The sequence below is a fragment of the Eisenbergiella porci genome (assembly GCF_009696275.1).
GTDB classification, from domain to species: Bacteria; Bacillota; Clostridia; order Lachnospirales; family Lachnospiraceae; genus Eisenbergiella; species Eisenbergiella porci.
This window is the reverse complement of sequence record NZ_VUMI01000005.1, coordinates 1-115,343: the sequence shown is the minus strand read 5'-3', so window position 1 is coordinate 115,343 and position 115,343 is coordinate 1. Positions and strand designations below refer to the sequence as shown.

Here is a 115,343-nt window from a genome sequence, read left to right as displayed (position 1 = left end):
CAGAAGGTGCCGAAGGCAGCGGCGGCTGATGAAAAAAAGTCTGTTCCGGGCGGGGATGATGCCGGAAAAAGTGCGGAAGAGGAGAAGAAGCCGGAAAACGAAGGGCAGCGTTCGGGAGAAGCTGTCCAGAAAGTTCAGAAGCTTCAGGAAAAAGACACCGGCAAAGAGCGGAGCGCGCAAGGCCGGGAGGACGGAAGCTGTAAAGGTGAAGAACAGAAGGGTGAAGAGATAAAGGGAAAGAAACCGGAAGAAGAATCAGAACAAGAGTCAAAACCGGAAGGGAAGTCAAATAAGGAATCTGAAGAAAAGAAAACAGATTCACACAAAACCGCCTGGTTGGTACGCCTCAGTGGTATGCTTTCTTCTTTCTTTAAAGCTGTTAAGGAAACTTTTCAGAATATTCAGTACACAATCAGTAAGCTCTGTGATAAAATAAAGCAGATCCGGGACAATATAGATTATTATATAGATGTTCTCACATTGGATGAGACACAATTGATCCTGAAAAATGTACATGGGGAGGCCGGAAGGCTGCTGCGGCATCTCAGGCCCCGGAAAATGAAGGTGGATTTCATTGTTGGAACCGGGGATCCCGCATCTACGGGCCAGATATTGGCCATACACGGAATGCTGTACCCGATAATTGGCGAGACTGTCCATATCAGTCCCGATTTTGAAAAACCCCGCCTGGAGGGAGAGTTTTATATCCGCGGCAGGGTGCGGTTCGTGGTGGCTTTTGCCGCGGTGCTCCGCATTATACTTGATAAGAAGACCTGGAGATTCGTCAGACGGCTTAAAAAGGAGGAAATGACAAATGGCAGAAAAAAATAACGGCATCAGTTCCGTAATGGAATCCCTGCTGAAAGGCGCCAATGCTTTGATGTCAACTAAGACGGTGGTGGGAGAGGCGACAAAAATCGATGATACGATTATAGTTCCTCTTGTTGACGTCAGCTTCGGCGTAGGTGCGGGAGCCAGCTGCAACGGCAGCAAGGACGGCGGAGCCGGAGGCTTGTCCGGGAAAATGACTCCCAGTGCGGTTCTCCTGATTAAAAACGGCCAGACGAAGCTGGTTAATATTAAAAATCAGGACAGCGTTACCAAGATACTGGATATGATTCCCGACCTGGTGGATAAGTTCACTACCAAGGATGAAACGATGATGAGCGATGAGGAAGCTGAAAAAGCGGCGTTTCCTTCGGAAGGTGATGAGGTAATCGATTAGAGAGTTTCAAAAGAAAAACCCTGGCTTGCTGCCGGGGTTTTTCTTTTGTCATTAATAGTTCGGGCAACAAAGCATCGGACGGCCTGCGCCGGCATACTATATTAGTAAAGCCGTCAGGAGTAAGCAGATGCAGCAAATGTGGAAGTTCGTAGGAATTATCGTATTCAGTATCGCCTTTGGCATGGTTCTAACACTGCTCATTTCCAACAGGCTTGCCGGGCTTATCGTGGCAGTTATTCTGCTGCTGGTGAGCTATAATATGATTTTCTGCGAAAAATAGAGTAAGAGCAGTATCAGGCAATACGGCCCAGACATACCGGCCTTAGGGCAATTTTCAAATATGCTCCAGCCTGCATCACACATTTAAGGCACAAAAAAAGACTGTCTGTAAATTCGATACCGAATTCTGACAGTCTTGTCTTTGTGTCAATCATTTCAACAGACCTCATAGCAAAGGGATTCATTCCCCGGAATATAATTCCTTGGGAGATTAAATCTCAGGAAACAGTTCCTTTTATGCCCTTTCTACTCTGCCGGACTTAAGACAATTGGTACATACGTGCATTTTCTTGGATGCGCCGTTCACCTTGCATTTCACGCTTTTAACATTTGAGTTCCAGATATGATTGGATCTTCTATGGGAATGGCTTACGTTGTTTCCAAAATGAACACCCTTACCGCAAATATCACATTTTGCCATCTTCGCACCTCCTAAACCATAATAATTTTTCAGACCACAACATGTGTATAATACCAGAAAAATAATTGTTTGGCAAGCAAAATTTGCCGGATTATCTGAAAATTAAATAAGACTTCCATTTTTTCCGGAAAGCGGTTATAATAATCTTATATTTTTCGGTAAGAAAGAAGGAGGTACTACATGAAGGGCTCTTCTATGAATACCCATATGGGCAATATAACCATCGATAAAGAAGTTATTGCGCAGTATGCTGGTACAGTGGCAATGGAATGCTTCGGTATCGTCGGCATGGGAATCACCGTGAAGGACGTAGTGAAGCTTTTAAGAAAAGATAATCTGGCCAAGGGCATTACGGTAACAATTAACAATAATAAACTGACACTGGACTTCCATGTAATTGTTTCCTATGGTGTTAGTATTCTGGCTGTTTCGGACAACCTGATAGATAATGTGAAGTATAAAGTGGAAGAATTCACCGGAATGGAAATTGAGAAAATCAACATCTTCGTAGAAGGTGTACGAGTGATTGATTAAGGAGGACTTTAGTTGTGAGTTTAAATACTATAGACGCTAAGGTATTTGCGAAGATGTTCTTAGCAGGCGCCAAGAATCTTGAGAGTAAAAAAGAATGGATTAATGAACTGAACGTATTTCCGGTTCCTGACGGAGATACGGGTACTAATATGACCCTCACAATCATGTCCGCCGCCAAAGAAGTGGCTGCAATGAAAGAACCCGACATGATGACTCTTGCAAAGGCTATTTCCTCCGGTTCCCTCCGCGGTGCGAGAGGGAATTCTGGCGTTATCCTTTCCCAGCTTTTCCGCGGTTTTACCAAGGGTATCCGCGAGTATGATGAGATAACCATCCCGATTCTTGCCGCTGCAGGGGAAAAGGCTGTGGAGACCGCATATAAAGCGGTAATGAAGCCTAAGGAGGGAACCATTCTTACCGTGGCAAAGGGCGCTTCCATGAAAGCGCGTGAGCTTGCTGACGCAGGTGAGACAGATATGGAGAAGTTTATCCGGGAAGTCATTGAGCACGCGGAATATGTTCTAAGTCAGACACCGGAAATGCTCCCTGTCCTGAAGCAGGCGGGTGTGGTGGATTCAGGCGGACAGGGGCTTATTGAGGTGCTTCACGGTTCCTTTGACGCTTTCCTTGGCAAGGAGATTGATTTCTCGATCAGCGAACCTGTACAGAGCTCATCCCGCCAGTCTGCCGTGAATGCCAGCCTGGAAGCGCAGGCCAATATGGAAATCAAGTTTGGTTACTGTACGGAATTTATCATAATGCTGAGCAAAACTTTCAATATCAAGCAGGAGATGGATTTCAAGGCATATCTGGAATCCATAGGCGATTCCATTGTTGTGGTTGCGGATGATGACGTGGTCAAGGTGCACGTACATACCAATGACCCCGGACTCGCAATCCAGAAGGCATTGAAGTATGGCGCTCTTTCCAATTTGAAAATAGACAATATGCGTCTGGAGCATCAGGAGAAGCTTTTCAAGATGTCAGGGGATGCACAGGATACCACGGAAGCACCCGCGGCAGAAGAAGAGACGGCTGAACGCAAGGAAGCCGGGTTTATCGCGGTTTCCGTAGGCGAAGGCATTGATGAGATCTTTAAGGGACTTGGTGTTGACCATATTATAGCCGGCGGCCAGACCATGAATCCAAGCACTGAGGATGTAATAAACGCCATCAATCAGGTAAATGCGGATACGGTTTATGTGCTGCCCAATAATAAAAATATTATTCTTGCAGCCAACCAGGCGAAATATCTGGTAGAGGATAAGAAGGTGATCGTAGTTCCCACCAAGACCATTCCCCAGGGTATTACGGCTGTGATTAATTATGTCCCGGATATGGGCGCAGAAGAGAATGAAGCCTCCATGACAGAGGAAATCTGCCATGTAAAGACCGGCGAGGTTACCTATGCCGTAAGGGATACTGTCATTGACGATAAGGAGATCAAGCAGGGAGACTACATGGGCATCGGGGATGCCGGCATCCTTTCTGTAGGCGGTGATATTGAAGATGTTTCCTTCCGCATGGTGGAAGCCATGATGGATGAGGATCTTGAGCTTATCAGCATCTATTATGGCGCAGACATCACGGAAGAGGCGGCACAGAAGCTGAAGGGCAGAATCGAAGCGGAATATCCTTCCTGTGACATTGAGCTGCAGTACGGCGGACAGCCGATTTATTACTATATTATTTCAGCAGAATAAGCCTGAAGGTTTCTTTCAGACGACTGATTCATGCAATGCCGCGGGCAGGCCTGCGGTATGCAGACGGTATAAAAATGGATATCAATACGGAATTAACAGCAATCAAAGGAATTGGAGAAAAGACGGCAGGTCTTTTCTCCAAGCTTCATATTATGACAGTGGGGCAGCTTTTAATGCATTATCCGCGGGATTATGACAAGATGGAATCCACCGTAACGGTTTCAGGTCTTGTCCCCGGGAGGGTATGTGCGGTCAGGGCTTCCGTTATCGGAACGCCTTCCACGAAGCATGTCCGCAATCTTTTAATCACTACCGTTCAGGCCGGGGATGTAACCGGCCTTTTTCGTATTACTTTTTTCGGCATGCCTTACCTGCGCAATATGCTTAAGCCCGGCATGACCTATGTATTCCGCGGCGTATGCCAGGAGGGAAAGCCGCTTCGCATGGAGCAGCCCCGGATATACAAGCCGGAGGAGTATGCCCTCCTGCAGGGAACTCTCCAGCCCAGATATGCGCTAACCATGGGCCTGACCAATAATGGTGTGAGCAAGGCGGTGCGAAGGGCGCTGGAAAGCATCACTTTGACGGAATACCTTCCGGCCGACATTCGGGAGGAATTCCGTCTCATACCCTATGCAGATGCGTTGGAAAAGATCCATTTCCCCCAGAGTACGGAGGAACTGATGGAATCCCGGAGAAGGCTGGCCTTTGACGAATTCCTGGAGTTTTTCCTGGCGCTTCGGAAGCTGAAGGAGGACAACCAGGTCCGCAGGGTGGAAGAGCCGCTTGCTTGCGTGCAGGATACGCAAAGGCTCCTGGCGGGCCTTCCTTACCGGCTGACAGGCGCCCAGCTGAGGGTGTGGTCGGAAATTGAAGCGGACATGTGCAGTGTAAATGCTATGAACCGGCTGGTGCAGGGGGATGTGGGAAGCGGGAAAACAATTCTGGCTTTTCTTGCACTTCTCATGTGTGCGGCCAACGGAAGGCAGGGCTGCCTGATGGCGCCCACCGAGGTGCTTGCCGCCCAGCATTATGAAGCCCTTCTTGAGATGAGCGAAGAATATGGACTCTGCATACGTCCCGCACTGCTGACCGGTTCCCAGACCGCGAAGGAAAAACGTGAAATTTACGGAAAAATTGCAGCCGGGGAGGTCAATGCCATCATCGGCACCCATGCGTTGATTCAGGAAAAGGTGATATACCGGCGGCTTTCCCTTGTCATTACCGATGAACAGCATCGTTTTGGCGTCAGGCAGCGGGAGACTCTGGCGGATAAGGGAAAGGACACCCATGTGCTTGTCATGAGCGCAACGCCGATTCCCAGAACGCTTGCCATTGTTTTGTACGGAGATTTGCATGTATCCGTCCTGGACGAGATGCCTGCCGGCCGTAAGCCTATAAAAAACTGTGTGGTAAACACCTCTTACCGCCAGACAGCCTATGCTTTCATCCGCAGGCAGATTGAAGAAGGACATCAGATCTATGTCATCTGTCCCATGGTGGAAGAAGGAGAGATGGACGGGCTGGAAAATGTATTGGACTATGCGGAAAAGCTGAAGCTTGTTTTCCCTGACACCATCCGGATTGCCGCACTTCACGGAAAGATGAAGCCTGCGGAAAAAAACAGCATTATGGATGCTTTTGCCAGAAAGGACATCGACATTCTTGTTTCCACCACGGTTATTGAGGTGGGAATCAACGTTCCCAATGCAACCGTCATGATGGTGGAAAATGCGGAACGCTTCGGCCTGGCGCAGCTGCATCAGCTCAGGGGGCGGGTCGGCAGGGGCGATGCCCAGAGCTACTGCATTTTTATCAGTGGTAATGACAATGAGCAGACCATGAAACGCCTGAAAATACTGAACAGCTCTAATGACGGCTTTCATATTGCCAATGAGGATCTCAAGCTCAGAGGTCCCGGAGATTTGTTCGGTATACGGCAGAGCGGGCTGCTTGATTTTAAAATAGGAGATATTTACCAGGATTCCGATCTTCTGCTTTCCGCCAGCAGCCTGGCTGACCGGATCGCAGCTGAGGATCCGGAGGAAACCGGCAGCAGATACAGCCTGCTTTACGAGAAGGAAAAAGAGAACTGGAATTCCATTGACTTTAGGAGCATCTGACGGTAGAATGAATTTATTCTCTGCCTTCGGAGCATAACCGGTGTTGCAGGGGAAACGGAAAAGGTGACAGTACTGTTGTCCGGACCGTTACCGTAAAAGACATTCAAAAGGAGTATAATTATGTCAAAGGTTGCAATTGTAACAGACAGTAACAGCGGCATTACCCAACAGCAGGCACAGGAGCTTGGCATCAGCGTTCTTCCCATGCCCTTTATGATAGAAGGCAAGACTTTTTTTGAGGGAATCAGTCTCTCCCAGGAGGAGTTCTACCAGAAACTGAAAACAGGCGCAGCTATTTCAACCTCACAGCCTTCTCCGGAATCTGTCCTGCAGCTTTGGAAAGACCTTCTGAAGGACTATGACAGTATTGTGCATATTCCCATGAGCAGCGGCCTGAGCGGCTCATGTCAGACGGCCCTTATGCTGGCCCAGGATTTTGACGGCAGAGTGCAGGTTGTGAATAATCAGCGGATTTCCGTTACCCAGCGCCGTTCCGTCCTGGATGCAAGATATCTGGCCGCCCAGGGAATGGAGGCAGAAGAAATCAAAGATTTTCTGGAAAAGGATAAATACAATTCCAGCATTTATATAATGGTAGATACACTTCTTTATCTGAAGCGCGGAGGACGCATCACGCCGGCTGCAGCGGCACTGGGAACCATTTTAAAAATAAAGCCGGTGCTCCAGATTCAGGGAGAAAAGCTGGATGCCTTCGCAAAGGCGAGAACCACCGCCCAGGGGAAGCAGATCATGATGAATGCCATTAAAAATGACATCACCAAACGCTTCGGAAAGGAGCCGGAGCAGGCAGACATGTGGCTTGACATTGCTCATACCAACAATAATGCGGCAGCCCTGGATTTCCGGGAAGAAGTCCTGGGACAGTTCCCTGGATGCGAAAGCTATGTGGATCATCTGTCACTGAGTGTGGCCTGCCACATAGGCCCCGGTGCCCTGGCCGTAACCTGTACCACCAGGAACGGGGAGTAAAAGTGAAAGTTCCTTTCAAACCGCTGATTGATGCAGTATCGCATGAAAAACTGTGATATGCAGGAGGTATATAAATGTCAAATATACAGAACGAAGAAAAGAAAGGCTTTTTCAGCCAGATAAAAACTGCCGTTGTGCTCCTTATGGCAACGGAACCCTTATAATGGAAATGTTCCTTATGGCAACGCCCCTGACAGCAACGGGGATCCCTACAGCGGCAATGCCCCTGACAGCAACTGAAGCCCCTACGGCGGTAATGCCCCTCACGGTAACGGAAATCCCTGGGACAATCCGCAGTAGGTAATAAATCCTGTTCAGGAAAAGGCAGCGGCCTGTATTCCCTGCAGTTTATAATTTTTTATACCCAACATAGATTGCCCGAATAAGCGCATCTGTCCCAGTAGGTCCTTCCCGGCCGGTCCCCGGCCCGGAAGGAAACCGGCTGGGACAGGTGCGTTTATACCGCAAACATAATTTTTGCCTTTTCTTACCCAAACATTTGTGCTACAATAACCCGGGAAGGACAGGCGGCTGACCCGTTTTTTCTTTTCCCAAATCAGTTCCAATGCCGCCGTTACGGCAGAATGTGAGGTTATACATGACAAAAAGCAATAATTATGATGCTTCCAGCATAACGGTCCTTGAAGGACTGGAAGCAGTACGAAAGAGACCTGGTATGTATATCGGAAGCGTATCTACCAAGGGTCTGAATCATTTGATATATGAAATCGTGGACAATGCGGTGGACGAGCATCTGGCCGGCTACTGCGACAGAATCCGGGTCACCCTGGAGGCTGACGGTTCTGCTACCATAGATGACAACGGACGGGGAATTCCTGTGGGGATGCATGAAAAGGGAGTCAGTGCGGAACGTCTTGTTTTTACCACACTGCATGCGGGCGGTAAATTCGATAATTCCGCATATAAGACGAGCGGCGGCCTCCACGGCGTGGGTTCTTCCGTGGTCAACGCACTGTCCACAAGACTGACCGTACGGGTCAGAAATGGCGGACTGGTATATGAAGACAGATATGAACAGGGTATTCCTGTCATAGAACTGGAAAACGGCCTGCTTCCTGTGGTGGGGAAATCACGTGAGAGCGGAACCTGTGTTAATTTCCTACCCGATGGCACCATTTTTGAAAAGACCCGTTTCAAAGAGGATGAAGTAAAAAGCCGCCTTCATGAAACTGCTTATCTGAATCCCCAGCTTACCATTGTTTTTGAGGACAAGCGGCGGGAGACTCCTGAGGTTATTGAATTCCACGAGCCGGATGGCATTGTGGGCTTTATCAAGGATTTGAATAAGACGAAGGAAGCCGTCAGCGATATCATTTATTTTTCCGGTGAAAGCGAAGGGATTTCCGTGGAAGTGGCGCTTCAGTATTTGAACGAATTCCATGAAAATGTCCTCGGCTTCTGCAACAATATTTACAATGCGGAAGGCGGCACGCATCTGACCGGTTTTAAGACCATGTTCACCAGCGTGATCAATTCCTACTCCAGGGAGCTGAATATCCTGAAGGAGAAGGACGCCAACTTTACCGGCGCCGATGTCAGGAACGGCATGACGGCGGTGGTGTCCATCAAGCATCCGGATCCCCGTTTTGAGGGACAGACCAAGACCAAGCTGGATAACCAGGATGCCGCCAAGGTGGTCAGCAAGGTGACGGGAGATGAAATCACCCGCTATTTTGACAGAAATCTGGAAACACTGAAAAGTATCATAGGCTGTGCGGAAAAAGCTGCCAAGATCAGGAAAACCGAAGAAAAAGCAAAGACAAACATGCTCACCAAGCAGAAGTTTTCCTTTGATTCCAATGGAAAGCTGGCAAACTGTGAATCCCGGGATCCTTCCAGATGTGAAATTTTCATCGTGGAAGGAGATTCCGCCGGAGGCAGCGCCAAGACGGCAAGGGATCGTTCCTACCAGGCGATTCTTCCCATCAGGGGTAAGATCCTGAATGTGGAGAAAGCCAGCATTGACAAGGTTCTGGCCAATGCGGAAATCAAAACCATGATCAATGCTTTTGGCTGCGGATTTTCAGAGGGCTACGGGAATGACTTTGATATTTCCAAGCTTCGCTACAACAAAATTATTATCATGGCCGATGCGGATGTGGACGGCGCGCATATTTCCACGCTGCTGCTGACGCTTTTTTACCGTTTTATGCCTGAGCTTATTTTTGAAGGACATGTTTATATTGCCATGCCTCCTTTGTATAAGGCCATGCCTTCCAAAGGGAGTGAAGAATATCTCTATGATGATAAAGCGCTGGAGCGCTACAGGAAACGCCATAAAGGCCCGTTTACCTTGCAGCGTTATAAAGGTCTGGGTGAAATGGACGCGCAGCAGCTGTGGGAGACCACACTGAACCCGGAAACGCGTATGCTCAAGCAGGTGGAAATCGAGGATGCCAGAATGGCTTCCGAGGTTACGGAACTGCTTATGGGTACGGATGTTCCTCCCAGGAAAGCGTTCATCTATGATTATGCACCGGATGCGGAGCTTGATATTTAAGGTTGATTCCGGAGGGCAGCGGGTCGGAGCCGGGTTTGCCTGAGCTTGCCGGCTGCCAGCAGGTCAAATATCCTGCCGAAAGAGGCAGGGGTGTTTGACAATCTGTCAGATATAGGAAAGGAAGCAGTAAAAATTGGAAGAAAAGATTATAAAAACAGAATATTCTGAGGTTATGCAGAAATCCTTCATTGATTACGCCATGAGCGTCATCGTGGCGCGTGCGCTTCCCGATATCAGGGACGGGCTGAAGCCGGTGCAGCGCCGGGTTTTATATGATATGCATGAGCTTGGTATACGCTACGACAGGCCTTATAGAAAAAGCGCCCGTATCGTAGGCGATACCATGGGTAAATACCATCCCCACGGAGACAGCTCCATATATGAAGCGCTGGTGGTGATGTCTCAGGATTTTAAGAAGGGTCTGCCGCTGGTTGACGGTCACGGCAACTTCGGAAACATAGAAGGCGATGGCGCCGCCGCCATGCGTTATACGGAAGCCAGGCTGGAGCAGGTTACACAGGAAGCATTTTTATCGGATCTGGATAAAGATGTGGTGGATTTCGAACCCAACTTTGATGAAACGGAAAAAGAGCCGGGCGTTCTCCCTGTTAAATTCCCCAATCTCCTTGTCAACGGTTCGGAGGGAATTGCAGTTGGTATGGCGACCAGCATACCGCCTCATAACCTGGCTGAAGTAATTGACGCCACCAAGGCTTACATGAAAAATGAAGCCATTACAACAAAGGAACTGATGCGCTATATCCAGGGACCTGATTTTCCCACCGGAGGCATCGTAACCAATAAAGACGATCTGCTTTCCATCTATGAAACCGGCACGGGAAAAATAAAGATCCGTGGCAAGGTGGACGTGGAAAAAGGAAAAGGCGGCAAAGTAAACGTCGTTATTTCTGAAATCCCTTATCCCATGATCGGCGCCAATATATCCAAATTTCTCATGGATGTGGCAGCTCTGGCTGAAAATAAGAAAACCCAGGATATCAGCGATATATCCAACCAGTCCTCCAAGGAAGGCATCCGCATCGTAATCGAGCTGCGCAAAGACGCAGACGTGGAAAACTTCATCAACATGCTTTATAAAAAGACGCGGCTGGAAGATACTTTCGGCGTAAATATGCTCGCCATTGCGGACGGAAGGCCGGAGACGCTCGGCATCAAGGGTATTATCAAAGCAAGCGTTGATTTCCAGTATGAGACAGCCACCAGAAAATATGAAAACCTGCTTGCCCGTGAAAACAGTAAGAGAGAAATCCAGGAAGGCCTGATTAAGGCCTGCAATGTAATTGACCTGATCATTGAGATTCTCCGCGGATCTAAGGACAGAGCCATGGCAAAGGCCTGCCTTGTGGAAGGAAAAGTGGACGGTATCAAATTCAAGTCCAGGGAATCCCGCATTATGGCCCAGCAGCTTCAGTTTTCCGACAATCAGGCCAATGCCATTCTGGAAATGCGTCTGTACAAGCTGATCGGCCTGGAGCTTGAGGCGCTCATCAGGGAGCATGAGGAAACGCTGGCCAATATTTACCGTTATGAGGATATTCTTGCCAGAAGAGATTCCATGGCCCAGGTCATTATGAATGAACTGGATGATATCAGGAAAAAATTCGGCAGAAAACGCAGAACAGTGATAGATAACTGCGGGGAAGCCGTATTTGAAGAGAAAAAGCTGGAAGAAATGGATGTTGTATTCCTGATGGACCGTTTCGGCTATGCGAAAACCATTGATTTAACCGCCTATGACAGAAACCGTGAGGCGGCGGATGCGGAAAACAAGTTTGTTTTCCAGTGTAAGAATACGGGTAGAATCTGCCTGTTTACCAACAACGGCCAGCTGTATACCGTAAAAGTGCAGGATCTGCCCTTTGGCAAATTCAGGGATAAGGGGATTCCCATTGACAATGTGAGCAACTTCAATTCCTCTCAGGAAGAACTGCTTCTTGTGACGAGCCAGTCCGAGCTGAACCTTTACCGTGTTATTTTCACCACGCGGATGGGGATGATAAAGGTGGTGGACGGCGGGGAATTCGACGTTGCCAAACGCACGGTCGCCGCTACAAAGCTGCAGGAGGGTGACGAAGTGGTAAGCGTCATCATGATGAAGGAACAAAAAAACGTTATTTTGCAGTCTAAAGACGGTTATTTCCTCCGCTTTGGTGTGGATGAAATCCCTGAAAAGAAAAAAGCCGCAATCGGCGTCCGCGGCATGAGGCTCAACGAAGGCGACAGTATAGAAGCGGTTTATTTTACGCATAATGCGGAGGATACCTCCATTCATTATAAGAGCCGCGACCTGGTGCTGAATCAGATAAAAGCCGGAAAGAGGGACGGAAAGGGCACTAAAATCCGCGCATAGGAATAATTGAAAACATTTTCACCAGGGATTGCCTTTTTTTTCACAAACAATTATAATGTGTATCAGATGCAGCCGTAGAGGTTATAAACGGTGATGGTCAGATTACGTTAACTACTTATTGCTACAGTCAGGAGAAAATATGAGAGTTATTGCAGGAGAGGCGCGGAGCCTTCCGTTAAAAGCGCCTGAAGGGATAGACACCAGGCCCACTACGGACCGTATAAAAGAAACGCTGTTTAATATACTGCAGGGAGATATCCCCGGAAGTATTTTTATAGACCTTTGCAGCGGCAGCGGATCCATAGGGATCGAGGCCATAAGCCGCGGGGCGAAAAGAGCTTATTTTGTGGAAAATGCAGCAAAGCCCGCCAAATGTATTCAGGACAACCTGAATTTTACCAGGTTTACGGACAGGGGAGTGCTTCTTAAGCAGGATGTGGTATCCGCACTGGGCAGCATCCATGAAAAAGAGGCTGATATTATTTTTATGGATCCTCCTTATCAGGCCGGTCTGGAAGAGCCTGTCCTGGGGGCGTTATCCCGTGCGGACTATGTGACGGAGGATACGCTCATTATTATGGAAGCCGAACTTGGCAGAGACTTTTCCTTTGCAGAAGATTATGGCTTTGAAGTGGTGAGAGAGAAGAAATATAAAACGAATAAACATGTTTTTATGAAACTCAGGAAAACGGAGCAATAATATTATGAAAGCAGCAATTTATCCGGGCAGCTTTGATCCGGTTACCTTCGGCCATCTTGATGTTATCAGGCGGGCCGCGTCGATTTTTGACGAATTAACAGTCAGCGTGTTGAACAATACCCAGAAGACTCCGTTGTTTTCTGTGGAAGAACGTGTTAGAATACTAGAGGAAGCCACAAAGGATCTGCCTAATGTCAAAGTGGATTCTTTTTCCGGGCTTCTGATTGATTATGCCAGGAAGAAGGATGTACATGTGGCGATACGCGGTCTGCGCGCTATAACGGACTTCGAATATGAACTGCAGATAGCCCAGACGAACCGGAAGCTTTCCGGTGGAGAGCTGGATACTATCTTTTTAACGACCAGCTTGGAATATGCCTATCTGAGTTCCTCCAGTGTGAAGGAAATCGCAGAATTTCACGGCGATATTTCCCAGTGCGTACCGGAATTTGTGGCAAGACTTGTATATGAAAAATTTGGACATGAATATAAGCAGCCGCCCCTGGCAGAACGCTTATAAAGGAGAAAAGCATGAGCAGCAGAATCGAACAATTAATTGACGAAATCGAAGAATATATCGACAGCTGTAAGTACCAGCCCCTTTCCAACAGCAAAATTATTGTGAATAAGGAAGAACTGGAAGAACTGCTTCGAGAGCTTCGGATGAAGACTCCTGATGAAATCAAGCGCTATCAGAAAATTATCAATAACAAGGAAGCCATTCTCAATGATGCCCGTGAAAAGGCGGAGGCCCTGATCAACGAGGCTACCGTACATACCAGCGAACTGATAAATGAACATGAAATCATGCAGCAGGCATATGCACAGGCCAACGAAATCGTCAACCTTGCAACCCTGCAGGCGCAGGAAATCCTAGATAATGCCACAGTGGAGGCTAACAGTGTGAAAGCTTCCGCAATCCAGTATACGGACGACATCCTTGCCAATCTGGAAAGCATCATCGGCCACGGCATTGACATTGCCACCGATCATTACGGCCAGCTCATCAATGATCTGAACAGCTGCCTGAATATTGTACAGTCCAACCGCATGGAGCTGCGTCCGGATGAAGAGGATGATACCTCCTCCCTGCCCAACCTTTCCGCAGCGGAGGATGGCGGAGACAACAGCAATCTGAATCTGGATATTCTGTAATTACGGCAATCCGGTGCAGACTGCCACAAAATAATTCAACCTTCGGGCTGTGTTTCATCACCTGGAACACAGCCTTGTTTTATACCGGAGTAACGCGGAAGAGAGATACATTCATTTTTTTTAGTAAAAGCGTGCCAAAGCACGTACATTGGAGCCAGGTTGAAACAGGATATCTCAACCCTCCTGAATTAAAAGCGTGCCCGGCACGCAGATTGGAGTACATATGAAAAAAAGAACAGCAGCTGCAGTATTTCTTCTGGCTGCCTGTGTGCTGGCATTCATTCCGAAAACACAGGCGCAGGCAAAGGAACCGGTCATCGTGGTAATTGATCCCGGTCACGGCGGGGATCAGAACCGGGGAGGAGAAGTCCTTCCGCAATACGTGGAAAAGAATCTGACACTCCAGGTGGCACAGTCCATGAAACAGACACTGGAACAGTTTGAAGGGGTCCAGGTCTACCTTACCAGGATTAACGACCAGGAGCTTTCCCTGGAACAGCGGGCTCAGATTGCAAAAGCCTGCAATGCTGATTTTTTGTTTTCTCTTCATTTTAATATGTCAGAAGAGCATAATCTGTACGGAACGGAGGTCTGGACCTCCGCCTTTGGTAAATATTTTTCGGCGGGCCAGACCTTCGGCCGCCTGCAGCTGGCTGAGATGTCCCAATACGGACTCTATGCCAAAGGGGTAAAGACGCGGCTCAACAGCCGCGGAACCGACTATTACGGCGTTATCCGCGCGTCCAGGGCACTGGATCTTCCCTGTGTCATCATCGAGCACTGCTATATGGATCATGCCATTGACAGCCCCCAGATTAACACACCACAGAAGCTGGCGGCCTTTGGCATAAGTGATGCGATCGCCGTGGCTAAATACTTCCGTTTAAAATCTCCGGCGCTAGGGCTGGATTATACCGGGTTCCAATATCCGGTGATATCAGCTCCTTCAGGAACCGCGGCTCCTGATACAACGCCTCCGGAAAATGTGGTTATGACCGTCAACAACGCCGACCTGGCCACTGGAAAGGTTGATATTACCCTGACCGCTTCCGATCCCCAGTCAGGCCTTTTATACTACAGCTACACCCTGGACGGCGGAATTACCTGGTCCACCCTGTACCCCTGCGCAGGCACCAACACCATTCAGTTCTCCATCACAGTGCCCGCCAACACCACTCCCATTCTCCAGTGCCGCGTCTACAACGGCTATGACATCAAAGCCGAAAGCAATATCGCTATCCCTGGAACCTTTGCAACACGCTGAGCGAAAAGCTGCCGGAAACGGCAGCTTTTCTTAATGGCGCTATCTGAATATGGACACAGGGTAGGAAAATTTCCTCAGTGCACATCAGCTAACCGGCAAACACCCACAAATAAAAACCAAAGGCGGCCACCGTCTGAACGACCTTATGAGCCACATAATTTCCCAGCGATAGATCCGTTTCCCGAATCATACTGTAGGTCTGTGCAATACAGGACAGCCCGCCGAAGGGCAGAAGCACATATCCCCAGAAAGCCATGGAACGGGGAAGGCGTGACAGCCCGCTGGTGATTTCCAGAACACAGCCCAGCAGTGTTTCCAGCTTCGTCAGCCTGCTGGGAAGCAGGATATCTGGAATCAGATTCAGAAGATTGAACAGAATCATATATCCCCCCAAAGAGGCGATGGAGCATAGGGCAGACACGATGGAATTCTGTGTTTCCTCCAGCAAAGACGGAGCCCTGGCGACTGCCGGAGATGCTGGGGAAATGGAGGCTGCATGAAGCCCGTTTTTTTCTCCCGAAGGCTTTGCCCTGCCGGATGGGGCTGAGGAGGGCAGGAATGCCCGCATGGGAATATCCCTGTAGAGCGTATAGCGCAGAACCAGCCCGTAAAGGAAGGGAAGCAGATACATTCCTGCCAGAAAGATTAGCGGACGTTCCACCGGAAACAGGTGCAGGACAAAGCCTGTAAAATAAACAGGACCGATATTATTGCAGAAGGCCAGCATCAGTTCTGCCTCCCTGCGGGAAAGCTTTCCCCGCTGATAGCTTTCCGCCGTCACCCGCGCCCCCATGGGAAATCCGCACAGAAAACCGATAACCAGACAGTACAGACAGGAATCCGACAGCCTGAACAGCGGTTTGAGCACGGGAGAGAAGAGATGGGCAAAGCTGTCTGAAAGATTCATACGGATAAGTATCCCGGACAGAATCATAAAGGGAAGAAGCGTGGGAATCATTTTCTGGAACCACAGATTCAGCCCTGTGAGGGAAAGGATCAGCGCTTTGTCACTTTCCAGAAGCATGGCTGTCGTCAGAAAAGCGAACAGGCAGAGAAACGATACTTTTTTCAAATACGCCGCCCGCTCCTGCCGTTTTGCTGCAAAGCGGGGCTGCTGTTTAAAGAAAAACATTCTTAAGTCCTCCTTCCAACGCCTGCAGTCCCGACTTGTAAGAATGCAGGGAATCATGTATACTTTACGTAGCTGTCCGGCAGTCCGGGGATTTGCGTCTGCTTAAAGAAAGCGATACATGAAAACGATTCAGGAACGCCGGACCGCTGCATTCAATCCCATTAATAAAAGCTATGTTCTTCTGGCGCCCGGAATGACAGAATTATTGAATTACAGCGATAACGGTAACAGTAAAAATGTGAACGTCGTTATTTCAAAGCCGCCGGACAACTGCCGCTTAAGAAAGGAAATACAAATGCTTCGACTGGATAAATATTTATGTGATATGAAAGCCGGTACAAGAAGCCAGGTAAAGGCGCTTATCCGAAAAGGGCAGGTTACGGTAAACGGCCTCCCTGTCAAAAGTCCGGAGATGAAAATAGAGGAAAATTCCGATCAGGTCTGTGTAAACGGAAAAAGTATTTCCTATGCCAGACATGTTTACTTCATGTTGAACAAGCCTGCAGGCTGCGTATCCGCCACGCAGGACAACCATGACAAAACAGTGCTTCAGCTGATGCGGGAGCAAAAGGGAGCCTTTGATGACGCCCTGCTGCAAAGGGAGCTTTTCCCCGTGGGCCGGCTGGATAAGGACACGGAGGGGCTTCTGCTTATTACGGATGACGGAGAACTGGCCCATCGGCTGCTTTCCCCGGCGGCGCATGTGGAGAAAACCTACTATGTGGAAATTGACGGCCCGCTCACCGATGCGCAGCAAAACAGCCTGCAGGAGGGCGTGGATATCGGAGAAAAAAGCCTGACCCGTCCCGCCATACTGAAAGAAATGCCGGGGCTGTCTTTTCACCATGCCGATGCCGCATCCGCATGGCAGCTGACAATTACGGAAGGAAAATTCCACCAGGTAAAACGTATGATGCAGGCGGTGGGGAGAAATGTGGTTTATCTGAAACGGCTCCGTATGGGAACGCTGCTGCTGGATGAAACGCTGGCCCCGGGCGCTTTCAGGCCTCTGACTGCTAAGGAGCTTTCGGACCTGCAGTAAGAAAAGGGGAAACATAATGATGATGAATGGAATAGAAGCGGTGATTTTTGATTTGGACGGTTCGCTTGTGGACTCCATGTGGATATGGAAGGATATTGATATCGATTATCTGGGACGCTTCGGCCTGGTACCTCCGCCGGATCTTTCCCGGGAAATTGAAGGGAAGAGTTTTTCGGAAACAGCTGCTTACTTTAAGGAGCGTTTCAGCCTGCCGGACTCTGTGGAGCAGATTAAGGCGGACTGGAACCGGATGGCCTGGGATAAATATATGAATGAGGTACCTTTAAAGGACGGTGTCGGCGAGTACCTGGACTGGTGCTTAAGCAAAAATATCAGGCTGGGAATTGCCACCAGCAATTCCCGGGAGCTTGTAAACAGTATAGCCCGGGTACATGGACTGGAACATGTATTTCAATGTATTATGACAAGCTGCGATGTGGGCAGAGGAAAGCCGGCCCCTGATATTTATCTGGCGGTCGCCGGACAACTGGGCATACCGCCCCGGGCCTGCCTTGTCTTTGAAGATATCATTCCCGGAATTTTAGCCGGCAAGGCCGCCGGAATGAAGGTCTGCGCTGTAGAGGATGCCTATTCTCTGGAACAGGCGGAAGAAAAAAAGGCGCTTGCCGATTATTATATCAGTCATTTTTCGGAAGTTTTACAGGGGTAAAAGCGTATGCTTTCATCCATCAAATACCTTCGCGGCAGTCGCCAAATATCCATGCAGGCGATACCTGGCACGTTGCCCGCGGAAATAAATTGTGCGCTATGGCGCAAGGATAGGAGCAAAAATGTCAGTTACCGGATTTTTACCGATTACTAAAAAAGAGATGGAAGAGAGAGGCATTACACAGCCGGATTTCGTCTATGTCATAGGCGACGCCTATGTGGATCACCCTTCCTTCGGACATGCCATTATCAGCCGCATCCTGGAAGCCCACGGCTACAGTGTGTGCATTATATCCCAGCCCGACTGGAAGGATGAAAAAAGCATTGCCGTTTTTGGATGCCCAAGGCTGGGCTTTCTTGTTTCCGCCGGAAATATGGATTCCATGGTGAATCATTATTTTGTATCTAGAAAACACAGGCCGAACGATGCTTATACGCCGGGGGGAGAGGCCGGAAAGCGTCCGGATCATGCCACGGTGGTGTACTGTAACCTGATCCGCCGCGTTTACCGCACGGTTCCCATCATTATCGGCGGCATAGAAGCCAGTCTGCGCAGAATGGCGCATTATGATTACTGGAGCGATTCCTTCAAGCGTTCCATTCTTCTGGACAGTCAGGCGGATCTGATTTCCTATGGCATGGGGGAAAAGTCCATCGTGGAAATTGCAGATGCCTTAAACAGCGGAATCGAGGTAAAGGATATTACCTTTATTCCGGGCACTGTTTATAAGACGAAGGACATTTCAGGAATCTATGACGGAATCCTGCTGCCGTCCTATGAAGAGATGAAAGCGGATAAGAAAAAATATGCCGACAGCTTTATGATTCAGTATACCAATACGGATCCCTTCAACGGAAAAGCCCTCCTGGAAGGCTATCCGAGCGGTCAGTATGTGGTACAGAACCCGCCCCAGGAGCCGCTTTCCATAGAAGAGATGGATGATGTTTACGCGCTGCCCTATATGCGTACCTACCATCCTTCCTATGAGGAAAAAGGCGGCGTCCCCGCCATCAGTGAAATCAAATTTTCCCTGATCAGCAACAGGGGCTGCTTCGGCGGCTGTAATTTCTGTGCGCTGACCTTCCATCAGGGACGCACTGTGCAGGTCAGGAGCCATGAGTCCATTCTGGAAGAGGCGGAGCTGATTACCAAGGATAAGGACTTTAAGGGATATATCCACGATGTGGGCGGCCCCACCGCCAATTTCCGGGCGCCCTCCTGCGGAAAACAGCTGGTTCACGGCGTCTGCAAGGATCGTCAGTGCCTGTTCCCCAGGCCCTGCCCCAACCTGAAAGCCGATCACCAGGACTATCTGGAGCTTCTGCGCCGCCTGCGCAGTCTGCCCGGCGTCAAGAAGGTCTTCATCCGTTCCGGCATCCGGTTCGACTATCTGCTGGCGGATAAGGATGATACTTTTTTCCGGGAGCTGGTTCTTCATCATATCAGCGGCCAGCTGAAGGTGGCGCCGGAGCATATTTCCGACGCCGTACTCTGCCGTATGGGAAAACCGGAAAATGCGGTATACGAGCGCTTCCGGAAAAAATATAAGAAGCTCAATGAAGAACTGGGAATGAATCAGTATCTGGTGCCATATCTCATGTCCTCCCACCCAGGCTCCACCCTGAAGGAAGCAGTGGAGCTGGCCGAATATCTTCGCGACCTTGGCTACATGCCGGAGCAGGTGCAGGATTTTTATCCTACACCCTCCACGGTATCCACGGTTATGTATTATACGGAAATCGATCCCAGGGACGGAAAGTCCGTATATGTATGCAAAAATCCTCATGAAAAGGCGATGCAGCGCGCCCTGATCCAATACAGGAACCCAAAAAATTACGATCTGGTATGCGAAGCGCTCACAAAAGCCGGTCGGACGGATTTGATAGGCTTTGATAAAAAATGCCTGATACGCCCCCGCAGGCAGAGCGTCGGCAATGCCAAAGGCGCCGGGAAAGATATGGATCTTTCCTACGGCAGGAAAAACCTGAAATCCCCGGCTCCCGGGGCAAAAACGGGACAAAAGCCTGCAAAAAAGAAAACCATCCGGAATGTCCACCGGAAAAAGTAGAGGTATCCCATGGTCAACCGTTTGTTCGGAATATGCTACCAGCTGATGCAGCGGGATAAAATTCCTGCAAAGGAGCTGGCGGAAAGATATGAGGTGTCGGTACGCACCATCTACCGTGATGTGGAAATACTCAGTATGGCCGGCGTCCCCATCTATGCCAGCAAGGGCAGAAGCGGCGGCATCTCCCTGCTGGATCACAGCCTTATTGATAAAATGTTCATCACGCCGGAAGAAAAAAAGCAGATCCTGGCCGCGCTGGAAAGCCTGCAGGAGGTGGAGCCTTCCGAAAGCTCACAGCTGCTGCGGAAACTGGGTGATTTTTTCCAGACGCCCGCTGCCGCCTGGGTTTCCGTGGACTTTTCCGACTGGAGCGGGAGAAGGCAGGAACTGTTTAATCTTCTGAAAAATGCCATCCTCGAATCCCGGGTTATTTCTTTTGATTATTATACAAGCGACGGGCGGGTGGAACGGCGCGTTGTGGAGCCGGTCCAGTTGTGGTTTAAAAGCCGTGCCTGGTACCTGCGCGCCTGGTGCTGCGGCAGGCAGGCCATGCGCACCTTCAAAATCCTGCGCATCAAGCGTCCGGAATGCCTGGATGAGTATTTCCTTCCCCGAAACATGCCTGTGTCGGAAGAGTCGGACACTGCCCAAAATGCGGCGCCTGAAAATCCGGCGACAGACATCAGGCTGGAGATCGATGCATCCCAGACGTACCGGATATACGACTTCTTTGAAGAGGAGGAAATCTCTGTTATGGATAACGGTAATTTCCTTGTGAACACCTCATATGTGGCGGATGACTGGGTATACAGCCTGATTATTTCCCTGTGCCCTCATGTGCGGATAATCGAGCCTTTGTGGCTGAAGGAAAAAATAGCGGATATGCTGCAAAAGTCTCTTGAAAATATCTGAGGCGAAAATCTTTCAAGGTGAATATCTGAAGAAAATATGACATACTGTTGTCAGCTTTTCCATGTTACAATTAAAGGAAAAGGGAGGATGAACCATGCTGGAAATTCCTGAAAGCCATGTAATTGCCGGACAGCTCAATGAAACAATCCGGGGGAAGACCATCTCCTTCGTTGAGGCCGGCCATACCCCTCATTCCTTTACCTGGTATTCCGAAAAACCGGAGCTTTATGACGACCTGCTCTCAGGAAAGAAAATCGGATGCAGCCGGGCGGTGGGAGGAATGGTGGAAATAGAAGCGCAGGACTGCAGGCTGCTGATACAGGACGGCGCTTCGCCCCGTTTTTACGAAGAAGGGAAAGCCCCTTCGAAGCATCAGATACGGAAAAGGATCTGTTTGCAAGACCCGGCGGCTATACCACCATCCTGAGTAAGAAAACACTCTGGTCTCCCTGTCCTCGCTGCAGCTATGAGCTGCGCAAGGGAACTTATCTGGGCGGAACCATATATTACTGCGAACACTGTCAGTCATAGTCCGGTCACGAAGCCATTCCGTACGGCGGTACGGACCTGCGCTGCTGCAATACCGAAAAACAAACTGCTGCCGTGCACAGCAGGCTGGCATAAGTAAATATTATTTTTGTTGAAACCTTCCGCAGACATGCTACAATGATAGTATGGCTGCGGAAGGTTTTTGGCCGGACAGGGCGGTTTCTTAAAAGAATGACCGCGAATGTTCCCCGCAGCTGTATAATCACCGTATCCTTTGGTACAAACTATAATATCTTCCGGGAACCGCAGAAAATGTATCTGCGGGCCGTTTTGTCATAGATGGGCTGTTCTGAGAAGGAGGCCTGAGAAAGAAGGGGTATTTATGCTGTACCGGACAGGATGTATTTTAACTGGTTATTTGTGCGGATGTTTTCTTACGGCGGAGGCGGTATCCAGACATGCCGCAGGAAAAAGCGCCTCCCAGCTTGGAACCGGGAACCCGGGAATGGCCAATATCATGGCCCAGCTGGGAGTCAAATGGGGGCTGCTTGTTCTTGCAGGCGATCTGCTTAAGACGCTGTTTCCCTGCATGCTCTGCCGTTTTCTTCTGTTTCCCCGGCTCGGCAGGAATGCTGTTCTCTATGCGGGCATCGGTGTGGCGGCAGGGCATAATTTTCCTTTCTGGAACCGTTTCCGCGGCGGGAAGGGCGTTGCCGTAACCTGCATGACACTATTTATATTTTCACCGGGCTTCGGCCTTCTTTCCTGTGTTTTAGGAGGCTGTCTTGTCCTCTTGAGTAAATCACTGACACTGGGAGCGCTGGCTATCCCCCTATTATTTTTATGGCCGGCATTTACCGTTTATGGCAGTGAGACGGGCGTCCTTTCCTGCATCCTGGCTGCCATGATGCTTCAGAAGCATTTTCTGCCGTTTCTGGATTATCTGCACGGAAAGGGAACAAAAATTGATCTGATCGCCAAAGCGCAGTCAAAGCTGCGGGAAAGGAAGTGACAATGGAGGAGCGAACCCCTGCTGGCTCTAAAAAAGACTGGAAGGCCTTCTTCTGGGATAAGCTGCGCGGCCTGGGCCGGGAACTTAAAAGTCTGTTCGTATATTTTCCCGCAGCACAGGGCTGTATCTGGCTTTTTACCCTGTTTTTTACCCTTATGCTGGGAGAACTTTTCTCCGAGTCCATCTATGATGTCCTGGAAAAGGCCCTTCCTTTTCTGGTTTTCTATGGGACCGGCTGCTTTTTTGCGGAAGCAGTGTACCAGAAGACGGAAAAGCTGCGGCTTAGGGCGGTCCTGTATATCCTGTCCGTGATTCCTGCATTTCTGTTGACATGGCTGTTATATCTGGAACCGGACTCCTTTTTTCTGGGGCAGGATGCCCTCACCATCAGCTTTTATCTTCCCAGATATATTGCGGGCTATGAAGTGATTCTTATTTCCATAGCCGTTTATCTGTGTTTTTTAAGGACCAGATTGTCGCTTGAACAATATCTTGGCCGTGTTTTTGCCGCAGTTGTGCGTATCAGCATTATCTATTTTATTCTGATGATAGGCACAAGCATGGTGGTCGGCATATTCATTGAACTTTTTGACGGAGCTTTTTCTCTCTACATTCAGGTACAGTGCCTTCTCCTTGGCCTGTATTATATCCCGGCCCTGCTTCGCAGCGTGCTTCCGGATGAAAAAGAGGACAGTCGTTTTGCGGAGGTACTGATCAAATATATTCTCAGCGGGCTTGTTATCAGTGCATTTGCAGTTATTTATGCCTATGTGCTGAAAATCCTGCTTTTCCGGGATATGCCATCCAATGCGGTATTCCGTATCCTTACGGGTCTGTTCGCCGCAGGGCTTCCTGTATGGACGATGAACTCCTGCTATTCACAGAAAAATCCTCTCCTGAAGCTTACCCGGCTGCTCCCTTATCTGTTTTCACCGCTGATTCTGCTGCAGGCTTATTCCATCGGCATCCGTATATATGAAAACGGCGTAACGCCCCTCAGATATCTCTGCGTGCTGCTTTTGTTTTTTGAAATCATATATGTCTCAGTATATTATTTCAAAAGACAGGCCGTGTGTCTGCTGATACCGTTGTTTGCCGTCTTTACTGCAGCAGCCTGTTTTGTTCCCGGGATCAACATGGCCCGCTTTTCCCTGAACAGCCAGCAAAACGCCCTGCATAAATACATAATGGCAGAAGAATCATCGGCACTCACCCAAAGACAGATCGACAAAGCTGCCGGAGCCTACTGGTACCTGAGGGAAGAACCAACCGGAAAGGCCTGGCTGCAGTCGCTTCCGGAGGAAGATAAAGCAAAGCTGGAAAATCTGAAATCCGGCAGTCCGATAGAATATGAAGCTCTCCGTCATTTTTACTATTCCATCAAAAATACCGCAATTGACATTTCAGGTTATAATACCTGTTATCCCATACAGGTATCGGCCAGAGACAACACCGAAAATTTTACCGCCTATCAGATCGTCTATGGAGGAAGCAGCTCTGCCATTGTGAACCTTGCCGCCTACCTTAACAATTTCCCGGACGAAAGCGGAGAAACCGCAGAGGCCTATTTTGAGAAGCACCATGAAATACCCATTGATCCCTATCGGAAACTATATTTAGAATACCTGTCCTATGATTATGACCGTGTGGGAGAAAACTACACTTATATATCCTTCCACGGTTATCTGCTGGAAAAATAGAAAAGGAGAAAGAGACATGAATATTGCAATTATCACCGGAGCCTCCTCCGGAATCGGAAAAGAATTTGCCCTGCAGCTGGATGCCGGACTCTATACGATAGATGAGTTCTGGCTCATAGCAAGAAGAAAAGACCGTCTGGAGGATCTTGCCTGCGACCTGGACCACATGGCTAAAACAATCCCCCTTGATCTGACTCAGAAAGCGGATATGGAACATTTGCGGGCCCTTCTGAGAAAAGAACGCCCCGCAGTCCGTATGCTCATAAACTGTTCCGGCTATGGCATCATGGGACAATTCTCCGAAATCGACTCCCGGGAACAGGTTGGCATGATTGACTTAAACTGCCGGGCCCTCACAGAAATCACCCATGCCTGCCTGCCCTATATGAAAAAAAACAGCCGCATCATCCAGCTGGCAAGCAGCGCCGCCTTCCTGCCCCAGCCCGGCTTCGCCGTATATGCAGCCAGCAAATCCTACGTCCTCAGCTTTTCACGCGCCCTGAGCGAAGAACTTCGATCCAGAAAAATCTACGTCACTGCCGTCTGCCCCGGCCCGGTTCAGACCGAGTTCTTCGACCGCGCTGAAAAATACGCCGCCACCCTTGCCATCAAAAAATATACGATGGTCACCCCGCAGTCCGTAGTCCGCGCTGCTTTAACCGCCTCTGCCAGGAAATGCCCCCTTTCCACATACAGCCAGCTGATAAAAGCCTTTCGTCTTCTTACCAAGGTAATCCCGCATACCTTGATTTTGAAAGCTATGAGACTGGTTAAGTAGCAAAATGGCGGATGCCTGTAACGGTTATACAAATAAATATTATCGGAAATTATTGCAGAAACTATATTCGTATGCTACAATCGTGACAAGCAATGATTTCAACAAATCTTTTTATCTTTTAAGATTCTGCGCCGCTCTGTGAAGGCAATTCAGCCCACAGACCGGTATCTGTACGCAGCTTCGCGTGTGCATGGACGGCATATGTACAGACTTCTGCCTGACGGAGGTTTTCTTTTTTACATGTGTACGGTAATGCATGAACTCCTTGCTGACAAAAGAATAAGCAGGGAGTACAAAGCGGCTGCCGGATATCTGTGCAGCCGCAGAAGGCATGGTTCTCTCTGCAAAAAAAGAAAGAGAGGAATGCCTATGAATTCTAAGACAACCGGAACGGCTGCCACGCAGGCGCTGTCCCAAAACTATCAGTTTAATCTGAGTGATTTTGCTTTATTCTTATCTGTCATGAAGAGTCAAATACCCCGCTGCAAGCAACGGGGTATTTGACTCTCGCGGCAGTCGCCAAATAGCCATGCAAGCATGGCTACTTGGCTCGTTGCTCGCGGAAATAAAACTGCCTATGAAAGTACGTTGAGCATTATTCTGGATGAGCCGGATTTGGAGCTGGCGGAGGTAGAGGTGGAGCAGGTAGTGCTCAACAAAAGCGGGAAACGGGCTATCCGGCTGGATGCCTGGGCGCGGGATGTATCTGACCGCCGTTTTAATACGGAAATGCAGAATGATACGGAAGCGGACGATGTGAGGCGGAGAGCGAGATTTTATCAGGGCCTGCTTGATACCCCGGTTTTAAAGGCAGGAAAGACGACCCGGTATAAGCACCTGCCGTCAACTGTTATTATTTTTATCACGCAGGAGGACATTTTCGGACGGGACCGTGCAATCTATACCTTTACGGAACAATGTGAAGAATTTTCAGATCTGCCCTTGGATGACGGCACGAAGAAAATATTTCTGAACATGACCAGTAAAAATGGCCGTCCTGAGCTGATAAGCCTGCTGCAGTATATGAAAAATACCACGATTGATAATCCTGAGGTCAAGATAAAGGATAAACGGATTATTACGTTGAATGAAATCGTAAATGAAGTGAAGCAATCGGAAGAATGGGAGGCTGTAAAGATGAATATTCTTGAGATTGGTATTGAAAAAGGAAGAGAAGAAGGAAGAGAAGAAGGAAGAAAAGATGGATTGCAGGATGGATTAAAAATAGGCCGTGCCGAAGGAGAAGCAAAATTAGTATCTATGATAAGAAGAAAACTGGAAAAGGGGCTTAGTGTTACTGCAATTTCAGAAGCATTGGAGTTGGAAGATGCTTATGTACAAAAGGTAATCAATTTGATAACAGAGGATTCTTCCAAAAGCGATCTGGAAATAGCAAAGATACTACTCAGATAACTAAACTGTCATACTATATATTTTTTCTATGACAGATTCTTTTCAAAAGTAATTAACAACAGGGCAATTGTTTGTTAATATTTATCCAATAATATAAGAAGAGCGATGACGGAAAAGAGTAGTTTATTCAGAAACATCCAGAGAGAACAGAATTTGGTGAAAGCTGTTTATGTGTAAGATAGACGAATACCATTCCAGAGCTGTAATGCTGAAGTGATGTAAGTGTTACCGTATGCCTGCGTTAAAGGATAGGACTTATTGGAATCTGAAGTGAAAAGTTAAGGTGGAACCGTGTTAAATGCACCCTTAAGACTATTTTTTATGGTCTTATGGGTGCTTTTCTTATGTTGTTCAATACTGATAACCGGCTGTCGGCCGCAAAAAAGAAAGGAGCAACAAGAGTATGAAGGTTCTGCAAAAAAATGGTGAAATGGCAGAAATGAGTTTTGAGGAACAGGAGGGGAGGAAAGCGTTCTGGCACACGAGCGCCCATGTACTGGCGCAGGCAGTAAAGCATCTTTATCCGGATACGAAATGTGCCATTGGTCCTGCAATTGAAAATGGATTTTATTATGATTTTGAATTTCCCTTTTCCTTTTCAGAGGAGAATCTAAAGGCTGTGGAAGAGGAAATGAGAAAAATTGTTAAGGAATCTCTTTCGCTGCAGGTTTATGAAAAAAGTAAAAAAGAGGCGTTAGCCTTCATGGAAAATAACGGCGAAAGCTATAAGCTGGAACTGATTGAAGGGCTTGAAGAAGGAGAAAGCATCAGCTTTTACATTTCCGTTCTTTTTACCTAACCCGGATAAACCGGAAAAGTTATTTTTATTTTCTCCCCTTTACGCTATTCTAAAGAAAAAGGGGGGTTTAACATGTTGCTTACGGATAAATACGTTGATAAAATTCACGGCATCATCACCTGTTATGACCGCATAATCATTCAGGGCTATATCCCAAACTGGAGTCATGCTGAAGCTATGACAACCTATATGAAACTAAATAATTTCCGTATTTTTGACTATCCCAGTTTCTCCCAGCCCCTTACAGAGCAAGTCCGGGAAAATGCGGAACAGATTGCCTGTGACAACGGAATTGAAATCGAGTTCATCCGAAAATTTCATGCTTTCAGAAAAGATGACCGCATCCAGAAAATTATTTCTCAAACCGGGAAAACAGAAGGACTAATTCATATCTTTTCTGCCATGGAATGCTGCAATACCTATAAACCCTGGCACGATAAAATAACCGGCAAAACATTCCTTAAATTTGACCAAAGCAAATGTCTTTACTATTACTTTTACTTTATCGACAGAGAACTTGGTCTTTGTTATCTTCGTGTTCCTACCTGGCCGCCTTTCCGCCTTCAGTTTTATATGAACGGGCACAATCTACTTGCCCACAAACTAGACAAAAAGCAAATCACTTATAGGATGCATGACAATGCGTTCCTTGAAATTTCTGATACGGAAACTGCACAGAAACTTTCTGACCGCATCAATCCAGAAGATCTCCATAAGATTCTTGATGTCTTTGCCAAACGCTATAGTCCTGTTCCTGGCTCTCTTGGTCTTGGCTATACATGGACCGTCCAGCAGATTGAATGCGCAACAGACGTCACGTTTCAGAAACCGGAATATCTCGAACCACTTTATGATGAAATCATCCGCACTGCTATCTTTACAGTAAAACCGGATAATATCGCCACGTTCCTTGGACAACGAATCACCTATAACTGTATCAAGGAAATCGGGACCAATTACAATCAACGAATTCTCGGCACGAGAATCAAACACCATATGGGTGATGTATCAATCAAAATGTATGATAAGTTCGGACATGTCCTGCGGATTGAATCTACCTGCAATGACATCGGTACTTTCCGTGTTGAACGGGAAGTCAATCACCGGGATGGTTCCAGTAGTGTGCAGAAAGCTCCGCTGAAAAAGAGCATCTACAGTCTGTACCAGTTGTTCACAATTATGAAATCTGCAAACTATCGATATCTGGAATTCATTTCTTCCTTCGATGACCACAGTAGCGGAAGAAAAAAGCTGGCTGAAGTCAGTCATCCGCAGAAAGAAAAGGAACGTAAATATCTGATCACAGCTCTTGGAAAGGAAATCATAGCAGCTGGTTTAACTGAAAATAACCTTATTCTGGTTCCAGCACTGACATCTTAATCTTGCTTTGGCAAAATTCTGCCATTTTGCGTAGAAAATCATTTATAAGTGCCTATTGACAGCCCTACTTCAACGTGCTAGTATGATAAAAAGTTTTTGGAAATCCCATAAACAGAAAGAGGAAAACAATGAATCGCAGCTTACAGATCTGTGGATGTGAAATCCGCTCCTATATGCATATTTGTTTTTATTACGGACGTATTTGCTTGTAACCGTATGCAGGAATGATTCTTATTCAGAATTTATGTTTCATGCACAGGATACAAGCCGGTAGGTCTTATATGTCTGTGCAGAAGTGACGGAGCTGATTATTGTTACCTATATTTTTTCGCTTCTTTATCCGCATCAGACATATTTTTTGTTTGATGCGGTTTTTTAATGCCGAAAATATACTTACCCGGCTGTTTCCCTCACATTCAAACTTTCCACAGGAGGAAAATCCCATGGCCGACAGAGGCTTCGAATTTTCCTTCAGAAGACCAGGAGGAAAATCCATTGTCCATCAGAGGACTCGCATTTTGCTCCGTATAACAGGAGGATTAAAAATGGTTACTACAAAGTCAGATCCGGTACAGCTGATTCTTGCACAGAAAACGGATGCCCTGCTCATTCACCAGATGAAAAAAAGCGCATTTATGCCGCTTTATGAAAAATACCATGACACAGAAACAACCCCTGCGCTGGATCCGCCGGAAAAGGTGGAGCTGCAGCTGGCTCAGGAGGAAACCGATTACTGGCTTATCGCCCTGGAAGGAAAGAGTGTAGGCGCTGTGAGGGTGGTGAAAAAGAGGGATGCGCATGTGATTTCCCCTCTTTTTATCATCCCCGAGGAGCAGAACAAGCACGCCGCTTCCCAGGCCCTGACCCAGTTGTTCACCATGTACCCTGAGGTATTCACCTGGAGGCTTGTCACCATAATGGAAGAAGAGAGAAACTGCCATTTATATGAAAAGCTGGGCTTCTACAGTACGTTCACAGGAAAACCCACAGGCAGCCTCACCCTCACCGGATACGAAAAAAGAATCCTTCAGGAGGAAAGCTGATATGGACGCAGATACCAATACTGACATAAAACTGAGAAATATGACCTCCATCTACATATCCTGCGGCACAAAAATTCTTCTTCTATATCGCATCGGCTCCCGTGTGGTGCCGCCTTCCTGGTGCGGAATCGGCGGACACTTTGAGCCGGATGAATTAAACGATCCCCGGACATGTGTCCTGCGGGAGCTGGAGGAGGAAACCGGCCTTACGGAAAAGGATTTGAAAAATATTTCCCTTCGTTATGTAACGCTGAAATTAAAGGACGGAGAAATCAGGCACTGTTTTTACAAACAGCTTGAATTATTTTTAGGAGGTATGCCAATGGAACAGGAAATCACTCTGATTATGCCTGTCGAAGCCGTTCAGCCCGATTCTGCTGATTACGATGAATGGGAACATAAAATCCAGGAATATCGCAGAGAATTCCTGGAAAACGGCGATACCATAAACGGCAGCCGCGGACTTCACCATTATGAAAAAATAGCGGGCTGGCTGGAGCAGATAAAGGCCTGTGAAAAAGACAACAACAGCTATATCGGCGTTCCCGTAACCACGTTCCTCGCCATCCGCCGTGACAGTCCCGATGATTGGACGATAGTGGGTAACATCGAAATCCGCCACCATCTGAATCCGGCCCTTGAGGAGCTGGGCGGCCATATCGGCTACAGTGTCCGCCCTTCCCAGCGGCGTAAGGGCTATGCGGTTTCCATGCTGCGTCAGGTCCTTTGCTATGCGCGCACGTTCGGATTAAAAAAAGTAATGCTGGACTGCGACAAAAGCAACACAGGCTCCCTGAAAACCATACAAAAATGCGGCGGTGTCCACTCAAGAGACCTTCTTTCTGTGTATCGTGGCCGCAATATCGTTAACAGCCAATTCTGGATTTCTTTGCCGTAATGTGTTACACTGTTACAGGAGCGTGCCCGAGAGCCCAATCCGGCATGCTCCGGCACTGAATAAAGGGCTTTCAACCGGGAGTACGGCCCGGATCCGGAGACTGCCATTTTTTCATTATGACCACACAGATAAAACCAGACGGAGGATTTCCCGAAATGCATCGAATTAAAAAAGGCCAGTACGGCTATATCAAAAGCCAGAGGAAAATAGAAATTATCAAAACCCTTTCCCTGTTCCTTCTTTCCCTCGCCATATACCTGGGAGGCTACATCACCACGGGAACCAACAAAAACCTGCTCACCATCGTCGCCATATTAGGCTGCCTTCCGGCGAGCAAGTGTGCGGTAAATATGATTATGTTCCTTCGCGCCAGGGGCTGCAGCGAAGAGCTTTATCAAAAGGTGTCCGCCCACACCGGAACGCTCCCCTGCCTTTACGACAACGTCCTTACAAGCTATGAGTCCACTTTTGAGATCCCGCATATGGTATTTTGCGGAAACAACCTGATAGGTATTGCCGTAAATCCCAAATGCAAAACGGCTGCCTGTGAAAAGCACCTGCAGGCCATGTGCGCCCAGAACAGTATCCGGGACGTAAATATCAAGATTTTTCAGGATATTCCCAAATACTTAAACCGGCTGGATCAGCTGCAGGAGCTTTCCGTCGGGGACACCCAGACGGAAGCGGTGCTTTCCCTGGTAAAGGCCATATCCATATAGGGGGAGCGCAATGAGAGAGGTGACGATAGGCGCTAACGAGGCCGGACAACGTTTTGATAAATTTCTGAAAAAATATTTAAAGGAAGCTGGCAGCGGCTTCCTTTATAAAATGCTCCGCAAAAAAAATATTACGCTGAACGGCTCCAAAGCCGACGGCAGCGAAAAGCTGACGGCGGGAGACCGGGTATGCTTCTTTTTGGCGGAGGAAACCCTGGAAAAATTCCGGGGAGCGCCGGGAGAAGTAACGGCGCCGGACAAAACAGCATCCAATTCATTAAAGCCGGAACTTCAAATTCCAGTTATCTTTGAAAACGAGCATATCCTTCTGGTGAATAAACCTGCCGGACTGCTTACGCAGAAAGCGGAGGCACAGGATTATTCCCTGAACGAATGGCTGACGGATTACCTGCTTTCCCAGAGAAAAATCACTGCGGATCAGCTGCGGACCTTCCGGCCTTCCGTATGCAACCGGCTGGACCGGAATACAAGCGGCCTGGTCATCTGCGGCAAAACCCTGGCAGGCAGCCAGAAGATGAGTGAACTGCTGAGGGAACGCACCGTCCATAAATACTACCGGCTTTTTGCGGCAGGCAGAATGGAGCTGGAAGGCGTGACGCAGGCCTGGCTTATCAAGGATGAAAAGAACAACCAGGTGCGGATTCTTTCCGCCGAGCCTAAAGGGAATAAGGCTGCCGCCCATATCGTGACAGGCTGCCGTCCCCTTACCTTTTATCCGGAGTATACCTACGCTGAGGTGGAGCTGTTTACGGGGAAATCCCATCAGATACGCGCCCACCTGGCCGCGCTGGGCCATCCCCTTATCGGTGATGCCAAATACGGAAACAAAGCCTGTAATGACAGATACCGCAGACTGGGAATCCGTTCTCAGATGCTCCATGCCTTCCGCGTGGAGTTTCCCGTGATGGACGGCTGCTTTGCCGATCTTTCCGGGAAATCCTTCACGGCGCCGGAGCCGGAAGCCTTTCTGCGGCTGAAAACGCAATAACAGGGAGGAGAGCAATGGCAACATGGAATTCAAGAGGGCTGCGGGGGTCCACACTGGAAGACCTGATCAACCGCACCAATGAAAAATACCAGGAAAACGGACTGGCTCTTATCCAGAAAATCCCCACGCCGATCACCCCTATCCGAATCGATAAGGATGAACGCCATATCACCCTGGCCTATTTTGACCAGAAAAGCACTGTTGACTATATCGGCGCGGTACAGGGCCTGCCGGTGTGCTTTGATGCCAAGGAATGCGCTGCGGATACCTTTGCCCTGGCAAACATCCATGAGCATCAGGTGAATTTTATGGAAAATTTTGAAAAACAGGGAGGAGTCGCTTTTTTTCTCCTGTTTTTTTCCCATAAAAATCAGTTCTATTATCTTCCTTATGCCCATCTGCGTTATTTTTGGGACAGGGCAAAAGAGGGGGGACGCAAGAGCTTCCGGTATGATGAATTAAATCCGGAATATTTCCTCCCGAAAAAACAGGGGATACTGGTTCCTTATCTGGACATGATCCAGAAGGATCTGGATACAAGAGAAGAATAGCCGGTAAAAGGAGGCGCTTATGAGAAGCCAGGTTACAACGCTTTGCTATATTGAACGGGAGGACAGCTATCTGATGCTCCACCGTGTCAAAAAGAAAAACGATCTCAATGAAAATAAATGGGTGGGCATCGGCGGACATGCGGAAGAGGGGGAGAGTCCGGAGGACTGCCTGCTTCGGGAGGCAATGGAGGAAACGGGGCTTCTTCTTACTTCCTACCGGTTCCGGGGGCTGGTCACTTTTGTGTCGGATAAATGGGGGACGGAATACATGTGTCTCTATACGGCAGATGGTTTCGAAGGGGAACTGACGGATTGTGATGAGGGCTGTCTGGAATGGGTCCCTAAATCAAAAATTCCCAACCTGAATCTTTGGACGGGAGATCTGATTTTTTTCCGGCTGCTGGAAGAAAACGCTCCGTTTTTTTCTCTGAAGCTGCGTTATGAGGGAGACAGGCTGGCGGAATGGCAGCTGAACGGCAAAGACATGACCGGCAGCTTACTGCCGGAAGGAAATACTTGACAGCCTGCGGGCTGTTTAGTATAGTATTGATAGTTTGCTTTGCTAATATGGTACTAAATTAGCACGTTAATGTAATGAAGTGAAAAACAAAAGGAGAGAGGTTCAGATGAGTAAACCATTAGTACATACCCCGGAAGGAGTCCGGGACATTTACGGCGAAGAATATTTGAGAAAGCTGCTGGTGGAAGAAAAGCTGCACCATACCCTGCGTTCCTTTGGCTATCAGGATATCCAGACGCCTACCTTTGAATTTTTCGATGTGTTCAGCCGGGAAATCGGCACCACACCATCCCGGGAGCTATATAAATTTTTTGACAAGGAGGGCAATACCCTCGTTCTGCGGCCTGATTTTACCCCTTCCATGGCGCGCTGCGCCGCAAAATACTTTATGGATGAAAAGCTTCCCATCCGTTTCTCCTATCTGGGAAATACCTTTACCAATACCTCCAGCCTTCAGGGGAAGCTGAAGGAGGTGACCCAGCTGGGAGCCGAACTCATACAGGAGCCTTCCGTTCAGGCGGACGGTGAAATGATCGCCATGGTGGTGGAAGCCCTGAAGGCCTCCGGGCTGGAGGATTTCCAGGTGAGCATCGGTGAGGTGGAATATTTCAAGGGAATCTGCTCCCAGGCCGGACTGGATGAAGAAACGGAAAATGAGCTGCGCGATTTTATATCCAGCAAGAATTTTTTCGGCGCCCAGGAGCTGTTGGAGCAGAAGGCCGTCCGCAGGGATTACTGTGAGATTTTGCTGAAGGTGAACGATCTGTTCGGTTCTGCGGAAGCGCTGCAGCAGGCCAGGAAGCTTGTGAACAACGAGCGTTCCCTCCAGGCTGTGGAACGGCTGGAGGAGCTGTATCAGGTTCTGTGCGAATACGGTGTGGAGAAGTATGTTTCCTTTGATTTGGGGCTTCTGAGTAAATACCGTTATTATACAGGCGTCATTTTTAAGGCTTATACCTACGGCGTGGGTGACGCGGTTGCCAAGGGCGGCCGTTACAACAGCCTTCTGAAATATTTCGGGAAGGATGCGCCGGCCATCGGTTTTGTCATTGTAGTGGATGATTTGCTGGAGGCGTTGTCCCGTCAGAAGCGTAAGCCTCAGCCTGCCGCCGAGGGTATCCTTATTATATATGAAGAGGGACGCTTCCGGGATGCGCTGGAAAAGGCGGCAGCTCTCCGGGCGGACGGTGTTCCCACGGAACTGATCCCCGCATCCGTGGCCTCCAGAACGGCCCAGGACAGCGCCTTTGCGGACAGAATCAGGATTTACCGGGAAAAAGCCCGGGCGCATATGCAGAAGGCATTTTATTATCTGCCATCGGAAGGCGGATGTGCGGAAGAAATCCTGGACTGATACGGTACCGGGCAGCAAATGAAAGGATACGGATGAAAATGGACGAGAACAGATATCTTACTTTTGCCCTTGCCAAGGGCAGGCTTGCCAATAAAACACTGGAGCTTCTGGAAGAGGTGGGCATCACCTGTGAAGAAATGAAGGATAAGTCCTCCAGAAAGCTGATTTTTGTAAATGAAGAACTGAAACTGAAATTTTTCCTCTCAAAAGGGCCTGACGTTCCCACCTATGTGGAATACGGCGCCGCCGATATCGGCGTTGTGGGCAAGGATACCCTGCTGGAGGAGGGCAGACGGGTATATGAAGTGCTGGATTTGGGTTTCGGGAAATGCCGTATGTGCGTCTGCGGGCCGTCAGAAGCCAGGGAGCTTCTCAAACATCACGAGATGATCCGGGTAGCCAGCAAATACCCCAACATTGCCAAGGATTATTTTTATAATAAGAAGCATCAGACCGTGGATATCATCAAGCTGAACGGCTCTGTGGAGCTGGGGCCTATCGTGGGGCTTTCTGATGTTATCGTGGATATCGTGGAAACGGGAAGTACTCTCCGGGAAAACGGCCTGGAGGTGCTGGAAGAGGTCTGTCCTCTGTCCGCCAGAATGATAGTCAATCAGGTGAGCATGCAGATGCAGCCTGAACGGATAAAAAGTCTGATAAAGAAGCTGCGGGAGCAGATGCAGCAATAGCAGCTGTAAAATATCACCGGCCGGCAGAGTGTACATGAGAAAATGTCAGCGGCTGTTCTGACATGTACAGCTGCCTGGTATCATATTTTCCATCCGGTACATACGGCGCCGGTACATACAGGAGGAAGCATGAGAACATTAAAGCTATCTGAAAATACAAAGCAGAACCTGCTGAATGATCTGCTGAAAAGAAGCCCCAACAATTATGGTCAGTATGAGGACATTGTGGCCGATATCATTTTCCAGGTACGTACAAAAGGGGATGAGGCTGTCTTTTCCTATACCCGCCAATTTGACCACTGTGAAATTTCGGCTGAAAATCTTCTTGTCACCAGAGAGGAAATCGAAGAGGCCTTTGAATCGGTAGGAAGCGAATTCCTGGAGGTGATGAAACGTTCCGCGGAAAATATCCGCCGGTTCCACGAAAAGCAGCTGCGTTCCAGCTGGTTTGATCCCAGGCCGGACGGCACCATTCTGGGCATGAAGCACCTTCCCATCGCAACTGCAGGCGTATATGTGCCGGGCGGAAAGGCTGCGTATCCCTCCAGCGTCCTGATGAATGTAATACCTGCCAGGGTGGCGGGCGTGGAACGCATTATCATGACAACGCCCCCCGGCGCCGATGGGAAGGTAAATCCCGGTACACTGGCGGCGGCAGCTGTGGCAGGCGTCAATGAAATCTACAAGGTGGGCGGCGCGCAGGCCATTGCCGCCATGGCCTTCGGAACCGAAAGCATTCCCAAGGTGGATAAAATTACCGGCCCCGGCAATATTTTTGTCGCTCTTGCAAAAAAAGCCTGCTTCGGCTATGTGAGCATTGACTCCATTGCAGGTCCCAGTGAAATTCTGGTCATTGCCGACGAAACGGCCAATCCCCGTTATGTGGCGGCGGATCTGCTTTCCCAGGCGGAACATGATGAGCTGGCAAGCGCCATCCTCATCGCCACAAGTGAAGAACTGGCGGAAAAGGTATCGGAAGAAATTGACGGCTTCCTTACTACGTTAAGCCGCAGGGAAACCATTCAAAAATCACTGGACAATTACGGGTATATCCTGATTGCTCAGGATTTGGACGAGGCGGTGGAAACCGCCAACGAAATTGCCTCTGAGCATCTGGAAATCCTGACAAAGGATCCTTTTTCCGTTATGACAAAGATCAGGAATGCCGGCGCTATTTTCCTTGGGGAATACTCCAGCGAGCCGCTGGGTGATTACTTCGCCGGCCCCAACCATGTGCTTCCCACCAACGGAACCGCCAAATTTTTCTCACCCTTAAATGTGGATGATTTTATGAAAAAAACAAGCATCATTTCCTATTCGCGGGACGCTCTGGAAAAAGCCCATAAGGATATCGAGCTTTTTGCCGAACGGGAAGGCTTGACTGCACATGCAAATTCGATTAAAGTTAGATTTGAATAATTATTTTTTCAGGAGGATTGGTCATGGGACAGGACGCGGAAGGAGTACACCGGGCACAGCGGTGCGCATGCATGAAAAGAACCACCAGAGAAACAGATATCACTCTGACGTTGAATCTGGACGGAAGCGGGAAAAGCGATATTCATACGGGCATCGGTTTTTTCGATCATATGCTGGAGGGCTTTGCCAAGCATGGTTTTTTTGACTTGACCGTCCAGGTCAACGGTGATCTGCATGTGGACGGCCATCATACTGTGGAAGATACCGGGATCGTCCTGGGCCAGGCCATTGCCCAGGCTGCAGGAGACAAGGCCGGTATCCGCCGTTATGGTTTTTTCATGCTTCCCATGGATGATGCGCTTGCTTTAAGCGCCGTGGATCTTTGCGGAAGACCCTGGCTGGAATTCGACTGCAGCTTTCCCACGCCTGTAATAGGCACGCTGGACAGCCAGCTGCTCCGGGAGTTTTTCTATGCAGTATCCTATAGCGCCGCCATGAACCTCCACCTGAAAATGCTGTCCGGTCAGAACAGCCATCATATGGCGGAGGCCATGTTCAAGGCATTTGCCAAGGCGCTTGATATGGCTACAGGATACGATGAACGCATTGACGGGGTCCTGAGCACCAAGGGAAGCCTGTAAGCGGAAGGAATTTCCGGCATAATTCCGGGATTTCTTCCGCCGTGCCGGAAGAACTGTGCGGATAGTATTACGGAAAAAGCAAACGAAAGAGCAGGAGAGCCAATGAACTCAAAAAAATTTTTGCCATGTATTTATTTGTATCAGAAGAGAGCGGTAAGAGGTCTTGATGATTGGCATGAGGTCAGCATTGATCCGGTGGCTTTGGCAGAGAGCTACAGTGACAACAAATGCGACGGCATCATCGTATTCGACCTTTCCTCCACTGACAGGGAGCATGAGGAAGCCATAGACATCATCAAAGAAATATGCGCCACCGTGGCCGTTCCCGTAATCGGCGCCGGTGCGATCCACCGCATGGAAGACGTGAAAAAACTACTCTATGCCGGATGCCGTCAGGCGGTGCTTGATTATACGGAAGAAGATAATATTGCAGTCACCCGTGAGGTCTCCCTGAAATTCGGCGCGGATAAGCTGCTTGCGATGACAGACAGCAGTAAGGTGATCAGGGAGCAGTGCGCTCTGATCAACCAATATATCAGCAGCGTTCTCGTCCGGGAGCCGGCCATCCTGAAGGAAACGGCCGAAATCAGCCCTGTTCCTGTCATTACAACGCTTCCTGAGATCTCCCTGGTAAAAATCATTGAAATCCTGAAAATGGAAAATGTGGACGGCATCGCAGGCAAGCTTGTGAATGATAACTATAAAGAAATCGAAGCGCTGAAAAAGCTCTGCCGAGATAACGGCATAGAGGTTTCCGAAATTACCGCCGCCTATCAGTGGTCTGATTTCAAACTGAATTCCGATGGCATGATTCCCGTAATTGTACAGGACTACAAAACTGACGCGGTTCTCATGCAGGCATATATGAACGAAGAAGCCTATCTGGCGACCATACATACAGGTAAAATGACCTACTACAGCAGAAGCCGCCAGGAGCTTTGGATCAAGGGCGAAACAAGCGGCCACTATCAGTATGTCAAATCCCTTCACGCAGACTGCGACATGGATACCATCCTCGCCCGCGTGGTACAGATTGGGGCTGCCTGCCATACAGGCTCCTACAGCTGCTTTTTCAACGAAATACTCACCCTGGACGACACCGCGGACACTCAGCATAACCCGTTGAAGGTTTTCGAAGATGTCTTTGCCGTTATCAAGGATCGTAAGGAGAATCCCAAGGAAGGCTCTTACACCAATTATCTGTTTGACAAAGGCATTGATAAAATCCTGAAAAAACTGGGAGAAGAGGCCACCGAAATCGTTATCGCCGCCAAAAATCCCAACCCCAATGAGATTAAGTATGAAATCTGCGATTTCCTTTACCATATGATGGTCCTTATGGCTGAAAAAGATGTTACCTGGGAAGAAATTACTGCGGAGCTGGCAAATCGATAGATCCTTTTTCTTTGATTTTTGCTTTGGAAAAGTAGTTTTGTCCGGAATTAATGGTTAGTTTCTGATTATACAAAAAAGAATAGAAATAAATGCAGTATTCAGGAGACAGGCCGGTAAGTTGAAGGCCTGCCTCTTTTTTCTTATTCAGTCTAATTTTATGTGAAGATTTATTTTGTGGATAATGTAAGCAGAACATAGAATACTAAAGGTTTGTTTGAGTATGAGATGCTGGTTCGAATGTGAAGTGAACATAAAAACCCCGGAATATTCGCACCATGTATTTTCGAAAAAAAGAATATATTAGGAAGTGAGAAATTTAATTGACAACCGTCCGCTTTCACTGTATATTATTTATCAGATTAGTTCTTTTTAGAACAAATCAATATATAAAAAACTACTGGAATATGCCGCTATCCGAAGCACTGTTTTTCCTGGCTAATGGAAAAATTCTGATATGCCTGGGAAGGCTCATGATTTGTTATGAAAGTCATCGAAAGTTATTTTATTTAAAGAGAGGACAGTATCTGAGGCTCCAACCTTGAAAGTCTATTATATTCAAGGCCGTTACAATAACTCAATTACTGCCAGCGTTAGGAAAAAGCCTGAGGTTTCACAGGTATACCAGATATCGCTACCCAGCCAGGACAGAAGAATGCTGTATTTGGCGGCATCCCTCAGGGCAGCCACAATACAACTATTGAAAGGGGATTTTATCTATGAAAGCAACAAAGGAAAAAGAAGCCGATCTTGGAAACGGCAGTATCGGGAAGCTTCTTTTCAGGCTGGCGCTGCCTGCCATATTGGCACAAATCATCAATGTTATGTATAACATGGTTGACCGCATGTATATCGGCCACATACCGGAGGTGGGTCCCAGCGCCTTGACGGGTGTAGGCGTAACAATGCCCGTTATCATGGCCATTTCCGCATTTGCGGCTCTGGTAAGCATGGGCGGTGCGCCGCGGGCCTCAATTATGATGGGAAAAGGGGATAACGAAACCGCAGAAAAAATACTGGGCAACTGTACCACTATGCTTGTTTTGATGGCAATTGTGCTCACGGCGGTAATTTTGCTGTTTGGCCAGCCGATTCTGCTGCTATTTGGAGCCAGTGAAAATACCATCGGCTACGCCTGGGCCTACATGCAGATCTATGGCATAGGAACCTTATTTGTACAGATATCTCTCGGCCTGAATGCCTTTATCAATGCCCAGGGCTATGCCAAAACCGGTATGCTTACCGTAGCAATCGGCGCTGTCTGCAATATTATCCTTGATCCGATTTTTATTTTCGGCCTGAATATGGGCGTCAGAGGTGCGGCGCTCGCCACTATTCTTTCCCAGGCAGTATCCTTTGGCTGGGTGCTTCGTTTCCTTTCCTCCGATAAAAGTTCTCTGCGCATCCGCAGGAAAAACCTGAAGTTGTCGGCGGCCATTATCCTTCCCAGCATCGGTCTTGGCGTGTCTCCCTTTATTATGCAGTTTACGGAAAGCATCATTTCCGTATGCTTTAATACCTCTCTGTTAAAATACGGCGGAGATATCGCAGTAGGGGCCATGACTATTATGACCAGTGTCATGCAGTTCTCCATGCTCCCGCTTCAGGGAATGACCCAGGGCGCGCAGCCCATTATCAGCTTTAATTACGGCGCCGGAAGCATTGACCGTGTGAAGAAGGCTTTCCGCCTGCTGCTGGTTGCATGCCTTGCATACAGCACGCTGCTGTGGGCGATTGCCATGTTCCTGCCACAGATTTTTATTGCCATTTTTACAGGCAATGCAGAACTGGCTGTTTATACGGAATGGGCTATCCGTATTTATATGGCGGCATCCCTGCTGTTTGGCATCCAAATTGCCTGTCAGCAAACCTTTATTGCCCTGGGCAACGCGCTGACCTCTGTTTTTCTGGCGCTTTTAAGAAAGGTTATTTTGCTGATACCGCTTATTTTCCTGCTGCCCGCCATACTTCCTGATAAGGTATTCGGCGTATTCCTGGCCGAACCGGTGGCTGATACGATTGCGGTTACTGTAACCAGCATTCTGTTCCTGCGGGAATATCGCAGGCTGTCCCACAAAAAAACTGGTATGTCCTGACATATCCGGTCATATTTTTTAATAAGAATAAAACTGGCTCCGGGAATTAAAAAAGCTTCCGGAGCCGGAGGTCGTTTATGAACCAGGATAATAACACCCAGCGCAGACTGGAGCTGATGCGCCTGATAAGAGAAGAAAACCACAATAACCAGATGCGTATCCGCACACGGGAAGAAATTCTTTATGGAAAAAGCGACAGCTACGGCGGCTTTGACGAATATGGCTATCCGTTGACTGCGGCGGAGTATTCCCGTCCGGATGAAAGCGTACATATGTCCTCCTTTGGCCTGCGGCTTGTTATTGCAGTGCTGTTATTTGGTATTTATTATTTTTGCCGGGGGCAGGATATCAGTATTGCGGGCATCACCGCACAGCAGATTGAAGCGGCTGTCAATGTGCAGGAAACAAAACTCGTTGATTTTATCAGCCAGTTTCCTTATACTTTACATGATAAGTCAGATACCGGACAATAAGCTAAGGAGTTGTGAAATAACAGAAACTGCCAGGAATCTTCTGATGCACTGCCGCCTTTGGTCTGGATCAGAGCGGATAAAGATGCGCAGGCAGCCGGGATAATCTTTTAAAATATAGTCAGCGCACCGCCCGATAATGACGCAGGAGCCTTTTCGGGCGATCTGCCTGATGACCTGCCGCTGTGCTTGAAAGAGACGTAAAAAGATGGGTCTCAAAGGCACCATAGCTTTGAGCGGCCCAGTTCCATGCGGTATCTCGCAGTGAAAGGCCTTCCTCAGTTGATTCTACATAATCGCTGGACAATCCGCATTCACGGGCTTCCATGGCGATCAGTTCCCGGTCATAAAAAGGGATTTTCAATGCCCGGGCAACCTTCAGGCCGATCTCCCGGCCGCCGCTCCCGTATTCCCGGGCAATTGTGATGATAATATGGGAAGAATCTTCCGGCAAAGCGGCGGGCAGATTCTTTTTCCCTGCTTTCTTCCGCACTTTTTTTTCGGGCGCATCAATACGGCGCTGACAGCGAGGGAGAGAAAAACAAGAATGGAAGTTACCAGAAAAGAAGTCTCAATTCCCTTCATATCCCCATTGTCCCTGGCAGAAACGGACATGACTGTTACCAAAAGGGCGCTGATGATGGAACCGCCCACCTGGCGCACCGTATTCATGAGGGCTGTCCCATGGGAAATAAATTTCGATTCTGTTCACCGCCCAGGTCTGCAGCGGCTGAAGAAGAGCCACAACCCCCAGCGTACGGAAAGACACACTGGAAGGAGGGTATAAAGCCAAAAAGAGGCTGGAGAAGCTGAAAAAATTAATCATCTGAGCATCTTGGCTGCTATTTTGAAATTCTCCCTGGCCTTTTTGCTGGACTCAGATCAGGAGAGATTCGTGGTCTCCGGCATGAAAATTTTGATGTGGAGAGATATACGATTCGTATAGCAGGGCAATATATGTCAAACTATCACCTGGCGGATAAGATGTTGACTTTTCATCAGGTGCAATATATATTAAGAGACAGCTGGGAAGTAATATCAATGCGGAAACAGAAATTCTGACGACACAGAAAGTTGAAACAAGAACTTCAAATAGTATCCGGTGCGTTCCTGTTCCAGCCTGGGTGATTGATGAACTCATTGTAAAACGGGCATGGTATGAAAAGCAAAAGCAGTTTATCCCAGATTTTCATGATATTTATCAGCCAGTGATATTGTAATGACAATTGTAACCAGTCAAAATAAAAGAGAAAATTTAATCGTATTAATTGCACAGTAAAGGCGAAAAAAAGAATGAACAAAATAACCACAAAAAACAATGTTTCGACGAATACAAGAGAATTAATCACGAGCAATTTAGCGTTAAGTGATGAAATATTGTTAAATATAGAGAAGCCTGCCCGCTATATCGGCGGGGAGGTAAACGCGGTTGTGAAGGATAAAGACAAGGTAGACATCCGCTTTGCCATGTGTTTCCCCGATGTTTACGAAATCGGCATGTCCCACCTGGGGATTCAGATCCTGTATGACATGTTCAACAGCTGGGAGGATACCTGGTGTGAACGTGTCTATTCCCCGTGGGTGGATCTGGACAGAATAATGCGTGAAAAGCATATCCCGCTGTTCGCGCTGGAATCCCAGGAGCCTGTGAGAAATTTTGATTTTTTAGGCATCACCATCCAGTATGAAATGTGCTACACCAATATTCTGCAGATCCTGGATCTGGCGGGAATTCCGCTGCTTTCCCGTGACAGGGATGAAACCTTCCCTATCGTCATCGGGGGCGGTCCCTGTACCTATAACCCGGAGCCTATCGCAGACTTTTTTGATATTTTCTATATTGGAGAAGGAGAGACGATCTACCGGCAGCTTCTGGATCTCTATAAGGAATACCGCAAAAACGGCAACAGCCGCAGGGAGTTTCTCATTGAGGCCGCAAAGCTGCCTGGCATGTATGTTCCCTCTCTTTATGATGTAAGCTATAAGGAAGACGGCACCATCGCCTCTTTTACTCCGAATGTGGAAGGAATCCCTTCCAGGATTCTCAAGCAGATCCAGATGGATCTGACGGATACCTATTACCCCAGGAAGCCTGTGGTTCCTTTTATCAAAATCACCCAGGACAGGGTTACGCTGGAAATTCAGAGGGGGTGTATCAGAGGCTGCCGTTTCTGCCAGGCCGGGCAGCTTTACCGCCCGGTGAGGGAGCGGGATGTGGACATGCTTAAGAAGTATGCCATCGATATGCTGGAAAGCACGGGGCAGGAGGAAATTTCCCTCAGCTCCTTAAGCTCCAGCGATTATTCCATGCTGGAAGAGCTGGTAACCTTCCTTATGGATACCTGCCGGGAACGTATGGTGAATATTTCACTGCCTTCCCTGCGTATCGACGCTTTTTCCCTTGATATCATGAGCAAGGTACAGGATGTGAAAAAAAGCAGCCTGACCTTCGCGCCGGAAGCCGGAAGCCAGCGACTGCGCGATGTTATCAATAAAGGCCTGACGGAGGAGGTAATCCTCAAGGGTGCAGCTATGGCCTTTGAAGGCGGCTGGACAAGAGTGAAGCTGTATTTTATGCTGGGCCTGCCCACGGAGACGGAAGAGGATATCCGCGGCATCGCCGAGCTTTCCAATAAAATTGCCGCGCTTTTCTTTGAGACGGTTCCCAGGGAAAAAAGAACGGGACAGGTGCAGATTGTGGCCAGTACATCGTTCTTCATTCCCAAGCCCTTTACCCCCTTCCAGTGGGCGAAGATGAGCACAAAGGAGGAATTCCTGGAAAAAGCCCATCTGACGAAAACGGCAATCAGGGAGCAGCTGAACCAGAAAAGAATCAAATACAACTGGCATGAAGCCGATGTAAGCGTTTTGGAAGGTGTGTTTGCCAGAGGCGACCGAAAGATTGCCTCCGTTATCCTGAAGGCCTATGAAAAAGGCTGCCTTTATGATTCCTGGAGTGAATTTTTCAAAAATGAGGTTTGGCTTGCGGCTTTTGAAGAATGCGGCCTTGATATCAGTTTCTATACCACAAGGGAAAGGAGCCTGGATGAAATATTCCCCTGGGATTTTCTTGACTGCGGTGTTTCCAAGGAATTCCTGAAGAGAGAATGGCTCCGTGCTCAGGAGGGAATTGTAACCCCCAACTGTAAACAGCAGTGTCAGGGCTGCGGTGCTTCCCGCTTTAAAGGAGGCATCTGTTTTGAGGAAAGAAATGCGCAGGGGGAAATTGAAGACGGTTCAGCGCGCACGCTGACAGAATATGCCCAGCTGCATCAGGACACCGGCGAAATTGCAGGAGAAACACAGCCGCCGGCACAGGAAGAGAGAGGAGGGGCGCAGGCATGAAGGTACGTGTAAAATTTGCTAAATATGGCTGCATGAAATTCATCGGCCATCTGGATGTGATGCGCTTTTTCCAGAAAGCGATTCGCAGGGCCGGTATTGACGTGGCCTATTCCACAGGCTACAGCCCACACCAAATCATGAGCTTTGCCTCTCCGCTGGGAGTAGGAATGTACAGTAATGGGGAATATATGGACATAGAGGTGAAAACTTCCGCAGAAAATGCCCTGAAACCGCAAATGTCATCGGCAGAGATGTGCCGCAGGCTGAATGAAGTGAGCGTTCCCGGCATTGAAATCCTCAGTGTGAAGGCATTGCCGGAAAATGCGGGCAATGCCATGGCCAGTGTGGCGGCCGCCAGATATACTGTATACTTTAAGGATCCTGCGTTTGATTTCCATTTCCTTGATTCCTGTCTGGAGAACTTTCTTGCCCAGCCTGCCATTATGGTTACCAAGGAAACAAAAAAAGGAACCTCTCAGATGGATCTGAGACCCGGAATTTATGAGTGCAGAATAACGGCAGATGGCAGTCTGGAATTTCTGGTGGATGCCAGCAGCGGCGGCAATATCAAGCCGGCCCTGCTGATAAACGCCCTGTGGCGGTTTGCCGGGCAGCAGCGGCTGCCATACTTTGCGGGACAGCCTTATGCGCAGGAGGAAGAACTGCCTTCCATAGCGCTTCAGCAGGTCCGGGAAGAAACCTATACCAACACCGGTACGGCGGAATCTCCCGTTTTCGTGCCGCTGGATGAAGTGGGGGAAGATTTTTGAACGATTCCAAACTGATTTTACTCAGACAGGACAGACATATTCTGTCCCTGCTCCTTAATGAAGGCCGGCTGACGGAGGTTAATGCCTACCAGCCGGCTGCCTGCGCGCCCGCTGCCCCGGATGCCGATACCTGCATTCTGGGCAGCATTTATGTAGGGAAAATCAACCATGTGGTGAAAAATATTAATGCCGCTTTTGTGGATCTCACGCAGAGCAGACGGGCATTCCTTCCTTTGGACGGCAGAGCGGAGCCCAGGCTTTTGAACCGCCCCTATGACGGACGGCTGCTGGCCGGGGACGAGATCCTTGTCCAGGTGGAAAAAGAGGCCGTTAAAACCAAGGATCCCGTGGTGACTCCGGAGCTTTCCTTTTCCGGGCGTTATGCGGTCCTTATTCCTTCCGAAGCTCCCGGCAGGCTGGTCTTTTCAGGCAAGCTGGATACTGCAGTCAAAAAGCGGCTGAGGGATTTCCTCCCTGCAGACGAATTGACGGAAGTCCTGAAAAATGCTTCCCTCATCATTCGTACCAACGCCGGGGAGCTGACGGAGAAGGAACCGCTGGTTTCCGATATCCAAAAGCTTTCTGCGCTGGCCTGCCAGCTTCTGTCAGTTGCCGACAAACGTACCTGCTACAGCTGTCTGTACCGTCCTGCCAGTCCTTATCTTATGGAAATAAGGGACACCCATACCGACCAGTTTGATGCAATTATAACGGATGACAGGCAACTATATGAGGAAACCGCTGATTTTCTGAAAACCCAGTACCCGGAGGAACTGTCCCGGCTGCAGTTTTATGAGGACCCCCGGGTATCCCTTTCCAATCTGTACGGGCTGTCTGCAAAGCTTAAGGAGGCCACAGAAACGCGTGTATGGCTCAAATCCGGCGGCTACCTCGTCATAGAACCGACGGAAGCCCTCACGGTTATCGACGTAAATTCAGGCAAATACAGCGGTAAGAAGGGCATTCGTGACACCTTCCGCATGATCAACCGGGAGGCGGCCCTGGAAATTGCCAGACAGCTGCGCCTGCGTAATCTTTCCGGAATTATCCTGGTGGATTTCATAAACATGGAGGAGGCTGACGACAGACAGGAACTGCTGGAATTCCTGTCCGCACAGTTAAAACGGGATCCGGTAAAAACGGCATTGATTGATATGACCCCTCTGGGCCTGGTGGAAATCACCCGGAAGAAAATCCGCCGCCCCTTAAAAGAACAGCTGGAACAGTAGTTTTTTCCCGGCTGCTTTGAACTTGCCGGTTACAAACATTTTCGCTGGAGGAAAAAACAATGCGGCTGCTCCGTATGAAAAATATACATGAAGGCGCCTATCTGAAGCATTACGAGCTTACCTATCTGAATAAAAGCGGTAAAGAAAAAGTATTCGAACTGGTCAGCCGGAACCGCCTTGCTTCTCCCCGGGATATCGGCAGGAAGGCAAGCGGCGTTACGATTATTGCTTTTCAAAAGGAACGCATGCTCCTGCTTCGGGAGTTCCGTATGAGCATCAATAAATCCATATATAATCTGTGCGCCGGGATGCTTCAGGAGGGTGAAAGCGTGGAGGACTGCGCCCGCCGCGAGCTGTATGAGGAGACGGGCCTTACCGTCGCCCGTTTCCTGGATATCCTGCCGCCCTCTTATTCTGCGGTAGGTTTTTCCGATACGAGCACTTACATGGTAATACTGGAAGCTGAAGGAACTTTTTCCGACCATACCTCTGCCAATGAAGAAATTACCGCCGGGCTTTATACCCGGGAAGAGCTGAAGGCCATGCTTAGAACCGAGGAGTTCAGCTCCCGTTCCCAGACCGCCGCCTATTTCTTTGCCCATTTCCGGTAACAGTCCGGGCGTCCGTATTGTTACTATTTCCTTTAGAAGGTTCTTAGAGATAAACCTGATATCCTGTTTTTTGACGGCGGCAATCCGCCTGATTACATACAGGAAAGGAAAAAAGCAAATGAAAAAACAAGACAGAAAAACGAAAAGAATCTCAGGGTGCCTGTGCGCAATCCTTCTGTGCGCGGCCATTCTGGCTGCCTGCGGCAGTCCTTCCCAATCCGGACAGGAGAATTCCTCCCCTTCACAGGCAACGCAGGAGAGCGGCGCGCCTTCTTCCCGGCCCGGTGAAGTTGAAACCCCTTCCGCTGCAGAAAACAGCAGCCAGTCAGATACAGACATACTGGAAAGCAGTAATGCCCCTGCTTCAGGAAATGCTTCAAAGAATACATCCGCTGATGATGCCGGCAAAGACGGCGGGCAGACAGAAGGACAGGCTTCGGACAAAGGCAATGACCTCATCGAATTGTCAGGCTATATTGAAACCATCGGGACCGGCAGCTTTGTGGTGAATCAGATTTTTAAGGAAACATTGGACGATGGATCAATGCTCGCTTATTCTTCCGATGAAGACAAGACGCTTCTTAATATCGAATATAATGCTCAGACTGTTTTTACCATTTGCAGCTCTTCTGACGGAGGAATCACTTCGACAAACACGCCGGGAACCCAGGCGGATCTGGAGGTCGGCCGCAGCTTGATAATGAACGGCTTCTGGGAAGGCGATACTTTTCATGCGCAGGAGATTACCATTTACCTTTTTGGGTAATTTATGAAAGCTCTCTCATCAGAACCGTTATGGATATTATCAGATTCATGGCAAAAAATTTATGGCAAATTTTTCGTATTTTTTGTTGACACCTGTCCGGCTCGATGCTATTATATATGAGTATGCCGCATAACGAGGTAAAAGTGTGTCCTCAGGGACATCACCGCAGTTAGCGAGTTTTGGAAATAGGAGGTGCCCTATGTACGCAATTATTGCAACAGGTGGAAAGCAGTATAAAGTTTCCGAAGGTGACGTTCTGAAGGTTGAAAAACTGAACGTAGCAGAAGGAGATGCTGTTACATTTGACCAGGTAATCGCAGTGAGTGACAACGGCCTTAAAGTAGGCGAAGATGTTGCTAACGCTACCGTTTCTGCTACTGTAGTAGGCGAAGGCAAAGGAAAGAAAGTCATCGTTTACAAGTATAAGAGAAAAACCGGTTACCATAAGAAAAATGGTCACAGACAGCCCTACACACAGGTTAAGATTGAAAAGATCAACGCTTAATCAGAAATCATGACGAAGATATTAGTCAGAAAGACAAGCACAGGAGGCTATGCAGGGTTTACCTGTATCGGCCACAGCGGTTTTGCCGCAGCAGGCAGGGATATAGTCTGCGCATCCGTATCCGTCCTTGTAATTAACGCCATCAATTCCATCGAGCAGTTAGCCGGTGAGGAGATGTCAGTAATTACCAATGAAGAGGAAGGTTTAATTGATGTCAGATTTGCCAATCCTGTTAATAAGAAGACCGCACTCCTTATGGATTCCATGCTGCTTGGCTTGCAGGAAGTGAAAGAACAATATGGTAGTAAATACCTGAAACTTCAATTCGAGGAGGTGTAGACCCAATGTTAAAAATGAACCTTCAGTTTTTTGCTCATAAAAAAGGAGTTGGTTCCACAAAGAACGGCAGAGACTCCGAGTCCAAGAGATTAGGCGCCAAGAGAGCTGATGGACAGTTCGTTAAAGCAGGAAACATTCTTTTCAGACAGCGTGGAACAAAGATTCATCCCGGCGTTAATGTAGGACGCGGCGGCGATGATACTTTATTCGCATTAGTAGACGGTGTACTGAGATTCGAAAGAAAAGGAAGAGACAAAAAGCAGGCTTCCGTTTATCCTGTAGAAAAATAAGTACGTATCTGCCGGGCTTCAAACATCTTTTGTTTGAAGCCCTTTCCATTATTATTTATTGTAAAGTTCGCCGCATTTTGCGGTTTTTTGAAAGGATTAATTATGTTTGCAGACAGAGCGAGAATTTATGTCAGAAGCGGCAAAGGCGGGGACGGTCACGTTTCTTTCCGCAGAGAAAAGTATGTACCGAACGGCGGCCCTGACGGCGGAGACGGCGGAAGGGGCGGAGATGTTATTTTCCAGGTGGACGAAGGCCTGAACACCCTGACCGATTTCAGGCATGTCCGCAAATATAAGGCGGTAGACGGGCAGGAAGGCGGCAAACGCAACTGCCGCGGCAAGGATGGCGAAGACATCATAATTAAGGTTCCGGAAGGCACTGTCATCAAAGAAGCCGAAAGCGGAAAAGTCATTGCTGATATGTCCGGTGACAACCGGCGAATCGTTCTCCTCACCGGGGGACGCGGCGGCAACGGCAACCAGCATTATGCCACCAGCACCATGCAGGCTCCCAAATATGCCCAGCCGGGGCAGCCGGCCAGAGAACTGGAGCTGCTTCTGGAGCTTAAGATGATAGCTGACGTTGGCCTGGTAGGCTTTCCTAATGTGGGAAAATCCACTCTCCTTTCCAGAGTTACCAATGCCAGGCCTAAAATTGCCAATTATCATTTCACCACCATCATCCCTAATCTGGGCGTGGTGGATATGGACGGCGCAAAGGGCTTTGTCATCGCGGATATCCCGGGGCTGATTGAAGGCGCTTCGGAAGGTGTCGGCCTGGGCCATGAGTTTCTACGCCACATTGAACGAACCAGGGTTATCATTCATATGGTGGATGCGGCGGGAACCGAAGGACGTGACCCGATCGCAGATATTTATGCCATCAATAAGGAGCTGGAAGAATATAATATGGAAATCGCTTCCCGCCCCACGGTAATCGCAGCTAATAAAATTGATGCCATAACAGATACAGAAAACAATCCCATTGATGCCCTGAAGGCTGAGTTTGAGCCGAAGGGGATCCGGGTTTTCCCGATTTCAGCGGTAAGCGGGGAAGGGCTGAAGGAGCTGCTTTATTATGTAAGCAGCCTGCTGGATCAGACTGAGGTAAAGCAGGTCGTTTTCGAACAGGAGTATTTTCCGGAATTTGAAAACGGTTATTCCAACGAACCCTACACCGTGGAATATAACGAAGAAGAAAATGAGTACGTGGTGGAAGGCCCCCGTATCGAAAAGATGCTGGGCTATACCAATCTGGACTCGGAAAAGGGCTTCACCTTCTTCCAGAATTTCCTTAAGGAAACCGGCATACTGGAACAGCTGGAGGAACTGGGAATTCAGGAGGGGGATACGGTCCGCATGTACGGATTGAAATTTGATTACTATAAATAAGCAAGCGCGGGAGGAATACAAATGACAAGCAAACAGAGAGCCTATCTCAAAAGCCTTGCCAGCAGTCTGGAACCAATTTTCCAGATTGGAAAGGGGAGCCTGACTCCGGAAGTGACAGAAGCTATTTCGGAGGCTTTTAACAAACGGGAGCTGATTAAGATCGCCGTTTTAAAGAACTGTTTTGATGATCCGAACGAAATCGCCGCTACCGTGGCAGAACGGACAAAATCCCAGGTAGTTCAGGTCATCGGTAAAAAAATCGTCCTTTACAAGGAAAGCAAGGAACATAAAAAGATCGAGCTTCCCAAATAGTAAGAGGAAAAACTGTCTGAATGGAGGAATCCCTCATGAATACAGGCAAAGACCAGGAGTCACACTCCTTAGAAGGAGAAAAAAGGCACAGAAGAGTGGGCATTATGGGAGGAACCTTCAATCCCGTGCATATGGGGCATCTGCTCCTGGCAGAAAATGCCTACTCCATGTTTTCGCTGGATGAAATTCTTTTTATTCCCAGCGGCTGTTCTTATATGAAGGATCAGACGGAAATTCTGGACGGCGCCACAAGGCTGCATATGACGCGGCTGTCCATTGCGGATAATCCGCATTTTTCCCTGTCCTCCATGGAAATTGACCGGGGCGGCTATACCTATACCTGTCAGACGCTGGAACAGCTGGGGGAAGAGAATCCTGAAACTGATTATTATTTTATTTTGGGAGCCGACAGCCTGTTCCAGATGGAAAGCTGGAAGGATCCTGAAATTATTTTTCAGAAGGCCGTTATTCTTGCGGCGGTGCGTGAGGGCCGTGATATAAAAGAGCTTCTGGAAAAGGCCGGGCAGCTGAAGGATAAATTTAAGGCCGAGATCCATCTGGTACCTATTGGGAATATAGATATTTCCTCCTCGGATATCCGCAGACGGGTCCGTGAGGAACGTTCCATCCGCTATCTTGTCCATGAAAGCGTCCGGGAATATATTGAAAAAAATAATCTTTACCGGGATTTAACAGTCCCGGCTTCGCAGGAGAACAGACATGAATAAAGAAGCAAAACATTCCGATGCAAAGCGTCCCAAAGAAAATCAGGAAATCATTGCTTTACGAAAGGCCATAAGTAAGGCCCTGGAAGAAAAAAGATATGAGCACACGCTGGGCGTCGCCTATACAGCGGCCGCCCTGGCCATGCGTTACGGACAGAATGTGCACAAAGCGCAGACGGCGGGACTCCTTCATGACTGCGCCAAAAATCTGACAAATGAGAAGAGAGTGGACATCTGCCGGAAAAACAATATTCCAATCAATGCCGCTGAGGAGAAGAATCCTTTCCTCCTCCATGCAAAGGTGGGAAGCTATCTTGCACAGAAGAAATACGGCATTTCCGATCGGGAAATCCTGGATGCCATCACCTACCATACAACAGGCCGCCCTGATATGACCGTTATGGATAAAATTATTTACATTGCGGATTATATCGAACCTGGCCGCAGCCAGGCTCCTGGACTGCCGGAGGTACGCAGGCTTGCCTTCACGGATTTGGACGACTGTCTGTTCCGGATACTCGGGGATACGCTTGATTATTTGACCGCATCCAAGATGGAAATAGATGAAGCCACCCGTCAGACCTATGATTACTATAAATCACTGAGAGAACAAAATACGGAAAGGTAAGGTACTTTTATGACAGATTCACGTTCCAAGGAAATGACCAGACTGGCTATTACAGCCCTGGAAGATAAGAAAGCGGAAGACATCAGCATTATTGACATCAGCGAAGTATCCGTTCTGGCAGATTATTTTCTGATTGCCAGCGGCAGCAACCGCAGCCAGATCCAGGCCCTTACGGACAGCGTGGAAGAAAAGCTGGGCCGTGCCGGCTACAGCCCGAAACAAATTGAAGGCTATGACACCGCCAACTGGATACTCATGGATTACGGCGATATTATCGTCCACGTTTTCGACCGTGAAAACCGTCTTTTCTACGATCTTGAAAGAATATGGAGAGACGGAAAAAGAATTGCACGGGAAGATTTCAATTAATCCCCGTTAGTTGGCGAAAGCCCGGCAAATTACCTGTCTGCGAAATGATTGCGGCGATTCATGGATTCCTTCGATTCATAATTTCACAGAGCTGTTCAGATAATCTTACCAGAATGCTTTGGCGTGGTCTGGAACTTTTTCTTAAACGCCCTGGAAAAAGTGGAATAATCCTTAAAACCGCATGCATAGCATGCTTCCGTAACGCTCATTCCATTCTGAATCTGTGTTTTCGCCAGCAGCAGACGCTTTTCACTGATGTAGGAACCGATGGAATATCCGGTTTCCGCTTTGAACAGATGCATCAGATAAGACCTGCTGACAAAAAAATGCTCTGCCAGGCCATCCACAGTAATTTCATCCTTCAAATGAGCATTGATATAATCCACAATAGCCGCAATCTTTTCGTTGGACACTTCATTTTCAAGATAATTCGCATGATTGTTAATCAGCGCCCGGTTCAGCCATATCATAAACTCCAGAAAAAGCACCTTCTGATAAAGCCCATTGGCATATTCCTGGCTGGAGAAAGAACGCTCCAGCTCCCTGCACACCGCAAACAGGCTGCTTTTTTCCAGATTATCTATGCGCAGAACATTCCCGTGTTTTTCCCTCGCTTCCTGAAAACACCGGCTCAAATCATAATTCTCATCCCTGTACTCCCGCATAAACCCGGAAGACACATAAATAATAATCCTCTCATAAGGCATATCGCTGTGAATCACTGGTCTGTGGATCTCTCCGGCATTTACCAGAATAACATCATAAGGCCTCAGCTCGTACCGCCGTCCTTCAATTGAGTACGTCACGTCCCCGCTCAGGAACAAAACAATCTTGTCAAAGTCATGATAATGATAGGCAATATCCATTTTTCTGGCATCCTTCAAATGAAAAATCCTGAAATCATTCTTAAGATACCCCGTCTTTTCATAATTTTCCATCTTCACTCTCCTGACAACACTGGAACAATTTTCAAACATGCTCTTACATAAATTTTTCTTATTCCTTATTATAAAGCACAATTTGCAAGATTGAAAGCACCTGTTCTGTTTTTTGTATGGAAAATGCCGGGTAAAATAGAAGATAGTAGAGGAGGCTTACACTATGAACTTTGCAGCACTGCGTTATGAAGAGCTTGCGCTTAACGCGTTTCCCGTTTTGCATACTGAGGTTTACGATGGCTGGATTCTCCGGTTTTCCGGCGGAACGGCCCATGAGGGGAACTGTGTCAATCCGCTTTATCTTTCTACAAAAGCATATGAGGATAAAATAGAGTATTGTGAAAATAAATTCAGGGAAAAAGGGCTTCCCTGTGTATTTAAAATGACAGCCAACGTACCGGCCGCTCTGGATCAGCAGCTGGCAATGAGGGAATATGAGCAGCAGGACAAAACCTATATTATGGAATGCCGCCTGACCAATGAAGGCGAAAGCCTCAAAAACGCACAGGGAGATGCCGCAGGCGCATCAGCGGCTTCCGGCACCCAAATCCGGCTGACCCGTACAATGGACGATAGCTGGCTGGAGGCATTTCTTTCTCTCGACGGCGGTGACTGCATCTGCCCGGAATCCGCAAGGGCCATGCTTACAGCAATCAGAAATCCTGTATACTGTGCCGCTTTATATGAAAATGACAGAATTATCGGCTGCGGCCTGGGTGTTGTGGAGGATGGCAAAATAGGCTTGTATGATATCCGGGTACACAATGATTTCCGCCAGAAAGGAATCGGCGCCCGCATTTGCCGCGCCATAATGGAGGAAGGCCGCAGAGAGGGAGCCGATACCGCATTCCTTCAGGTGTCCGCCGCCAACAGGCCTGCTGTCAGATTGTATCAAAGCATTGGTTTTGAAGAAGTCTATACTTACTGGTACCGCATCAGATAAACTGGGAGGTGCCTTTTTGTATCCCGTTTTATTTTATGCACCAATTCCGGGCCAGCATCTGTTTAAACTTCCAATTTCCGGTAATACTTCAGATAAAACCGGAAAGGAAGAGACTCTTTATGTTAAGAAGCTATCATCTGACCCATTTGACGGATACAGGCAAGGCTGAAAAAATTCTTCGTGAAATGGACGGTCTGGAAGGCGTCCGTTCGGTCAGTATTTCTGAGGATTTAAAGGAACTGGATGTGGAGGCTGAGGAAAACAGCTTCAGCCTGATTATGGACAGGACGGTAAATATCTGCAGAAGAGTAGCGGACGGCTGTGAAATAACCTTTATGTTTCGTTAACTGGCTTCTGGATTTGCACTTTCGATGAATGACCGACCAGGTCAATAGCTTGTTTTGCTACCGATGCGGACATGTCCAGCACAAACGAGGTTTGGTCTCTGCAAAAAAATTATAGTAATTTTAAGCGCCCGCTTACAGAAATGGGACTTTTCGTAAGCGGGCGCTGTTATGTCTGGAAAAATTATTGTTTATTTATTATGGCTGAGCTTCTCTGGCCTGCGGAAACGATTAATGGTAGATACGGAACACACCGAACACCTTACCGAGGATCTTACAGTCATTTACAATAATGGGAGCCATATTGTCATTCTCCGGCTGCAGGCGGATATGGCCTTTTTCCCTGTAAAAGGTCTTGACCGTTGCGGAATCGTCAATCAGGGCAACCACCATATCGCCGTTCCTCGCCGTAGCACAGCTCTGTACAAATATCTGATCGCCGTTATTGATTCCCGCGTTGACCATGGAATCCCCGCGTACCTTTAAGATAAATGAGGGTTCTCCGGTCGGTATATACTCTGCGGGGATAGGAAAGTAGCTTTCAATATTCTCTTCCGCAAGTATGGGCTGCCCGGCCGCTACATTGCCGACCACAGGCAGGCTCACCAGCTCGGTCCTGACCATCTGGAAGCTGTCGTCACAAATCTCAATCGCACGGGGCTTGGTGGGATCTCTTCTGATGTATCCGTTCTTCTCCAGCGTCTCCAGGTGGGAGTGCACGGAAGAGGTGGATTTCAGGTGAACCGCCTCACAGATTTCCCTTACTGCCGGCGGATATCCCCTTTCCAGTATCTGTTCTTTTATGTAGTCCAGGATTTCTTTCTGCTTTGCAGTAATTTTACCCTGTGCCATATTTCATCCTCCTTTAAATTCCTGACAGACACCGGTAGTATTCTGCCGGTGCCGTTTTTTTTAGTATATCATAGGGAAAATTAAAAAGCAAACATATATTCCGAATGACTGTTCGATTTTTTACTCCAGGGTATTGACAATCGAATCTATGTTCGATATAATACAAAACATAAAGAACGTGTGTTCGTTACACCTGTTCGGACAGGTCAGGAGGGGCAGATCATGATTGAGGAAAGAATTCGTCTTAACAGAATCAGAAGAGAACAGGAGCTCAGACGGCATATCCTTCTTTTTGTCGTATCTGCCGCCATTATACTTGTTCTTGCTATTGCCGGCGGCAGCTTCATATCCAGGGCACAGGCTCCCGGGGAGACCGTTTATTATAAATATTTTACCAGCATCCGTATTGAATCGGGAGATTCACTCTGGACACTTGCCGACACCTATGCGGATGGAAATTTTGAATCCAGGGAAGCGTTTATCAGGGAAGTAATCCGGACGAACCATCTCCTGGATGAGAATATTAACGCAGGAGACTACCTGATCATCCCGTACTATTCGGCAGAATTCAAGTAACTGCCACAGAGCTTGCCAATTTGATATATAAGAGCTTTTATACTGCCTGATTTCCATAAAACCAAAGAGTTTCTTTAGAAATTCTTTGGTTTTTTCTGTATGGATTTTTCAGTTTTCTGGTCTATTCTGTTTATAAACCTGATTGTGCCTTTTCCCCGGATGTACTTTACGTTACAGCTTAGCCTGCGGCTGCCCTGTAACTGCTTTACCACTGTTTACCTCTTATGTTTTTGTAATTTAGAGGAAAAAAGGAGGAAAGTATGCTATAATGTTTTATAAATGCGGCCGGATAGCTGCAAAAAATTGCTGACAGCAGAGGGAGGATGTTAAAATTGGAAGCAAACCGTATATTGGTAGTTGAGGACGACCGGGATATCCGAGAAGGAATTGAAATATATCTTAGGAATCAGGGCTATGTGGTATTTCAGGCCGGAGATGGAGTGGAAGGCCTGGAAATTATTAGACGGGAAGAGATTCATCTCGCTATTGTAGATATTATGATGCCCCGAATGGACGGCATTACCATGATGATGAAGGTAAGAGATAAGGGATATGATTTCCCTGTTATCATGCTTTCAGCCAAATCTGAAGAGGTTGATAAAATCATGGGGCTGAATATGGGCGCTGATGATTACGTGACAAAACCGTTTACTACCATGGAGCTGCTGGCCAGGGTAAATTCCCATCTGCGCCGCTACAGCCGTTATCTGGACGCTGTAAACAAAGCCGCAGAGCCGGAAAATGATACATATCATTGTCTGGGCGGCATTGAGGTTAACGAGGAAACGGTGGAAGTTTTTGTAGACGGCAATCCTGTGAAGCTTACGCCTATCGAATTTAAGATATTGCTTCTTCTCATAAAAAATCCGGGACGGGTATTCAGTGCAGATGAAATATATGAACGTATCTGGAACGAAAAAGCAATCAATACAGATACTATTATGGTCCATATCCGCAAAATCAGGGAGAAAATCGAAATCGATCCTAAAAATCCGAAATATCTAAAGGTGGTGTGGGGCGTTGGATACAAAATGGAAAAGCAATAAAAAAAGCTCTTTTCTGCTGCCGGTAATTGCGATCAGTGCGGCTGCCAGCATTCTTTTCATGAGTCTGTTTCCTCTTTTTCAGAAAAAGGCGGAAGAAAGCTATATTGATCCTCTTACAGAACAGGACTTTATAAGCGACCTGTTTTCAATAAATCTGGTTCAATATAAATACCTTCGTGAAAAAGCAGATCAAAAGCAATATGAATACTCGGATCTTTATCTTGATATTGAGATGCCGGCATCAGATAATCCCTCAGATTCCTATATGGATTCCAGTATACAGTCCTTCCTTGCTCTGCAGAGGGAGGCGATTAACAGCCAGTGTACGTCCTATGAAAGCATGCTGAGTTCCCTCAGTGAAATGATGGATTATTATGTTGAGGATTTGAATACCGGAACTGTTATCTCAAACAGCGGATCCGGCCTGCCTGATGCAGTGGGCGGAGAGGATGCTTCCGATAAGCAGGCGAATTCCGAGTATATGTATTACCTGAACCTGCAGTATGACAGCGCCGGCAATATCACCAATGTCAATGTAAAGTGCAGGAATAATGCAAAACAGTTTTTAAGCCGCGTCCAGAATGCAGGGCATGAGTTCCCTCTGAAGCTGAGTAAGGAAACTCCCAACGGGTATTCTTATTCCTATGATTATGATGCTGAGGTGAATGGCCGTGTTGCCGAGTATACGCTTTACAGCGGTGATTATGAAAACGCTTCCTCACCAACGCTGCGGCTGAGCATATCTTCGCCGGCTGATATGAGAATTATTTATGGCCTGACACAGGCGCAGTATACGGAGCTGATGAAGCCTGACAATTATTATGTTTATATGGCAAATTTCCAGAGCATGCATTTTGCGGGGCGGGACAGTTATTTTGAAGCGGGTATCGCTCCGGCCTATCTGGCCTTTATATTGGCGATGGCCCTGGCCGGTTTTTTCCTCTGCAGGAAGAAAAGCCTTTACTCAGAGGAGCTGCTGCCGTTCATCAGCCTTATTCCGTTAGAGTTTCTGACCGTTGCTGCCGTGGTTTTATTTTCCACTACATCCCTGGTTATCCAGTATATTTATGAATATCAAAACGACCTGTTTCTGCGCAATGTGAGGGCAGGAATCGGGGGCAATGGCAAGCTGGGCATTCTGCCCCTTGACAAAACGGTTATGTTCCTCATGCTTACGGTCATTTTCATTGCCTCCTTCCTGATAGGCTCAGGTTTATCCGGTTTCCGAAAGGGCTTTCTGAAGGAGCACAGCCTGATTTGTAAATACTGGAACCGCATTGTTGGTAAGATACGCAGTCTGTGCCACAGCTTTTACACAGATCTGGTGACCTATGATATCGGGACGGATGCCAACAGCATTATTATAAAGGTAATCCTTGTAAATTTTGCCATCCTTCTTGTTATATGCTGCTTTTGGTTTGCCGGTATATTTGGCCTGGTTATTTATTCAGTCATCATTTACTTCATTCTGAAAAGATATGTGAAGGATATCCAGAGCAAATACCGGAAGCTGCTGGGTGCTACCCGTTCTATTGCCCAGGGCAATCTGGATACTGCGCTTTCCGAGGATTTCGGTATATTCGAAAGCTATAAATCACAGCTGCGGCAGATTCAGATGGACTTCAAACGCGCAGTGGATGAAGAAGTAAAGAGCCAGCGCATGAAGACAGAGCTGATCACCAATGTGTCCCATGACCTGAAGACGCCTCTGACCGCTATTATTACCTATATAGAGCTGCTCAGGGAACCGGATATTACAGAGGAAAAGAAAACGGAATATCTGGATATCCTGCAGCGCAAGTCCAACCGGCTGAAGGTGCTGATAGAGGATTTGTTTGAAATCAGCAAGGCCAGCAGCAAATCCGTAACCCTGCAGATTGTGGACGTGGATATCTGCAACCTGCTACGGCAGGCCTATCTGGAACAGGATGACCGTATTGAAGCCGCCGGGCTGGATTTCAAATTCAACCTGCCAAAGGAACGGATTATCCTTCCTCTGGACAGCCAGAAAACCTACAGGATCTTTGACAATCTGTACAGCAATATCATCAAATACGCCCTTAGTGGGACCAGGGTTTATGTCAATCTGAAAGATGAAAGCGATTATGTGAGGGTAGAGCTGAAGAATATTTCTGCAACGGAACTGTCCGTTGCCCCTGAAGAGCTGACGGAACGTTTTGTCAGAGGAGATGATTCCAGAAATACGGAAGGCAGCGGACTCGGCCTGGCAATTGCCAAGAGTTTTGCCGAGCTGCAGGGAGGTTCCATGCAGATTGCCATAGACGGCGACCTGTTTAAGGTAATCCTCCGGTTTAAGAAGAAAGCCGTTTCCATACAGGAAGAAAAGCCTGAGCAAAATAACGTGCTTACCGGTGAAAGCAGTACTTTTTCCAGGCAGCAGATACCTTATCCCGTACAGAATCCCCAGGGTTATTATGGCGGGCCAGGTATGTACAATAACCCCTCCGCGCAGAACTTTTACGGTGGGTATCCCGGAATGTACGGAAGCGCCCAGGGAATGCCCCGCACAGGAAATTACGGCGCCGGGCAGGAAATGCCCCGCACCGGCTATGGCGCCGGCCGGCCAATAAACGGCAGCGGTTATGGCGCTGCGCCTTACAATGGCGGAAGCTATCCGGGCGGAGGACGCATGGGAACACAGCCTGCGCCTAATACAGCCTGGCAGAATACCCGGCCTCCTTTTTCGCAGGAGGACATGAACTCCCAGCCTGCAGCTGTGCCGCAGGAAGCATCGGAGCCAAAAGGTTCCTTCTTTAAAAAAAGGATCAGAAAAGAACGGAAGAAAAATCAGACAGAGGAAGAATAAATACCAAAACCGCTGCACCGCCTGTACGTGCAGCGGTTTTCGGCATGTACTGAAAGGAATCGTAAGAAGCTATTTATGAAAACAATCTTACTTTTGGAGGATGATGAAAATCTGAACAGAGGCATTTCACTGAGGCTGGAAAAGGAAGGCTACCGTGTTCTGCCAGCCTTTCATATTTCCCAGGCACGCAGGCTGTTTCATGAGAATGAGGTATCACTGATCATAAGTGACATCACTCTTCCGGACGGCAGCGGACTGGATTTTGGCCGTGAGGTAAGAAAAAGCAGCAGCGTATACCTGATTTTCCTCACCGCGCTGAATCAGGAAATTGATATTGTAAACGGTTATGATATCGGTGCGGATGATTATATTACCAAGCCTTTCAGCCTGATCATACTTCTTTCCAAGGTAAATGCCCTGATGAAGCGTGTGGAAACACCGGCCGGCTGTCGTCTTTCTTCCGGCGATATCTGTCTTGATTACCGGGAAATGAAGGTATGGCAGGGGGATGTCTCTGTGGAACTGAGCAAAAAGGAATGGCTGCTGCTGGCGTATTTTATGGAAAATCCCAGACAGATTCTCACAAAGGAACAGCTTCTGGATGCGGTTTGGGGGCAGGACGGTCAATTCGTAGACGACAATACCGTACCGGTCAATATCAGCAGGCTGCGCGGGAAGCTTGGCGGGGATTTCATTCAAAATGTCAGGGGGATGGGGTATCTATGGACAAATTCCGTAACAAAAGAATTCTGAGCCTTACGGCGGCGGCAGCCCTTGCTATGGGCTGTCTGCTCCTTTTTGGCTCTCTCGCCTGGAATCTGGAAAAAAGGGAACGCATGCTTCTTGGGTTTATGTCCGCCCAGGCGCCGGAGCAGGCCGGAGAATTCCTGGATGAAATAAACCGTCGGGATTTTTATTACCAGGCAGGACGGGAACTGGAAAAACGTTATGGTTATCATGCTTTCAACAGGTCTGCGACTTTATTGGTTGGCAGATATTTTTTCTTGTTCTGCGTTCTTTCAGGTACTGCCGGCGTTCTGTGCTTTCTGGCTCTCAGGAGCAGTGATGTGCGCCGCCGCAGGCTGGAGGACGAGTATCAGGAGCTGAAGCAAAAGATGCGGACGCAGGAAGAAAAAAATCAGCTTGTCACGGACAGATTACGTAAAGAGGAAGGAAAGACCAAGGCGTTGATTACAGATATTTCCCATCAGCTGAAAAATCCGCTGGCCTCTCTGAAAATGAGCTATGAGCTGGCAGATACCGAGAGCCTGACATTTGAGGAACAGCGAAGCTTCGTGAAGCAGGGCTTTGCGGAAATTTTGAAAATTGAGAACCTGCTGGATACCTTTTTGCAGCTTTCCCGCCTGGAAGCCCATATGATATGTATACAGCCGGTGGATTCCGGTCTGAAGGATACTATCATCCAGTCGGTAAACAGAGTTTACATGAAGGCGTTCCGGAAAGAGATATCCATAGAACTGAATGACTTTACGGACTTCGTGCTTCCCCATGATCCCAAATGGACCCAGGAAGCCCTGATTAACCTGCTGGACAATGCGATTAAATATTCTCCTTCCGGCAGCCATATCGAAATACGGGTGATACCTGTGGTGAGTTACATTTTTATAGAGGTGGAGGATGAAGGAATAGGCATTCCCGCAAGTGAGTATTCCCATATATTCCAGCGCTTTTACCGCGGGGCTTCTTTGCAGGTCAGGCAGGAGGAGGGGAGCGGGGTGGGACTTTACCTGACCCGGAAAATCCTTGAGGAACAGGGCGGAACCATTCGTGTTAAGAAAGGGAAAAAGGGCTCCATCTTTCAGCTTACGCTGCCCAAACGCCGGTTTGGCATAGCAGATGATAAATAGAATAATCCGTGTCATTCTTACAATTTTGTTATTCTTTTTGCAATCCTTCTGTAAGAATCGGGGGCTATGATGGAATGATAAAGGATAACACAGAAAGGATGACTGTTTATGAAACATTTGCAATCAGACAAGGACAGCCGGCAGATGGCGGGACAGCAGCCGGAGGGGCAGCGCTATCCCATCGTGCTCACCAGGGATCTTGTAAAATATTATGGAAGCGGTGAAAATCTGGTCCGGGCCATTGACCATACCTCTTTGGATTTGCAAAGGGGAGAATTTACGGCGATTGTAGGGCGTTCCGGCTCGGGAAAAAGTACGCTTCTGCATATGCTCGGCGGACTCGACCGTCCTGATTCCGGGAATGTCTTGATTGAAGGACAGGATATTTCTTGCCTGAAGGATGAAGAACTGGCCAGATTCCGGCGGCGGAAAATAGGATTCATTTTCCAGGATTACAATCTGGTTCCTTCCCTGAATGTATGGGAAAATATCGTTCTGCCCATAGGACTTGACGGAAAGAAGGCTGATAAGGAGTTTGTTTCTTCCATTGTGGAACGTATTGGTATCCAGGATAAACTCAGGGCGCTTCCAAACACTCTGTCCGGCGGACAGCAGCAGCGGGTTGCCATCGCGCGCGCCCTGGCGGCCCGGCCGGCCATCATACTTGCCGACGAACCTACCGGCAATCTGGATTCCAAAACGGAGCTGGAGGTAATCGCACTCCTGAAATCCTGTGTTAATGATTACTGTCAGACGCTTGTGGTCATTACTCATGATGAAACTATCGCTCAAATGGCGGATCGCATCCTGATTATAGGAGACGGGAAGGTGGTGAGCGAATGAATACCATCAATGCAACCGCCTGTGCGAACCTGAAATTGAACAGGGGGAGGAACCTTCTCACCGGGATCGCCATCATGCTCACCGCATTCCTTATTTTTTCCATTACCACTCTGGGAAGCGGCGTGATCCGGTTTCAGTTCCATGCGGCCAATCAGCTGTACCCGACTTATCAAATCATGTACCGTGATGTCCCGGAACAGACTGCCGCAGAGCTGGCGCGCAGCGCAGATATTGAGAAGCTGGGGCTGAGGCAGGATACGGCACAGATACGGAAGGAAGATACCATATGCCGGCTGATATACCTGGATGAAACAGGAAGGGAGCTTGGCAGGATAGATTTGGAAAGCGGCAGTTTCCCTGTTGAAAAAAATGAGATCGCTGTTTCCCGGGGCATGCTGCAGGCCTTTTCCATTTCTGGTTCAGCGGATATCGGAGATGAGATAACACTGCCTATCCAGCCGATAGAAGCCCATGGGCTTGGCTTTGAGCAGGAGTATACCTTTACCATATGCGGTATTTTGCCTACGCCGGAAGCTGAAGAAGATAACCGGCTGTATTCCGCTCTTGTGTCAGAGCCGTTTGTCAGGGAACTGCTTCCTGCGTCAGAACGGCTGTACAGGGTTATGGTCCGTTTTTCAAATGCACGGTCCTACACCACGGATGCGATTATTCAGAAGGGGGAAAACATCGCTGAAGCTTTTTCCATTCCCAAAGGCAATATTTCCGAAAATTCCCCTTATCTGTTAGCGAACTATATTGATCCGACCTTTTATTCCGCTATTGCAGTGGTTCTTATTATCGTTGTACTTGCGGGCATTATTACGATTTACAGTATTTACTATGTATCTACCATGTACAAGGTACAGGAATACGGAAAACTGAAAGCATTGGGGGCTACCTCAAAGCAGGTTCGCAGCATTGTTTTCAGGGAAGGAATGCTGACTGCGCTTCTGGCCATCCCTGTGGGACTGCTGACGGGGACAGGGGCATCCTACGGCGCCTTTATCGCCGGTGGAAGCCATGCGTTATGATGGTCCCGGCTGTCGGACGAAAGCAAAGCAGCGCAAAGGTTATGCGGATATCAGCCTTTTCCGTCTTGTCAGGGCCAATCTGTCACGCAACCGGAAACGGACTATGATCACGCTTGCCGCACTCAGTGTGACAGGAGTTTTATTTCTGTCGGTATCCGCCGTCCTTTCCTGCGCCAATCCTTCCGAAATCGCCCATGACCGGATTTTGTACGATTTTGAGCTTTCCATCTATTCCGTTTCCGGTGATAAAATGCGTCCTGAATTCGAATGGACATCCATTCAGCAGGACAATCCGCTGGATGCCGCGCTGGAAGAGCAGGTGCGAAGCATTCCCGGGGTTACAAAGCTGATCCGCCAGCTGAGTACCGATGTATTGCTGACGGATGTATATGACGGGGATGAGCTTTGGTCTACCTCTGTCTCCGGCGTTCCCAAAGAGTTGGCAGATGCCATGGAAAAATCGGTGATTCAGGGTAAGGTTTCCTATGAAGAGCTACTTGACGGGGATAAAATAATACTGAACAAAAAAGCCTATAACTGGTCTCCGGAATGGCAGATCGGCAGCAGGATTTCCATGCTGATAGAGGACGGCGGCAGACAGATTCCGAAGACCTTCGTTGTCGCGGCAATTGCAGAACCGCCGGTTTACCTGAACTTCTATGCGCCCTTTATGGTACCTTCCGAAGTGCTGGAAAAGCTGTGTGTAAACAATCAGACGTATCACTGGTCCATCCAGGCGGAACCCGGACAGTTAAAGGCGGCAGAGGCGCAGCTGCGTCAGATGGCTCAGGGAAACCAGTTCCTGAGGCTGAGAACTTTTGAAGAAGAGCTTGCGGAACGTGCCGAGCTTTCCGGCTTCACCTCGGCCATATGTTATCTGTTCCTTTCTATCCTGGGCGGAATCTGTATTATGAACCTGATAAACACCATGACCAACAGTGTTTATGTCCGCAGACGTGAGCTGGGAATGATGCAGGCGCTGGGCATGTCGGAAAAACAGCTGTCACGGCTGTTCCGGTTGGAGGGACTGTTCTATACGCTTGGCTCCCTCGCTTTTTCCACAGCCTTTGGCAGCCTGTTTGGCTATGTGTTTTACGTAAAAGCAAAGGATTCAGGTTTTTTAAGTATCGTAAGCTACCATTATCCATATACGCAGACGCTGGTTCTTTTTATTGCCATAGCGGCAATCCAGCTGCTCATGACCTGGATTCTGGCGTGCAGCTTCCGGAAGCAGAGCCTGATCGACAGGATACGTTTTTCCTGATGTGAAATGCCATTTAAGTCAGGCGCACCATAAATTAAGGGAACCGCGACGGTTACGGTTCCCTTAATTTTACGGCTTTGGCCGCTTTGCGTTTGTTTTCATCCTGCATGGCGGCATAATGCTTTCTTGTGGTATTCACATCCTTATGTCCAAGTACGTCGGCAACCAGATAAATATCCCCGGTTTCCTGGTACAGGGTGGTGCCGTAGGTACTGCGCAGCTTATGAGGGGTGATTTTTTTCAGGGTGGTTACCCTGGAGGCATATTTTTTCACCAGATTCTCCACGCTGCGGACTGTAATTCTGCGGTTCTGCATGGACAGGAAAAAAGCGTTCTCATGACCGCTCAGAGGAATAATGCGCTCACGTTCTTCCAGATAATCATAAAGGGCATCCTCCACCTCTTCACCGAAATAAACGATATCCTCGTAGCCGCCCTTCCTGCGCACTTTCAGCCTTTGGTTGTCAAAATCCACATCCTGGATATCCAGGCCCACGCATTCGGACACACGGATTCCGGTGCCGAGAAGAAGCGTCAGCAGCGCCAGATCCCTGGTTTTTGTCTTGTTGTGGTAGCGCTGTTCGTTTTTTGTCAGCCTGCCGCCGTCCTCCACCTCATCCAGAAGGACTGCCACTTCATTTGGGTCCATACGGATGATTTCCTTGTCGTGAAGCTTGGGAAGAGGCACCAGAACGGCAGGATTATTTTCTATCAGCTCATTTCTGTAATAGTAATTGTAAAAGCTGCGCAGGGAGGCCAGCTTTCTCTTTTTTCCTCGTTCGTCATTCGTATACTCCACGCCGTCCTTCACATAATAGGAGAGGTATTCCATGTATTCTTCAATATCCTCCCTGCCGATTTCATCAAGAATGGACAGCGGAAAGTCAACGATATCCTTTTTCCGGTATACGCCGTTCGTCTCGTGGATGAATTCAAAGAAGACGCCCAAATCATAGGCGTAGGCGATTCGCGTCCTGGATGCCGTGGTATCCTCGATCCCGCGGAAAAACTGTTTGCAGAAGGGCGGGAGAGCAGCGAGCAGCTCCCGGAGCTTCAGTATATTTTTTTTATTTAATTCGTCATGATAGTTTTTATTCTCTGCCATTTTCTTTTTCCTCCGCTGCAGTCCCTCCGTTGTCATGATCTTTGTGGAATGGTGGTACGATTGTTACCTGCGGCTGGTGTCCGGCGGCGGCCAGCCTGCCATTCCGCCGTCCTGGATGGCTGTAAACATGCGTTGCTTTACGCCGGGATTTTCCTGGTTCAGTTTCTTAAGCAGCTGCTTCACATATTCCCGTTTGGTATAGCCGTCGGCGGGACAGGGGCTTTTTACCACAGGGATCTGGTTCTTATTCACAAAGCCGATGACATCCGCCTCATTCATATACATGAGCGGCCTTATCACCGTCAAATCCATCCGGTCCAGATAGGTGACCGGGCTGAAGGTATGGAAGCGGCCTTCGTAAATCAGGCTCATCAGCATGGTTTCCACCACATCGTCCTTATGATGGGCATAGGCAACCTTATTGCAGCCCTCCTTCTTGATGGCCTCATTTAAGGCTCCTTTTCTCATTTTAGCACAAAGGGAGCAGGGATTGGACTCTTTTCTCTGCTCAAAAATAATATCTGCAATATCCGTTTTCACAATGGTATATGGAATTTGCAGTTCGTCGGCGCAGATGCTTTCAATACGGCTTAAATTCAGATTGCCGAAGCCCAGATCCACAGTCACCGCATGGATATCGAACTTCTGCGGATAAAAGCGGCGCAGGCCGTGCAGCGCATATAAAAGCGTCAGGGAATCCTTTCCTCCGGAAATACCTATCGCAATTTTATCCCCGTCGGCGATCATATGGTAATCATCCACAGCCTTGCGGACATAGCTTAAAACCTGTTGCAGTCTCATAAATCATCCTTTCTTTTGTATAGCGTGTCTCTTTATAAATCCTGAATAGATATTATACAATTATTTTAGAGAAATTTCATTAATTTTGCTTAATTTTTTAATGCGGGTGTTATATAATAGATATCGTGCACACCTATATCCGGGTTCCTGCCGACAATACATAAACAAAAGGAGACCATGCAATTATGAAATTCCGCTGGGACAAAAAATATCTCTATTGGGGCATCACGGCCCTTCTGGTCATAGGAGCCAGCATATGCCTCTTTTTCCTGATGTTCCGGGGCGCCAATTTCAAGGACGGAGTCTCCAAAATCATCGCTATTTCCATGCCCATCATCGATGGCCTGATTCTTGCCTACCTGCTCACTCCGGTTCTGAATTTTATTGAACATAAGGCTCTTAAATACATTTTCAAGAAAAAGCGAGGGGATATGACTGAAAAGCAGCGTAAAATGCTGCGAATGTCCGCCATTACGCTTACCTTGCTGTTTGTTGTTTTTATCATTTACGCATTCTGTTCCATGGTGCTTCCTCAGTTATTCAAGAGTATACAGAGCATTGTATTTCAATTTCCCGTATATGTGAACAACCTTACCGTCTGGCTGGAAAAGGTCCTGGCGGACAACCCTGATGTGGAGACTTTTATCAACGATCTCATCAGCACATATACACCTGAATTGAAAAACTGGATGAATGAAACCCTGCTGCCTCAGATGAACGCCGTACTCAAGGTGGTTTCCAACTACGCGTTCAGCCTTCTGAAGGCCATGTGGAACCTGATAATCGGTCTGATTATTTCGGTATACATCATGGGGAGCAAGGAAAAATTTTTCGGACAGGCAAAGAAAACTGTGTATGCGGCCATGGATATCAAGCGTGCCAATGCTTTTATTGAAGACATCCGTTTCGTGCACCGCACCTTCGGCGGTTTTATCAGCGGCAAGCTTTTGGATTCCCTGATTATCGGAATTCTCTGTTTTGCAGGAACCAGTATTATGGGTACGCCTTACCCCGTGCTTATCAGCGTTATTATCGGCGTTACCAATATCGTTCCCTTTTTCGGGCCCTATCTGGGCGCCATTCCCAGTGCGGTCCTGATATTGATGATCGATCCGATGCAGTGTCTCTATTTCCTGATTTTTATCCTGATTCTGCAGCAGTTTGACGGCAATATCCTCGGACCCAAAATTCTTGGCGATTCCACGGGGCTTTCCAGCTTTTGGGTAATCTTTTCGATCACCCTGTTCGGCGGTATCATGGGAGTTCCCGGAATGGTAATCGGTGTTCCGACCTTTGCCGTAATTTATGCTTTGTGCAGGCGCCGCATCAACCGTAATCTGAAGAAAAAGAATCTGCCTACAGAAACGGACGAATATAAAAACCTGGGAAGTATTAAAGAAGGCAGCAGGGAATTCGTTCCTTACCAGCCGGAAAATGCGGATGGCAAGCCGGCGGAGAAGGCAGGGTCCGCTTCAGAGTCTTCTGTGAAGGGAACGGATGACGACAGGGAAGATAAGTGAATTGAAAGAGATGGTTTAATTAATTATGATAATTACAGATTTCAGATATGAGCACATTCCGGAGGCGGAGGCGCTGGCGCTGTCCTGCTATGATGAGGAGCGCAGAGAGGTTCCGGCTCTGCCGGAAATCCATTCGGTGCCGGCCCTGAAAGACTTTGCAGACAATCATATGGGGGCAGCCGCCCTTGAAAATGGGCGGTTGGTTGGCTTTTTGTGTTCGGTTGCCCCTTTTGATAATGTATTTCGATCCACGGATGTGAAAGGTGTTTTTTCACCTATGCTGGCCAATGCTCCGTTTTGGAAAACAGGGCCGCAATCTATGCCGCATTGTATCAGTACGCTGCGTTTAAGTGGGTGCAGGCGGGAGCGTACAGCCATGCGGTCTGCCTTTATGCCCATGATGAAGCTGCCTTGGGGCAGTTTTTCCGTTATGGATTCGGCCTGCGCTGCGTGGATTCAATCCGGACAATGCAGCGGTTGGATACAATGCAGCAGTTGGATACGTTGCGGCGGATTTATGAACCGCAGGCTGGAAAGCTGTTACAGGCGCATTTTGTCTGCCGGAATATAGGGGAAGAGGACTGTATCAAAATTTGCTGGACTATGCTGTGGACATTCTGGAAAAAGAAGGATATACGCGCCTTGGCGTAGATTTTGAAAGTATAAACCCAACAGCCGATAGATTCTGGTCCAAATATTTTGCCGCCTATACCCAGGGCGTTGTACGCCGTATTGATGAACGGATTGGGCAAGTCATTGTTCCGGAATAAATGAATATTACATACAGGAGATTATACATCATGAAATTTGTGATTCAAAGAGTAACCGGCGCCAGCGTTTCTGTGGAAGGAGAAACTGTTGGAGCCATCAGGAACGGTTTCCTGGTGCTTATCGGTGTAACTGATACCGATACGGAGGCTGTTGCCGATAAAATGCTTCGTAAAATGCTGAACCTCAGAATCTTTGAAGATGAAAACGGAAAAACCAATCTGGCGCTCAAGGACGTAAACGGCAGCCTTTTGCTCGTTTCCCAGTTTACCCTGTATGCCGACTGCAGAAAGGGTAACAGGCCGTCTTTTGTGAAGGCAGGGGCGCCGGAACATGCAAAGCAGCTGTATGAATATATTATTGAAGAATGCCGTAAGGAATGCGGTAATGTGCAGTGTGGAATTTTTGGTGCGCATATGAAAATAGAACTGGTGAATGACGGGCCGTTTACTGTTGTGCTTGATTCAGAGGAGCTGATGTAAACAGGACGGGGAAATTCATGCAAAAGGTTTACATAATATTGTTATGTAAACCTTTTGCGTGAATTGTTATATTTTGCTGTTTATAATCAATTGCGCGCCGGAGATTTCGCATTGCAACATTTCGTTAAACTTCTTGGCACACAAATTATTTTCCGGGAGGATTCTGTATTGACAATAACTCATTATCCTTCGCCGGTTTACTATTGACGATCTTGAGCCGGTTTTTAATAACTGCTGGAGCAAGCCTGAGGTTTGGCAGTGGACAAATTATAAGCCTATGAAAACCACTGAAGATGTTGTTAAGACTGCGGAGATGTTTACTGAGGAATGGCTGGGCGCATATTCCAGATACAGCTGGGCAATCCAGCTGAAAGCATCCGGCGATGTCATCGGCAGGTTCTTCGGCATGCACTCGGAGGATCGGCTTAAACAAATTGAACTTGCACGAGGGCACTATGCGCCAGGCCTGCCTGTGTAACCGCGGTATCTTTGTTAAGGTGAATTACGCAATTCTTGCAGAGGACTATTTTGGCAGGCAGAAAATGGGAAAGGACGATTGAAAGCGTATTTATGTGTTAAAAAGCACTATCTATTCGTTAAACTTGTGTTTTGCGAATAGTCCTATTTGTAAGCTATGATGCTCTTCTATGTAATTAATCATTTAAAAGAACAAAAGCTAAAAATGCAGTCCACGTAATACAGGAGAAATGACAGGCACCAGGCATCCCTGTTTACATGGGCTTCAGGTTTTTATTCAGCCGTTGTGGAAAAATATTTTTTATAACTCTTATCGTCAATTTTCTGCATCTGACCGTCAATCCAGCCAAAGCAAAGTGCTTCTTCAAGTGCCTCGCCGGCCGTCAGCGTTTCAGGCCCGCCCGCTTTGCCAAACAGCAGCCATATGCCGCTGGCTGTCTGACAGTTTTCCTCCAGCCAGGCCCTGAATTCTGTTCTGTTGGCAAATTTCATTATATTGTCGTCCATGATATCTCCTTTTCCGGATCTGATTTTTCTGGAACTGATTTAAAATGATAGATTTTTTTGCGGTAATCCCGGGGAGAACAGCCCTTCAGCCTGTGAAAAACTTTGGAAAAATAGTTGGAATCCGCAAAACCTGAATGCAGGGCAATTTCCGTGAGACTCTCCTCTCCTGCCAGAATATCAGGGAGGCTCTGTTCAATTCTGTACTTCAGTAAATAGTCAAACAGAGATTCCTTCATATATCGTTTGAAAATACGGCAGCATTCACTTTTGCACAGGTGCACATGCCGGGCGATATCATCCAGCTCCAGCTTCTGCTGGTAATTTTCCTGGATGAAGGTAATCATTCTGCGGATCCTTTCATAATTTTTTTCATCCCTTCCATTACTGTTACAGACTTTGTCCAGGCAGCAGTGCTCCAGCATCAGTCTCCAGATGTGAAGCAGCTCCTCTTGCAAGCGCAGTTCATATAATGGCTTCTTTTCTTCATATACGGCGGTAATCCGCCGGAGACCTTCTATTACCTCCCCATGCCAGCTCTCTTCTCTGTTAAAGCTTTCTTTGCCATAATAATTTTCTTTGCCGTGAAAAAATTCTTTTCTGTGAAAATGCAGAAAAGCCAGGCCGGAATTATGGATCAGAGGTTCCACATACTTTTCCTGGAGCAGGCTGCCTTCATAGCCATAGAGCAGCCTGGGAGAAAAGGTAATGGAAATGTAGCGGCAGTCTCCTTCATCCGCTCTGTGCGCCGAATGGAGCGTTCCTGAATTGCCGAACAGGGCGTCTCCTTCATTCAGGCTGATGCTGCTGTCATTTATCTGATAAATCATGCATCCGTCCGTTACCAGCGTAAATTCAATTTCCGTATGCCAGTGCCAGAGAAAAGAGCCTGTCTCATAGCGGGAAAGCCTTTCCCTGCTGACTAGGAAAGGAAATCGATAGCTTCCGTGCTCCTTTAATTCCTGGCCGGAGGGGTTGGTGATTATCTGTGTTTTTTCTTCCTGCCTGTCCATCTGCTCTCCTGTCCGTGCAAGGGACTGTTCCTTCTGCAATCTGCCCACATTCCCTACTTACAACCTTCTTATAAGAAGGATAGCATTATCAGACTGGCAATGCAATTATTATTTTATATTCTGCGCAATATATTCCTTATAATGCGCAGAATTTTTAAGGAGTATATAACTAAAAACGCTATAATAATAACTGTAAAGGGCGCCCGGATAAAAACGGAAAGGAAAGAAAAAAATGTGTAAATCAAAGGAAAGTCTGAAGGAAATGCTCTATGCTGTTTATGGCGAAGGAACCCGGAGCCTTGCCCGCTTCACTGTGCTTGAACGGCAGCTGAAAACAGAATTTAATGCGGAGGGAGCCGAATATTTTACTGCTCCGGGAAGAACGGAAATAATAGGGAACCATACGGATCATAATGGAGGCAAGGTGCTTGCGGCCAGTATTGGGATGGATACCATCGCTGCTGCCTGGCCGAATCATTCCGAATGTGTCATTGTGCGAAGCCAGGGCTTTTCACAGCCCTTTGTTTTAGATTTGGGACATCTGGATGCAGTACCGGAGGGGGACGGAACCCTTTCCCTGCTGGCGGGTATTTTCCGGGGGTGCCGTACCCTTGGTTTTAAGGTAGAAGGCTTTTATGCCTGTATTTCCACCGAGGTAATCAGCGCGGCCGGCGTCAGCTCTTCCGCTTCCTTTGAAATGCTGATTTGCGCCATTATCAATCATTTCTTCAATGAAGGCCGTATGTCCTGCCTTGACTATGCAAAAATCGGGCAGTATGCGGAGCATCATTACTGGAAAAAGCAGTCCGGGCTTATGGATCAGCTGGCCTGTGCGGTGGGCGGAGCGGTCTTTCTTGATTTTTCCGATAAGGAGAATCCGGTGGTGGAAAAACTCACTCTCCCGCTGGAACAGGAGGGCTATCAAATCATCCTGGTAAATACCGGAAAAGGCCACGGAAACCTGAGCCGGGAATACTCGGAAATCCCTTCGGAGATGAAAAAGGCAGCTTCCTGTCTTGGAAAACAGCAGCTGTCTGAAACCAGCCTGGAATCGCTCCTGATAGAAGCGCCGGCTATCCGGCAAACCTGCGGTGACCGCAGCCTGCTGCGAGCCATCCATTTTTTTGAAGAAAACAGACGGGTTGACGACGCCAGGGAAGCGCTTGGTCAAAGCAATATTCCCGGTTTTCTTTCTCTTGTCAGCCAGTCAGGCAATTCTTCCTGGAAATATCTTCAGAATTGCTGTGTCCCTTCTGAGCCGGCAGAGCAAAGCGTGAGCGTAATGCTCGCTCTTACAGAGCTGTTTCTGGCCAAAATCGGAAAAGGGGCCTGCCGGGTACATGGAGGGGGCTTCGCCGGTGTCATCATGTGCATCCTTCCCCGGGAAGCTGCCGATGTATACAGGGAATATATTTCCGCTTATGCGGGATGTGACAATGTTTTTCCCGTCACCATCCGCAGTCAGGGCGCGATTCATCTGGGGTAAAATAATATGCTTGGCGCAGGAAATATCAGACAACCAGCCGGTACTTATATTTGCGGATGCTTTTTCCTGCGCCGGGCATATGTTTTTATATTCCCTGTTCTTCAAAGCATGTTTTCAAATAAAGCGTATCCTCCATGGTATTGTCCCAGGCATATTTTTTCAAATCCACTCTGTTATCCTTTACTGGGACACCTTCTTTTTCCAACTGAAGCCGCTGCATGGGCCGGCCTGCGTCAATGTACACCTGATAAATCAAATGCCCTTTGACCTTCCCCCGCGCAGAGGAGGCGTTATGCTGTATTCAGCAACCAAAATCAAGACGGCGGATCTGAAAATAAATGCCGGTATTCATTACAGAAAGCGGGAACAGGAATGAAAAAACAGTGGATAATTTTCAGCCTGCAGGCGGCATGCACTGCATCACCAACGCAATGAAACAAATCTTTAATTTCTACGGGCATCCCTTATCGGAGGAAATGCTGTTCGGACTTGGCGAAGGCCTTGACTTTGCATACATAAATATGGCCCATTCGCCGATGGTATCGGGGCGTTCGAAAATAATAGAATTTGAGGGGATATTATCGAAACGCCTTGGAGTGGGGATGAAATTCAGGAAAGGACGCGATAACAACAAGAGCTTTGAAGCGGCCAGGAAAATGATTGATGACAACCAGCCGGTACTTATATATGCGGATATGCCATATCTTCCGTATATGTCCTTGGATCCGGACAGCCATTTCGGCGGTATCATGGCAGTGTGTGATAAAATGTTAAATCCCCAGGCCAGGCTGAAGGGAATCTGCGGTATTGAAAAATTTGGGAAGGAAATTATAAAATGGGGTTCCTTCGATGCGGCAAAGCAGCGGACGGCGGCAATAACCAACTATTTTCAGATAAGTGCGGATGGGGGACCGGCGGCGGGATTTTCAGAAAAATGTACGGCGGATTTTTGCTTGAGGCGGCAGAACTGCTTGAAAACAGCCGTATCCGGACAATTGGCTCACACTTCTTTGAAATTGCAGAGGAGTGGGATATTGTGGCAAATGAACTGTGGAAGGTGGCTGAAGAAGGGCATAGCGGTCTCCTGCTCCATATATCTGAAGAAATCAGGGCGCTGCATGACGCGGAATATGATTTATACAGCCAACTGACGAAGCTTTGAACACGCACAGAAAAAGACGCGGTTTTCAATAGATAACGCGAAAATACAGCAGACTTTTTCTCAGCGCATGGGCTCCCAACAGATAAAGCATGGCGCAGGCGGTGCTGAAGCTGAACAGGACATATAACAGACCGGGCTTTTTACTTTTCATGAATTTTCTCCAATGTGGAATACAGGGTTGAATTTTATCTGAGATTAGTATTCCCCTGATAAAGAATTGCATGTCAGTCTGCCGGATCCTAATTTTGCCATCAGGGCTTTCCCATACCCTTTCCCCTTGCAGGTGCCGGATACCCACAGGCAATACAGGTAATAATAATTGTAACCGATAATGGGTACCCAGGCAGTTTCAAGAGGGGCATACTGTAGCGTTCATCTGATGCTTGCAGGACTGCCCCTTTCTCGGATATGGTGCGAGGGTTAAAGCTTAAATTTGCTCTTATCCTTCATTTCTTTATCAAATTCAGGATTGAAATAATAAAAGTTTTTGGGATCCAGCTTATCCTTTGTTTTTTCCAGTGCTTCACCGAATCTCTGGAAATGGACGATTTCCCTGGTACGCAGGAATTTCAGAGGTTCCCTGACTTCCGGATCGGTAATCATGCGCAGCAGGTTGTCATATACGGTCCTGGCCTTCTGTTCTGCCGCCAGGTCTTCTGTAAGGTCCGCAATGGCATCGCCTTTGGACTGAAACTCAAGTGCTGTAAACGGGACGCCTGCGGCGGCCTGAGGCCAAAGGGCCGCGGTGTGATCGATATAATATGCGTCAAAGCCGGCTTCCTGTGCCTGCTCTACGGTCAGGTGCTTCGTCAGCTGGTAAACCATGGCGCAGATGATTTCCATATGCGCAAGTTCTTCTGTACCAATATCTGTAAGAAGGCCGCCCACTTCCTTTACCGGCATGGAATAACGCTGCGCCAGGTAACGCATGGAGGCGGACAGCTCACCGTCCGGCCCTCCGTACTGGCTGATGATCAGCTGTGCTGTTTTCGGACAGGTTTTGGTAATTTTTACGGGGTACTGCAGTCTTTTTTCATATGCCCACATTTATACACACGCTCCTTCCCAGGGGGCCGGACCGTCTGTCCAGCTGAATTTTTTCATTTCCTTGCCGCAAAGGACCATGGCTGCTTCGGAAAGCGGGTAAAATTTTTGTGCGAATTCCTTTGTCAGCTGCACTTTACGGTTGGAATATTCCTCAAACATGCGGAGGGCTTCCTCATCTTCTTCGTGGGTATCCAGATACAGTGTCAGGTCATTTACCACAAAGCCGGCTTCGTCAATTTTGGAAAGCAGCTGTTCTCTTTCCTCCTGTTGCGTACTTTTTTCTTCAGCGCCGTTGTCAAAACCCTGGCCCGCGGGGATTTCCTCTGTGTCGTCAGCCATAAAAAATGGCAGGTTCAGCTCCGGGAAAATGGTTCCTTTTCTCAATGCCGCCGCAGGTTCATAGACTGATTTCCACTTCTGGCAGGAAATGCTTGCAATAGCAAGCTGGTTACCGTTTTTATCCATTGTAAAACTCCTTTCTGTTGCATAAAATGACATGGAGTTCGTAGCTTCATGCCGCCGGAATCTGTATTTTTTTAAGTAAAAAAGGGTCTTTTTACCACAAAAAAATACATCCTCCGACAAGCTTAGTATGCTTCCGGGAGAATGTATTTATGTTGGGAGTTTGATACATTACTTATTTGCAGCTGTCATTTTTGTAATATTACGGCATAGCTTCCAGGATAAAGCAGTCTGCATAAAAGGCTGTGTTTCTGTCTACGTCTGTAGTATCCAGGAGGAGCTGGCTGCCTTGTTTTTTAAAGGGGATTTCCTGGCCGGTTCTCATCAGCCTGACACTCTTTATGTCTTCAGCGGCAGTAATGTATACGCGCAGGGGCAGACGGACGCAGTCATCGTAGAGATAAAAAGCATATCGGATATTATTTTTGGCAGTGTATTTCACATTTCTTTCAAAATAGGGCTTGATAATATCGGTTTCATAAATGCCCTCTCCATGCAGCCTGAGCCATCTGCCCATACCAGACGCTTCTGGATATGGTTGGCATCAGAAGGCAGCTGCCGGACGGGCTTCCCGAAAGAAGCTTCGCGGATGTTTTTGACGGCTTCTACTCCTTAATTATGGCATTCGGATAGACGCGCTCCATGCGTTCATCCGGATAATAGGAGTCAAGAAAGCTTTCCACACTGTTTTCTGCGGGTTTTCCCGCATATCTGTCGCTGTACCGGCCGAGAGCCATAGCGGAAAGCACGATGTTTACCACCATGAAGGCGAGAAAAAGCCAGCTGAGTATGGCACCGGCTTTCTTTGGAATTTTTTCTATCCACTTAGAGAGGAAGGGATAGACATTTTTAATCCAGAGCACGGAGGCCAGACCCCAGAAGAAACAGTACAGCAGGTTGATTCTGCCGCCCAGGTTAAAAGGGATTTTACTGTAATCCCAGAATACCGTGCCGAATACCAGCTCTGTAAAAACGCTGCATATATATTCATAGGCGCCGCCTACTATTGTACCGAATATAAATATGTACCGATCGTCCTTATCCCGGTACTTATGCAGCATCATTGTCAAAACCACCACGCCGATTCCCCAGACGATGCTGAACGGCCCATACAGCACGCTGCTCCGGCTCATCCAGATGCCTGCGGTGATCCGGCAGAATATGGTTTCCGTAATATCCCCCAGAAAGGCGCCGATAAAAAACAGCCATACCAGCTTATGGAAGCTGCAGCCTTCGGCAAATACCAGGCTTTTTTCCTTCTGTTTTCTTTTAAACGCCTGAGGCAGAGCATTTTCCCCTTCCTTTGCCAGGTTGGGGAATGCCTTTGCCATACGCTTCTGTGTCCAGCGGAAAATTGCGCCGCCCAGCTTGTCGGAAACCTCCTGCATTCCCGCCGCAATTTCTTCAATGCGAGCGGTTCTCTGCATCTTGAGAATGGCGCCGGTCACGGACAGAAAATCAGCAGCCGTGACCACAAGGAGGGCGATTGCCAGGGTTTTTACGAGAAATAAGGGGATCATGCCGATCAGCGGCGTAAACAACGGATGGAGGAAGGTGATGGCCAGCGCGGCCCCGATTCCCCAAATTGCGGAAAACTGCGGGCATACATAGCCGCCCAGGTTATATTTATAACCGGAATAGTCCCACCATTTGCAATGGAATACCTTTTCCATGATGGCGCCGGTAAAGAATTCCACCAGGGCCGCCATTACCGCACAGCCCAGCGCCAGGAAAACAAAGCTTCCCTTCAGGGAACTGAAAAAAATCAGAATCAGCACCATGCCGAAGCCGTATACCGGGCAAAGCGGCCCGTTCAGGAAGCCGCGGTTCAGGAATTTTTTATGTTTAACCGCCGCATAAGCGATTTCCGCGCACCAGCCGAGAAAGGAATAGATAAAAAAGTACCATATCAGTTCAAAAATTGTGTTGACCATCGCTGTTCTCCGTCCTGTCTTTTGTATTGTTTTTTCTCGCATGTAATTTTATCAGTTTCCCCGCATCTGCCTGCGGTAGGCGCTGGGCGGCATATGCATTTTCCGTTTAAAATACTTGGTAAAATAAAACTGATCCGAAAAATCCAGCTCCTCCGCTATCTGCGCCATGCTTTTATCCTCTTCTATCAACAGGCGGCAGGCCTTCTGAATGACCAGCTGCTCCAGATAAACGCCGGGGGACATGCCTGTTTCCGCCCGGAAGCGTTTGGAGAGCGTACTTTCCGATACATGCAGCCTGTCCGCCAGGGAGCGTACGTGGTTTCCTGCGCTGACCGGATTCTGGGCCAGGCGGAAAACCTGCTCCACCATACCGGAATATATTTTTGTCTGCGCCTCCTGCAGATCTGCCATTTGTATAAAATGTCCCAGCTCCTCCCACAGAAGTCCCTGAAGGAGAAATGCATCCTCCATCCGCTGGGAGCGGTAAAGCGCAAGCACTTTTTCCAGATCCTCTGCCGGAGCGTAATGTTCATACACGCTGTCGCAGCCATAAAAAAGATCCATGCCGTTTACCTGGGTAATATTCACATGAAAATAAAGCTGCTCCATGCTGGCGTCGCACCGGTAATTGTATAAAAGGCCTGCCGGGATCAGGTAAACGCAGCCCTCCCTTAACGGGATCTCCCTGCCGCGCAGGGCGAGGATGCCGCCGCCGTGGGAAATGAAGTATAGCCGGGAATAGGGGGAGCAGACATTGACCATATTCCAGGTGGTGTCCACCTGGGCAAGGCCGGAGTCTGCGACCTCCAGCCGGAGTGATTTCCACAGCGTTAAAAACCTGGAATTCGTTAAGTAAATCATGCTGAAAACTCCATATTTTTTCTCTATTTTGACATGTTCCTTTCTACCCTTTTTCATTACAATAAAGCCATAAAATATCCTGCCGGACAAAAATAAGGCAAAAAAGGATAGCCGTAAATTACGGCGGAACGGAGGAATCATGACAAGCTATGTAACACGCAAAACTCCCGGAGACACCAGCTGGTTCACCCATGACCGGTTCGGCATGTTTATCCATTTCGGGCTTTACGCCATGCCGGCGCGCCACGAATGGGTAAAGACCAATGAAAAAATTTCCGAGGAGCATTACGATCTTTATTTCAAATATTTCAATCCGGATCTGTATGATCCCGAGGATTGGGCAAGACAGGCAAAAGCGGCCGGCATGAAATATGTGGTCATGACCACCAAGCATCACGAAGGCTTCTGTCTCTTTGACAGCCAGTATACGGATTATAAGTCCACCAATACACCCTGCGGAAAGGATCTCATTAAGGAGTATGTGGACGCATTCCGTGCGGAAGGGCTGCGCGTGGGCTTCTATTACTCTCTCATTGACTGGCATCATCCGGATTTCCCCATCGACGTCCTTCATCCCCGCAGGGACGATGCGGATGCTTTCGAGCAAAGCCAGGGCCGCGATATGCATAAGTACGCCGAATACATGAGAAACCAGGTGACGGAGCTGCTGACCAATTACGGCAAGATCGATATTCTCTGGTTTGACTTCTCTTACGACGGCAGGGACGGCGAGGGCGCACAGTCCTGGATGAAGGGCAAGGGGAAAAACGACTGGGAGGCTGACAAGCTGATTGCCACCGCCCGTTCTCTGCAGCCTGACATCATTATTGACAACCGTACGGACATAGAGCAGGATCTCTGGACTCCTGAACAATATCAGCCTGTGAAATGGGTAACCCACCAGGAAACCGGGGAACTGGTTACCTGGGAGGCCTGCCAGACCTTTTCCGGATCCTGGGGATACTACCGTGACGAGCAGACTTGGAAATCCCCGGAAATGCTCATCCGGATGCTTGTAAATACCGTCTCCTGCGGCGGAAACCTGCTGATGAATGTAGGCCCTACCTCAAGAGGATATCTGGACTACCGCGCTGAGGAGGCGCTGAAGGTTTACGCGGACTGGATGAAATACAACAGCCGTTCCATTTACGGTTGCACCATGGCCGAGCCGGAGTTCACCGCTCCTGCCGACTGCCGCTATACCCAGAGCGTGGACGGAAGCCGTCTGTACCTGCATATGTTCGCATATCCCTTCGCCCATCTTCGTCTGCCCGGTCTTGCCGGCAAGGTAAAATATGCCCAGTTCCTGCATGACGGAAGCGAAGTCCTCTATACGGAAGGATCAATTGACCATTTCTCCGCTAAGGACGAAAATGGTGACGCCGGGGATCTGATTCTGTATCTTCCTCCGGTAAAGCCGCATACCCTGGTTCCGGTAATTGAATTGATTCTGGAGTAAATTTGGTAGCCGCAGCCGTTATTGCCAATGCTAATTATAGTGTAAAAAAAGCGCCATTGCAATGTGTTTCCGCAATGGCGCTTTTTGAATGAAGGACGGGATAAACACATCCGTCCAGGTATCTTGTTTGGGCCGGAGGGCTGCCGGAGCCTGTCGTCCTGTTTCGTCGGCGGTGGGGGCGAGGGAGGGAAAGAAAGGGCAAGGAAAATATAGGGTGGGTAAATTTTCTTTTATTAATAAGTGGATTGGGACATGGCTCTTTTTTCATGGCGGTAGCTGTAGAGAAGGTATAAGGAGGTGTAGGCGGCCATGAAAAATGAGACTGCGGGGGCTATGGAGCCGATTCGGGTGAGGTTGTCGGGGGTGTGGGTGGATACGAGGTATATGAGGGGGATGCGGAGGATCAGGGCGCCGAAGCAGCTGCTTATCATGGTGAATATGGTCTGGGAGCGGCCGTTGAGGTAGCCGTTCATGCAGAATACGAGGGTGACTGCCAGGTAATCGTAGCTGCAGGCGGTGAAAAAGGGGATGCCGGTCTTTATGATGGCGGGGTCCTGGGAGAAGACGGCTATCATGGTCTGAGGGGATAGTTGTGCCCAGAGCCAGAACAGGGAGGAGGCTGCGAGGGCAAAGGTGAGGCCGGCGAGGAGGCTTTTTCGTGCGCGTTCGGGTTTCCCTGCACCGTAATTTTGGGCGGTGATGGCGGTCAGGGCTTGGCTATGGAGGTGGCGGGGAGCATGGCGAATACGTCGTATTTGCTTGCTACGCCTACAGCGGAGGCGGCGTAGATCCCAAGGCGGTTGGTGATGCTGGTGAGGTAGAGGAAGGATAGTCTGACCATGCATTCCTGTAGGGATATGGGGATTCCTACTGTTGCGAGTTCTTTTGCTTTTTTCCAGTCAATGCGGAGGTTTTGGAGGCGGAAGGCGAAGATAAAGCGTCTGTGGTTGAGGTATAGGATGGCGGCGATCATACTTACGGCCTGGGAGCCGATGGTGGCCAGGGCCACTCCTGCTACGCCGAGGCCGGCTCCTTTTACGAGGGTAAAGTCACCGATGATGTTGAGGGCGCAGGATAAGGCAATGAAGAGCATGGGTCTGCGGGAGTCGCCGTAGCCTCGGAGGATGGCGCTGATGGCATTGTAGCCGCAGATGAAAAAGATGCCGCAGAAGCAGATTTTTACGTAGGTACGGGCCAGGCCAAAGGAGGGGGCCGGTGTTTTGAGCAGTTTCAGGATGGGGTCGGTGGCCAGGAGCATGGCGGCTGTGAGGATAAGTGCGGCTGCGGCAAAGATGGTGAGGGTGGTGCCGATTGTTTTCTTTATGTCCTCTTCTGCCTGCATGCCGGTGTATTTTCCCACCAGGATGGTGCTTCCCAGGGTGAGGCCGGTAATCATGCTGGTGATGATCTGTGTGACCTGGGTGCCTGTTGATACCGCTGCTACGCTTTCCGGGGTGCAGTATCTGCCGATGACGAACAGATCGACTGCGCCGTATAGCGCCTGGATGAGGTTCGCTGCGATGAAGGGGAGGGAGAACGTGAATAGTATGCGCAATACATTTCCTTTGGTCAGATTGTTTTCTGTTATTGTTTTTTCTTTTTGCATTTTCTGGCTCCTGATTGTTTGTTTGGTTGTAGATTGTGATTTATGATGTCTTTCGTGGGTAAATATTTGCTTTAATTTTTGTAGTTTAATGTGAAACAGGAATCTTTGGCAGGAAAACTTTCCTATGAGATAAAATAAACCCTCCAGTTGCTGGAGGGTCAATTACTTTTTTTACGAATCAGGTTTTTTGGAAGGATGGGTTAAAGATGGGGGGGGCTTTTGCGCGGACGGGGAGCTGCAGCTCTGTTACGTATTTTTCGGTGTCGTCCATGAAACCGGAATCGATCCATGTGATTTCCACGGAGTCGCCGCAGCATTCCAGGCCGAGTGTGTCCATATGGGCAAGGAGTTTTTTGTAGTATATGGCGGAGTCCTGATGGGTGCCGGCATACCATATGGTGAGGAAGTCTCCTTCGGGAAGCCAGGCTGTCTCTCCTTTATAGTTGTCCTCCTCTTCTATCAGGACAAAAATGGCGGAAAAACGGTCGAATTGTCCTGCCAGCAGATTTTCCCGGCGGATGGAGACACCCACCTTTCCCAGGAACATGGCCGGGGGAAGCTGGCTGGTGCGTTCCAGCTCCCGGATGGGATATTCCAGGTTTTCTCCCTGGCGTATTTCTTTTTTGAGGACGGCGGCGGGACGGGCGGGCAGGTGCCTTGCGTGGATTTGGTCCAGTTGGGCGTGCATGGCGTAGTCTAGCTGCTCCAGACGGGTGGTCAGCTTGCGTTCTATGGCCTGCAGACGGGCAAGCTGGGCTCTTGTTTCCTGAAGCTGTTCTTCCAGGATCTGCTCCATAACAAGCGTATCCCTGTTTTCAAAAAAGGCTTTGATTTTATCCAGTGGCATGTTCAGGTTACGTAGGTATTTGATGGTGTTCATGCGTTCAAACTGTCTTGCCGAATAGTAACGGTAGCCGGTTTTGGGGTCTACAACCTCCGGCTTGAGAAGCCCGATATCATCATAATAACGCAGGGTACGGATGTTTGTACGGAACAGTCCGCCCATTTCGCCTATGGTAAAGAGGTTTTTTATATCCATTTCATCACCAGTGTACAAACTGTTTCAAATACGCCGCACAAAACCATGACCAGGATGGGATCCATTTTCTTTTTGCGCAGCAGGATTACTGCAATGATAAACCATATAATGGCACGGACGGAAACGTTGTCTGCCCGGAATTCCACGGCGCCGTTTGTGAAGACTGCGGAAATCAGGATCGTCACGCCGGCTATGGCAATCAGGGAAACGACTGCGGGGCGAAGGGAGCCAAGAATGCCCTGGAGCAGGCTCATCTTCCGGTATTTCATATAAATATAAGCAAGGGCCGTTACGAAAATACAGGACGGCAGGATGCAGCCGAGGGTGGCAACGAGCGCACCTAAAGGCCCGGCTATCTGGATGCCGACGAAGGTGGCCGAGTTCACGGCAATCGGGCCGGGGGTCATCTGGGAGATCGTAATCAGGTCTGTAAATTCCTGCATGGTAAGCCAGCCGTGGAGATCCACCACCTGGCTTTGAATCAGGGGCATGGCAGCATAGCCTCCGCCGAAGCTGAAGGCCCCGATTTGGAGGAAGCTTAAGAATAACTGTAAATAAATCATGCCTTCGCCCCCTTTCTTTCGCGCAGGAGCGTACGCACAGCGCCGATGATGGCGGCCGCAATGATAATCAGCACCACGTTGATGTCGAAAAGATAGCTGATGAGGAAGCTGGCCGCCATAATTGCGATATTCAGCCAGTCTTTTTCCTTTACCACATTGCTGCCCATATCAAAAACCACGGAAGCAATGACAGCGGCCACGCCGGACTGCATTCCTTTAAGCATGGTTCCCACAATCAGGTTGGAACGGAAGGCGTCATAAAAAAAGGATATGGCGGAGAGGATAATCATGGGCGGCAGAATCGCTCCCAGAATGGAAAGCAGCACGCCCGGAAGCCCCGCCAGCTTGTAGCCGACCACGATTGCGCCGTTTACTGCAATTGCGCCCGGCGACGACTGTGCGATTGCCACCAGATCCAGCATTTCCTCTTCATCAATCCAGTGAAGCTCGTCAACAAACTTGTTTTTCATCAGTGTGACAATGACATACCCTCCGCCAAAGGTGAAGGTACTTAAGTACAGGGTTGAAAAAAACAGTTTTTTCAGCACCTTGCTTTTCTTTTCCATGATAGCGCCCCTTTGTTCTTTTATTGTTATTTTTATGGCCGGATTTGTGTTGCCGTTCCTTTGGTAACCGGATTCCTATCCGACAGATTGAGTATACACCCCCTTGTTATATAAGTAAAATAGTATTATATTATATATTACATAATGAATTTGTTATGAATTAACTTTACCCGGGCCTTTACCCGGCCAGGGAAAGCCGGAAGGAATTCATGGGGCCGGAGCCAAGGCCAAGGAAGCGCCTGACAAGGGAAGCACAGACAGGGGGTACGGATATGACTTTACGGCATCTGAGGATTTTTGTAGCGGTATATCAGGAACGGAGCATTACCAGGGCGGCGGACCGGCTGCATCTGGCCCAGCCCTCCGTAAGCCTTGCCATCAAGGAGCTTGAGGATAATTACAGCATCCGGCTCTTTGAGCGGTATTCCAGGCGGATCTATATTACGGAGCAGGGGGAACAGCTGTATAATTATGCGCTTCATATCATATCCCTGTTCGATGAAATGGAAGAAAAAATTCCGGCCTGGAAGCAGGCGGGCACGCTTCGGATTGGTTCCAGCGTAACCATCGGCAATTTCCTTCTGCCCACCCTGATCCAGAAATTCCAGGAGGAAGCCCCTGCCGTCCGTCCGCAGGTTACCATCAATAATTCGGGTTTCATTGAAGAGGCGGTTTTGAATAATCAGCTGGATTTTGCCCTGGTGGAAGGCTGCTCACAGAATCCGCAGCTGATATGCGAGTCCTTTATGGAGGATCGGATCTGTTTTATATGTGCGCCGGATCACCCGCTGCTTCAGAAAAAGAAGGTATCCCTGAGGGATATCTCCGCCTGCCCTTTTGTACTCAGGGAAAAAGGCAGCGCCGGCCGGGAGGCTGCGGAGGATCTGTTAAAATACAGCCAGCTGCCCATGACAATTTTGTGGGAAAGCGTGAGCACCCAATCTCTGGTGCGCGCGGTGAGCCGAAATATCGGTATCTCTGCCCTCCCCTGCCTGCTGGCTGAGGATGCGCTGGCCCAGGGCATTGTGGCGCAGATTCCTTTCGACGCCCCTGCGCTCCATAGAAGCTTTTCCATCATCTATCACCAGAATAAATATCTGACGGAAAATGCGCTGCGCTTCATGGAAATGTGCCGCCGTTTTTAAACGGCCTGTACGGAAAACAATACCCGGCCGCATCGCCGGGCCAGGAACAGACAGCCCGGGCGCAGGCGGAAAACAGATGTCCGTGCCGGAATGGAATGTACCATTGCGGAAGCTGCGTTTTTGTATTATGCTGGACTATATTGTTACAAAAGGTAAACAGCAAAAATTACGACAAAAGATACTTTGAGAGGAGCTTACTTTATTATGGCAAAACAGCCCGCTATCACGCTGCTGATCAAACCGGCATCCGGCAGCTGCAATCTCCGCTGCCGCTACTGCTTTTATGCGGATGAGATGAATATCCGGAGTGAACGCACCTATGGAATGATGTCCTTAGAGACACTGGATACGCTGGTGGAAAAAACCCTGAATCAGGTAACCCACATGGCAACCTTCGCCTTTCAGGGCGGGGAACCTACGCTGGCCGGCCTGGATTTTTACCGTTCCTTAATTGAAATTGAAAAAAAACATAACCACAAAGGGATTGAAATACATAACAGCCTGCAGACCAACGGCATCGTCATTGATGAGGAATGGGCGCAGTTTCTGCATGACAATCAGTTCCTGGTGGGCCTGTCCCTGGACGGGTATCAGGAGCTTCATGATGAAAATCGGAAATTTCCCGACGGCACAGGCAGCTTTGGGCGTGTGATGGAAACCGCGCGGCTGTTCCAGAAATATCAGGTGGAATTTAACATCCTTACGGTGGTCACCGCGCAGTCCGCCCGCCGTATCAGGCGCACCTATCAGTTCTTTGAAAGCCAGGGATTTACCTATCAGCAGTACATTCCCTGCATTGATCCCTTTGAGGAGAATAAAGGAAGCCTCTCCTATTCCCTGACACCGGATCGCTATGGGAAGTTCCTGAAGGATCTTTTTGATTACTGGTATCAGGACTTGAAGGAAGGCCATCCGGTCTATAACCGTACCTTTGAAAACTGGATCGGGATGCTGCATAATTATCCGCCGGAATCCTGCAATATGATGGGAATCTGTTCCGAGCAGTGGGTGGTGGAGGCGGATGGCAGCGTTTATCCCTGCGATTTTTATGTGCTGGATGAATGGAAGCTGGGGAATATCCGCACCGCATCCTTTGAAGAGATGAATGAAAAGCGGGAGGAACTGGACTTTGTCAGCCTCTCCCGCCATGTGCCGGACCAATGCCGGGACTGCCGCTGGTATCCGCTCTGCCGTAACGGCTGCAGACGCGACCGCGCGCTTCTGCCCGACGGAAGGACGCCGGGGCTTAACAGCTACTGCGCAAGCTACCAGGATTTCTTTTCTTATGCATATCCGAGAATGCTGGAAATGGCCAGGAGCATCAGATAGGCATTTCTTCAGATGCCAAGAACGCGCATTTTTTCCAGGATGCAGTCGATTCTGTCCTGAAAGGCGGCAAAAAAAGCGGCGTTCCTTTTTCCCTTAAGTGGGAACAAGTGAATGCCGCTTTTGCTTTAAAATAGCCGTCCGTTCTTACCTTCTCCAGTTTCTGTCCTGCTTAATCCGGGTTTCATAGGTGACCGCATCCACTTCCATATCCATATTGGACGGGCCTTTTTCTTCCGGAAGCCGCATATTTTTCTTTGCCTTTCTCTCCGGCCGTTTGCCGCTTATCTGCCGCTCATAATCCCATTTCCGCAGGAAATGACCTGCTGTCGGGACAAGGATTATAAGTGCGAAAATCAGTAACAGACATTGCAGTGCTGACATAACCGTCCCTCCCTTTTTCCCTTTTCCGTTTCCTTTTCTGATATCCTGTCTCTATCCTATCATTCCGGACGGAAAAGTTCAACGGCTATACCCTGAAATGTCACTTTTTGTCTGTAAAAACCGGCTTTTCGCTGTTTATACAAAAGTGCTGTCCCAGACATCCACACCGCTCTCCTGGAAAATCTCGTGCAGGCGGGCTTTCAGCATCTCCTTTGTAATCCCTTTTTTCAGGATCATCTGCAGGAATCCGCCGCCGCCGGCTCCCGCGATAAAACGGGCGTCGATCATATCCTCACAAGCCATGAAAATCTGTTCGATGCAGGTATTGGTTGATCCTGCATCCAGCTGCTTGGACAGCTCCCAATGCTGATTGAGCAGATCGGTAAAAGCCTCCATATTCCCGCGTTCCAGTGCAAATTTCATGAGAACAGCAAGGCTCTGCATTTTTTCCAGGGCATCGATGGATTCCGGCCGGCCTCCCAGATAACCGCCCACCACATCACGGAGCAGGTTACGGGCCAGCCGCCGCTGGCCCGTATATACGAGGACAAAACGCTCCTGGAGCTCCTGTCTCGTGGCTTCCGGGATTTCCACCTTTTCCACGCGTATTTTCTGATCGATACCGGGCATGGTGGAAATAAATTTAATGCCGGGGGTCAGGCCGCCGACCTGATCCTGCCAGCCGCCGCCGGTGCTCATGATCTGTTCCATATTCAGGACGATATCGTAAATCTCCTCCTCCGAGGCTTCTCTTCCCAAAAATTCAAACAGTCCCTTCACGCAGGCGCCGGAAAGGATGCTGCTGGTGCCAAGCCCGGAGCCCTGGGGGATTCCAACAACCCGGGTGGAAAGGCTGATGCCGCCGCCCAGCCGGCTGCAGATTTCCTGAAGGTTCCCGCCGCTTAAGGGAATGATGCCGCAGGCAATCAGCGCCGCCTTGTGCAGGGCAAAGGAGTCGTAAGGATTATGGCAGTCCTGGATTTCTTCCACGGTTTCCACGCTGCCTGCGGCGCCGATATCCGTGCTTGCAAATTCCACATGCAGTTCCTTAAGCTTCTTTACCTGGATCTGAATAGGGTAAATGCCGTTCAGCTTCAGCGCGGCATTCAACACAACACCGCCGCATTCGTTGCAGTGAGGAGGGGTATCGGTCCAGCCGCCGCCCCAGTTGACGCGGACAGGCAGTTCCACCGTCACCTCATCCTTCGCTATCCGATAATCCTGGCTGGAGGGCAGCTTGGCCGCCGCATTGTCATAAATCGTCCTCTGGATGGTTCCGAAGCACATGGCTTCCAGGGCATCATAGCCTGTCTGGCCGAAGGTGATCCGGTTTTCCTTCATGTACTGTGCCAGAGCGTAATAGATACGGATTTTCAGGGAAAATCCGGCTTTCCCGGCATCCTCCAGCAGCATTTCATAGATATCCTGGCTGATACCATGGGCTCCGAATACCTGCAGCGCTTCTTTATAATAGGTGCCTGCTTCAATGGCCCATACGAATTTGCTGGCAAGGATCCGGCTTTCCAGCTCATGCTGCCATTTGCTGATGGCAAGGACATCCGCTCCGTTAAAGCTGGAATACAGGCTCATGCGCTCCTTATTTTTCCAGGATTCTATCTCTTCCGGGGAAGCGGAATGCTCCGCCATTTTTTTTACAATAAGAGCAGAACGGATCGCTTCCTCCATCGTATCAGCCGCAGGGTAAAGGGCGGCAAACCAGAGATAATGCTCTCCATCCTTCCACAGCGCTTCGGGTGTCAGGCCGTTGCCCGAAAGGAAGGCTGACAGTGTTGTCCCCAGGAAGCAGGCATCTTTTTCCAGCGTTCCCTTGGGGTTGTCCTCCACGCCGTAGATACGCACCACATACCTGCCGTCAAGAAGCTTCAGCCCGTGCAGCACCACATTCTCAGGAACCGTTACATTGCGAAGCTTTACGTTGGAAATTACGCTTCCTTTGCCTACCACACTTTCATCCAGCACATAGCTGTCTTCCAAATAAGCGCCGCAGGCGATGCGGGCGCGTTTTCCCACATAGCTGTTGTGGGCGGCATAGGCCGAGGTTTCCGGCGCTGTGGTGGAAACCTGCTTTTTCCAGTCCAGGAATTCATAGTCCTCCACATCCGCCGTTACCAGCCTGCGCAGCTCTGTTGTAGTCCCGAAATGGATGAATTCCGCAGGAGAAAGGCAGATGAGCTTCATGGAAAACGGGGACAGCGCCTCCCATATTTTGGCACGGCAGCCAAGGAGCCGCTCATTGATCGCTCCCTCCGCCGCTTCCCTGTAATATTGTTCCAAGTTGGCGGAACGGGCCAGCGGATATAGGAAATCGCCGTAAAAGCTGATTCTTGCCTCTTCGTTGACAAATTCGGAGAATTTCTGTTCATCCGTCCTTCCGTCCGTGCTGATCAGGCCATAGAGGGACTGAAGCAAATCCGTGTCCATTATGACTGCCCCGGTATCCAGATCCACGTTGTCCTGGCTGTTGACGGCGCCCAGCTCACGAAGGCGTTCTTCACTCTGCTTGTGAAGGAACTGGCCCACATAATCATTGCCGTCATTGAGGAAAACGCCGTGCTCTTTTCCTGTCTGCACATGCTCCTTCATGGAGATTGCGGCGGCGCCGTGATAATTGAAATCGATCTGCAGCGGGTTAAACAAAAGAAGCACATCCCCGGAAAGCACAAGCATTCCTTCCGGAATCCGGGAGGGCACGCCGGACATACCGATGACAAACTCATCAAACAGCGTGGAGGCATAACCGTTGGGCAGCTGCCTTGGAACCGGAGAAAACAGCTTCCCGCAGGCAGAGTACTGGGGCACTCTCTTGCTGTCTCCGCCGGAATGGATGACGAGAATCCGGCGGTTCTTGAATAAACCGGCAGGATCGGCCGACGGCTCCTGCTCTGCAATATATCTGAGAACATTAAAGGTTGCGCCGCCGGAGCCTACCCGTTTGCCGTCCGGATCGGGAAGCACCGCATAATGGGTGCCCGCGGGAAGCAGTCCCTGTGCCAGCCTGTAATCAATCTGTTCTCTGTATGTACGCGCCTGTTCCTCGTTGGATGCGGTCAGAATCAGATAGTCCCATTTAATAAAGCTGGGCTTTCTCAGGCTGTTTTCATAATCCTCCCAGGAATCCAGATAGGATTGCCTGAGGAAGAGGTTTTTCATTTTCTTATAATTCAATGGCTTGTCCCCCATTCGTTTTTGCAAGGGGAGGGAATCGCAGCTTCCCTCCCCTGCTTTTTCTATTCTATCTATTTATGAAGAAGAAATCAAGAAGCTGTCCATATCTCTTTTCATTCTTTGTTATTGTTCGCTTTCGTACAGGAATCGGATGTTCTCATAAATTTTTGAAAAATCGATGATGCATTTCCCGTCAAAAATGCAAACTGAAACTTTATCCTCAAAAGTATAAATGGAGGGCAGTTCATTATGTTCCAGATCATAAACAATAACCTTTTTCTTATCCGGATCGACAAGCCAGTATTCCCGTACGCCGGCCTCGGTATACTTCGCAAGCTTCAGGCTCATGTCCCTGCGCCTGGTGGATGGAGAAAGAATCTCTGCGATAAAATCCGGCGCTCCATAAATGATACCCTTTTTAAGCTTGTTCCGATCACAAACTACCAGCACATCCGGTTCCACCATTGTGCGGTCATCGCAGTCAAGCTGTACATCCAGCGGTGAAATCAGAGGAATACAGCTTCCCTGATTCTGCCGGATATAATTCGCCAGTTCACGGTAAACCTCTCCTCCCCAAAGCTGATGTATACTGGTCGGGGAAGCCATATCATAAATAACGCCGTCAATCAGCTCCACCCTGTGTTCTTCCGGTATCTTATAGTAGTCTTCCAGCGTATACTCTCCCCGCTTCTTCCCGCCATAGGCCGCGGCGGTTTCCTGTACAACAGAGGTTCCCGAAGGGCCGCCGGGATAAATACCACAGGCTCCCTCTTTCCCGTCTTCCGCGGGTAAATTACCTGCAAGCGCTGTTTCCAGGGCTCTTCGTGTTTCATAACGCGGAGTCTTCGTGATACCGCCCAGAATTTTCTGCACGGTTCCCAAAGGAATGCCTGAAATCTCTGCCAGCTTCTCATAAGAATACCCCAACTCCCTCTTACGTTCCTGCATCTCTTCTATCGTCATCACAATCAACCCCTTCCTGATATCCAAATAATATCATAAATAAAACCGTTATTCAACCGCTTTATCCATTTTCTGATAAGATATCCATTATCGCAGCGAGATGATTTTCTGCATTTTTTTACACAATAACATCAGACTGCCCAGCCAGTGAGCAGTCTGATGTTAAACTGTACCATGATATATACCTGCATTACAGGCAGTGTGATTTCTTCCTTAATTAACAGAAGCCTGCGTTTCCACGAGCGCTGCAAGACGGTCCCAGTATCCGCCGCAGGCTTCCCTGGATTCGGGAACATGCTCTGTAAGCTCCTCCAGGGAAAAAGGCAGATCTGTCATGGCCTGGCTGTCCTGTCCGGGCAGCTCTGTGCCGCCGCTATACCAGTTTTTATGGAAAGAGGATTTCTGCCAGCCGTCGCGGGGGCTTTTTACAAAATGAAATATGTTTTCGGTGAAATGATGGGACTCCCCTTCCTTGTGGCAGCAGATCGCGGGGCCTTCCTTGGTATTCAGGAACAGATTTCCGCGGGCAGGCCATAGTCGTCCTGTACCAGGCAGCCTCCCAGAAATGGACCTTGGAATCCAACGTGTCCTGGATCTGATGGGAGAGCACATTCCTGCTGTACTGATTGCTGAACAGTCCGATCCCGTAGAAACAAAGACATACCAGTGTAATGGAAATCAGCATTTTATGAAATGTTCTGGAATGGTACATCTGCCTCCCCCAATCTGCCCGGCCGCCCTGCCGGCCGGAAGCGTTTTTCACTTGCTTCTTCCAACGGTAACTATGGCCGGGCCAACACTATTTTAGCATAACGTCCTGTGATTTTGCATTTTTCCGGAAGACAGCCAGCGAATGCCGGCTGCATTACTGCAGCAGCCCGGCTATCCGGAGTGCTTCGCTTTACTACCCTTTTACAGAACCCATAACCATTCCTTTTACAAAATATCTCTGTAAAAAAGGATAAGCTGCCACAATAGGCAGGGTGGACAGAAAAATCTGCGTGCATTTTACGGTTCTGTCGGAGATCAGCGCCATTGTCTGCCAGTCCGTGGTGCTGTTGACGGAGGTGTCCCCCTGGATAATGATGGTCTGCAGATAGCTCTGCAGGGGATACTGTGTGGGTTTATTCATGAGGATGATGCCGTCAAACCAGGAATTCCAGTTTCCATCGAGATGAAAGAATCTCCATGGTTGATTTTACTGACCCAGTTTTTTCAATATCCACCCAGGCTGAAATGTTGAGTCTGAACTGCACTTCCCTGTATTATAAGCCGCGCCCTTCTTCTGAATGGGATCTGAAGCTTAACCGCCTGATTGATATAACCTACACAAAGCATCCTGAATTTGGATATCGCCGTATCACAGCATGGCTGGACAGTTATTATGGTTTTCATGTAGATAAAAAAACAGTGCTTTCCAGAATGCAGGAAATGGGGATACAAGCCGTTTACCCCAGGCAAAACACCAGTAAAGCGAACCCTGCCAATAAAGTATATCCCTATCTTCTCAATGGGATACAGGCTGCCTTTCCGGATCATGTTTGGAGTATTGATATTACTTATATTCCGATACAGAAGAGCTGGCTTTATTTCACTGCCATTATAGACTGGTATTCCCGGTATGTCCTGGCATGGGAGATAGATGACACTCTGGAAATCAAATTTGTTCTGGATACCTGCCCAAAGGCACTTGACGGCTCTGTGCCTGAAATCATGAACAGTGATCAGGGAAGCCATTTTACCAGCCCAAAATATACAGAACTCTTTCTGGAGGCAGGTTCCAAAATCAGTATGGATCACCGTGGACGCGCATATGACAATATCTTCATAGAACGATTTTGGCGAAGTCTGAAATATGAGGATATTTATCTTAAAGATTACAGTTATCCCCGGGAAGCACGAAAAGGGACCCGAGAATATATGGAGTTTTATAACAATGAACGCCCACATCAAAGTCTGGGGTATAAAACACCCAGCCAGATTTATCATGAAGGGAAAGGCCGTTCTTTCCGCTCATGATTTTACTTGAGAATAATCAATGTATCAAGGATGTATACACACCGCGCTGCGGCAAGTCCTTGACACATTGATTATCCCCAAGTTTCTTGTAACCAAGGAAAGAAAGGGATAATATATTCCAGATATATCCAGGAACATACGTTTAGCACCTAACGATAAATTTAGCAAAAAACTGTCTTGACAAAGTGGGTCACTTTACTTCATATTATTTTTATGCAGTAAATTCCGGATGCTTCCTACGACAAATCAAAAAACTCTCTCATGAAAGTACCGTAAAATATCAAAATTTAACTGCCTTTTGTCAATTTTTCGAGGGATAAATTGTATTATCCTGTTGTCTATTTCACTTTTCTCAATACCAACAGAACAAAATCACTACACAAGTCATATCGCACCGCGAAAAGAACCGCAAAATAGATTATAAAAAACACCATCGCGCTAAAAAGCAACGATGTAAAAGCAGTAGTAAAGTTCACAAAATTACGAAGAAGTAAAACCGAAAGAATGCCTGCTATCGTTCCTAGGCTCACCTTCCAAAACTTCTTTATAGAAAAAACGCATCTTACCATCTCTTCAGCCAATAGAATCTGAATAGTACACTGCGTTACCTCTGCGATAATTGTTCCTATAGCAGCACCGTTATAAGAAAATTTTGGAATCAATATTGTGTTAAATATCACATTCATGACTGCACCGACAACTACCGCTATCATTAGATTTCTTTCTTTTCCAATAGAAACTGAATATTGACTTCCGATAATCTGTGAAACAGATGAAATTGCAATTGTCGGAATTAAAATTTTCATTGGCACATTTGCATCAATGAATGCCTCACCTGCAAGAAATACTACACTATCTGTTGCCATTAAAATAAAATAAGCACACATAGGTATCGTAACAAAAATGATCAGTTCATATGATTTTTTTAATAAATAGTATATATCTTGTTCGCTTTTTCTTCCAACGAATGATAATCTAGACATCATCACTACACTAAAAGAAAATATTAGCGATAATAAAATAACTTTTATTTTTACCGCCACCGAATAAATTCCTGTGGCATAATCCCCATGAAACAGTCCTAACATTACTGTATCAAGCTGTGAATAGACATTCACTGCCAACGTAGTGGCAAATAGAATAAAAATAGGTTTTAAATGGCGTTTTATCTCGTAATTGGAGTATCTTGTATAATTAATATAATTATGAGAATACGTTGCGTTTAATACATTTCCTGCTCCTGTGGCAAATACAGAAATAGCGGCATAAATCATACCATCTTCCGCGTTTTTCACAAACACAAACATCATAAAAATCGATACGATTTTGAAAAAACAATATATGCTTTCCTACGCCAATAATGTTGGAAATGTATGTTTAAAACTGACCAGAAATAAATTATTTTCCTGAAAATGATTTTCTGGAAAAAAGTATTATAAGATTCGTGTCTGCTGCTTGAGCCACAAATATGAATGCTCAATTAGCAGACACGAATGAAACATCAGTGCAAAAGGGAAACCTTGCAGCAAAAGTACAGCGCCTGCTGCCGGTTTACTCTCCTGTTACCCTCTCTTAATCTTCACCATCATAGCCTCATAAGGCCGAAGGCTTCCGTCAGGTTTGCTGTCCGGGTAATTGGAAATCAGCACTTCCCCGCCGTTCCATTCCTCAGGCAGAGTCCGAGTCTGCGGCGTATCGCCGAAATTGCAGTATACCAGCAGCTTTTCCAGCTCATTGGTCCTTGTATAGGCGAAAATATTTTCATCCTCTTCCATCAGCGGCTCATACCAGCCGTCAATCAGGACTGCCTCCTGTTTTCTCAAAGCGATCAGCTTCTGATAATAATGGAATATGGAATCCTGGTTTACCAGCGCCTCCTGTGCGTTTATTAATGTATAATTGGGATTGCATCTAATCCAGGGCGTTCCTTCGGTAAAGCCTGCATTTGCGCTCTCATCCCACTGCATGGGAGTCCTGGCGTTGTCCCTTCCCTTGGCATAAATGGAACGCATAATCTCTTGTTCCTCATACCCTTTTTCCATACGTTCTTTATACATATTCAGCAGTTCTATATCCCGGTATTCCTCAATGTCAAATCTGACATTTGTCATACCCAGCTCTTCGCCCTGATAAATGTAAGGGGTTCCCTGCATGCCGTGGATCATGGTTGCCAGCATTTTGGCGGATTCCACGCGATATTTTTCATCATTTCCGAAGTGGGATACCGCGCGGGGAAGGTCGTGGTTATCCAGGAAAAGGCTGTTCCATCCCTTCTGATACAGCGCCTGCTGCCATTTGGTAAATACTTTTTTGAATTTCAAAAAGGGGAACGGCGCCAGATCCCATTTTTCCTTCCCGGGCTGCTGATCCAGGACCATGTGTTCAAACTGGAATACCATGGAGAGCTCCGAACCGTCCGGATTGCTGTAAAGAAACGCTCTTTCCGGCGTGGCGGACCAGGCCTCTCCCACGGTCACCAAATCGGCCCGCTGGAAGGTATGGCTGCTCATTTCCCTGATAAACGGATGAAGCATGGGGCCTTCCGCCATGACACAGTTGTCCGTATCCTTGCCGATGAGATCGATAACGTCCAAGCGGAAGCCGCCTACGCCGCGGTCTATCCACCAGTTAATCATGTCATAAACTGCCTGACGCAGCTTCGGGTTTTCCCAGTTCAGGTCCGGCTGTTTTACGGAGAACTGGTGAAGATAATACTGGCCGCATTCCGGCACCCATTCCCAGGCAGGTCCGCAGAAGGCGGATTTCAAATCGTTGGGATATTCCCCCTCCACGCCGTCACGCCAGACATAAAAATCGTGATAAGGATTTTCCCTGCTTTTCTTTGCCTCCAGGAACCAGGGATGCTCGTCAGAGCTGTGGTTCAATACCAGATCCATGACGATGCGGATCCCTCTCTTTTTGCCCTCCGCAATCAGCTCGTCCATGTCAGCCAGGTTTCCGAAAATAGGATCAATATCCTGGTAATCGGAAATGTCATAGCCATTGTCGTCCTGAGGGGAGCGGAATACGGGAGACAGCCAGATAGCGTCAATGCCAAGCTCCTGCAGATAGGGAAGCTTCCGGATAATTCCCTGGAGATCGCCGATGCCGTCTGCGTTGCTGTCGTAAAAGCTTCTGGGATAAATCTGATAAATAACCGCCTTCTGCCACCACTTTGTCTGCTCTTTTTCCATAATTATTTCCATCCTTTCCGTCATGCTGCATAAGGCAGCATAAACAATCCATTTTGACTGATACTATACTCATCACGAAAGCTGTGTAAAAACAATATCCACGCCGCCGCATTTCTAAGAAAAGCTTAGTTGGTTTTGTCTGGTTATTCAATAAGTGTTGTGAAAAACCAATTTTCTGCACAAAAAAATAGCCTGATATCGGGCAGGATGCACAACATCAGGTTATTTACTATAAATAATGATACCTGTGAGGGTATGAACAGGTACTCTTATGGCAAGGGCAGCGGCAAATCCGGAATCACAGCTCTTGTGCTTTCCCTCACAATCAGTTCCGTAGGGAGGGCGAGCGAACGCACAGGGGTTTCTTCCCCCCTGATCCGTTTCATGAGAAGGCTTACCGCCTGTCTGCCCTTCTCCTCCGGCAGCTGGCGTACTGTGGTGAGCGCCGGCCGGGAAAGCCTGGCATAGATGTTGTCATCAAAGCCTGTTACGGAAATATCCTCCGGCACTCTCAGCCCCTTGGAATAAAATATGGTAATGGCTTCATTGGCATAATAATCGGAGACAAAAAAAGCGGCGCTGTAGCGTTTCCCGGATTTCCTCACGAACTGCCGCAGCACCTCGTGGCGCATTGTTTTGTTTTCAGGAAGATAATAAAAATCATCCCGGCAAAAAGACAGGCCAAAGCCCAACAGGGCGTCCTGAAAGCCGCGCAGACGTTCACCGTTGCTTGCCAAAGGCTGTTCCTGATCACAGAAAAAAGCAATGGAACGGTGCCCCAGGCGGAGCAGATAGGAGGTCAGTTCAAAGGAACCCTCGTAGTCCTGCAGTCCGATATTGTCATATTCTTCACTGTCCGCAAAGCAGGAATCAATAAAAACCATGGGTTTTCCGGTCTTTTTCGCAAGCCTTGCGCACTCCTCCGGCTTCCAGCCAAGAACTATCGCGCCATCGATATTCCAGGGGGCGCACAGGCGGAGCATGTCCTCTTCTGTTTCCGGTACGTCGTAAACGATATATCTTCCCTGTTCCTTTGCCGCTTTCTGGATGGCGCCCAGAAGCTCTCCGCAGAAAGGATCAGTAAGGACGTTGCAGTATCCTCCCATGCAAAAGCCCACTGCGATCATATTTTCCCCCGACGATGCGCCGCTGCTTTTTCCTGCTGTCTCATAATGGTTTTCCCAGAGCGCTTCTTCGATTTTCCACCTGGTTTCCAGGGACATTTTCCCGGTGCGTCCGTTTATTACATTGGATACGGTGGTTGGGCTTACGCCGAGTTCTTCTGCAATCTGTTTAATGGTGGTCATAGCCGGCTCCTCTATTTCAACTTTCTCTCAATGTCTGAAAAGATTTTTATCAGGATAAGACTGTTCCGCAGCTTCCTGGCTACATCAGTATATTCTATTTTTCCACGAAAAACAATCCGTCCCTTTCAGAAGTATCCCGTGTATCTTTTCAGTCCCTTCGCAGTTATTTCAAATCATCCGCCGCCTTAAGCCAGATGCCGCTTTCCCTGAATTCCTCCAATACCTGAAGCACTCTGCCGGCCCAGTCCCCTTTTTCCCATTTCCCGGGAGAGATTATCAGTTCATTGTCCACATACTCCAGAAAACAATCTCTGATCACAGCCGCATTTTTTCTTTCCTGGGAACTGCCTTTAAGCTTCTTGGGAAGCCAGTATAATCCGAGGGATTTCATATAATGGGCCTGGCTGTAAACATTCGGCCCAATAGCCATGTAATCCTCCTGGGATATGCGGAAAACCACCTGATCCAGGGAATAGCTTTGCCGGGAATTTCCTGACTCTTCTGCTAACTCGAACATGCGGGCAGCCAGAATCTTTCCGAAGGACAGCTTTTCGTAACTGCCAGTTTTTTCACAGTTAGCTTTTTCATAGCTGTCAGCCGCAGTATAGTCGCTTTCTTTTTCATGGGTGTCACCTTTTTCCAGGCGCTCCCTTCCTTTCGCATTCTCTTCTGCTTGCCCACTCTGTCCATCCGCTCTCATCTGTGCCGCAGTCTGGCCGGCTGGTTCCGTTTGTTCCCGAAATACAATTTGACCCTGCTCATTCAGTCTCACTTCAGAGAGGGGATAAGCTTTTTCCCGGATTACCCGGATTCCCTTATCATCACACTTTTTTATGTAAATAAGGCTGTTTTTGCAGTCAATGCTTAAAAGCAGCGGCTGCTGTGTGCTGATCTGGTATTCCGCCGTTGTCAGCCGCTCCTGCCCGTTGGGGCGGCAGGGTGTGAACCATATAGGCAGGATTCCCATTTCCTTCATGCAGTCCATCTTGTTTTCCAGCTGCGTATGCTTGACAAAATCGGAAACATAATTCAGGGCAATTTTAATTTCCATCTTAATTTCTTGTTTCTTATCCTGCGTATGCACCATGATCTGGCTGCGCAGGCTTCCCCGGAGAGGCTCATATTGCAGGATTGTCGCATCGGGAAAGCTCAGGGAGGCGAAATAAAGCATGGCATCGCGCATACGGCGGTTCCGTTCTCCCTGCTCTTTGTTGGTCAGCACACATTCACTGCCGGTATAGTGGCTGAAATAGGGCTGTCTGATATTTCCGGCGTTCAATATCAGCGGCTCCCCGCACTCCGGGCAGATAAATTTGCGGTTTTGGCTTTCTGTTCTCATTTTCAGGCGCAGCTCCTGAATGTAGTTTCCGTTCCGATCCTTCAAAGAAGATGCTTTCCATAAGGCATCCTGATAAATGGCTTCTTCACACTCGTACATACTCGGCCTCTTTTCTCACGCTGTGGGAATTTGATTTATGGGATATTTAAGGAATATCATATCACATCTGCTCAGTGGCAGACAGTATTTACCGGAAAATACACTGTATAGCATTCCCTGCCATTCAGCTTCCGGTTCCGATAAGGAAGGCCTGCGGTACTGGTGTACTTCCAGGGCGTCCGGTCACATACATCATAATGAATATTGGAGGTGCTGATATCCAGACCGCTCCAGTAGTTGCTGCAGTTAGGCACGTTCCAGGTCAGCACGTAATGGAATTCCTGTATTTCTCCCGGCGCAGTCTCCTTAGAGATACAGAGCATGCCCGTATCCTTGTAATCCTTTTTCCCGTTTTCATAACGGCGGTTTTCGAGAGGCTTTGCCGAGGCAAATTCCCGCCAGTAGGTTTCCACATGATCCCGCCAGTTCCCGCGGAACCAGTATTCCTGGCAGACGGCCTCCGAATCTGCGGCAAGCGTAAAATCACTGTAGGAAACATCCCCTTTATCGATCTCTTCCGTGGTGAAATGGATTCCGCGGATGCCGTTTCCTTCCCGGAAGCGGTTGCGGGTAAAGCTGCTTTGGCACGGATTTGTTATGATTCCCGCCGTGGTATAGGTAATGGGGCGATCTGTGGTATTCTCCACCAGAATGTCTGCAAATAACGCCGGAATGCTGGAATCCCTGTCATTGAGAGGGATGAACGGATTATAGTAACGCACGGTAACCCTTCCAGGGAATCTCTCATCCAGGAAGGAAAGCTCCGCCATAGGGTATTTCCCCTCAAATACCAGCTCCCGGAAATGCGGCATGCCGAGCATGGTTCTTTCGTCCACCTGTCCCAGATAGGGCTTTTCCAGATCCGAAACCAGTACCCTGGCATCCAGCAGCTCATCACCCGCCTGCGCTTTCACGGCAAAATGGCTGTATCCGTTTCTTGTTCCCATGGCGGGGCGGTTATAAACCTGCCAGTCGATCAGGCAGCCATTTCCCGCAATACCGATACTGCCGCTTCCCAGCCCTCCCACGGGAAAGGATATGGCTCGCTGCCGGTCCTTTTTATAGGTAAAAGTATTGTAAGTGTCAGTTTTAATCGTGCTCACCTCTTTTCCTGTTTAATTCACTTCCAGCGCGTTGGCATCCGGCAGCGGCGGGACGGGTTTGTGCGGCTCCAGCTGATACCAGTAGCCTACGGAAGCGATATCGTCCTGCAGGGGAAGATATCTGCCCTCGCTCCTCCAGCCAAGGGCCTGGATTTCCACATGCAGATCCGTATCGAACCGGATAGGATCCGTCAGATGAAAACGGTACATGCCAAAACGCTGCTGGGAGCAATACAGGCCGTCGGGCCTGATAATCTGATGCAGCCCGGAATAAGGTGTGGAGAAACGGCAGTATTCTCCTCTTGGATATTCGAAGTTCCAGGCGCCGCCGATATAGTCCTCTGTCCCGGTTCCGCATATGGTAGGAAAATCAGTGTCCCCGTCAAGGAAAAACTTGATTTCACCCTCGCCCCACCAGCGGTTGCTGTTTACGCCCCAGGCAAGATAGGTTCCCACATACTGCCCTTTGCCCTCGGCCCGATCGACAATCACATGGTTTTTCATATATTCCAGCGGATTATCCCTCCTGAACTGGGCGTGAAGATAGGGAGTATCCTCTTCTACGGCTGTTTCCGCATAGGTGATCTGATAGTAGATCACACTTTTTTTATCCGTCAGGTTTTCCAGCGTGATTTTTGCACCTGTCCGGAAAGGCATCTGCCAGTAACAGTTCATCCCGCCACTGGGATTAACGCAGACAGGAAGCGACTGCAGAAGCCCTGTTTCGCACCAGCCCATGCAGAAGAAATCTCCCAGGGGCACCTCTATGGAGGGCGTCTCCTCCGCATCCCAGTAAAAACGAAGCACTAAAGAACGCCAGTCTTCATGGGGGCAGGTCAGCCAGATGTGCTGGATTATGCCGCTGCCCTGGATGTCAGCTAGGACCAGGGTTTCCTTACCGGGAATTTCAACGGAAGGGGAAATCTTCCAGCCCTGTCCCAGCTCTCTTGCGCACTCCTTTCCCGTTCCTTCCACAGCCATGCCTCCCTTTCCCTTTTCCCCATGGAAATTTTCCGGGCTGATGGATCTTGTTTTTGCGTCTGCCAGGCAGGTCAGACCTGCCAGCAGGGAATGTTTTTCGTTCATAAAAAATCCGTCTCCTTTTGCTTTGCTATATCTTTGTGGAAACGCTCCTATCTGCCTGCCGAAGCGGGCGGCTCATCAATACCGGTTCGGCATATCCGGCAGATCAATCCGGATTCCCAGATAACGGCAGGCTTCCTGGATGATATGGGAATAGCTTCCATGGATGCCGACCACATGATGGATATAAGGCCCGAAAATAAATTTTTTCTCCCATTTTACCCAGTTGTCCGTTTCGATCCACAGATAATTCCCGTTGGTAACCGGCCCGTCCACGCCTTTGGCTTCTCCTGCGAACATATAGTACTCTCCATGGTTCCCGTCAAAACGCAGTACGGTGACCGGACCGCCCTCCAGCTCATAAAAGCCCTTCCCCTCTTTCACAATCCGTCCGTTTGCATCCGCTTTCTTCAGCTTCTTGGCAAAGGAACCGCAGTGCCACAAAAGCTCCGCATTGTCATTTTCGGGATGCCTTATCGTAAGATCCGCCACAAAGGAGGGCGTTTTGTATCTTGCGGCGGCTACCGCCATTACGGAGGTGATTGCCGCGTGGACGTCGTTTTCACAGGCGGCAGGCAGGCCGCGGTCATTCAAATCTCCCAGGATAAAGCAGGGGGATACACCGTATTTTTTGCGGAACAGGTTCCAGCATTCACAGGAAAGGGCATTGCAGTCGTTTGCTTCGGCAAAGTCCATCAGCGCCAGCTCAATGGCGGCCAGAGGATATCTTTTTTCTCCCAGCGCGCTGATATCAAGCCCTGCGTCCACCAGCTCCTGCAAAAGCGCCTCCATGCGTTCCCTGTCCTCTGCCAGTATCCGGTCCACCCTGTCCAGAATCACCGTCGGCTCCCCGGGCACGATTTCGATATCGTATTTTTCCAGAAGCTCCGCCTCATTGACCATGACGCTTAAAAATTCCTTGGGGCGGCTGCTGATCCTGGCGATGCGCAGGGCGCGGAAGGCCTTTACCACATTGGCCGCGGCCAGAAAATCAGCCAGCTCTTTTTTCAGGATATCACTGTCAATTGCACAGTTTTCTATGTAGGAAAAAGTTACGCCGTAATGCATGAGCAGCTTGGTGGTGGCGAACATACCGCACTGGCTGTCGGTGGGCCGCCATTCCAGGCCGGTGGGCCGCCATTCCAGGCCGTTGGGGCAGCCGTCCCTGGGTCCCCAGATCAGAACCGGCAGATTCATATCCTTCGCCAGCCTGCCCACAGCCTCCTCCTGGCCGAAATTACAGTGGGGGAAGATCAGGGCGTCCACGCCGGCAGCCGTCAGCTTTTTGTAAGCCGCTTTCACATCGTGATATGTCATCAGCAGGCCTTCTTCATTAATGTCCTCAATAGTAACGATTTCAAAATCCAGTTCTTCCGCCAGCTCCCGGAAGCGTTTAACGACGGCTTCCTTCCGGCGGGTGGTAGTTTCATTGGCAAAGGCCTCTCTTCGGGTAGGAACCAGGCCTATTTTCAGCTGTTTGTCCAGATTTTTCATAGCTGCTCCCATCTGCCCGTCCCAACGGGCATGTGAAATATGTCTGTAAGTAACCGGTAACTGTCCGTTTCATATACCGTTACGCCTGCACCATACAATAGTTTTGTCAAACAACGTTTTATAATTCGGCAGGCTGTAAGCGAAGTCCCGGCTGTACTCATCCAGATACTTCATATCCTCTGCGGAAAGCTCCCATCCGCATGCGCCTGCGTTGTCATTTACCTGCTTCCTGTTCCTGGCGCCCACAATCGGCGCCGTCATGCCTTCACACTGCATTACCCAGCGGATGGCGGTCTGCGCCGGTGTTTTGCCATATCTGGCGGCGGCCTCCTTCACCCGTTCGGTTACGGCCAGCGCGCGTTCAAAGTTTTCCGGTGCAAACAGCGGCGTATTCTGTCTGGAATCCCCTTCCCTGAAGGTATGGCCCGGCTGCATGGAGCCGGTAAGAATACCCTGTCCCAGAGGCGAATAAGGGATTACGGCGATTTTGTTCTCAATGGCAAAGGGCAGGATATCCCTGTCAATAAAGCGCCAGAGAAGGCTGTAGCAGGGCTGTATCACATCAATCTCCCCGAAACGCAGCGCCTCCTTCATCTGTTCCAGGCTGAAATTGGATACGCCGATGGCTCCGATTTTTCCTTCGGCCTTCAGACGCATAAGCTCTGTCATGGTTTCTTCGATCGGCACGGTTTCCGAAGGATAATGGATGAAGAAGACATCTATATAATCCGTCTGCAGCCGCCGCATGGCCTCTTCCAGCCCTGGCTGCACCCTTTCCCGCGCCATATCTGTTTTCCAGAGCTTTGTAATGATAACACATTTATCCCGCACACCGCGGAGCGCTTCCCCGAGCAGCTCCTCCGCATGCCCCTTTCCGTAAATATAAGCTGTATCAAAGGTATTGATTCCGTGTTCCAGCGCGCATTGTATCGCCTCTGCGGATTCCCTGTCCTCGGCCCCTCCCCAGTAATCCTTTCCCATGAACCAGGTACCCTGGATGATTTCGGATACCTGAAGCTTTGTTTTACCCAATGACACCATTCCCATAAAATAACCCTCCATTCTGCTGGAGGACGGCGTGCCGTGTATGGACACGTCCTCCGTTTATAAATTGTTTCTGTAATAAGCCAGTCTGCGCTGTGCCTCCGTCCGGTCGATTTCGCCTGTTTCCAGGAACCTTTGCACCGTCTCCCGGTTGGGAATCCCGGTTCTTCCTCCGAAGCAGGTGCATTTTATGGCGGAAACCGCGCTGGCAAACCTGGCGCATTCCGGCGCGTCCATCCCTTCCAGCAGCCCCACGATATAGGCTCCATGAAAAACATCCCCGGCGCCCGTGGTATCCCTGACCGGCACCTGGAAGCTTTCCGTCCGGAAAAAACCATCCTGCGCCGTCATCCCCACGCTTCCCCTGCTTCCCAGCGTAACTATCGCCGTAGACGGGCCGGCCTCCAGCAGCTTCCTGCAGCCCTCCTCATAGGGCAGATTCCCGAACATATCCCGGTAGAAAAATTCCGAGGCGATAAAAACATCCAGACAGGGAAGCAGCTTCACAATCCCCTCCTGATAATTATCCGCATCCATCACCGTTACAATGCCGTGCTCCCTGGCAAAAAGAGCTGCCGCCGCGCTGGCAGGTCTGCCGTTTTCCAAATGAAGGTATTTTGCTTTGCCCAGATATTCATAATCGATTTCCTCCGGCAGCAGTTCTCCTGCGGTGCCCTCCTTGCCGATAAAAATCCTGGTTTTGTGCTCCTCCTCGGAAAGAGACAGGCAGAAGGGACTGGAGGTCCCCGGGGCATCCACGATGATGGCGGAGGTGTCCACACCATTGTAGCGGAAATCATTGATGATAAACTGGCCCCTGTGGTTTTCGCCTACCTTGGCCATCATGCCTGCGCTTCTCCCCAATCTGGCGGCAGCGGCCATTGCGGTCGCCACCTTGCCTCCCCCCTGGTAAAAAGCTTCGTTGGCGCCCGCCGCACCGTCCAGCCCGGGCATTTTGCTCACGTTGATCACCATATCATAGTAAGGGATCCCGATTCCCACAACATCCATAGTTTCCCTCCCTATAATGAGAAATGGTAAGGATTAATCCGGGCAATCCGTCCTCTGACAAAATCGATTACCTCTTCCCCTGCTTCTTTGTAATGCTCCAGGACAAATCCGTCCTCTCCCATATGCGCTGCAATACAGTTTTTACACTTTTCAAAAAATTCGGTTCCAATATTTACCTTATTGATTCCATATTTTACGGATTCGATCATCTGCTCTGCCGGAATGCCCGAGCCGCCGTGAAGGACCAGAGGGGTATCGATGGTTTTATTGATTTCATCCAGCCTGCGGATATCCAGGTGCGGCTCGCAGACATAATGTCCATGGCTGTTGCCTATGGCAACGGCGAGGGAATCCACGCCCGTCCCTGCAACAAAATCCCTTGCCATTTCAGGCTTTGTATAAAGCTCCTCGTTGCAGAAATCCTCTTTTCTGCTGCCCTGTCCCACGGTTCCCAGCTCTGCCTCCACATCCACTCCCAGCAGATGGGCGCATTTTACCACGCTTGCCGTAACCGACAGGTTCTCTTCAAAGGGACGCGCGGAGCCGTCATACATAATGGAAGGAAAGCCTGCCGCAATGCCGCCCACCGCTATCTCATAGGATTTGCCGTGATCCAGATGGACGCCTACCGGCACCTTTGCCTGCCTGGCAAGATCCACCGCTATGGCCGCCATAGTGCTGAATGGAATGAACCAGCTCATATCCGGGTAAAACATCAGCAGTACGGGCATCTTTTCCCTTTCCGCGGCCTCCACCACCCAGTGCGCGGACTGGTAATCGAATACATCGATGGCCGCCGCCGCAAACCGGTTTTCATCCGCCATTTTCAAGATACTTTTTACATCCATAAGTCCCATAGAAACCCTCCGTTTCTCCGCATAATGCGGTTACATCTATGACCGGCCGGCTTTGTGCCTGCCGGTTTTCCAAGCGCTGGTTTCTGATTCCAGGCTTTGTTCCCTGTATTTCCGCGGGCAACGAGCCAAACGGATGCACTCGTGCGTCCACTTGGCGACTGCCGCGAGGGTCAAATGCCCCGTTGCTTGCGGCGGGGTGTTTTTCATAAGCATAATAGTCCTTCGTATCATAGGCTCCTTCATGATCCTTCTGCTGGAAAACCGGCTTGTTATTAAGCTCCCCCTCTTCGTAATTGGGCAGCGGAATTTCATCCAGTCTGTTCAGGTATCTCTCCAGATACTCTGCCGGAGGATCAAAGGGATGATGGGGATTGAAGCAGTTCAGGGAGAACATCCATTCCTTCCTTAAAAATCCGTGCGCTTTCCATAAAGTGTATGGCTTCGTTGACGCACCAGGCAGTCTGGTGTCATTCTTCCTCCACGCCGGTTTGGACATAGGGGCAGTCCTCTCGGTCCGGCGTCAGATAATCCCTGCCGTTTTGCATCAGGAACTGGTTATAGGCATTGGCGGGCCAGTTCGTACCGTGGTGCGGCTACGGATGATGGGACCATTGGAAAAAATGATAGCCATCGTCAATGCGGGGTTCCATCAGCCTTCCTGTATTATCGTGGCAGGCCGACAGGTGAAGCTTGCCTGCCAGGCCGCAGTAATAGCCGTTATCGGCAAGAATTCTGGGAAGCAGCCGTTCCTTTGCATCAATATCCTGCCCGTTCTGCCTGGGGCCGCAGGTCCTGGGATAACGGCCGGTAAGGAAGCTTCCCCTGCTGGGCGCGCATACGGGGCTTTGTGCATAAGCGTTTTCAAACAACACCCCTTCGGAGGCAAGTCTGTCCAGATTCGGGGTATGAACCCATTCGTTTCCCGTGCAGCCCAGTGTATCGAACCGCTGCTGCTCCGTACAAATCCACAAAATATTCATAAAGTGCTCCGATCTGTCTGCTTTAGCAGACATTGAAATCAGGGAGGCCGATGGCAGGATTCACGCCCCGACACAGCTGTTTTCCTGAAATATACATCCAAAAATTATGTACCTATACCTATCTTGATTATATAAATTACACATTAAAATTCAATATAATAAATTAATAATATACATTTTATATGCAATGCATTCATTTAATACATTTTTTATGTATCTATCTATTGTTTTTTTGACAGTGATTGTCTATACTTTGTTTATAATCACATAACATATACGGCCCGAAAGACGGCTTCCATCGCAGGGCTGACGTTTCACCCATTATTGAAGGAGTATCCTATGTACGAAGAAGTCAAAAATAAAAAAGACATCGTTATGGATCTATCGGACACGGAAACTACCGCCAGGATATGCCGGGCCCTTTCTTCTGAAACCCGTCTGGAAATTCTCAAATGCCTGGTGGCGAAAGCCATGACCATCAGCGAACTGGCGGAGGCCTTCTATCTGCCCATGTCTTCCATGTGCCTGCACATCAAGACACTGAAAGAGGCCAATCTGATTACGGTGGTGCCCAAGCCTGGAATGCGGGGCTCACAGAAGCTGTGCGGCATTAAGACGGCCAATGTTTCCCTGGATGTATTTGCCCATGTGAACAAAATCACACGGAAGCCGCCGGCCTTTGTCAATATGCCAATCGGGCACTACTGCAACTGCGAAATTTCTCCGCCATGCGGCATTGCCTCCGCTGTTTCCTATCTTTATTATGAAGACAGCCCCTATGGCTTTTATTCCCCGGATCGCACAGATGCTTCCCTGCTGTGGTTTACCAGGGGCTTTCTGGAATACCAGTTTTCCAACTACTCCCTGCTTCAGGACAAAGTCTCCCAGATTGAGTTTTCCTTTGAGGTATGCTCCGAGGCGCCCGGCTATAACAATAACTGGCCGTCCGATATCACCTTTGAGCTGAACCATAAGAAAATCGTAACCTTCCTTACCAAAGGGGATTATGGCGGAAGGAAGGGAATCTATAATCCCAGCTGGTGGAGTGAATCCAACACACAGTTCGGTGAATATAAGAAAATTTATGTCACCCACAGCGGCTGCTACATGGACAATCAGAAAATATCGGATGAAACCATTGAAAGCCTGGGGCTGCTGAATGATTATTTCTTCTCCTTCATCCTGAAAGTGGACAGTGACAGCCAGCATGTAGGGGGCATGAATCTGTTCGGGAAGCATTTCGGCGACTATGCCCAGGACATTGTAATGAAAGTAGAATACGAAAACGGCTGATTTGCCCGGAAAGGAACGTTATGTTTAATCAGGAAAGCACTCTGGTAACAATATTGAATAAAGCGGCGGATATGGTCATCTTAAGCGTGCTGTGGTGTGTATGCAGCCTGCCCGTGCTCACGATCGGGGCCGCCTCTGCCGCCCTGTACCATACCTCAATCCGTGTCCTGCGGCAGAACCGGGGATATGCCTTTGCCACCTTCCGGGATTCCTTTAAGGAAAACCTGAGGCAGACGCTTCCTTTTACCGCCCTTCTGCTGTTCCTCTACGCCCTGTTCGGCGTCACCGGCTATGTGTGCTGGCAGAGGCCGGACAGCATGATTGCAGGTATGTATGTTTTTTTCTCCCTCTTTTCCATTCTTGTGTGCCTGACGGTTCAGATACACGGGTTTGCGCTGATGGGAAGATTCCGCCTCAGAAGACAGGAGCTGTTTACCCTGCTGGTCAGACTTACTTTCGGTCATCTTGTAAAAAATTTTCTGCTGCTCTGCCTGTTTCTGTTTGCAGTTGAACTTTCCATCTATTATCCGCCGTTGCTGTTTATCGTGCCTGCCGGTTTCTTCTTCCTCTCCTCCTACCTGCAGGAGCCTGTTTTCAAAAAACATATCAATTACCAGGAAGAGGATCCGTTAGAAGAGCTTTCAAAGTGAACAAAAGGACCGGCAAAACCTGCCGGTCCTTTTTAGATACGCTCCAGTCTGTTATCTTGTAACTTCTACGGACAGGACATCTCCGTCTATTTTCATTTCATCAATTCTGGCAGACCGGGCATCCTCCGGCAGATTTATGTCTCCAATATCACGCCCGTGATACACGATATAGCATGTTCCGTTATCAAAGATCACGCTGTTATGCCCCATCCCTTCCACAAAATCATTTTTGGAAAGAAGCGGCGCGTAGGTGGTATCGTCAGGAAATTTTTTCCAGTCCAGCGTTCGTAAATCCGCGTCCGGATCCCCGTGCGCCACGCTGTAGCCGATAAAATATGTAGGATTCTGGTGGCAGGCGCCGGAGTACATCAGATAATGCGTATTCCCTTGATTGAAATAAAAAGCGCCCTCTATGGTATGCCAGTGCTCTCCCTTTTTGAAACGGTCGCGCTGATAAATCTCTTCATCCAGGGTGGGACGGATGACGCACACCGGTTTTCCTTCCATGGTAAACGGATCTGTCATTTTATCGCACATTACTACCGTTCCTACACGCTGGGCCTCGTATTCGTTTACACAGTAAAATAAATACATTCCTGAAGGGGTAACTACCATATGGGGATCGATGGAGAACGGAGGGAGAAGGTTCTTCACAAACCGGAACGGTCCCCCGGGGCAGTCAGCAACCGCGACTCTCATGGTCTGGCCATGCTCATCATCGCTGTCTTCATCCATGCTTGAATAATACATATAATATTTACCGTCAATTTCGATCACGCAGGGCGCCCAGCAATTCTTCTGCCCCGGCGCTTCCAGGCAGCAGCCCTTGTATTCCCAGCCGTCAAGCAGACTGTCGCTGCAAAATAGCTGGGGGCCGGGATTCCCTGTGACGTAGATATAATATCTGCCGTCGCCGGCTTTGATCATATAGGGGTCCGGCTGGCCGAGAGGAGCCCTGTCATCTGGTTTACGTTTATAAAGCTTCATTGTCTGTCTTCCTTCCTGTATTATATAATATTTGGTTATATTTTAACCGCTATTTTACAGAACTGTCAATCTGTCCTTCAATAATATATTTCTGCAGGAACAGATACAGCAGGATGACCGGCAGAAGGCCCAGCGCACAGGTAGCACAGGCCTTCGGCAGATTGCCGACGCCGTTCGTTCTGTTGAAGGCTGATTTGATTACCAGGATAATTGTAAATTTGGATTTATCCTGCAGCAAATACATGGGCATCAGATAGTTATTCCAGCAGCCGGTGGCGGACATGATAATTCTTGTAACCGTAACCGCCTTCAGCTGGGGCATGATGATCTGCGTGAAGGTCCTGAGCACTCCGGCTCCGTCAATGGCTGCAGCCTCGTCCAGCGCCGTGGGAATGGAAACAACAAAGTTAACATACATAAACATGGTGCCGGGGATGCCTCCCGCCGCAGACAGAAGAGCCAGTCCGTAAAGCGTGTTGGTCATATGGAATTTTACCATCAGTCCGTAGGTGCCGACCAGCAGGGCAACGCTGGGTATCATCATGATGCCCATGTTGATATTACGGATGGATTCCGCGAGCCTGCCGCTGCTTCTTGCAAGCCCGTAGGCGGCAAGCGCGGACAGGACGATTTCCAGAGTGACGGTTTCCACCACCAGAATGATGGAATTCTTAAAGCCTAGCCATAGATCACCGCTTTTGAATACCTCAACATAGTTTCCAAAATTCCAGGCGGCCGGCAGGGACAGCTTGGTGCCCAGATCCTGCAGCGTCCTGAAGGACAGGTTCAGCATGATATAAATAGGGAGCAGATAAATCAGAATCAACAGGATGGCTACAATATAGCACCACCATACGGAGTGGGTATTTGGTCCTTTGGATTTTTTCAGCTTTCCTTCCATCAATACTCAACCTCCTTCTTGCGCAGATATGCATTTACCGGCAGGGCGATTATCATAATGATAAAGAATGTCATAATGCCCACGGCAGATGCATAGCCTGCTTTTTCATCGTTAAAATAAAGCTGGGATATGTAGAATGACAGGGACATGGACTTCCTGTTCGGTCCGCCGTTGGACATGGCCACGATGGCGTCAAACAGCTTGAAACCGCCGATTAAGTTGGTTACAACCGCTGTGGTAATGGACGGAATCAGCAAAGGCAGCGTCACATAAATGAATTCCTTCATTTTGCCGGCGCCGTCCAGCCTGGCGGCTTCCTTATACATGGAAGGGATATTCTGCAGTCCTGCCAGATAGATAATCATACAAAGCCCCATGTACTGCCAGGAGTTGGCAAGCATAATCATCAGCGTTGAGGAGAGGCCGGTTTTCATCCAATATATGGGGGAGATTCCGATGATTCCCAAAAGCTCATTGAAAACACCGCCCTCCGCCTGTACAAAGTAGTAAAGGATCTGGCCCATGATGAACGCGGAAATCATGATAGGCATATACAGAATTACCCTGACCCCGTTCCTGCCTTTGAATTTGTTATTCAGGAACAGCGCCGCAGCAAGGCCGCACACATTCTGGAAAAAGGTGGAACCAAAGCCGTAGATCATTGTATTCAGCGTCGCGCGCCAGAACAGATTATCCGTAAAAAGATTTACAAAATTTTTCAGACCATACCAGCGCATGTTCTGGGAATATCCATTCCATTTAAAAAAAGAGATTCTGACCGCATTAACAAGCGGCGCCGCTATGAACAGTATCATCAGAGCCAATGCCGGAATAGTCAGGGAAAGATATATCCATTTTCTTTTCTTCAAAGTATGACCCCCTTATATTAAAACTGGTGAGATGGCATTGCCACCCCACCATCGTTTTAGTTTAATCAGTTATATCAGCCCTCTTTAGCTGCTTCATATAAATCCTGGTAGTTCTCAAGCAGATATTCAATCACTTCATCCTGTCCTTTTTCACTGTGGTTATCGAAAAGCATATTGCTTGCATTTCCGAATATCGGCCACATTCCGGAAGGCATATACTGTCTGTCCCAAAGGTTTTCATAGAAGATATCGCAGTCAGCGCATTTTTCCTTCATATCCTGGAATACCTTCAGGCCGTAGCCGTCGTCAATAGCCATGGTGGATTTCAGACAGCTGATTTTACCGGTTGCGGCATTCATTTCTTTTGCCACTTCAGGGCGAGCCATGTACTCTAAGAAAACTTTTGCCGCATCAGCATTCTTAGTGTCTTTCCAGATACCGAAGGTATCGCCTTCGCCGATGCCCACATGCTCTTTTCCGCCTTCTTTGGATGCAAAGGAAGGAAGGAAAATAAAGTTGGCGTCAGGATTCAGGGTAAGGCAGGTAAGCATTACGGAAGGGTCGTTGCCGAGGCAGAAGGCGCCCTTGCCGGCTGCAAAACGCTCGGTCAGGTCGGTATCAACCAGTGTAAGGATATCATCGAAGTAATAGCCTGATTCAATCCAGCCGGACATGTATTTAATCAGGGATTCTTTGTAATGCTGCCAGTCATAGGAGCCGTCAAGCATTGCTGCGGAATCCTGGAACATTTCGCCGTCGTAGCTTACAAAGGTTCCTGCAAAGTTCGCCAGCAGTCCGGGATTAGATAATACGCAGATGGGAGTGGTTCCGGAGGCTTTGATCTTTTCACATGCCGCTGTGAAATCATCCCATGTATGGATTGTATACGGAGCAACGCCTGCAGCATCACATACGTCGGTGTTAACCAGTGTTCCGTTAATCAGTTCAGAAATCATCAGAACATAGATTGCGCCGTCGTCGTCCTGGATAACGCCCAGTGCGGAATCATCATAGTCGGAAACCCAGGGCTGATCCTTCAGATCCATCAGATACTCTTTATAACGGAGGATTGACCATCCGTGTGTCTGGAATACGTCGGGAAGCTCATTAGCCGCCATACGTGTCTTTAAGGTGTTTTCGTAATCTGTGCCGTATTCCGCGATATTCACAGTACATCCATATTCTTCTTCGAACTTTTTAACCAGTCCCTGGAAAGTGGTTGCCTGATCACCTGTATAGGTAACCGCTACCTCCAGTGTACTTCCGCTGATGTCTGTCCCTTCTGCAGACGCGCTTGCAGCGGGGGCAGCCTCATCGTTCCCTGCTTCGGAAGCAGCCTCTTTGGCAGGTTCCTTGGCGGGTTCCGAAGCAGCCGGAGCAGTTGTCGTATTTCCTCCGCATGCCGTAAGCGACAGAACCATAGCTGCTGATAATAATACAGCGCCCAGTCTCTTCATAACCATTTCCTCCTATCTCGAAATTTGTTTTACAGTTCCGGCAGGTGACAAATACGGTAATTAACAGCTTTTATTTTATTAATGCAGTATTACTGTATCAATACTGTTCCTTTTCCGCGTTGTCAATCCCTGAATGTAATTTTTAAATTGACTATCAATTCTGCTTATTGTTTGTGTAAAATAATCATTTTGACTATGCGATAGGCCTATCTTAATAGTCTGATCTGTTTATTTATGTATTTATTATATATTTACGTTGCTGTATTTTCCATAGTATTTATTTATTTTATACAAATTATATGCGCAACACATATTTGCTACAATTTTTATGTAGTTATTGCGGTGGTATTAAAAGAATTTCATGAAGATAGGTTGCTTCAGAATTTAAGCGGGATGACAGATGACAGATAAAAAACAGCGGCGGCGAACCGGAATGCTGCCGTTCCGATCCGCCGCCGCTGTCTGCTGGTGCCAAAAAGTGCCGCACATCAGTATCAGCATATAAGATTTATCATATACATATATAACTTCCCAGGTAAAAATTTTCAGCTTCTGAAAAATTTTTTCTTTGTCCGGATTTCCTGTTTCCATCTGCAGCAGTCATTCAGGTGAAGCATGACATGCCGTGTGGGCGGCATCAGCAATAAGCCGGCCACATCCTTTTTCCCCCAGAAATCAAGGAGCCAGGCGGATTCCTCCTGCTGTGTGACGCCGCCTTCCTGCCGTATCCTGGCAATATCCTCACAGGAAACCTTCCGTTTCAAAGCTTCGCTGTCCAGTTCCCGAACTATCTTTCTTGTACGCTCTCCCACTGCGTTCCGGTAGCTGATAAGCTCCGCAGTATTTATATTTTTGCTGAGAAGCATGATTTCATCGTCTGTCAATGCATTTCCTGTATCGGTAATGGAGACATTCAGCCGTTTCTGCCATTCCTCATTAAACAGCTGGTTACCCTTTGCGGCAAGGATTCCCATAGTGAGATCCTCTATTCGGGCAATATGCCAGAGTACCCAGGCAATAGTTTCATCCCTGCCCGAAGGCATTACCGCATATTCGCTGTCCGTAAGATCACTCAGAAGGGCATCCACTTCATTGGGCTGTGTCCCGGAAATCCGGGATAAATGCAGGGACGCATGTATTTCCAGGAACAGCTGCGCCGCCTGCTCCAGCATGGACGGCCTGCGTATGATTCTGCTGAGTTCCTTATGTTTTTCACTGAGACCTTCCCCAAAGTATTTCATTCAGCTACTCCTTCTCTTTCGGCGTTTCGTAAGCTGTTGTCATCTGTGCTGTGCGATGGATTATCTGGCAATACCGTATAGCCGTGCCGGGCAAGAAGCGCCATGGCCCTTTCAAAGCTTTCCTCTTTTGTCAGCACATAGTCTGTGTTGTAGGTTGATACCACCGGCTTTATTGCTCAGGTGCTGTCTGCCCGGGGGTTTTTTCGTCTGAGGCTGTATCCAGCTGAAGCTCTTCCAGCAGCCGGGCAATCCGTTCCTGGGCGGTAATAATCGAACGGTTCACATTTTCCGCATGCCTGCGGTATAGCTCCTGCGCGGATTCCATGTCATCTTCCTCCGGATATCCCGGCTCTGGTTCCTCTGTTATGACGGCCGGTTCCTCCTTTGAAAGCTGTGTATCCAAAGATTTGCTTTCCAAAGTGTCCAAAGCTTCGGCTTCCGGGAATGTCCGGGCAGTCGTTTCTTCAATGTTAGACGGTGCGGGAACCGGTTCTTCCATAGATGCAGATTCTTCCATTCCCATAAAGCCGGCGCTTAATTCGGGCATTGGCTCCGGCGCTGAAGCCTCCGGTGAAAAAGGGATTCCGGCCTTTCTTTCCTGTCTTGCCGCACGGGCAGCGGGCACCAGCTTTTCCAGCACTCCATTCAATCCGCTTTTCCTTGCTTCGCCATTTCCCTTTACAATCCTGTGATCCGCCTCAAGCCTGCGGCAGCGCTCCATAAGCTCATGATTGCTTTTTTTCAGCCGTTCAGTCTGACGCTGGATTTCCTGAAGCCGGCGAAGCTTTGTCTCTCCGTCCCGGACTGAATTCCTGAGTCTTCTGCATTCCGCTTCCAGCCGGCCCAGCTGTTCTTTGCAGGAAAGAAGGGCATTTTTCAGCTCCCCATTTGCTTTCTTTTCCTGTTCAAGCTTTGCTTTTATGCCTGCATTTTCTTTACTGGCGAGAATCTTTACCGTTTCCTTCTCATTTTCAAGGGAACGGACGTAGTCCATCACATCTTCCTTCTGATATCCGCCGAACACTGTGGTCCGGAAAATGTCTTTATTCGCCATTTCCCATTCCTCCCTCTCTGCAGGGGTAGTGTCAAGTTTCACTACCGTTTTTTATTGTTAAACCTTGATTTTATGGGAGTTTACAATAAAAAGAGCATTGACCTCCCTTTTATGGTATAATGTCACTCGCCAAAACAACCTTATACGAAAGGAGCCAATGCTCATGGACATTATACTTTATTTACTTACCTTCGTTCAATACCAACAGCG

Annotated in this window: 115 protein-coding genes, 5 pseudogenes and 1 other annotated feature (1 of these 121 running past the window's edge); of the genes and pseudogenes, 74 read left to right on the top strand and 46 right to left on the bottom strand. The window is 48.6% G+C overall.

Annotated features, from left to right (window positions below):
• The 3 genes from FYJ45_RS04690 to FYJ45_RS04680 all read left to right on the top strand — a co-directional run.
• Positions 1-831, top strand: partial view of a DUF2953 domain-containing protein gene (locus FYJ45_RS04690; RefSeq protein WP_154463677.1) — the 3' portion only. Its footprint begins 270 nt before the window's first position; only the last 831 of its 1,101 coding nucleotides appear in the window; the start codon falls outside the window, past its left edge; the stop codon is at positions 829-831.
• Positions 815-1,225 carry a GerW family sporulation protein gene (locus FYJ45_RS04685; RefSeq protein WP_154463676.1) on the top strand — a complete coding sequence of 137 codons (411 nt, stop codon included), beginning with the start codon at positions 815-817 and terminating at the stop codon, positions 1,223-1,225. The genes FYJ45_RS04690 and FYJ45_RS04685 overlap by 17 nt, the downstream gene beginning before the upstream one ends.
• A 127-nt stretch (positions 1,226-1,352) precedes the next feature.
• Positions 1,353-1,505, top strand: coding sequence for a hypothetical protein (locus FYJ45_RS04680; RefSeq protein ID WP_021633553.1), 153 nt, complete (start codon positions 1,353-1,355; stop codon positions 1,503-1,505).
• A 234-nt stretch (positions 1,506-1,739) separates the two neighbouring features.
• Here the strand turns inward: FYJ45_RS04680 and rpmB are convergent, their stop codons facing one another.
• Complete coding sequence (gene rpmB / locus FYJ45_RS04675) at positions 1,740-1,925, bottom strand: 50S ribosomal protein L28 (RefSeq protein WP_025490009.1); 186 nt, start codon at positions 1,923-1,925, stop codon at positions 1,740-1,742.
• A 180-nt stretch (positions 1,926-2,105) separates the two neighbouring features.
• Between rpmB and FYJ45_RS04670 the strand changes: the two genes are divergently transcribed.
• The 10 genes from FYJ45_RS04670 to FYJ45_RS04625 all read left to right on the top strand — a co-directional run bounded on the left by FYJ45_RS04670 (position 2,106) and on the right by FYJ45_RS04625 (position 15,286).
• On the top strand, positions 2,106-2,459 hold the full coding sequence (locus FYJ45_RS04670; protein WP_021633552.1) for an Asp23/Gls24 family envelope stress response protein: 354 nt from the start codon (positions 2,106-2,108) through the stop codon (positions 2,457-2,459).
• Positions 2,460-2,473: 14 nt separating this feature from the next.
• Positions 2,474-4,162 (top strand): DAK2 domain-containing protein, encoded by a 1,689-nt coding sequence (locus FYJ45_RS04665; RefSeq protein WP_276892133.1) that lies wholly within the window; start codon positions 2,474-2,476, stop codon positions 4,160-4,162.
• A gap of 74 nt (positions 4,163-4,236) precedes the next feature.
• Positions 4,237-6,285, top strand: coding sequence for an ATP-dependent DNA helicase RecG (gene recG, locus FYJ45_RS04660; RefSeq protein ID WP_154463675.1), 2,049 nt, complete (start codon positions 4,237-4,239; stop codon positions 6,283-6,285).
• Positions 6,286-6,405: 120 nt separating this feature from the next.
• Positions 6,406-7,275, top strand: coding sequence for a DegV family protein (locus tag FYJ45_RS04655; RefSeq protein WP_021633549.1), 870 nt, complete (start codon positions 6,406-6,408; stop codon positions 7,273-7,275).
• 598 nt (positions 7,276-7,873) lie between these two features.
• On the top strand, positions 7,874-9,796 hold the full coding sequence (locus FYJ45_RS04650) for a DNA gyrase/topoisomerase IV subunit B (RefSeq protein ID WP_154463674.1): 1,923 nt from the start codon (positions 7,874-7,876) through the stop codon (positions 9,794-9,796).
• Positions 9,797-9,968: 172 nt separating this feature from the next.
• Positions 9,969-12,167: a DNA gyrase/topoisomerase IV subunit A gene (locus FYJ45_RS04645; protein ID WP_154463720.1), complete on the top strand. Its 2,199-nt coding sequence runs from the start codon at positions 9,969-9,971 to the stop codon at positions 12,165-12,167.
• Between the two features lie 139 nt (positions 12,168-12,306).
• Positions 12,307-12,867 (top strand): 16S rRNA (guanine(966)-N(2))-methyltransferase RsmD, encoded by a 561-nt coding sequence (rsmD, locus tag FYJ45_RS04640; protein WP_117544967.1) that lies wholly within the window; start codon positions 12,307-12,309, stop codon positions 12,865-12,867.
• A gap of 4 nt (positions 12,868-12,871) precedes the next feature.
• The gene (gene coaD / locus FYJ45_RS04635) at positions 12,872-13,387 is read left to right on the top strand and encodes a pantetheine-phosphate adenylyltransferase (protein WP_154463673.1); all 516 of its coding nucleotides are present in this window, start codon (positions 12,872-12,874) and stop codon (positions 13,385-13,387) included.
• Positions 13,388-13,398: 11 nt separating this feature from the next.
• Positions 13,399-14,022: a hypothetical protein gene (locus tag FYJ45_RS04630; protein WP_021633541.1), complete on the top strand. Its 624-nt coding sequence runs from the start codon at positions 13,399-13,401 to the stop codon at positions 14,020-14,022.
• Positions 14,023-14,245: 223 nt separating this feature from the next.
• Positions 14,246-15,286 carry an N-acetylmuramoyl-L-alanine amidase gene (locus FYJ45_RS04625; protein WP_154463672.1) on the top strand — a complete coding sequence of 347 codons (1,041 nt, stop codon included), beginning with the start codon at positions 14,246-14,248 and terminating at the stop codon, positions 15,284-15,286.
• Positions 15,287-15,374: 88 nt separating this feature from the next.
• Here the strand turns inward: FYJ45_RS04625 and FYJ45_RS04620 are convergent, their stop codons facing one another.
• Positions 15,375-16,418 carry a nucleoside recognition domain-containing protein gene (locus tag FYJ45_RS04620; protein ID WP_117530981.1) on the bottom strand — a complete coding sequence of 348 codons (1,044 nt, stop codon included), beginning with the start codon at positions 16,416-16,418 and terminating at the stop codon, positions 15,375-15,377.
• Between the two features lie 295 nt (positions 16,419-16,713).
• Here FYJ45_RS04620 and FYJ45_RS04615 point away from each other — a divergent pair, with 295 nt between their 5' ends.
• From FYJ45_RS04615 to FYJ45_RS04500, 24 genes are all read left to right on the top strand, one after another.
• Positions 16,714-17,460: a pseudouridine synthase gene (locus tag FYJ45_RS04615; protein WP_025490003.1), complete on the top strand. Its 747-nt coding sequence runs from the start codon at positions 16,714-16,716 to the stop codon at positions 17,458-17,460.
• Positions 17,461-17,476: 16 nt separating this feature from the next.
• Positions 17,477-18,130: an HAD family hydrolase gene (locus tag FYJ45_RS04610; protein WP_330588538.1), complete on the top strand. Its 654-nt coding sequence runs from the start codon at positions 17,477-17,479 to the stop codon at positions 18,128-18,130.
• A gap of 121 nt (positions 18,131-18,251) precedes the next feature.
• Entirely contained in the window at positions 18,252-20,198 is a 1,947-nt protein-coding gene (locus FYJ45_RS04605) for a YgiQ family radical SAM protein (RefSeq protein ID WP_154463671.1), read from the top strand.
• Positions 20,199-20,207: 9 nt separating this feature from the next.
• On the top strand, positions 20,208-21,110 hold the full coding sequence (locus FYJ45_RS04600) for a helix-turn-helix transcriptional regulator (RefSeq protein ID WP_154463670.1): 903 nt from the start codon (positions 20,208-20,210) through the stop codon (positions 21,108-21,110).
• A gap of 94 nt (positions 21,111-21,204) precedes the next feature.
• Positions 21,205-21,537, top strand: a complete 333-nt coding sequence (locus tag FYJ45_RS04595; protein ID WP_235930569.1) for a hypothetical protein — start codon at positions 21,205-21,207, stop codon at positions 21,535-21,537.
• Positions 21,538-21,981: 444 nt separating this feature from the next.
• Positions 21,982-22,611: a glycerol-3-phosphate acyltransferase gene (locus FYJ45_RS04590; protein WP_154463669.1), complete on the top strand. Its 630-nt coding sequence runs from the start codon at positions 21,982-21,984 to the stop codon at positions 22,609-22,611.
• A gap of 2 nt (positions 22,612-22,613) precedes the next feature.
• Complete coding sequence (locus tag FYJ45_RS04585) at positions 22,614-24,311, top strand: DUF4153 domain-containing protein (protein WP_154463668.1); 1,698 nt, start codon at positions 22,614-22,616, stop codon at positions 24,309-24,311.
• A gap of 16 nt (positions 24,312-24,327) precedes the next feature.
• A complete protein-coding gene (locus FYJ45_RS04580; RefSeq protein ID WP_154463667.1) occupies positions 24,328-25,089 on the top strand; it encodes an SDR family NAD(P)-dependent oxidoreductase in 762 nt (253 codons plus the stop codon).
• A gap of 537 nt (positions 25,090-25,626) precedes the next feature.
• Positions 25,627-26,502, top strand: a complete 876-nt coding sequence (locus FYJ45_RS04575; protein WP_154463666.1) for an Rpn family recombination-promoting nuclease/putative transposase — start codon at positions 25,627-25,629, stop codon at positions 26,500-26,502.
• A 96-nt stretch (positions 26,503-26,598) separates the two neighbouring features.
• Positions 26,599-26,813 (top strand) — a binding site (T-box leader).
• A 92-nt stretch (positions 26,814-26,905) separates the two neighbouring features.
• On the top strand, positions 26,906-27,301 hold the full coding sequence (locus FYJ45_RS04570; protein ID WP_195841658.1) for a hypothetical protein: 396 nt from the start codon (positions 26,906-26,908) through the stop codon (positions 27,299-27,301).
• Between the two features lie 72 nt (positions 27,302-27,373).
• Positions 27,374-28,681, top strand: coding sequence for a MarR family transcriptional regulator (locus FYJ45_RS04565; protein WP_154463665.1), 1,308 nt, complete (start codon positions 27,374-27,376; stop codon positions 28,679-28,681).
• Between the two features lie 545 nt (positions 28,682-29,226).
• Positions 29,227-29,724 carry a GNAT family N-acetyltransferase gene (locus FYJ45_RS04560; RefSeq protein WP_195841657.1) on the top strand — a complete coding sequence of 166 codons (498 nt, stop codon included), beginning with the start codon at positions 29,227-29,229 and terminating at the stop codon, positions 29,722-29,724.
• 1 nt (position 29,725) lies between these two features.
• Positions 29,726-30,622, top strand: a complete 897-nt coding sequence (locus FYJ45_RS04555; protein ID WP_154463663.1) for a GNAT family N-acetyltransferase — start codon at positions 29,726-29,728, stop codon at positions 30,620-30,622.
• 155 nt (positions 30,623-30,777) lie between these two features.
• Positions 30,778-31,341 carry a hypothetical protein gene (locus FYJ45_RS04550; protein ID WP_154463662.1) on the top strand — a complete coding sequence of 188 codons (564 nt, stop codon included), beginning with the start codon at positions 30,778-30,780 and terminating at the stop codon, positions 31,339-31,341.
• A gap of 10 nt (positions 31,342-31,351) precedes the next feature.
• Positions 31,352-32,347: an RluA family pseudouridine synthase gene (locus tag FYJ45_RS04545; protein WP_154463661.1), complete on the top strand. Its 996-nt coding sequence runs from the start codon at positions 31,352-31,354 to the stop codon at positions 32,345-32,347.
• A 14-nt stretch (positions 32,348-32,361) separates the two neighbouring features.
• The gene (locus tag FYJ45_RS04540; RefSeq protein WP_102288816.1) at positions 32,362-32,898 is read left to right on the top strand and encodes a Holliday junction resolvase RecU; all 537 of its coding nucleotides are present in this window, start codon (positions 32,362-32,364) and stop codon (positions 32,896-32,898) included.
• 19 nt (positions 32,899-32,917) lie between these two features.
• Positions 32,918-33,418, top strand: coding sequence for an NUDIX hydrolase (locus tag FYJ45_RS04535; protein ID WP_154463660.1), 501 nt, complete (start codon positions 32,918-32,920; stop codon positions 33,416-33,418).
• A gap of 106 nt (positions 33,419-33,524) precedes the next feature.
• Complete coding sequence (gene hisZ, locus FYJ45_RS04530; protein WP_154463659.1) at positions 33,525-34,772, top strand: ATP phosphoribosyltransferase regulatory subunit; 1,248 nt, start codon at positions 33,525-33,527, stop codon at positions 34,770-34,772.
• A gap of 38 nt (positions 34,773-34,810) precedes the next feature.
• Entirely contained in the window at positions 34,811-35,461 is a 651-nt protein-coding gene (gene hisG / locus FYJ45_RS04525) for an ATP phosphoribosyltransferase (protein WP_025489989.1), read from the top strand.
• A gap of 129 nt (positions 35,462-35,590) precedes the next feature.
• Entirely contained in the window at positions 35,591-36,880 is a 1,290-nt protein-coding gene (gene hisD, locus FYJ45_RS04520; RefSeq protein ID WP_154463658.1) for a histidinol dehydrogenase, read from the top strand.
• Positions 36,881-36,903: 23 nt separating this feature from the next.
• Positions 36,904-37,521, top strand: coding sequence for an imidazoleglycerol-phosphate dehydratase HisB (hisB, locus tag FYJ45_RS04515; protein ID WP_154463657.1), 618 nt, complete (start codon positions 36,904-36,906; stop codon positions 37,519-37,521).
• Between the two features lie 102 nt (positions 37,522-37,623).
• Entirely contained in the window at positions 37,624-38,916 is a 1,293-nt protein-coding gene (hisIE, locus tag FYJ45_RS04510) for a bifunctional phosphoribosyl-AMP cyclohydrolase/phosphoribosyl-ATP diphosphatase HisIE (RefSeq protein ID WP_154463656.1), read from the top strand.
• A 716-nt stretch (positions 38,917-39,632) separates the two neighbouring features.
• Positions 39,633-41,009: an MATE family efflux transporter gene (locus FYJ45_RS04505; protein ID WP_154463655.1), complete on the top strand. Its 1,377-nt coding sequence runs from the start codon at positions 39,633-39,635 to the stop codon at positions 41,007-41,009.
• Positions 41,010-41,086: 77 nt separating this feature from the next.
• The gene (locus FYJ45_RS04500; RefSeq protein WP_154463654.1) at positions 41,087-41,482 is read left to right on the top strand and encodes a hypothetical protein; all 396 of its coding nucleotides are present in this window, start codon (positions 41,087-41,089) and stop codon (positions 41,480-41,482) included.
• Here FYJ45_RS04500 and FYJ45_RS33050 read toward each other — a convergent pair.
• Together FYJ45_RS33050 and FYJ45_RS04490 are read right to left on the bottom strand one after the other, a co-directional pair.
• A complete protein-coding gene (locus FYJ45_RS33050) occupies positions 41,465-41,707 on the bottom strand; it encodes a cytidylate kinase-like family protein (protein ID WP_154463653.1) in 243 nt (80 codons plus the stop codon). The genes FYJ45_RS04500 and FYJ45_RS33050 overlap by 18 nt on opposite strands.
• Complete coding sequence (locus FYJ45_RS04490; protein WP_154463652.1) at positions 41,601-41,972, bottom strand: cytidylate kinase-like family protein; 372 nt, start codon at positions 41,970-41,972, stop codon at positions 41,601-41,603. Before FYJ45_RS04490 ends, FYJ45_RS33050 begins: the two co-directional genes overlap by 107 nt.
• Before the next feature lie 800 nt (positions 41,973-42,772).
• Here FYJ45_RS04490 and FYJ45_RS04485 point away from each other — a divergent pair.
• The 13 genes from FYJ45_RS04485 (at position 42,773) to rsfS (ending at position 52,760) form a co-directional block, all read left to right on the top strand.
• On the top strand, positions 42,773-44,824 hold the full coding sequence (locus tag FYJ45_RS04485; RefSeq protein ID WP_154463651.1) for a TIGR03960 family B12-binding radical SAM protein: 2,052 nt from the start codon (positions 42,773-42,775) through the stop codon (positions 44,822-44,824).
• Positions 44,821-45,594: a TIGR03936 family radical SAM-associated protein gene (locus tag FYJ45_RS04480; protein ID WP_154463650.1), complete on the top strand. Its 774-nt coding sequence runs from the start codon at positions 44,821-44,823 to the stop codon at positions 45,592-45,594. Before FYJ45_RS04485 ends, FYJ45_RS04480 begins: the two co-directional genes overlap by 4 nt.
• A complete protein-coding gene (locus FYJ45_RS04475; protein ID WP_154463649.1) occupies positions 45,591-46,823 on the top strand; it encodes a ribonuclease E/G in 1,233 nt (410 codons plus the stop codon). The genes FYJ45_RS04480 and FYJ45_RS04475 overlap by 4 nt, the downstream gene beginning before the upstream one ends.
• A gap of 74 nt (positions 46,824-46,897) precedes the next feature.
• Complete coding sequence (locus FYJ45_RS04470) at positions 46,898-47,434, top strand: NUDIX hydrolase (RefSeq protein WP_235930567.1); 537 nt, start codon at positions 46,898-46,900, stop codon at positions 47,432-47,434.
• Positions 47,435-47,552: 118 nt separating this feature from the next.
• Positions 47,553-48,200, top strand: a complete 648-nt coding sequence (locus FYJ45_RS04465) for a hypothetical protein (protein WP_154463648.1) — start codon at positions 47,553-47,555, stop codon at positions 48,198-48,200.
• A gap of 199 nt (positions 48,201-48,399) precedes the next feature.
• A complete protein-coding gene (rplU, locus tag FYJ45_RS04460) occupies positions 48,400-48,705 on the top strand; it encodes a 50S ribosomal protein L21 (RefSeq protein WP_021639131.1) in 306 nt (101 codons plus the stop codon).
• A 9-nt stretch (positions 48,706-48,714) separates the two neighbouring features.
• Positions 48,715-49,044 carry a ribosomal-processing cysteine protease Prp gene (locus FYJ45_RS04455; protein WP_102288830.1) on the top strand — a complete coding sequence of 110 codons (330 nt, stop codon included), beginning with the start codon at positions 48,715-48,717 and terminating at the stop codon, positions 49,042-49,044.
• Positions 49,045-49,049: 5 nt separating this feature from the next.
• Positions 49,050-49,334: a 50S ribosomal protein L27 gene (gene rpmA / locus FYJ45_RS04450; protein ID WP_021639133.1), complete on the top strand. Its 285-nt coding sequence runs from the start codon at positions 49,050-49,052 to the stop codon at positions 49,332-49,334.
• 102 nt (positions 49,335-49,436) lie between these two features.
• The gene (gene obgE, locus FYJ45_RS04445; protein WP_025489929.1) at positions 49,437-50,726 is read left to right on the top strand and encodes a GTPase ObgE; all 1,290 of its coding nucleotides are present in this window, start codon (positions 49,437-49,439) and stop codon (positions 50,724-50,726) included.
• A gap of 21 nt (positions 50,727-50,747) precedes the next feature.
• Entirely contained in the window at positions 50,748-51,038 is a 291-nt protein-coding gene (gene yhbY / locus FYJ45_RS04440) for a ribosome assembly RNA-binding protein YhbY (protein ID WP_154463647.1), read from the top strand.
• Between the two features lie 35 nt (positions 51,039-51,073).
• Entirely contained in the window at positions 51,074-51,766 is a 693-nt protein-coding gene (gene nadD / locus FYJ45_RS04435) for a nicotinate-nucleotide adenylyltransferase (protein WP_044915437.1), read from the top strand.
• Positions 51,759-52,391 carry a bis(5'-nucleosyl)-tetraphosphatase (symmetrical) YqeK gene (gene yqeK / locus FYJ45_RS04430; protein WP_154463646.1) on the top strand — a complete coding sequence of 211 codons (633 nt, stop codon included), beginning with the start codon at positions 51,759-51,761 and terminating at the stop codon, positions 52,389-52,391. Before nadD ends, yqeK begins: the two co-directional genes overlap by 8 nt.
• Before the next feature lie 9 nt (positions 52,392-52,400).
• On the top strand, positions 52,401-52,760 hold the full coding sequence (gene rsfS / locus FYJ45_RS04425; RefSeq protein ID WP_154463645.1) for a ribosome silencing factor: 360 nt from the start codon (positions 52,401-52,403) through the stop codon (positions 52,758-52,760).
• 95 nt (positions 52,761-52,855) lie between these two features.
• Here the strand turns inward: rsfS and FYJ45_RS04420 are convergent, their stop codons facing one another.
• Positions 52,856-53,698: an AraC family transcriptional regulator gene (locus FYJ45_RS04420; RefSeq protein WP_117543626.1), complete on the bottom strand. Its 843-nt coding sequence runs from the start codon at positions 53,696-53,698 to the stop codon at positions 52,856-52,858.
• Between the two features lie 163 nt (positions 53,699-53,861).
• On the opposite strand from FYJ45_RS04420, the gene FYJ45_RS04415 reads away from it, so the two are divergent.
• Positions 53,862-54,641 (top strand): GNAT family N-acetyltransferase, encoded by a 780-nt coding sequence (locus tag FYJ45_RS04415; protein ID WP_154463644.1) that lies wholly within the window; start codon positions 53,862-53,864, stop codon positions 54,639-54,641.
• A gap of 119 nt (positions 54,642-54,760) precedes the next feature.
• A complete protein-coding gene (locus FYJ45_RS04410; protein WP_035323601.1) occupies positions 54,761-54,988 on the top strand; it encodes a hypothetical protein in 228 nt (75 codons plus the stop codon).
• 228 nt (positions 54,989-55,216) lie between these two features.
• Here the strand turns inward: FYJ45_RS04410 and lexA are convergent, their stop codons facing one another.
• The gene (gene lexA, locus FYJ45_RS04405) at positions 55,217-55,837 is read right to left on the bottom strand and encodes a transcriptional repressor LexA (protein WP_021639143.1); all 621 of its coding nucleotides are present in this window, start codon (positions 55,835-55,837) and stop codon (positions 55,217-55,219) included.
• Positions 55,838-56,059: 222 nt separating this feature from the next.
• Here lexA and yneA point away from each other — a divergent pair, with 222 nt between their 5' ends.
• The 8 genes from yneA to FYJ45_RS04365 all read left to right on the top strand — a co-directional run bounded on the left by yneA (position 56,060) and on the right by FYJ45_RS04365 (position 65,292).
• Positions 56,060-56,413, top strand: a complete 354-nt coding sequence (gene yneA, locus FYJ45_RS04400) for a cell division suppressor protein YneA (RefSeq protein WP_025489924.1) — start codon at positions 56,060-56,062, stop codon at positions 56,411-56,413.
• A gap of 332 nt (positions 56,414-56,745) precedes the next feature.
• Positions 56,746-57,459 carry a response regulator transcription factor gene (locus FYJ45_RS04395; RefSeq protein ID WP_025489923.1) on the top strand — a complete coding sequence of 238 codons (714 nt, stop codon included), beginning with the start codon at positions 56,746-56,748 and terminating at the stop codon, positions 57,457-57,459.
• Positions 57,434-60,286, top strand: coding sequence for a histidine kinase dimerization/phospho-acceptor domain-containing protein (locus FYJ45_RS04390; protein ID WP_235930566.1), 2,853 nt, complete (start codon positions 57,434-57,436; stop codon positions 60,284-60,286). Before FYJ45_RS04395 ends, FYJ45_RS04390 begins: the two co-directional genes overlap by 26 nt.
• Before the next feature lie 75 nt (positions 60,287-60,361).
• Entirely contained in the window at positions 60,362-61,039 is a 678-nt protein-coding gene (locus tag FYJ45_RS04385) for a response regulator transcription factor (protein ID WP_154463643.1), read from the top strand.
• Positions 61,009-62,154 (top strand): sensor histidine kinase, encoded by a 1,146-nt coding sequence (locus FYJ45_RS04380; RefSeq protein WP_154463642.1) that lies wholly within the window; start codon positions 61,009-61,011, stop codon positions 62,152-62,154. Before FYJ45_RS04385 ends, FYJ45_RS04380 begins: the two co-directional genes overlap by 31 nt.
• A 144-nt stretch (positions 62,155-62,298) precedes the next feature.
• Positions 62,299-62,997, top strand: a complete 699-nt coding sequence (locus FYJ45_RS04375) for an ABC transporter ATP-binding protein (protein WP_154463717.1) — start codon at positions 62,299-62,301, stop codon at positions 62,995-62,997.
• Positions 62,994-64,028, top strand: coding sequence for an ABC transporter permease (locus FYJ45_RS04370; protein WP_154463641.1), 1,035 nt, complete (start codon positions 62,994-62,996; stop codon positions 64,026-64,028). The genes FYJ45_RS04375 and FYJ45_RS04370 overlap by 4 nt, the downstream gene beginning before the upstream one ends.
• On the top strand, positions 64,018-65,292 hold the full coding sequence (locus FYJ45_RS04365) for an ABC transporter permease (RefSeq protein ID WP_154463640.1): 1,275 nt from the start codon (positions 64,018-64,020) through the stop codon (positions 65,290-65,292). Before FYJ45_RS04370 ends, FYJ45_RS04365 begins: the two co-directional genes overlap by 11 nt.
• A gap of 52 nt (positions 65,293-65,344) precedes the next feature.
• Here the strand turns inward: FYJ45_RS04365 and FYJ45_RS04360 are convergent, their stop codons facing one another.
• Both FYJ45_RS04360 and FYJ45_RS04355 read right to left on the bottom strand, forming a co-directional pair.
• Entirely contained in the window at positions 65,345-66,397 is a 1,053-nt protein-coding gene (locus FYJ45_RS04360; protein WP_154463639.1) for a tyrosine-type recombinase/integrase, read from the bottom strand.
• Positions 66,398-66,460: 63 nt separating this feature from the next.
• Positions 66,461-67,198, bottom strand: a complete 738-nt coding sequence (locus FYJ45_RS04355) for a tRNA lysidine(34) synthetase (protein ID WP_154463638.1) — start codon at positions 67,196-67,198, stop codon at positions 66,461-66,463.
• A 185-nt stretch (positions 67,199-67,383) separates the two neighbouring features.
• On the opposite strand from FYJ45_RS04355, the gene FYJ45_RS04350 reads away from it, so the two are divergent.
• The 5 genes from FYJ45_RS04350 to FYJ45_RS04335 all read left to right on the top strand — a co-directional run bounded on the left by FYJ45_RS04350 (position 67,384) and on the right by FYJ45_RS04335 (position 70,446).
• Positions 67,384-68,718, top strand: a complete 1,335-nt coding sequence (locus FYJ45_RS04350; protein WP_154463637.1) for an AI-2E family transporter — start codon at positions 67,384-67,386, stop codon at positions 68,716-68,718.
• 25 nt (positions 68,719-68,743) lie between these two features.
• Positions 68,744-69,289: a hypothetical protein gene (locus tag FYJ45_RS04345; RefSeq protein WP_235930565.1), complete on the top strand. Its 546-nt coding sequence runs from the start codon at positions 68,744-68,746 to the stop codon at positions 69,287-69,289.
• 22 nt (positions 69,290-69,311) lie between these two features.
• Positions 69,312-69,488, top strand: coding sequence for a hypothetical protein (locus FYJ45_RS30325; RefSeq protein WP_235930564.1), 177 nt, complete (start codon positions 69,312-69,314; stop codon positions 69,486-69,488).
• Between the two features lie 30 nt (positions 69,489-69,518).
• Positions 69,519-69,968 carry a D-aminoacyl-tRNA deacylase gene (gene dtd, locus FYJ45_RS04340; protein ID WP_025489912.1) on the top strand — a complete coding sequence of 150 codons (450 nt, stop codon included), beginning with the start codon at positions 69,519-69,521 and terminating at the stop codon, positions 69,966-69,968.
• 181 nt (positions 69,969-70,149) lie between these two features.
• A complete protein-coding gene (locus FYJ45_RS04335) occupies positions 70,150-70,446 on the top strand; it encodes a GNAT family N-acetyltransferase (RefSeq protein ID WP_321170204.1) in 297 nt (98 codons plus the stop codon).
• 284 nt (positions 70,447-70,730) lie between these two features.
• Here FYJ45_RS04335 and FYJ45_RS04330 read toward each other — a convergent pair.
• Both FYJ45_RS04330 and FYJ45_RS04325 read right to left on the bottom strand, forming a co-directional pair.
• A pseudogene (locus tag FYJ45_RS04330) lies at positions 70,731-70,952 on the bottom strand (YdeI/OmpD-associated family protein); the annotation flags it as partial.
• The gene (locus FYJ45_RS04325) at positions 70,937-71,962 is read right to left on the bottom strand and encodes an AraC family transcriptional regulator (RefSeq protein ID WP_154463635.1); all 1,026 of its coding nucleotides are present in this window, start codon (positions 71,960-71,962) and stop codon (positions 70,937-70,939) included. The pseudogene FYJ45_RS04330 and the gene FYJ45_RS04325, both read right to left, overlap by 16 nt.
• A gap of 232 nt (positions 71,963-72,194) precedes the next feature.
• On the opposite strand from FYJ45_RS04325, the gene FYJ45_RS04320 reads away from it, so the two are divergent.
• Complete coding sequence (locus FYJ45_RS04320; RefSeq protein ID WP_154463634.1) at positions 72,195-73,448, top strand: galactokinase; 1,254 nt, start codon at positions 72,195-72,197, stop codon at positions 73,446-73,448.
• 85 nt (positions 73,449-73,533) lie between these two features.
• Here the strand turns inward: FYJ45_RS04320 and FYJ45_RS04315 are convergent, their stop codons facing one another.
• Entirely contained in the window at positions 73,534-73,704 is a 171-nt protein-coding gene (locus tag FYJ45_RS04315; RefSeq protein WP_154463633.1) for a hypothetical protein, read from the bottom strand.
• Positions 73,705-73,786: 82 nt separating this feature from the next.
• Here FYJ45_RS04315 and FYJ45_RS33045 point away from each other — a divergent pair.
• Both FYJ45_RS33045 and FYJ45_RS33040 read left to right on the top strand, forming a co-directional pair.
• A pseudogene (locus tag FYJ45_RS33045) lies at positions 73,787-74,182 on the top strand (BtrH N-terminal domain-containing protein); the annotation flags it as partial.
• Between the two features lie 101 nt (positions 74,183-74,283).
• Positions 74,284-74,610 carry a DUF4872 domain-containing protein gene (locus FYJ45_RS33040; RefSeq protein ID WP_408609485.1) on the top strand — a complete coding sequence of 109 codons (327 nt, stop codon included), beginning with the start codon at positions 74,284-74,286 and terminating at the stop codon, positions 74,608-74,610.
• A 25-nt stretch (positions 74,611-74,635) separates the two neighbouring features.
• Here the strand turns inward: FYJ45_RS33040 and FYJ45_RS31340 are convergent, their stop codons facing one another.
• The 7 genes and pseudogenes from FYJ45_RS31340 to FYJ45_RS04285 all read right to left on the bottom strand — a co-directional run bounded on the left by FYJ45_RS31340 (position 74,636) and on the right by FYJ45_RS04285 (position 78,914).
• Entirely contained in the window at positions 74,636-74,761 is a 126-nt protein-coding gene (locus FYJ45_RS31340; RefSeq protein ID WP_268890904.1) for a hypothetical protein, read from the bottom strand.
• A gap of 98 nt (positions 74,762-74,859) precedes the next feature.
• Positions 74,860-74,979: pseudogene (locus FYJ45_RS32545) on the bottom strand (GNAT family N-acetyltransferase); the annotation flags it as partial.
• A gap of 51 nt (positions 74,980-75,030) precedes the next feature.
• On the bottom strand, positions 75,031-75,657 hold the full coding sequence (locus tag FYJ45_RS04305) for a manganese catalase family protein (RefSeq protein ID WP_021639184.1): 627 nt from the start codon (positions 75,655-75,657) through the stop codon (positions 75,031-75,033).
• Positions 75,658-76,122, bottom strand: a complete 465-nt coding sequence (locus FYJ45_RS04300) for a spore coat protein CotJB (protein ID WP_195841653.1) — start codon at positions 76,120-76,122, stop codon at positions 75,658-75,660.
• A gap of 199 nt (positions 76,123-76,321) precedes the next feature.
• A complete protein-coding gene (locus tag FYJ45_RS04295; RefSeq protein WP_154463630.1) occupies positions 76,322-76,636 on the bottom strand; it encodes a hypothetical protein in 315 nt (104 codons plus the stop codon).
• Positions 76,637-76,724: 88 nt separating this feature from the next.
• Positions 76,725-78,053: a putative ABC transporter permease gene (locus FYJ45_RS04290; protein WP_154463629.1), complete on the bottom strand. Its 1,329-nt coding sequence runs from the start codon at positions 78,051-78,053 to the stop codon at positions 76,725-76,727.
• A 51-nt stretch (positions 78,054-78,104) separates the two neighbouring features.
• Positions 78,105-78,914: a helix-turn-helix domain-containing protein gene (locus FYJ45_RS04285; protein ID WP_195841652.1), complete on the bottom strand. Its 810-nt coding sequence runs from the start codon at positions 78,912-78,914 to the stop codon at positions 78,105-78,107.
• A 139-nt stretch (positions 78,915-79,053) separates the two neighbouring features.
• Between FYJ45_RS04285 and FYJ45_RS04280 the strand changes: the two genes are divergently transcribed.
• Entirely contained in the window at positions 79,054-80,373 is a 1,320-nt protein-coding gene (locus tag FYJ45_RS04280; protein ID WP_154463627.1) for an alpha-L-fucosidase, read from the top strand.
• A gap of 233 nt (positions 80,374-80,606) precedes the next feature.
• On the opposite strand, the pseudogene FYJ45_RS04275 reads toward FYJ45_RS04280, so the two are convergent.
• From FYJ45_RS04275 to FYJ45_RS04260, 4 genes and pseudogenes are all read right to left on the bottom strand, one after another.
• A pseudogene (locus FYJ45_RS04275) lies at positions 80,607-81,979 on the bottom strand (MATE family efflux transporter).
• A 178-nt stretch (positions 81,980-82,157) separates the two neighbouring features.
• Positions 82,158-83,012 carry a MerR family transcriptional regulator gene (locus FYJ45_RS04270; protein WP_276891972.1) on the bottom strand — a complete coding sequence of 285 codons (855 nt, stop codon included), beginning with the start codon at positions 83,010-83,012 and terminating at the stop codon, positions 82,158-82,160.
• Positions 83,009-83,581, bottom strand: coding sequence for a chromate transporter (locus FYJ45_RS04265; RefSeq protein ID WP_154463625.1), 573 nt, complete (start codon positions 83,579-83,581; stop codon positions 83,009-83,011). Before FYJ45_RS04265 ends, FYJ45_RS04270 begins: the two co-directional genes overlap by 4 nt.
• Entirely contained in the window at positions 83,578-84,147 is a 570-nt protein-coding gene (locus FYJ45_RS04260; RefSeq protein WP_025489897.1) for a chromate transporter, read from the bottom strand. The genes FYJ45_RS04265 and FYJ45_RS04260 overlap by 4 nt, the downstream gene beginning before the upstream one ends.
• Positions 84,148-84,419: 272 nt before the next feature.
• Between FYJ45_RS04260 and FYJ45_RS04255 the strand changes: the two genes are divergently transcribed.
• Both FYJ45_RS04255 and FYJ45_RS04250 read left to right on the top strand, forming a co-directional pair.
• Complete coding sequence (locus FYJ45_RS04255; protein WP_025489896.1) at positions 84,420-85,292, top strand: LysR family transcriptional regulator; 873 nt, start codon at positions 84,420-84,422, stop codon at positions 85,290-85,292.
• Between the two features lie 204 nt (positions 85,293-85,496).
• Entirely contained in the window at positions 85,497-86,621 is a 1,125-nt protein-coding gene (locus FYJ45_RS04250; RefSeq protein WP_154463624.1) for an anaerobic sulfatase maturase, read from the top strand.
• A gap of 144 nt (positions 86,622-86,765) precedes the next feature.
• Here the strand turns inward: FYJ45_RS04250 and FYJ45_RS04245 are convergent, their stop codons facing one another.
• From FYJ45_RS04245 to FYJ45_RS04230, 5 genes are all read right to left on the bottom strand, one after another.
• Positions 86,766-87,002: a hypothetical protein gene (locus FYJ45_RS04245; RefSeq protein WP_117543654.1), complete on the bottom strand. Its 237-nt coding sequence runs from the start codon at positions 87,000-87,002 to the stop codon at positions 86,766-86,768.
• Between the two features lie 135 nt (positions 87,003-87,137).
• Positions 87,138-90,188, bottom strand: coding sequence for a fucose pyrophosphorylase domain-containing protein (locus tag FYJ45_RS04240; protein ID WP_195841667.1), 3,051 nt, complete (start codon positions 90,186-90,188; stop codon positions 87,138-87,140).
• A gap of 123 nt (positions 90,189-90,311) precedes the next feature.
• Complete coding sequence (locus tag FYJ45_RS04235) at positions 90,312-91,151, bottom strand: Uma2 family endonuclease (protein ID WP_154463716.1); 840 nt, start codon at positions 91,149-91,151, stop codon at positions 90,312-90,314.
• 213 nt (positions 91,152-91,364) lie between these two features.
• Complete coding sequence (locus FYJ45_RS31335; RefSeq protein WP_268890903.1) at positions 91,365-91,487, bottom strand: hypothetical protein; 123 nt, start codon at positions 91,485-91,487, stop codon at positions 91,365-91,367.
• 568 nt (positions 91,488-92,055) lie between these two features.
• Entirely contained in the window at positions 92,056-92,283 is a 228-nt protein-coding gene (locus FYJ45_RS04230; protein ID WP_195841651.1) for an ABC transporter permease family protein, read from the bottom strand.
• A gap of 56 nt (positions 92,284-92,339) precedes the next feature.
• Between FYJ45_RS04230 and FYJ45_RS04225 the strand changes: the two genes are divergently transcribed.
• Positions 92,340-93,170: an IS3 family transposase gene (locus FYJ45_RS04225; RefSeq protein ID WP_235930562.1), complete on the top strand. Its 831-nt coding sequence runs from the start codon at positions 92,340-92,342 to the stop codon at positions 93,168-93,170.
• Positions 93,171-93,508: 338 nt separating this feature from the next.
• On the opposite strand, the gene FYJ45_RS04220 is transcribed toward FYJ45_RS04225, so the two are convergent.
• The 12 genes from FYJ45_RS04220 to FYJ45_RS30030 form a co-directional block, all read right to left on the bottom strand.
• A complete protein-coding gene (locus FYJ45_RS04220; RefSeq protein WP_195841650.1) occupies positions 93,509-94,465 on the bottom strand; it encodes an oligosaccharide flippase family protein in 957 nt (318 codons plus the stop codon).
• A 267-nt stretch (positions 94,466-94,732) separates the two neighbouring features.
• Positions 94,733-96,364 carry an alpha-glucosidase gene (locus FYJ45_RS04215; protein ID WP_154463621.1) on the bottom strand — a complete coding sequence of 544 codons (1,632 nt, stop codon included), beginning with the start codon at positions 96,362-96,364 and terminating at the stop codon, positions 94,733-94,735.
• A gap of 269 nt (positions 96,365-96,633) precedes the next feature.
• On the bottom strand, positions 96,634-97,671 hold the full coding sequence (locus tag FYJ45_RS04210; protein ID WP_154463620.1) for a LacI family DNA-binding transcriptional regulator: 1,038 nt from the start codon (positions 97,669-97,671) through the stop codon (positions 96,634-96,636).
• Between the two features lie 163 nt (positions 97,672-97,834).
• On the bottom strand, positions 97,835-99,109 hold the full coding sequence (locus FYJ45_RS04205; protein WP_154463619.1) for a competence protein CoiA family protein: 1,275 nt from the start codon (positions 99,107-99,109) through the stop codon (positions 97,835-97,837).
• 71 nt (positions 99,110-99,180) lie between these two features.
• Complete coding sequence (locus FYJ45_RS04200) at positions 99,181-100,212, bottom strand: GH116 family glycosyl-hydrolase (protein ID WP_154463618.1); 1,032 nt, start codon at positions 100,210-100,212, stop codon at positions 99,181-99,183.
• Between the two features lie 12 nt (positions 100,213-100,224).
• Positions 100,225-101,298, bottom strand: a complete 1,074-nt coding sequence (locus FYJ45_RS04195; protein ID WP_154463617.1) for a glycoside hydrolase family 172 protein — start codon at positions 101,296-101,298, stop codon at positions 100,225-100,227.
• 75 nt (positions 101,299-101,373) lie between these two features.
• Positions 101,374-102,789, bottom strand: a complete 1,416-nt coding sequence (locus tag FYJ45_RS04190; protein WP_195841649.1) for an L-fucose/L-arabinose isomerase family protein — start codon at positions 102,787-102,789, stop codon at positions 101,374-101,376.
• 69 nt (positions 102,790-102,858) lie between these two features.
• The gene (locus tag FYJ45_RS04185; protein ID WP_195841648.1) at positions 102,859-103,836 is read right to left on the bottom strand and encodes an aldo/keto reductase; all 978 of its coding nucleotides are present in this window, start codon (positions 103,834-103,836) and stop codon (positions 102,859-102,861) included.
• Positions 103,837-103,893: 57 nt separating this feature from the next.
• Positions 103,894-104,844: a carbohydrate kinase family protein gene (locus tag FYJ45_RS04180; RefSeq protein ID WP_154463614.1), complete on the bottom strand. Its 951-nt coding sequence runs from the start codon at positions 104,842-104,844 to the stop codon at positions 103,894-103,896.
• An 11-nt stretch (positions 104,845-104,855) separates the two neighbouring features.
• Entirely contained in the window at positions 104,856-105,701 is an 846-nt protein-coding gene (locus FYJ45_RS04175; protein WP_154463613.1) for a class II fructose-bisphosphate aldolase, read from the bottom strand.
• Positions 105,658-106,197: a hypothetical protein gene (locus tag FYJ45_RS30035; protein ID WP_207708388.1), complete on the bottom strand. Its 540-nt coding sequence runs from the start codon at positions 106,195-106,197 to the stop codon at positions 105,658-105,660. The genes FYJ45_RS04175 and FYJ45_RS30035 overlap by 44 nt, the downstream gene beginning before the upstream one ends.
• A gap of 97 nt (positions 106,198-106,294) precedes the next feature.
• Positions 106,295-106,681, bottom strand: coding sequence for a sulfatase-like hydrolase/transferase (locus tag FYJ45_RS30030; protein WP_207708387.1), 387 nt, complete (start codon positions 106,679-106,681; stop codon positions 106,295-106,297).
• A 339-nt stretch (positions 106,682-107,020) separates the two neighbouring features.
• Between FYJ45_RS30030 and FYJ45_RS04165 the strand changes: the two genes are divergently transcribed.
• Positions 107,021-107,974, top strand: a complete 954-nt coding sequence (locus tag FYJ45_RS04165; protein WP_154463612.1) for an ArsR/SmtB family transcription factor — start codon at positions 107,021-107,023, stop codon at positions 107,972-107,974.
• 20 nt (positions 107,975-107,994) lie between these two features.
• Complete coding sequence (locus FYJ45_RS04160) at positions 107,995-108,624, top strand: YesL family protein (RefSeq protein WP_154463611.1); 630 nt, start codon at positions 107,995-107,997, stop codon at positions 108,622-108,624.
• Between the two features lie 51 nt (positions 108,625-108,675).
• On the opposite strand, the gene FYJ45_RS04155 is transcribed toward FYJ45_RS04160, so the two are convergent.
• From FYJ45_RS04155 to FYJ45_RS04125, 7 genes and pseudogenes are all read right to left on the bottom strand, one after another.
• Complete coding sequence (locus tag FYJ45_RS04155) at positions 108,676-109,611, bottom strand: glycoside hydrolase family 43 protein (RefSeq protein ID WP_154463610.1); 936 nt, start codon at positions 109,609-109,611, stop codon at positions 108,676-108,678.
• Positions 109,612-109,660: 49 nt separating this feature from the next.
• Entirely contained in the window at positions 109,661-110,512 is an 852-nt protein-coding gene (locus FYJ45_RS04150) for a carbohydrate ABC transporter permease (RefSeq protein ID WP_021640163.1), read from the bottom strand.
• Positions 110,512-111,381, bottom strand: a complete 870-nt coding sequence (locus FYJ45_RS04145) for a carbohydrate ABC transporter permease (protein WP_025489851.1) — start codon at positions 111,379-111,381, stop codon at positions 110,512-110,514. The genes FYJ45_RS04150 and FYJ45_RS04145 overlap by 1 nt, the downstream gene beginning before the upstream one ends.
• A 74-nt stretch (positions 111,382-111,455) precedes the next feature.
• Positions 111,456-112,838 carry an ABC transporter substrate-binding protein gene (locus tag FYJ45_RS04140; protein ID WP_195841647.1) on the bottom strand — a complete coding sequence of 461 codons (1,383 nt, stop codon included), beginning with the start codon at positions 112,836-112,838 and terminating at the stop codon, positions 111,456-111,458.
• 545 nt (positions 112,839-113,383) lie between these two features.
• Complete coding sequence (locus tag FYJ45_RS04135; protein ID WP_102288903.1) at positions 113,384-114,079, bottom strand: DinB family protein; 696 nt, start codon at positions 114,077-114,079, stop codon at positions 113,384-113,386.
• Positions 114,076-114,243, bottom strand: a pseudogene (locus FYJ45_RS30320) (hypothetical protein); the annotation flags it as partial. The pseudogene FYJ45_RS30320 and the gene FYJ45_RS04135, both read right to left, overlap by 4 nt.
• A 5-nt stretch (positions 114,244-114,248) precedes the next feature.
• Positions 114,249-115,133, bottom strand: a complete 885-nt coding sequence (locus FYJ45_RS04125; protein ID WP_154463608.1) for a hypothetical protein — start codon at positions 115,131-115,133, stop codon at positions 114,249-114,251.
• Positions 115,134-115,343: the final 210 nt, after the last annotated feature.

Coding starts and splice junctions, on each gene's coding strand:
- FYJ45_RS04360 (WP_154463639.1), bottom strand. CDS start 66,397: ATGGCAGAGAATAAAAACTATCATGACGAATTAAATAAAAAAAATATA.
- FYJ45_RS04195 (WP_154463617.1), bottom strand. CDS start 101,298: ATGAACGAAAAACATTCCCTGCTGGCAGGTCTGACCTGCCTGGCAGAC.
- FYJ45_RS04630 (WP_021633541.1), top strand. CDS start 13,399: ATGAGCAGCAGAATCGAACAATTAATTGACGAAATCGAAGAATATATC.
- FYJ45_RS04410 (WP_035323601.1), top strand. CDS start 54,761: ATGTTAAGAAGCTATCATCTGACCCATTTGACGGATACAGGCAAGGCT.
- rsmD (WP_117544967.1), top strand. CDS start 12,307: ATGAGAGTTATTGCAGGAGAGGCGCGGAGCCTTCCGTTAAAAGCGCCT.
- FYJ45_RS04385 (WP_154463643.1), top strand. CDS start 60,362: ATGAAAACAATCTTACTTTTGGAGGATGATGAAAATCTGAACAGAGGC.
- FYJ45_RS04180 (WP_154463614.1), bottom strand. CDS start 104,844: ATGGATGTTGTGGGAATCGGGATCCCTTACTATGATATGGTGATCAAC.
- FYJ45_RS04545 (WP_154463661.1), top strand. CDS start 31,352: ATGAGAGAGGTGACGATAGGCGCTAACGAGGCCGGACAACGTTTTGAT.
- FYJ45_RS04550 (WP_154463662.1), top strand. CDS start 30,778: ATGCATCGAATTAAAAAAGGCCAGTACGGCTATATCAAAAGCCAGAGG.
- coaD (WP_154463673.1), top strand. CDS start 12,872: ATGAAAGCAGCAATTTATCCGGGCAGCTTTGATCCGGTTACCTTCGGC.
- FYJ45_RS04605 (WP_154463671.1), top strand. CDS start 18,252: ATGTCAGTTACCGGATTTTTACCGATTACTAAAAAAGAGATGGAAGAG.
- FYJ45_RS04470 (WP_235930567.1), top strand. CDS start 46,898: ATGAAAAATATACATGAAGGCGCCTATCTGAAGCATTACGAGCTTACC.
- FYJ45_RS04305 (WP_021639184.1), bottom strand. CDS start 75,657: ATGTGGGCATATGAAAAAAGACTGCAGTACCCCGTAAAAATTACCAAA.
- FYJ45_RS04570 (WP_195841658.1), top strand. CDS start 26,906: ATGAAGGTTCTGCAAAAAAATGGTGAAATGGCAGAAATGAGTTTTGAG.
- FYJ45_RS04485 (WP_154463651.1), top strand. CDS start 42,773: ATGAACAAAATAACCACAAAAAACAATGTTTCGACGAATACAAGAGAA.
- FYJ45_RS04260 (WP_025489897.1), bottom strand. CDS start 84,147: ATGGAAAAGAAAAGCAAGGTGCTGAAAAAACTGTTTTTTTCAACCCTG.
- FYJ45_RS04540 (WP_102288816.1), top strand. CDS start 32,362: ATGGCAACATGGAATTCAAGAGGGCTGCGGGGGTCCACACTGGAAGAC.
- FYJ45_RS04190 (WP_195841649.1), bottom strand. CDS start 102,789: ATGAAAAATCTGGACAAACAGCTGAAAATAGGCCTGGTTCCTACCCGA.
- FYJ45_RS04235 (WP_154463716.1), bottom strand. CDS start 91,151: ATGACGATAGAAGAGATGCAGGAACGTAAGAGGGAGTTGGGGTATTCT.
- FYJ45_RS04250 (WP_154463624.1), top strand. CDS start 85,497: ATGGCAAAACAGCCCGCTATCACGCTGCTGATCAAACCGGCATCCGGC.
- FYJ45_RS04585 (WP_154463668.1), top strand. CDS start 22,614: ATGGAGGAGCGAACCCCTGCTGGCTCTAAAAAAGACTGGAAGGCCTTC.
- FYJ45_RS04535 (WP_154463660.1), top strand. CDS start 32,918: ATGAGAAGCCAGGTTACAACGCTTTGCTATATTGAACGGGAGGACAGC.
- FYJ45_RS04210 (WP_154463620.1), bottom strand. CDS start 97,671: ATGACCACCATTAAACAGATTGCAGAAGAACTCGGCGTAAGCCCAACC.
- FYJ45_RS04150 (WP_021640163.1), bottom strand. CDS start 110,512: ATGGAAGGAAAGCTGAAAAAATCCAAAGGACCAAATACCCACTCCGTA.
- lexA (WP_021639143.1), bottom strand. CDS start 55,837: ATGGCACAGGGTAAAATTACTGCAAAGCAGAAAGAAATCCTGGACTAC.
- FYJ45_RS04135 (WP_102288903.1), bottom strand. CDS start 114,079: ATGAAATACTTTGGGGAAGGTCTCAGTGAAAAACATAAGGAACTCAGC.
- FYJ45_RS04650 (WP_154463674.1), top strand. CDS start 7,874: ATGACAAAAAGCAATAATTATGATGCTTCCAGCATAACGGTCCTTGAA.
- FYJ45_RS04345 (WP_235930565.1), top strand. CDS start 68,744: ATGATAATTACAGATTTCAGATATGAGCACATTCCGGAGGCGGAGGCG.
- FYJ45_RS33050 (WP_154463653.1), bottom strand. CDS start 41,707: ATGGTGCCTTTGAGACCCATCTTTTTACGTCTCTTTCAAGCACAGCGG.
- FYJ45_RS30035 (WP_207708388.1), bottom strand. CDS start 106,197: ATGTCCAAACCGGCGTGGAGGAAGAATGACACCAGACTGCCTGGTGCG.
- yqeK (WP_154463646.1), top strand. CDS start 51,759: ATGAATAAAGAAGCAAAACATTCCGATGCAAAGCGTCCCAAAGAAAAT.
- FYJ45_RS04155 (WP_154463610.1), bottom strand. CDS start 109,611: ATGAAGCTTTATAAACGTAAACCAGATGACAGGGCTCCTCTCGGCCAG.
- dtd (WP_025489912.1), top strand. CDS start 69,519: ATGAAATTTGTGATTCAAAGAGTAACCGGCGCCAGCGTTTCTGTGGAA.
- hisG (WP_025489989.1), top strand. CDS start 34,811: ATGGACGAGAACAGATATCTTACTTTTGCCCTTGCCAAGGGCAGGCTT.
- FYJ45_RS04685 (WP_154463676.1), top strand. CDS start 815: ATGGCAGAAAAAAATAACGGCATCAGTTCCGTAATGGAATCCCTGCTG.
- FYJ45_RS04370 (WP_154463641.1), top strand. CDS start 62,994: ATGAATACCATCAATGCAACCGCCTGTGCGAACCTGAAATTGAACAGG.
- FYJ45_RS04465 (WP_154463648.1), top strand. CDS start 47,553: ATGAAAAAACAAGACAGAAAAACGAAAAGAATCTCAGGGTGCCTGTGC.
- FYJ45_RS04295 (WP_154463630.1), bottom strand. CDS start 76,636: ATGGGCAGATGGCTCAGGCTGCATGGAGAGGGCATTTATGAAACCGAT.
- FYJ45_RS04175 (WP_154463613.1), bottom strand. CDS start 105,701: ATGGGACTTATGGATGTAAAAAGTATCTTGAAAATGGCGGATGAAAAC.
- FYJ45_RS04500 (WP_154463654.1), top strand. CDS start 41,087: ATGAACCAGGATAATAACACCCAGCGCAGACTGGAGCTGATGCGCCTG.
- FYJ45_RS04300 (WP_195841653.1), bottom strand. CDS start 76,122: ATGGATAAAAACGGTAACCAGCTTGCTATTGCAAGCATTTCCTGCCAG.
- FYJ45_RS04565 (WP_154463665.1), top strand. CDS start 27,374: ATGTTGCTTACGGATAAATACGTTGATAAAATTCACGGCATCATCACC.
- FYJ45_RS04480 (WP_154463650.1), top strand. CDS start 44,821: ATGAAGGTACGTGTAAAATTTGCTAAATATGGCTGCATGAAATTCATC.
- FYJ45_RS04285 (WP_195841652.1), bottom strand. CDS start 78,914: ATGATTTACTTAACGAATTCCAGGTTTTTAACGCTGTGGAAATCACTC.
- FYJ45_RS04560 (WP_195841657.1), top strand. CDS start 29,227: ATGGTTACTACAAAGTCAGATCCGGTACAGCTGATTCTTGCACAGAAA.
- nadD (WP_044915437.1), top strand. CDS start 51,074: ATGAATACAGGCAAAGACCAGGAGTCACACTCCTTAGAAGGAGAAAAA.
- FYJ45_RS04505 (WP_154463655.1), top strand. CDS start 39,633: ATGAAAGCAACAAAGGAAAAAGAAGCCGATCTTGGAAACGGCAGTATC.
- FYJ45_RS04615 (WP_025490003.1), top strand. CDS start 16,714: ATGCTTCGACTGGATAAATATTTATGTGATATGAAAGCCGGTACAAGA.
- FYJ45_RS04185 (WP_195841648.1), bottom strand. CDS start 103,836: ATGGGAATGGTGTCATTGGGTAAAACAAAGCTTCAGGTATCCGAAATC.
- FYJ45_RS04290 (WP_154463629.1), bottom strand. CDS start 78,053: ATGGTCAACACAATTTTTGAACTGATATGGTACTTTTTTATCTATTCC.
- hisZ (WP_154463659.1), top strand. CDS start 33,525: ATGAGTAAACCATTAGTACATACCCCGGAAGGAGTCCGGGACATTTAC.
- FYJ45_RS04225 (WP_235930562.1), top strand. CDS start 92,340: ATGGTTGATTTTACTGACCCAGTTTTTTCAATATCCACCCAGGCTGAA.
- hisB (WP_154463657.1), top strand. CDS start 36,904: ATGGGACAGGACGCGGAAGGAGTACACCGGGCACAGCGGTGCGCATGC.
- FYJ45_RS04230 (WP_195841651.1), bottom strand. CDS start 92,283: ATGAATAAACCCACACAGTATCCCCTGCAGAGCTATCTGCAGACCATC.
- FYJ45_RS04455 (WP_102288830.1), top strand. CDS start 48,715: ATGACGAAGATATTAGTCAGAAAGACAAGCACAGGAGGCTATGCAGGG.
- hisD (WP_154463658.1), top strand. CDS start 35,591: ATGAGAACATTAAAGCTATCTGAAAATACAAAGCAGAACCTGCTGAAT.
- FYJ45_RS04255 (WP_025489896.1), top strand. CDS start 84,420: ATGACTTTACGGCATCTGAGGATTTTTGTAGCGGTATATCAGGAACGG.
- FYJ45_RS04375 (WP_154463717.1), top strand. CDS start 62,299: ATGGCGGGACAGCAGCCGGAGGGGCAGCGCTATCCCATCGTGCTCACC.
- FYJ45_RS30030 (WP_207708387.1), bottom strand. CDS start 106,681: ATGAATATTTTGTGGATTTGTACGGAGCAGCAGCGGTTCGATACACTG.
- FYJ45_RS04350 (WP_154463637.1), top strand. CDS start 67,384: ATGAAATTCCGCTGGGACAAAAAATATCTCTATTGGGGCATCACGGCC.
- FYJ45_RS31335 (WP_268890903.1), bottom strand. CDS start 91,487: ATGACAGATCTGCCTTTTTCCCTGGAGGAGCTTACAGAGCATGTTCCC.
- obgE (WP_025489929.1), top strand. CDS start 49,437: ATGTTTGCAGACAGAGCGAGAATTTATGTCAGAAGCGGCAAAGGCGGG.
- FYJ45_RS04655 (WP_021633549.1), top strand. CDS start 6,406: ATGTCAAAGGTTGCAATTGTAACAGACAGTAACAGCGGCATTACCCAA.
- FYJ45_RS04680 (WP_021633553.1), top strand. CDS start 1,353: ATGCAGCAAATGTGGAAGTTCGTAGGAATTATCGTATTCAGTATCGCC.
- yneA (WP_025489924.1), top strand. CDS start 56,060: ATGATTGAGGAAAGAATTCGTCTTAACAGAATCAGAAGAGAACAGGAG.
- FYJ45_RS04600 (WP_154463670.1), top strand. CDS start 20,208: ATGGTCAACCGTTTGTTCGGAATATGCTACCAGCTGATGCAGCGGGAT.
- FYJ45_RS04355 (WP_154463638.1), bottom strand. CDS start 67,198: ATGAGACTGCAACAGGTTTTAAGCTATGTCCGCAAGGCTGTGGATGAT.
- FYJ45_RS04320 (WP_154463634.1), top strand. CDS start 72,195: ATGTGTAAATCAAAGGAAAGTCTGAAGGAAATGCTCTATGCTGTTTAT.
- FYJ45_RS31340 (WP_268890904.1), bottom strand. CDS start 74,761: ATGAAAAGTAAAAAGCCCGGTCTGTTATATGTCCTGTTCAGCTTCAGC.
- FYJ45_RS04670 (WP_021633552.1), top strand. CDS start 2,106: ATGAAGGGCTCTTCTATGAATACCCATATGGGCAATATAACCATCGAT.
- FYJ45_RS04215 (WP_154463621.1), bottom strand. CDS start 96,364: ATGGAAAAAGAGCAGACAAAGTGGTGGCAGAAGGCGGTTATTTATCAG.
- FYJ45_RS04265 (WP_154463625.1), bottom strand. CDS start 83,581: ATGATTTATTTACAGTTATTCTTAAGCTTCCTCCAAATCGGGGCCTTC.
- hisIE (WP_154463656.1), top strand. CDS start 37,624: ATGAACTCAAAAAAATTTTTGCCATGTATTTATTTGTATCAGAAGAGA.
- FYJ45_RS04610 (WP_330588538.1), top strand. CDS start 17,477: ATGATGATGAATGGAATAGAAGCGGTGATTTTTGATTTGGACGGTTCG.
- FYJ45_RS04160 (WP_154463611.1), top strand. CDS start 107,995: ATGTTTAATCAGGAAAGCACTCTGGTAACAATATTGAATAAAGCGGCG.
- recG (WP_154463675.1), top strand. CDS start 4,237: ATGGATATCAATACGGAATTAACAGCAATCAAAGGAATTGGAGAAAAG.
- FYJ45_RS04590 (WP_154463669.1), top strand. CDS start 21,982: ATGCTGTACCGGACAGGATGTATTTTAACTGGTTATTTGTGCGGATGT.
- FYJ45_RS33040 (WP_408609485.1), top strand. CDS start 74,284: ATGGGGTTCCTTCGATGCGGCAAAGCAGCGGACGGCGGCAATAACCAA.
- FYJ45_RS04280 (WP_154463627.1), top strand. CDS start 79,054: ATGACAAGCTATGTAACACGCAAAACTCCCGGAGACACCAGCTGGTTC.
- FYJ45_RS04580 (WP_154463667.1), top strand. CDS start 24,328: ATGAATATTGCAATTATCACCGGAGCCTCCTCCGGAATCGGAAAAGAA.
- FYJ45_RS04575 (WP_154463666.1), top strand. CDS start 25,627: ATGGCTACTTGGCTCGTTGCTCGCGGAAATAAAACTGCCTATGAAAGT.
- rplU (WP_021639131.1), top strand. CDS start 48,400: ATGTACGCAATTATTGCAACAGGTGGAAAGCAGTATAAAGTTTCCGAA.
- FYJ45_RS04245 (WP_117543654.1), bottom strand. CDS start 87,002: ATGTCAGCACTGCAATGTCTGTTACTGATTTTCGCACTTATAATCCTT.
- FYJ45_RS04380 (WP_154463642.1), top strand. CDS start 61,009: ATGGACAAATTCCGTAACAAAAGAATTCTGAGCCTTACGGCGGCGGCA.
- yhbY (WP_154463647.1), top strand. CDS start 50,748: ATGACAAGCAAACAGAGAGCCTATCTCAAAAGCCTTGCCAGCAGTCTG.
- FYJ45_RS04415 (WP_154463644.1), top strand. CDS start 53,862: ATGAACTTTGCAGCACTGCGTTATGAAGAGCTTGCGCTTAACGCGTTT.
- rpmB (WP_025490009.1), bottom strand. CDS start 1,925: ATGGCAAAATGTGATATTTGCGGTAAGGGTGTTCATTTTGGAAACAAC.
- FYJ45_RS04205 (WP_154463619.1), bottom strand. CDS start 99,109: ATGTACGAGTGTGAAGAAGCCATTTATCAGGATGCCTTATGGAAAGCA.
- rpmA (WP_021639133.1), top strand. CDS start 49,050: ATGTTAAAAATGAACCTTCAGTTTTTTGCTCATAAAAAAGGAGTTGGT.
- FYJ45_RS04555 (WP_154463663.1), top strand. CDS start 29,726: ATGGACGCAGATACCAATACTGACATAAAACTGAGAAATATGACCTCC.
- FYJ45_RS04645 (WP_154463720.1), top strand. CDS start 9,969: ATGCAGAAATCCTTCATTGATTACGCCATGAGCGTCATCGTGGCGCGT.
- rsfS (WP_154463645.1), top strand. CDS start 52,401: ATGACAGATTCACGTTCCAAGGAAATGACCAGACTGGCTATTACAGCC.
- FYJ45_RS04420 (WP_117543626.1), bottom strand. CDS start 53,698: ATGGAAAATTATGAAAAGACGGGGTATCTTAAGAATGATTTCAGGATT.
- FYJ45_RS04165 (WP_154463612.1), top strand. CDS start 107,021: ATGTACGAAGAAGTCAAAAATAAAAAAGACATCGTTATGGATCTATCG.
- FYJ45_RS04140 (WP_195841647.1), bottom strand. CDS start 112,838: ATGAAGAGACTGGGCGCTGTATTATTATCAGCAGCTATGGTTCTGTCG.
- FYJ45_RS04625 (WP_154463672.1), top strand. CDS start 14,246: ATGAAAAAAAGAACAGCAGCTGCAGTATTTCTTCTGGCTGCCTGTGTG.
- FYJ45_RS04125 (WP_154463608.1), bottom strand. CDS start 115,133: ATGGCGAATAAAGACATTTTCCGGACCACAGTGTTCGGCGGATATCAG.
- FYJ45_RS04620 (WP_117530981.1), bottom strand. CDS start 16,418: ATGTTTTTCTTTAAACAGCAGCCCCGCTTTGCAGCAAAACGGCAGGAG.
- FYJ45_RS04595 (WP_235930569.1), top strand. CDS start 21,205: ATGCTGGAAATTCCTGAAAGCCATGTAATTGCCGGACAGCTCAATGAA.
- FYJ45_RS04365 (WP_154463640.1), top strand. CDS start 64,018: ATGCGTTATGATGGTCCCGGCTGTCGGACGAAAGCAAAGCAGCGCAAA.
- FYJ45_RS04325 (WP_154463635.1), bottom strand. CDS start 71,962: ATGGACAGGCAGGAAGAAAAAACACAGATAATCACCAACCCCTCCGGC.